This window comes from Vibrio sp. 970 (assembly GCF_033339075.1).
On the sequence record NZ_JAWOTW010000001.1, the window covers coordinates 403,700 to 519,042 of the forward strand.

Genomic DNA, 115,343 nt, shown 5'->3' on the forward strand with positions numbered 1-115,343 from the left:
GTTAATGATGACATGGTCGCTTCTTCTACAACGATTAAAACGCAACCAATTAAAGGTCAGGTGTCGATCAACAACGGCGTTGTTACCTATACGCCAAATAATAATGAGACAGGCACAGATAGCTTTACCTATACCGTGAAAGATGCCCTGCTGCAGGAGTCGCAAGAGGCGACAGTGACCGTCACTATCATGGCTATAAATGATGCGCCAGTCGCTAAAGCGCTGACCATCAACACCGACGAAGATACCGCAAGCGCAGCAGTCAGCGCGCGTAGTCAAGCGGAGGATGTTGAAGATGGCATCCCAACGGGTGATTTATCGTTAGTTAGTTTGCCTCAAAAAGGACAAGTAGCCATTGATCAAACTGTAGGCACTTTTGTATATACGCCGAATCCGAATGAAAATGGTAGCGATAGCTTTACTTACACGATCGCAGACAGTGAAGGCGGCGTTTCTCTTGCGGCCACGGTCAGCGTCAATATCGGTTCCGTCAATGACTCACCAGTAGCGGAGGAAGACAGTTTTACTTTTGATGAAGATGTCACATCGACACTCGATATTTTAAGTAACGACAGTGATATTGAAGATGGGTCATTTACCCCGAGTAGTATTACCCTACAAGATCTTGGTCAAGGAGAGGGGGTATACAGTTTTGCCATGGTCAGTGTCAATGTCGATGGGACCTTAAAGATTGTGCCTACAGCGAACGTTAATGGTCAACATAGCTTTACCTACATGCTAACCGATAGTGGCCAAGCAGTCTCAGTGCCTGCAACCGTCACGCTCAATATTACGCCAGTGAATGATGCCCCCGTTGCTGTTGATAACAGTGCACAACTACTAGAGGGAGGCTCCTTCGAGGTCAATGTATTAGGCAATGATAGTGATGCCGATGTTGGAGACAGTTTTGAACTCACTAGTGTCACAGTCGTCGATACGCCAGCACATGGCAGTGTGAACGTGACGGCGTCAGGAGCGATTGTTTACAACCCCAATGAGAACTACTTCGGTGAAGATAGCTTCACCTATACGGTGGCAGACTTAGCAGGTGCTGTATCTAACGCCGCAACAGTGACCATGACAGTAACACCAGTCAACGACGCACCAATGGCGCAAGCACAGTCACAAACGCTTGATGAAGACAATAGTTTGGTGATCACGCTGGTTGGTTCAGATATTGATAACGATGATGACACTCTGCAGTATCTTATCACTGAGCAAGTCAGTCATGGCGTGCTAGAGCAGTTGACCAATAATAGTTGGCGCTATACACCAGAAGCGGACTTCAATGGCTCCGACTTCTTCTTGTTCAAGGTCAACGACGGTGATCTCGACTCGACAGAGGTTCGTGTCGATTTGACGGTTAATGCAGTCAACGATACACCAACCGCGACCGATATCAGTGCTACGGGAGAGGAAGAAATACCGCTGACCATTACTTTAAATGGTAACGATGCAGAAGGCTCATCTTTGAGCTATCAAATTGTAAAATCGCCAGTCAACGGTAATGTTACCGTCACAGGCAATCACGCGGTTTATACGGGTAACAGTAACTTCTTTGGTCAGGACAGTTTCACTTACAGCGTAAGTGACGGAGAACTTACCTCTGGAGTGGCGTTAGTGACCATCACGGTGAATAACGTTAATGACGCGCCAGTGATTACGGGTACCCCATCGGCGCAAGTTGATGAAGATAGTGTGTATCAGTTTGTGCCCGCGGCATTGGACAATGACCCAGCGGATACTCTGACCTACTTGATAGCTAACAAGCCACCTTGGGCTACATTTGACAAGACAACAGGAGCGCTTTCTGGCACGCCAAGTAACCGTTATGTGGGGACTTATCCAGGTATCGTGATTAGCGTATCCGATGGCACTATTTCTTCCTCATTGTCAGCGTTTTCGATTACTGTGAATAACGTTAACGATGCACCCGTTATCTCTGGTTCACCAGCAACACAAGTGAATGAAGACAGCACCTATCTGTTCACGCCACAAGTGTCAGATGTTGACAGCCAAGCCTTCACCTTCAGTATCGTGAACAAGCCATCTTGGGCTAGCTTTGATGCATCAACAGGCACGCTTAGTGGTACACCAGATAATGGTGATGTTGGCAAATATCAGGGCATTGTTATCTCGGTTTCTGATGGTCTCACGACCACAATGCTCAATAGATTCAGTATTGTGGTTAACAATGTCAATGACGCGCCAGTGATCAGTGGCACTCCTGCTCTTACCGTCAACGAAGGCAATACGTACCGCTTTGCGCTGCAGGCATCGGATGTTGATAGTAGTAGCTTGAGCTTTTCAATCCGCAATAAACCATCATGGGCAACCTTTGATAGAGCAACTGGGTTGCTAAGTGGTACGCCGGAAAATGAGCATGTTGGCAGCACCAATAATATTGTTATTAGTGTCTCAGACGGTGAGCTAAGCACATCTTTAGCAGCGTTTAGCATCACGGTAATCAACGTTAATGATGAGCCAGTGGCGGTTAATGATACCTATGTCTTTACCGAGAGTAACGATGGTAGCTACTTATTGGATGTACTCAGCAACGACAGCGATGTTGATCTAGATACATTACAACTGGAATGGGTTAAACCTACATCTGGAACGGCAACGATTGTGGGCAGTCAAATCCAATTGGTAACGACCTCAATTGGTACAGTGGCAGTGCAATACAGTGTGAAAGATGGTAACGGTGGAAAGGCCACCGCGAAAGCAATCGTGACAATTAAAAGTGCGCAATTGGACGCACCAACAATAGTCGCACCTTCAGATATCGAAGTGAACGCAACTTCGCTCTTTACTAAAGTTGCATTAGGCTCTGCTGTGGCACGAGATAGTACAGGCAAGCTATTACCTGTTTCATTGGTCGACAGCACGACCTTTTTCCGACCTGGAACTAATACGGTCTATTGGCGCACTCAAGACTCTGATGGAAACGTCGCTGAGGCTAGTCAAACGGTAACAGTGTATCCACTGATAAGTATCTCCAAAGATGCGCAAACCACGGAAGGCACCAACCATAGCGTATCGATACACCTTAACGGTCCTTCGCCGAGCTACCCAGTAATCATACCTTATTCGGTTTCAGGAAGCGCGGACAGTGATGACCACACGCTCACCTCTGGTGAAGTGGTGATACCTAGTGGTACCGAAGGCAAACTTTCGTTCGAACTACTTAATGATGGACAAAATGAAGGCGTTGAAACCTTAGTGATTGATCTGGACAGCACCCTTAATCTAGGTAGTAAGCGTCGTTACACCTTGACAATCTTTGAAGAGAATGTGGCTCCGAAGGTCACGGTAAGTGTATCTCAGGCGGGGGAGCAGCGGAGCCAAATTGAAAATGGTGTTGAACCGGTCACAATCACGAGCAGTGTTAGTGATGCAAATATGTCCGATATACACAGTTTCAGATGGAGTAGTGATAGCGATGTACTTAACCAAGCGATTGCGGGGCAGATGTACAGCGAAACATTGACTTTCTCTCCGCAATTACTGAGTTCAGCGATTTACAATTTGCAATTGACAGTTACTGACAATGGCACTCCACCATTATCAGTGACACGGAATGTCTATTTAGAAGTGGTACAAACATTGGCGGAGCTCGGGAGTGAAGACAGTGATGGCGACTTAATCCCGGATGATCAAGAAGGTCATAATGATAGTGATGGTGATGGTATCCCTGATTATCTTGATGCAATTTCTGACTGTAACGTAATTCAACAGGTTGTGTCAGAAAAAGATCGCTTCCTCATTGAGGGGCAGCCTGGTGTCTGTTTACGCAAAGGAATAACCATTCTGACTAACACAACAGGAGGAGCTTTATTGCTGGATGAGGAGCTTCCTAAAGATATCAATATGAAGAGCATAGGGGGAATCTTTGATTTTGTAGTAACTAATTTGCCGCTTCCCGGTCAAAGCTATCAATTAGTTATGCCTCAGCGTTTACCTGTTCCAGCAAATGCAGTGTACCGAAAGTATAATGCTGAACAGGGGTGGGTAGACTTTATTGAGGATGCTCAAAACACAGTTTCTTCTAGTGCTGGCGAGGCTGGTTATTGTCCGTCACCAGGGCACAGTTCATGGTCACAGGGTCTGACTGAAGGTGACTGGTGTGTACAACTTACCATTGAAGACGGTGGCCCGAACGATGATGACGGATTGGCTAATGGCAGTGTCGTTGACCCTGGCGTCGTTGCCGCTCGTGTAAGCAATAATACACTCCCTCAAGCGATTGACGACAATGCGTTTGTTAGTCTCAATGGTACGGTGACGATCGATGTATTGAGCAATGATACCGATGCTGATGGTGATGGGCTGAAGGTAAGTCGCGCTTCTGTAGATATTGGTAGTGTTAGTGTGGTTGATAACAAACTAAGTTATGTCACTCAACCACAGTACTACGGGGAGGCTTTGATCACTTATAGCGTAACGGATGGTAATGGTGGAACGGGATCGGCGAAGGTGACGGTAAATGTGGTAAACAGTCAGAATCCGAATGCGGTGGACGATAATATTACCACCGATGATCGTACCCCTGTCACGGTTTATGTCCTTGCTAACGATACCGATCCGGATAACGACACATTGAAGTTGGTTTCAGTCCAAGCGCAGTATGGGCAGTCGGTCATGAATGCAGATCAGAGCGTGACCTATACCCCTACCTCAGGGTTTGAAGGCAATGATGTGTTGACATATATCATTCAGGATAGCCAAGGCCTGCAAGACGCGGGGAAAGTTATAGTGACCGTTAAGTTGGTAAGAGATGTAAAGGTTGAAAATACTTCAGCAGGATCATTGGGTGGCATAGTGTTGATGCTTTTGATTTTGTTAGGAGCCATGCAACGTTATGGAAGAAACAGTGCTTTAGCACTAATTGCTGTGTTTAGTTTTAGTAGTCAAGCGGGTTGGTATGTTGATGTTCAAATGGGGTCAAGCCATGCAGATGAGCGTGATGCTGTTAAAGGTGATAACGTAATCTCTACTGACAACACCGGGCTCTATCGCTCTGTCGGGTTTGGATATACTTTTTCTGAGCAATGGTCTGGAACTATTCGTTATATTGATATGGGTGAAGGTAGTGCTACATTGCGTAGTGCTACTACTTCACCAGAAGACTATCACGCCAATGTCGCATCGATAGCACCACTCCTTGTTAAGGGCATGGGCTTCGACATCGGTTATAAGTTCTGGCAATACAATTCATGGTCCGCAAAACTGAGTTTGGGGGGCTTGTTCTGGGAAACCGATATTGAAAGTACGTATCAAGGCAGCAAGATAACGACGGAAGTGGATGGTTTTGATGGATATATTGGTGCAGAAGTTGGCTACAACCTCTCAGATAATTGGGAGATCGGTGTCCAAGGCGCTCGTTATTTTTTACATGAAAATGATGTTGATATAATTGCGCTACAACTTCGTTATTTTTTTGAGCCGTTAGCAGCGTATTAACTTATGGTTTGGTATTTTTCGATAATTTATATCCCAATTGCTCATGAAGCGGTATGGTAAATCACTGGAGATTAATGTCGTGATTGTGCTCTTTATTATGTAGGTCAATAGTCTATAACAAATCCTTAATTACCTTGAAGTCTTTTCTTCTTTAACATCTAGCGAAAGATAGTGTTTTGATAGAGTGTTAAACAGAACTTACGGTTCGATATTAGAAAAATAAGGTTCATTGAATGCTCGATGTGAACTTAACTTAAAAGAAGATGATTTACGCAATAGGGTTGTTGGTAGTGCTGCAAATGTCAGCGTGATACGTCGCTTTACTTTGAACCTAGTACGTTTACAGTCGAAGAAATATAGTGTTGGGGCTGAAGCCAAACCAAGCGTGTCAGAGCGACACAGTTCGTATTGAACCCTTATTGGGTTGAAAAGCGTTCCACGCTGGCTGTCGCCCTGATGCTGATAACTGCGACGATAAATTGATACCGAGCAAAACGATAATTTTATATCTGTTTTAATCCAATATTGATTGAATAATATCAAATGCTTTTTCTATTTTTTGGGTAGGAATAATGCCAAATCCAAATAAGAGGGCATTAGAATGATTGTTGATAGAAAAATGCGATGATGGGTAAACCGCTACATTTGATGAAGCAAATTTATTCATCATTTGTGTCGCGCATCCCGATACTTCAGCTGCTATATGCAATCCACCTTGGCTTGGAATACGTTGTAAGCAATCTATGTTGTCAATTAATTGAGTTAGCTTATTATACCTTTCGCTGTAGATTTTATTCATATTGAGTAAATGGTGAGAGAAATGACCGTCACGCATGAATTCGTCAAGTAGGATTTGAGACACTACAGATGTACTTCTTCCCAAGTGCCATAACATATTTGAAATTGGCTCTATTAAAGACTTTGGCGGAATCATATAGCCAATGCGTATGCCGGGAAATAGTATTTTAGAGAAACTGCCTATCATAACGACGCAGTCATTTTTGTCTTGTGACTTGAGAGCTTTCTTACTGGTATTGAGATAGTGATATTCCGAATCATAATCATCTTCGATAATGATTGCGTTATTAACTTCTGCCCATCTCAGCAGTTCTAACTTCCTGTCAGCTGAGTAGCTAAAGCCTAAAGGGAACTGATGACTAGGCGTTGTATAAATAATTTTGGCATTAGAAGGGATTGATTCAACGACAACACCTTGGTCGTCCATCGGCACGGAGCCTATTTGCGCGCCAAGTAATCGAGCTTGATTTCGAAAAACAGGATATCCTGGATCTTCCGTCGACACGAGATCCCCGGGAGAGAGTAATGTAAGGAGAGTCGTCATTATTGCCTGCTGGCACCCTTGAGTAATGATGATGTCTTCAGGGTCACAGATTACGCCTCTCGAGTGTCTCACATACTCGCAGATAGACTCTCGTAAACAAGCTAACCCTTGCAAATCACCGCCATGTGCAAACTCTGGAGTTAATGCATTGAGCCTACTCAGTCTTGAGTGTCGCCAAATATGCTTTGCTATTCTCTGATGATCAGGAACGCCTAAAGTGAAGTCATAGTCTAGATTCTTTGGTGCGATGATCTCTGGCTTCTTCGCTGCGTTAGTGCCAAACACCCCTAGTTGGTAGTGTTTTATTGGTCTCTTATCTTGATTCACCGTTTGTTCTAGAGCATTACTTACGTACGTGCCAGACCCTGCCTTTTTTACTATCCACCCCTCGAACTGAAGTCGCTCATACACCGAAATGACAGTGTTTCTTGCTATGCCTAACTTTTTCGACAGCATGCGGGTTGACGGTAATCTCTCATTTGATCGTAATCTGCCTTCTAATATCCCTTGGTATATCTCGGAATAAAGCTGTTGGCTGGTGACTTTTCCAGTTTCGAAGTGTAGTGAAAATGGCATCGTTTTCTCTGTAGACGTTGAAAAGTGGTTCTAAAGCGTTGTGAGGATGTGGATCTGTATATACCAAGTATATCTACCTAGTATACCGTTATCGTGATATGGAGAAAGCGTAATGAGTACACTATTTCCCCATTTTGGAAACGGATGTTACTTACATTCGTATCTAACCGGCCTACCTATCAACGGTGATCAGGTTTAGACCTGTTTATATCGCACTAAAAATTTGAAGACACAGTGTTATTCATCGAGGGTTAACGATTGGAGTTCTTCAAGTCAGGATTACTTTTATATAAAAAGTTAAAAGCCTTGGAATAAACTAGAAATTAATTATAAGTTAAAATTAAAAAATTGAGGGTTCAATGAAGTTAAACAATGCCTTGCTGGCCATTTTATCGCTCACTTCTTTCGTCACGTTTGCGAAAACGGAGTTAACGGTTAGCAGTCAATTAAAGAGCGTAGTTGATGATTGCGCTAAAGGATTAATAAACGAATACGACATTCCGGGGTTGGCTGTTGCAGTAACGATTGATGGCAAGCGTTATTTTTACAATTACGGTTTTGCTGACGAAAGTAAGGGGAGTTTAGTCACCAACGACACAATTTTTGAACTCGGTTCTATCAGTAAAACTTTTGCCGCTACTTTGACTGGGTATGCCCAAGAAAAAGGTAAGCTAGACATAGATGACAAGGTCAAAGATTATATTCCAGAATTAGAGAATAGTGCTCTGGGTAATACCAAGCTAGTTCATGTCGCCACCTACACTGCGGGTGGTCTACCATTGCAATTTCCTAGCGAAGTAACGAACGACGCTGAAATGATGCAGTACTACAAAACGTGGAAACCGGAGTACGAAGCCGGTACTAAGAGGAAGTACTCAAACCCTAGTATTGGTCTATTTGGCTACATCGGTGCCTTGAGTATGAAGTCAGACTATACGGAAATGATGGAAACCGTCATCCTGCCTGAGCTCGGTATGACCAATACCTTTGTCGATGTACCAAAGGATAAGCTTAATAACTATGCTTTTGGTTATAGTTCTGAGGGAAACCCCGTTAGAGTTAATCCAGGTATTCTTGATGCGCAAGCCTATGGTATTAAATCAACGAGCTCAGATATGCTTCAATATATCGAAGCAAATATGGGGCAAGCGCAACTGAATAATGATATGGAGAATGCGCTAGAGCAAACTCACATTAAGTATTTTAATACCGATACATTTACGCAAGCAGTAGGGTGGGAAGGTTATGATTATCCCGTCTCACTTTCACAATTATTGAAAGGTAACTCCAGCGACGTAATTCTCAACGCTAAACCGGTTCAAGCAAGTGAATCCGGTACTCTCGGTCGAGACATTTGGTATAACAAAACGGGCTCAACAGGTGGCTTTGGGGCATATGTCGCGTATGTACCCTCTGAAAAAATAGGCATAGTGATTCTAGCGAATAAAAACTACCCTAATGCCGAAAGAGTAGAGGCTGCTTACCATATTATTAGCTCAGTGGTGAAGTGAATTTTAGTGGTAATAGGCACTACGTAATTATTAGAGCTTATTTAGATACATACTATCTGCAGTGTTTTATTCGATAGTATTTATAGGAGTATTCATGAAAACTAAGCATTGGTCTAAGGTGACTTTGCTACATGAAGTTGTTACGAACCCAAATATAACGATTAAAGGTAAACATAGTTATTACAGTGATTGTTGGGACGCCGGTTTTGAAGAGTCTGTTGTAAGATATCTACAAGGCGATGAGTTCAGCCGAGATTGGGAACCAAAATGGAAGATTGATAAGTTACATATAGGTGATTTTGTCTGTATTGCAGCGGAAGTTGTGATTGTTATGGGGGGAAACAGTACACATAGAGCTGATTGGTTCTCCTTGTACCCATTTATGGACTTTATTGAAGAAGCGTACGTCGGGAAAGGAGATACTCATATTGGCGATGGCGCCTGGCTCGGTATGCGATCCATGATAATGCCGGGTGTGACTATCGGAGAAGGAGCAATCGTTGCGGCAAACAGTGTGGTGACGAAAGATGTTGAGCCTTACAGCATGGTTGCGGGTTCACCAGCTAAGCATGTCAAATATCGCTTTTCTCGAGAGACGATAGACGAACTGCTTGCTCTTAGGATATATGATTGGCCTGATAAGAAAATCGACAGCCTGAAGAGATTTTTATGTTCAGACGATTTAGAAGGGCTGAGAAAGGCAAGCGCTGAATATGATAGAAACCATTCAGTATCATGACAACGTCACCATTTAAAAAATCAGAAAGAGGCCATTGTTGGGCCTCTTTGTATTAAATATCTAACCAATACAATGAGTAATCATTTTATTCTTTTATTGATTTTTTATGTGAATATGATAATGGCGCGTACCACTTGCGTTCAAGAACAAGAGGACAACGTGTTTGGTAAAGGGGAAACCGATGGAATATCGGGAAACTATAATTATAAAGAGCCGCATGTAGCGGCTCTTTTTGATCATGAAATTGGTTAGTGGCGACAGACTACGAAGCGCTCAGAGGGTTACGAGGACTCGCTTCAGATAAATGAAGAAAGAGCGAATCGAAGTGGCTGTTGTTACCTATTTGACTGCTCATACCGTTGCCATTCCGCTGTTAACTCTGCTTTTTCTTTTCTCGCTGCAATCAGCATTTCTATATTTACGTCAGTGTTTGGGTGCCTTTGAATGTATCGTTCGTAATCAACCGGAACACCATTGATGTGCAGTTCAAGATGTAAATGCGGCCCTGTTGTTCTTCCTGTGTTACCCGTTTTCCCTATCACTTGTCCTCGGCTGATCTTCTCACCAACATGGACGTTGCGCTGAGATAAGTGTAGGTAGCGTGATACAGAGCCATTTGTGTGGCGGATATTAATGTAGTTGCCTGCAAAACGGTTGTAGCGGGACTTTAAAACGATGCCATCAGCAATACTACGAATCGGTGTACCTACAGGTGTGGCATAATCAGTGCCTAAGTGCGGAGTCGTTATATTGGTCACTGGGTGTGTTCGCTTTAAGTCATAGTCAGAGCTCACTCTGTAGTTTTTATCAAAGGGTGAAGAAAACATGAACTGATTATTTATCGACACACCATGCTCATCAAATACGTTACCGTGACCATCATTGATAATAAATAAACCAGTTTTACTGCCTAAATAGTAAAAAGAACTAATGTAAGTTTCATTTTTACTATTTAATTTAGTTCTTAAGATAAAGTTATCACCTCTTTTAATAGAGTCAATAATATTAAACTTGCTTTTGATAAGTGCTAATAGCAAGTTGATCTCTTTTTGACTCACTCCTGATTTTAATAATGAAGCGACAAAAGAGTATTCAACAACACCGATAGTGATTTTTTGCCTACGAGTATTCTTTTTAATTGGTGGCTGCACATTCTCACTTTCGAATTCTAAAGGCTTGATGGTAGGTAGCCTATCCACAGGAGTGAGGAAGTAGTGAGAAAGCGATACGCTAATCAATATGATTAACGCAGTAGTGATAAGGGCTACGGTAGGAGCTTGCACACTCCTTTTTATTATTAAAATAGTCATTAGTTTTGTTGGTTTATCAATACTGACAGTTGTGCGTAGAGTATAATATTTTAAATAAAAACTAGCATTAAAGCATGAGTAATTCCTCTGTTTTAACTAAGTTAATAATTATAGGATGTAAAAATAATTTTAATAATTCAGTCAAAGTGACGGTTGGCTTGGTGTTTATGCCTATTTTGTTGGTGTTAATGTCACGTTGAGAAAATATTTTTCAATAATATAATCTCGGGAAAATATATTTTGCCAAATTACTATGTTCGCTAAAAATACGCTGAAATTAACATTAGGTCTTACGCTTACATCTCTTTTATTGAGTGCATGTGGTGGTGGTGATGGAGGAGACAACACACCTCCAGCTAGAAGCAAAGGAAGCATTTCCGGTATGGTGTTTGACGCCCCAGTCAATGGCGCCAAGATTGAGGTTTTCGAGTTCAAAAATGGAAACTTAGGTCGGAAGTTGGCTAACACTACGTCTGATGCCTTCGGAAACTATCTGCTAGAGTTTGAATCGTCGTCAATGCCTCTTTTTGTTGTTGCAAAAGAGGGGAGTTATACCGATCCGTTTACAAATGAAACGGTATCTGTGAGTAATGCGAAGACACTTAAATTTGAAGGTGTTGTGAACTTTAAAGAGGGGAGTGAGCAAAAGTTAATGCTTACTCCGCTGTCGAACTTGGCAGCAGGCTTGGCAAAGTACAAAATTTCTCAGGGGGCCACAGATAAGAGTGCCTTTTCAACCGCTTTGGATAGTATCAATAGCATGTATGGGTTTGACGTAAATGAGACCAAACCTATTGATATAACCAAAGGTGGGCAAAGCAGTTTTGCTAGTGCTGGGCATCAATACGGCGCTTTATTAACTGCATACTCGTCTTACTCTTACGATCTTATAAAAAAATACGGCAACAGCGATAACGTCTACACTTCAATGCATTTCGCCGACATCCAATATCGGGATGTTATTGCAGATGGTGTTCTTGATGGTCTTGAAGTGAGCAAGACTTCAGGAGCAGTGACTCCCCTCAGCTTTGGACAGAAAAAGATAAACAGCGACGTTTACACACGTGACTTATCTCAGCACGTTTTGATCGTGGTAAACGACCCAAGTATCAATATTTCAGGTACTGATGCTGCCGACTATGTCGACTTTAGTAAGAAGCTTAATGACTTAGGTACATATGGCAGTACAGATGGCGTCATTCCTCCGCGAGATGGGACGGAGATTGATACCACAGCGCCTATCGTGACACGCATTGACCGTGATGTACTTGCTGGCACCGATAAAGTTGATCTAAAAATTGTTGATGATATCGGTGTAGAAGACGTATCCGCCTTTATTCAGTATCAGATTAATGGCTCTTGGTCTGGTGAATTTCAATGTAACGACATACAAGATTTTGGAAGCACATTCTGTTCGGTTGAATTTGATGATTTTGAAGTTGGCCTTCGAGAGACCAACGTTAAAGTTAACATTAATACCAAAGAGATCGATAGTGTAGATATGAACCCTGCCACAGGGCTCTCAAACGTAACAGCAGCACGGTTAGTCTTATATACAGCGGATGTACTGGGTAATGAGTTAACTCCAGGCAGCCATTCGGGTCTTCATATCAACTTTGAATGGGATAACGATGCGCCTGTTATCGATATTACATCGGCGAGTGCAATTAATAACCAACTTAAAGAATACGTTCTGAAAGGGGTTGTAAAAGAAAGCTCGCAAGAGATTAGTTCTGTCAGTATTTCATTTAAAGATGGCTTACATGAGGGCGTCACATGTTCTCCTGTCACTGTAGAGTCTGGAAATGCTTGTGAGTTTAGTAAGGCTTACCCAACTGATGAATTCCTATCTACGACGGTCTTTGAGGTTCGAGCGAAGGATAGCAAAGGCAATACGGGCTCTGCGCAGCATGCAGTAAGTCGTGACGATCAAGCGCCAGCACAGACGATAACCTATCCTGAAGGTACGTCAATGACGTACGTAAATGTGGGTTTAGATGGTGAACGAACCACTTACGATGGTATCTACTCTCAAGATACGTACACCCCAGACAATGTTCAAGCAAGCCGCGATTTCCTGAAGATTGACTATGCGTACGCAAGTTTAGGGATTCAGAGCTCATTAAAAGGGATAGATTTTAGTAACTTCAACGCTAATTTATTGAAAGAGAATAAAATCCCTTATGTTCGTGTGAAAGTATCAGACGTAAATACCGATACGGTTTTAGGCTCCAACGCTAATAAGCTAAAGCTCGTCGTCAAGTACTACGTAAGCCAAAACAACGATAACAACTACTCACTTCAGCAAGTTATTGACACAACCGCATCAGATGACGATTACATCGCAAAAATTCCGCACGAAACGCTGTTAGATAGCAATGGGCGAGTAGAGGATGTCATCTATTACATTCCTTTTGTAAGAGATATTTTGGGTGACAGCTTTAAATCGGTATCAGAAAACAGTAGTCAAAAGTTAGTCATTCAAACCGTCGATGAGTCTGATAACGAAAGCACTCCAAGAGAAGTATATTTTAGAAGTAGCTTTGACCTACCAACCATAAAAGTGGTGACACCATTTATTGGTGCGCGAGCTCAACTTGAAGGGTTGAGCCCAAGTGGTGAATTCACTTCACTTGCAAGTTGTACCACTATCCAGCAACTGGAAAGTGACCAGTCTATGGCTCTTGACGTAGCGAGCTGTGAAACCACAACTGACGTAGTGAATTATGATTTCATGCGTGTTCGTTTAATTGGTATCGAAGGTAGTGAGCCATACTATTACCAATGGAAAAGAGATCCAGGGACCAAGAAAGTAACGGTTGACTTAAACAAGGCCAATATTGGTGTGTATTTTAAGCTCAAAGGTTCTCAAACTTACTATATTACTGAACTATCGACATATCAGACTGGTTTGTTTGATTTCCAGTGGGATCAAGTGACAGCGGGAGAGAAAACTTCAGAACGTGCGATTCAAATTCTTGATGAGGTGCGCTACGCGTTATCAGGTACGAATAACAACTCATTCTTTGGGTTTGACCCAACGGTTGTGTCTTATGCAACCAATGAAATGCTTACGACTAAAGCGATTCCAGACAAGCCATCAAATGACTATCTACACCGATTCCTTGTTGAAGCAATTGATAGTATTGCCGAGAGAATGCCAAGAAATAACTCATTAGATTTTGCATCTGCTATTTACGATGATTTTAGCTACGATGGAAAAGCAAATGGTATAGGGGCCGGAGGAAGTCAAGTTACGCTCGATTCTTACACGTTTGGCGCTGAAACTTACCGAAAAGATCTGGCGCAATCCTATTATGAAATCATGGCGAGCAAATACGGTATTGAGACCAATATCGCGCAGCTCTATGCTGATGATATTTCGATGGCTAATCCTGACTTAAATGGTAAGAACATTTTTGATACAGAGGGTAGCAGTATCGATACCTTGCCTCCGCAGCCAAAATTAACCATTGAAAGCGGTAGAGAGACGATGGTTGGTAATAGGCTTTATATCGCTGGCGAGGTTGTTTCTAAAATTGTCCTAGACGATCCTTCTGGTATTGTAGGAACCGACGCTTACGGTCCGAAGTTTAGCACGATGTGGTATCAAGCCAATGAGCCAAATATTGAAATACCACTGGACATCAACATCGTAGAAAACTCAGGCAACAGCAATGCTTATCGAAAAGAGTACTTCTTCACCCTTAACTCCCAGTCTAGTGAACTAAAAGACATTATAGAGTTTGCCGTGGAGACCAGTGCTATGGACCCACATGGCAATGCGTATGGTTATAATGGTAAATCTCCGTTTATAGAATCGGTGTTTATTGATAACGATTTCCCTAAGGCCAGTTACCTTCCACCCAATGATGTCGATGGTAAACCTGTAGAAAACGGTATTTATTTAAATGCGAACAATACTCATGAATTAACCTTCAAGGTTGAGGATATTGTTGGTGATAAGCTTGCCTCGAGGGGCCTTGTTTTCTACCAGCAAACCGGTGAAAAAGTAACATACACACCAGAAAACTTTGCAAGTAACTCGAAAGACGCGTTTAAAGTCAAACTATGTACGGGAGAGATTTGTTCAAATCAAGGCTCTACGATTTATCCTGGTGATGGAGATTGGTTAGTTGTTGCCGCAGCAGAGGACAACTTAGGTAACTCCGTTTCAGAGTTAACTAGCACCGCTCCGAGATTCAATATTCGTATCGACTCTGAAGCTCCTATTGTAAAAAGTGAGCAGGTTCAAAGCCGTTTAGGTGGTAATAACCAATGGACACCTGTCATTGATTGGGGGACGTTAAGCTCTGGCAATAACGTAAAAATAGATTTGCGCCGCGGATCTGGTCAGGCTCTGACATTAGAAAGCTGTGACCCTCTAACAGAGGAGTGTGACGTACCATACCTAGTTGGTGAACAGCCTGACGTCAAAGTCCAACTGGTTTCAAAAGCATTTGATTACGATGAATGGAATGAGTTTTACGTCACTGCGACGGACAACGCTTACCCTGCCAATGTTAGTACAACAGGGAAATTTACCTTCCAAGTCGATAACAAAGGCCCTGAAATCATCCTAAACACGCCTTGGGTTGAAGACACATTGTCCAAAGAGAACTATGTCATAGGGCGTGAGTTCAACGTGCGATTTAAATCCGTAATAGACGATTCAGACCTTGAGCAAGTCTCGCTGTATCAAAGTGGTAAAGATTCGCCAATTAAGACAATTGTGCCAACGGATTCATCTAAAGAGTTTGTCATGTCTCTTATCAAGAGTGACACAGATAAAATAGACATTTCTGAAGATGAAAAAACAACGTCATTGTATGTAAAAGCAACCGATATTTATGGTTTTGAGTCTAGTTCTAACACGCACAAGGTTATTCTTGATCGTGATGGGCCAACATTAGGCTTAAGTGGTTTCAATGCGAATGACTACTACTTAGGTAACTATGTCTTTGACCTAACGGCGCTAGACCTAAATGCAAACGGTGATGTTTCAATTAATGGCGTAAATCGAGAAAGCCTAGAGTATTGGACGTTTAGCGATCTGGAACCATTACCTGGCTCTCCCGGTACAAAAATCAATGAGGATCTCAAAGTGAGCCTTGGTGATTTAGGTACGGGTACACACAAGGTTCGTTTAAAAGGGTCTGATGTTCGTGGCAACACAACCTTAACCAGTGATGAGCAAGATTTTACCGTCAAAGTGTACAACTCAATCCCGCAGGTGACGCTGGCGATGAGTTACACGGATGGAACGCCAATTACAAACAACACCATCTATCAAGATGGAAATATCGTACTGACGCTTGATATTGTTGATGATAGTGGCGTTGATCGAATTGACTCAACTTATAGATTCTCTGGAGAGCAAAACGGGACTAACTTTACGTTCTCAGAAACCGCAGATGGCACTTGGACTGCAACGTTGCTTTCTACACAAATTGCCAAAGATGGTAATTATGAACTTGATATCAAAGTTTATAACAAAGTTCGTTACCTTGATGAAAAAGACCGAAAGGTTGGAAAAGTAAACCAAACCTTTAGCGTACAGCGTGAAGGCGTGGTTCTAACAGTTGAAAGCCCGCTGGACTTCCAAAATTATTTATCTGATGGTGTTCTTGATGTCACCTTTACTACATTGAGTGCGGTCAAAGCCAAAACGTTAGAGTGTTGGGTTCGTGAAGAATACAACTCTCTAGATGCGCCACCAACTAATGAGCAACCAACTTCTGGTGTTATCAACGTATCGCAAGAACCTTACAGTTGTAGTGTCAATGTTGGGCAAAACATGACCAAAGCACCTGTTACTTTGATCACTAAAACCTTGGGTACAAATGGGCGTGAAACGATCAACAAGTTCAATTTCTCGATGGTGGATATTGATGCACCGACAGTCGTAGATGGTAACTCATACAGTTTTAAAGGAAGTGATGTTTGGTTTGATGAAGCTTTGAAGAAGAAGATGCTCACATTTGAGCTCTCTTTCAATGATGCTTTATCAGGCGTGAATACCGAAAGTTCAGATGAATATCCAAAGTTGGTTCGTAATCTTGGCAACAAAGCTTATACACCAACGACTTGTGCCAAAGGTGTTGGAAATATCAAGTGTACGTATTCTGAATCCTATGCCGATATTATTGATGGCCTGAGTACAACTCAAGAATACAAAATCAAGAACTTATCTGATTTAGCAGGAAACTTGACGCCAGAGCACGATCTACTGCTTGAATTACCTAAAGGTTCGGTAGTCGTTGAAATTACTGATCCGGTTGGAAACACAACCATTAATGGTCAGCAGCTTGTCGCCAAATTCAGAATTAAGCTGTATGAAAACTCTAGACTAGACAATGTGATGGCCAGGTTTGGAACGGAATCCTACAACTATAAAGATAATCCGGAGAAGTTTGCACAATTAGAGGTGTGTGCAGATGACCCAACCTACAAGTGTTCAACATTTACAAGTGAACTTCCTAGCGATGCGGATGGAAAAACGATCAGGACAACGATTACCGCAACGGATGTGTGGTCGAGAGTCGGTGAAGCGACCGTTGATATTAAAGTTGACAACACACCTCCAAGTGTTGGCGATGAGATTATCGTAACCGAATCGCCAACAAATCCTGATAATGTTCGTTTTCGTTTTGACATAACGGACACTGGTAGCAGCCTGGCAACAGTAAACTACTCGGTTTTAAACCCGAGTTATCAAGAAGAAAGAGTAGAGGATGGGAATGGTTCATCTACGTACTTTGAACTACCGAAATCTCAGTTAGAGGGGCGTGGTTCAATCACAGTAGACATCAAAGCGACAGATAGCGTCGGACTGTATTCTGATATCAGAAAAGTCATTGATATTAGTGTTCCTAAAGTCACAGTTGATTTCGATGGAATTACGAGTTTGCAGGGTGGGAAACTGTTTTTAACCAAGGCAAGCCAGCCGTTTACGGTATCTACGGTGGAAGGAGAAAGAGTGAAAGCTTCACAATATTCTGTGGAGCTTATTCCAAGCCTCGGTGATTCCTTGCGTTACTCAGGTGATGTTATCTCATCTAGTGGTAATGGAATGATGAACTTTGCCGTCGATAACCAAGGGTCATATACCCTTAAGGTGACGGTGACGGACTCAGTTGGAAGAGAGAATACAAGCTTTGAATTACTAGGCAAAAGTTATGATGGAAAGGTTATCGAATCTATTGTTGATTATGACGCTCCAAGTATTTCGGGCTTAAGTGCTAATCAAACCTCTAAGGTGCCGACAAACGATAAGTATCAACTAGAAATTAGTGCATACATTACAGATAAAAATTTAAATCTCGTCACGTCAAAAGCGGTGAGTGGTGGTAGCACAGTGGTTCCTCAAGCGATTACTGAGCCGACAACCGAAGCGGGGCCTTATGTCATCAGCTATTTGTTACCGAAAGGCGATCATACGATCACGGTGGCAGCAACAGACAAGGTGGATAACAAGAGTGAAAGTTCTATTGATGCGCATGTGGAAGCGGCAACCGTTCCCGGGCTAAGTATCTCTACCGCCTCAAGCGCCCCTCTTTTTGGAGGCGAAGAGATTACGCTTGCGTTTAACTTTACAGAAGAAGTTACGAACTTTGATATCTCAGATGTCCATCTTGTCGCTAGTGATAGCGGTGCAACAGGAACGTTAAAACAAGATACTTGGTCGACTTCAGATAATATTACGTGGACGGTTAACTATGTCAGCCCAGAAAAACAAGATAAAAACATAACAATACAGGTAGAGGATGATAGCTACCAAAGTACCAACACCATTCCTGGAAAGGGAAGCAGTTTAAGTATCGCGGTTGAAGGAACCTTACCAAAACTAACCAATGTGACATTTAACCCCGAGCATCAGAGCGTGGGGCAAAGCGTGAGTGTCTCGCTTGAGTTTGATAAAGAGCTCCAAGAGGCGACCGCTACGCTTGGCGGCAATCGCATTAGTTCTCTATCAGCAACGGTAGATAAAAAGGTCTGGGTTGGTGATGTACAAGTTCCGAGCACCGCGCTGTTAAGTGTCGACTTGGTTGTTAGTCAGTTTAAAGATTTGACTGGCAACATAGGTGAGGATAACACCGCTCACGAATTGCCGATCACGCCAACCTTAGCTATTACGCCAGTGGGCAATGTGGATGAAACGCATGCCACCAAGCTACAATTCGAAGGTACGTCGACACGTTTTGATGGCCAGTCCCTGCGTCTTGAAGTGAAAGCCCAAGGCAGCGCGACGGTACTAAAAAGCAGCAGCGCGACAGTACAAGCCGGTGGCACTTGGACCAGTGACGCGATTGATATGAGTCATCAAACCAATGGCACTTATACCGTGATGGTGACGGGGACGAACTCAGCGGGTATTGAAGTGAGTGAAAGCCAGAGCTTTACACTGGCGCAATCTCTGCCAACACTGACTAACGTGACGTTTACGCCTGAGCACCAAGCCATCGGCCAAAGCGTGACGGTGACGCTGGAATTCGATAAAGATCTGCAATCCGCCGCAGCGGAGTTAGGTGGCACGACGATCACTTCATTAGTGGCAACCGCGGACCCAAGTGTTTGGACTGGTGATGTGGTGGTACCAAGCACGTCAGAGCTGAATGTGACGTTGCTTGTTCGTGACTACCAAGACTTCTCAGGGAATACCGGTAGCCAGAACACGGCTTACTCCATGCCGATCACGCCAACTTTAGCTATTACGCCAGTGGGTAATGTGGATGAAGCGCATGCCGCCACGCTACAATTTGAAGGTACGTCGACACGTTTTGATGGTCAGTCCCTGCGTCTTGAAGTGAAAGCCCAAGGCGGCGCGACGGTATTGAAAAGCAGCAGCGCAACGGTACAAGCCGGTGGCACTTGGACCAGTGACGCGCTTGATATGAGTCATCAAACCAATGGCACTTACATCGTGATGGTGACGGGGACGAACTCAGCGGGCATTGAAGTGAGTGAAAGTCAGAGCTTTACACTGGCGCAATCTCTGCCAACGCTGACTAACGTGACGTTTACGCCTGAGCACCAAGCCATCGGCCAAAGCGTGACGGTAACGCTGGAATTCGATAAAGATCTGCAGTCCGCCGCGGCGGAGTTAGGTGGCACGACGATCACCTCATTAGTGGCAACCGCGGACCCAAGCGTTTGGACTGGTGATGTGGTGGTACCAAGTACGTCGGAGCTCAATGTGGCGTTGCTTGTTCGTGACTACCAAGACTTATCAGGGAATACCGGTAGCCAGAGCACGGCTTACTCCATGCCGATCACGCCGACCTTAGCTATCACGCCGGTGGGCAGTGTGGATGAAACGCTTGCCGCCACGCTACAATTCGAAGGCACGTCGACACGTTTTGACGGCCAGTCCCTGCGTCTTGAAGTGAAAGCCCAAGGCAGCGCGACGGTACTAAAAAGCAGCAGTGCAACGGTACAAGCTGGTGGCACTTGGGTCAGTGACGCAATGGATATGAGTCACCAAACCAATGGCACTTATACTGTGATGGTGACGGGGACGAACTCAGCGGGCATTGAAGTGAGTGAAAGCCAGAGCTTTACACTGGCGCAGTCTCTGCCAACGCTGACTAACGTGACGTTTACGCCTGAGCACCAAGCCATCGGCCAAAGCGTGACGGTAACGCTAGAATTCGATAAAGATCTGCAATCCGCCGCAGCGGAGTTAGGTGGCACGACGATCACCTCGTTAGTGGCAACCGCGGACCCAAGTGTTTGGACTGGTGATGTAGTGGTACCAGACTCGTCAGAGCTGAATGTGGCGTTACTAGTTCGTGACTACCAAGACTTATCAGGAAACACCGGTAGCCAGAACACGGTTTACTCCATGCCGATCACGCCGACCTTAGCCATCACGCCAGTGGGCAATGTGGATGAAACGCATGCCGCCACGCTACAATTCGAAGGCACGTCGACACGTTTTGACGGTCAGTCCCTGCGTCTTGAAGTAAAGGCCCAAGGCAGCGCGACGGTATTGAAAAGCAGCAGTGCGACGGTACAAGCCGGTGGCAATTGGACCAGTGACGCGATTGATATGAGTCACCAAACCAACGGCACTTACACCGTGATGGTGACGGGGACGAACTCAGCGGGCATTGAAGTGAGTGAAAGCCAGAGCTTTACACTGGCGCAGTCTCTGCCAACGCTGACTAACGTGACGTTTACGCCTGAGCACCAAGCCATCGGCCAAAGCGTGACGGTGACGCTGGAATTCGATAAAGATCTGCAATCCGCCGCAGCGGAGTTAGGTGGCACGACGATCACTTCATTAGTGGCAACCGCGGACCCAAGTGTTTGGACTGGTGATGTGGTGGTACCAAGCACGTCAGAGCTCAATGTGACGTTGCTTGTTCGTGACTACCAAGACTTATCAGGGAATACCGGTAGTCAGAACACGGCTTACTCCATGCCAATTACACCGACAATACACCTAGACGTTATCAACGATGTTACTGGAGTGGAAAGCGTGACAGTAAGTGGTAGCAGTGAACGGTTTGAAGATGGTGAGTTCATAGATATCAAAGCAGTCGACGCTGATGGTACAGAAGCCACAGGCATGGCAACCGTGCTTTCAGACTCATGGACAACTGATTTAGATCTTTCAGGACTGAAGGAGGGGGGAGTGACGATTTATGTAAATGGTACCAACAAGCTTTCCGCCTCTGCCGAAGAGGCTCAAGCAACATTTAACTATGATCGTTTCGCAAGTACAGCCTCCTTAGGTGCTGTTTACAACCGATATTTTAGTGATAACAAAACTTTAAAAAATGCGGCATAAATAAAGCGAGCGTTTAGCTCGCTTTATTTCTTTGGGACTTTTTGTGATATTTATCAAAATAATTGCCTTTATTGATAAGTTACTCGAATTAATGAATCGTCTTAATACAAGGCTGAATAACTATAATAACTAGGCCAATGTTGCTTTTAGGTGTGTATGACGTGATTGTGATGGTCGCTCGGCAGGAGCTGTGGTGAATGTGTCGCGTTGAAAATCTTTTTAAATATTATATATTTACGCTCGTTACTATACTCTGAGTATAGTGTTCTGCATGAGGTCGATGGGTAATACCTCACCTCTTTAACTCGCGATGAAGCAAATTTAATCCTAGCAAACTTCAGAGCAGTTACTTTTGTGAGTGCGTAATGCGCTCACCTTTTTATTTAAACTTCCTCAGTAACAGTCAATTTGTTGTTTGTTGCTGAGGAGGGCACCTCATAAACTTCTGAATTTCCTCGTGCTTACCTGAAGCACACGTTACTACGATTTTTGTTAACTTCAGTCCATAAATTAAATTTTTTTAGATAGTAAGATTTTACCATTTTGACAGAGTGGGTGATGTTACTGGCTTTTATTGTGGTCAAATCGCATGTTTTAATAGTAAAAATCACCATTTTTTTGGTGTTTTTGATTTCGGGCGATTTTTCTATCTCGTTGAAAATAAATGGCTAAGTAAGTAGGATACGCAGACCAAATCGTACTTGTAAGCCTTATCAGCTTAAATGTCACCGCAACCATATTTACGATGTTGGTTGTGGAGAATTCAAATGCATTTAGTTTGCAAATTTATACCTAGCTCGAAGCTATCCTCCAGCGAGCTATCTTATGTTCTTACACCAGACGAGTGTATAGGGCAGCTTTCGCGTTTGCGAAATTCAGATGACATCCTTAGAAACCTCCCTAAAGAGTTTGCGCAAAAGATTTCTCTTTCTTCTAAAAAAACGACCAGCGGATTGCTAGCAGCGATCAGAGCCGAACTTGGCAAAGGCAGTTGGGTCTCATTATCTTCCTTTGTTCGTAGGTCACCGTTAACGGACTCTCAGTTACAAAGCTTCCCTAGACTTAAAACACTCGTTGACTCTTTATCTGCTTCGAATGAAAGCAAAGTTTTTAAAGCGGGCTACAAGCAGGTTACTGACGATGTTGCTTTGGTCCGTAGTTACACGCATGTACCTTCTGAGCCAAGCCCAGATCAAAAAATCGTTGTTGAGTTTGCAGGGCAGTGGTCTAGTAATGCAGCATGTTTGATGTTGGGAAAAACCGAAGCTCAAAAAGAAAAAGTGACTGTAGGCAAGGCCGATACAGAAAACAAACACCGCAGCCTCGCGACGTTTAAAGATCTCGAAGCTGAGGGCAAAACGCTCTATATCAAAATCCCTTGTTCCGACCAACCTCAGCCAATCTTGCTTAAACTCGCCGAAGACCTGCAACCCGTTGATAAAGAAACTCAGATGGATGAGTGGGACAACGTGTTGGTGCCGGTAGTTCCAGTTCATAAGAGTGATTCAGGGTATGTATCTATTGATCGCGGTTATATTTATGTCGTTTGGCAATCAGAAGTTTGGCGAGAAATCCAAGTTCAAAACGACGGACGCTTTTCTGATGTCGATCTATCGCTCTACCAAAGCACTAAGTCCTCGCCTCAAAGATCGGTCGATATCAGCTTATATGATGAAGACTCCGAAGCATTTCTGTCAGGGGAAGCGTTTCAACTGTACCAAGACGGTAAAAAAGTCTATGAGGGCGTGTTGGACGAATACGCTTGCGCCCGTGTTTTTGGTCTTACTGCAGAAGAAGTTGAGGTAGTGGTCGCTGGTTGGCCTAACGAAGGCGAAACATACACAGAATTACTTCAAACCGAATTGAGTCCATTTAAGGCTGGAAGTAAAACAAAGAGAGAGCCGCTTGGTGTTCCTTTGCCTCATATTTGGCTTCCATACAAAATAAACGGTAGCGTACAAAGTGATGTTGCTCTCTACTATTCTCGGACTCAACTCAATACTCAGCAACTCAATGAATTAAAGAGTGGGAATAATGAAAAAGCGGTTGAAGTAGACCTCTGTGATTATTCTTCTGCTCACAACTTTGATGCGAGCTCCGAACCTGTGATTTCGTTGCCGAATTTGGATACTCAAGCGCCAAGCAAATCAGATTACAATGCCGTCAGTCAAAAAGAGCAGGGTGTTGCTGCCGTTGTTGTTAACTCCCCAAGCGAAGGCGTCGTAATTACTTATAAAAGTAATCCCCAATGCGATCAACCAGATGATTATTTCCAACTGACGTGTGTTGATGAAACATGGAGCCAAAAGATTTTTTTGCGCGAGGCTGAGTTTGTGGATCAGTACTGCAAAGAAGTCGTGTTTAGTGGTTGGTTACCAGAAGTTAAAAGGGTCAATCTAACCCGTCATTGCCGATCTCATAACTCAGATAAAACGGTCTTAATGTCAGTAATTTATCAAGACATTGAACTCACGGAACTATTATAAAATGAAACGAACAACGTTAAGTATCACGCTTCTTTCGACAGTTATGTTATTAACAGGCTGTGGTGAAGAAAGTAATCAAACTTCGAATACTGCAACAACACAAACCGCAGAAAAAGAACCCGCTCAAAAGGCTTGTTACAACGTTGGTGAAACAACGTCATTCGAACGCAAAGATGTGACAGGACCACGCTGCCAATGGCAAAGTGAGCATAACTTTATTGTTTACTCTGAAGATCTGTCTAAGCCTGAATACCCAGGTACGCTTCCTGTCAAACCAGGTTATGCCGTACGCCGAGCAAAAGAGTGGCCTCGTGAAGATTTATCTGATGCGAGCTCTTATGACAAACCTCGAATTCAGTTTTGGTGGAATAATGTTAAGTTTAACGACCCACTCGTAAATGATTACGAAAACGGCTACAAAATTTGGAGCGTGAAAATTGATGGGACAGATTTACGCTTAGTCACAGATGATATACCAAGTACAGCTTCACCACAGAACTATGTGACGAGTCGTTCACCCAATAATCGTTATGTGGCTTATGCCTATAGCTTTGGTGGGCCTTTGATAAAGGCAATCTTTGACTTAGAAACGCAACAGACCATTCAGCTGGGTAGCGCGAGTACTAAGCCATATTTGGTCTGGGCGGACGATTCTAGCTACATCTATTTCTCAGACGGTTTTAAGCGCTTTAAATACACACTCGCGACGGGAACCAAAGAAGAGGTAGATGTACCGTTGTCTGAAGATACGGTCATTGTAGATGGCAAGTTAATCAATGCCGCGGGCTTGGGGGTGGGAGTTTATGACGCCAAGACACTCAAACGCTTATACACGATTTTACCTGAAAAAGAGTTTGAAGACTCCATCGATATTGAGAAGCGCATCTACCGCCAAATTGCTATCAGCCCCAATGGTAAATATGTATGGGGCATAAACTCGTATCGTAAGGTGCTGATCAATGTTGAGGAGCAAACTTGGCTTGCGTTTTCTAAGGAAGGCGATGAAAAGAACGTTTATGCGAAAGTTGTAAATATCAGTAACAACGGTAATGAAACACAGAGAGGAGCAGCAAAAATAACCATTAGACGTTATGGGTCAGATTACCGTTATGAAATGAATGGAAATGGCGCTCAGTCATGGAAGGTGATTCATTCTGGCAGAGTTGCTAAAACCCCAGTGCTTTATAATGCCGATGCTGACGGCGGGCGTTTTCTGGAGGTAGAAAACGATGAGTAATGACCTTAAGTATTTACCAACAGATGTCTATTTGTTTGGTGTCGATTTTCCTAATGTTGGGGATGCACAGAACCCTCGATATAAAGCACTCAATATCGAAAAAGACCTGACCTCATTAGAAGAGTTGAAAAATATCCGCCCTATGTCACGGCTTCCCATTGCAATAAATTTAGGTGAGGAAAGCGCAGCCCTTTGGGCGACAGACGATTTAGGTCGTTTACATGTACTGGGTGATTCTACTCAGAAAAACCAAAAAACCAATATCAATCAGGTTTTGGTACTGCGTTCGCCAGTACATGAGTTAGCACAGAAGACGTACAAGCTGTCTTTTCCTGAATGGTCAATGCTCACAGAGTTGGCGATTGGTGCCCAGAGTAATGCTCGGCCAATCAAAAAGGCGTGCTCAGAACTTGCCTCTATCTTAGGAAATCTAAAGGGAAATGGGAGCAAGAAAACACTGAACTCGCTAGAAAAAAAAGTGGAATACGCTGTCACAGAAGTAAAGCGCTCACAACTTGCGCCTAAATATGAAGCGGGCACTCAAGCACTAACTGATGAGCAAGTTGCGTATAACAAGTGGTATGACTCTGTTCCTGAAGATAAGCCCATTCGTGGCTTTATTGTACCCACGTTCTCATTTCTCGCAGTAGCATTTTCAACACAAGAGTATGCTGATGCAATTGTTAAAGTTACTCGTTTTGATGAGGAGAGCGGACAGCACCTCAACCTGCAAGACGAAGAAATCATAACGCAAGCACAACTTGACCGAAACAGTGATTCGCATCGTCCAATAGCTTTGTTTCCGTTGGCGTCGGAGGTTTTTACTGATGGCATGTACACCATTGAAGTGGTTTTTGATGTTGACCTCATCGATGAGATACCTGAGTTTGCACAGAATGCCACTAATGTAACCAAAGAGTATGATGAATTTGGTGATGCTACTAGAGTCAGCTACGAGCTACGAGAATACATCACGCTTAGCCAAACGACACCGTTTGGTAAGATCGCGGTTGTTGCGGGCGACATGATCTCACTTGAAGAGTCTTTGATATACCAGTTTCCTACGCAGTTTAAAGCTCTACAAGCCTTCCGAATGGGGGAGCTTGAAAACCTAGAGAATAGCGGAACGACTGCCAGTATGAGTGCTGCACTGTGGGAGATTGGCACAAAAGTGACACCAAGTTTGGTTAATGCTGGCATTAATATTCATCAAAACCCATCAAGTAAACATGATGTGATTGGGAGTTTAGCAAACACGTTTTGGGGGCAAGTAGATAAGGGCGCATTACCTCCAGCCATGATTTCGGCATTGGAGTTTTCATTTGGGGTATCGGCTACCGCAGCAGCTTACCAAACTCTTCAAGATTTACGCCAAGCGGCATCTGAATCCGAGCGTGCAGCTCAAGTGGGCTTAAAAGCGCTCCTCAAAGAGAAAGGATTTGATAAAAGTAAGTTCTTTACCAAGGTGATTGAACCTGCGAGAAATGGCAATGCCCACGTTGTGGCGGGGAGTGCTGCTAGAACGTGGTTGACAGGTAACGGCAGTGTCAAAAGCTTTTTGTCGCCCTTTGCTGGGGCCGGGCTCAATGCAATTAACACCTTCTATGAGATAAAAGCGATCACTGACAAAAGCGAGCAATTACGCTTAGCAGAAGAGAAAGCTAAACTCAGGAAAAGTTATTTTGAGCAGGTATCACGCGATTATCTGAACTGGGTACCTGTCTGGAAAGAAAGTCTGAAGAGCGGGGAATTACTGCTTAAGCAAATCATAGATAAGTTAGGCGACAATGTAACGTTTACTGACAGTATTCCGAATGACGTTGCTGAAGACAGTGCAATGTTTGTTAAAGACCATAAAGGTGCCGGTTTACGCTTGGTTTTTCCTTTTGATAACAACCAGGTTCAAGCCCCGCACTTGTCGTATTTGGCTGCGGTCGATAAAGAATTATCTAAGATTCCAAATGCCGTTGTTGAAATCGAAGGGCATGCCTGTCAAAACGGTGATTCAGAATATAACCAAAACCTTTCGCAACAGCGAGCGCAGCATGTTGCTGAGTTCTTTTCTTCAGTCAGTGGTATTCGTTTTTTTGGCGAACGTCGACCGATAGTCGAGGTACCAAACAACGAAATCAAACGCGAAAACGCGCAACTTAATATTAACCGACGTGTTGAAGTTCGCATCTATCTACAAGAGTTTGCGGCGAGAATTCCACCGAGTCGACTCGGCTTTAAGGCTATGGAGCAAGCGCGTTTAGCTCAGTTAGATGCGAACTTGGGAGAAGAAGCAATTGCAAAAGAGCTCAAGCTAGCTATCTTCGAGATGATCGTTGGTATGGCTTGCTATGTTCCGATAATAGGACAGGCAGCAAGAGGCTTTTTCGTTGTCAAAGAAGGCGGGAAAATGCTGATGAGTGGCGCCCAGTTGCTAGACTCTGTGCTCTTCGATTATTACTTGTCTTCCTACAACGAAGTTAGAAAAAGCATATCTGCAATTGAACAGCTTAGCCATGAAACCACAGAAATTATTGATTCACTGGCTGAGATTGATACCCAATTGACTGAGTTGTATTTTTCGTCTTCAGATGCGTTAGTTGAGCACTTAGGAAAAGCTACGGGTGCAAAGGAGTTGATTAAGCGCTATCAACGCCGTGCACTTGCTATTAATGGTTTGGTGCTTTTGATTCAAAGAGCTTGTTCTGAGGGCGAACAAGAGTTCACAGAACAGTGGCGAACACTAGCCATCGATGAATACATTCAGCGATTTATAGAAACCGATGGCTGGGTATTAAACACAGAGTTAAAAGAAAATTTGTGTAACTTGTGGCTCCAAGAACTCATGCGTCGTGAGGGACACAAGCAACTAATTGAAAGTTACGGTGAAGAAATCGCTGAACAAGTCATCACTCGTAATAAAGCAAACTATATTGCTCCAAAAAGGAAAGATGTTTCTGGGGCGTTTAATGTTGCGTTTCCAGTGCAAGACAAGCTCTATAATCGCGATCAACAAAGAGGCTTAGTAGAGTTTGCTACACAATTTAATGTTGAGTCTAAAAAATTATCAGAGGAGGACCTAGGGTTCGTTAGGTTATTAGTCTCTGAGCCTCATGACAACTCTAAATGGGTCACCTTTGATGAGTGGGAGAAGGTACGATTAAAAGCAAATAAAAAGGTGCGATTATCGCCTTTCCACCGTTTGAAGTGGCAAATGGTGTTAGGCAAACAAAGTCTGAAACAGATGACGTCAAATGTGTTTCAGTGTGAGATGTCTTATCAGCGCACTGACGGTTTACTTAATACCAGTGGACCTAAGTTTAATTTGATGTTCAAGCCGATGAAACACGAGGAATTTAGTGTAGATCCCAAAGGTGAGTTGGCCGAATTTTTTGAGGCGGAAAAAGCAGACGGCAAAGTCCTTATTGGTTGTGAGTTTGAACCGTATTTTTACTTTGGCGATGATGTCTTCTCTGGAGTGAAGCCTTTGATCGCTAAGCACGATTTAGTCGATTATAGCGGATACTTATCTAAAGTTGCTCTCGGTCCGATTTTTGGGCAGGTGATAAAAATTGACTCCCAACAAGATGTACTCAAAGAATATGTAAACAGCGGTGGCTTCAAAAATATGACCTATGAGTTCACTCTATCTGGAAGCAACTATAAGCTACCAGTACGAGTGGACAAGACAGTCGGACGATTTATTACGTCACCTAGACAGATTCCTGTAGGAGTCGATACAAACCATAACTATACACTCTCTGCTAAATCGGGCTTTATTGCGAACGGAAATAGTGTGTCAGAGAAAGACTTGTTAACGCTAGATTTTGTCTTACATAGTAAAGTTCATAAAGGCCCGACAAAGCCTATTATCGAAGACATTAAGCACAGTGCGATTGCGGTCAACTACGGAAATAAACGACAGTTTATGAACGAGGACAGTATGTTCACTACTGCAGATGAGCTCAAAGGCTTTGATTGGACTTCGAATAAGTCATTCGCTATGGAAGTTATGCTTATTGGTGGCAAGCACAGAAAAGAGTCGTATGAGGGACAAAACCTCGAATGGCAGAGTGTTCCAGTTTCACTAAAGCTATCTACTACTTTTGATAATGAAGCCGTATTCGGATCTGAAACTACCGCTGGTCCTGAGTATCTAAGTAACCTTACTTATATTGGGATACTAAAGAAGAACGGTTCTAAATGGACGCTAGATGACAGCGATGTGGTTAACAAAAATATAGATGCAGATTTTGTCTCTGAGGCTCTATCCAACATAGACATGGATGAAGATTTCGATGGTAAGGTGGTCTACGCGTCTCGTTTTGAGTTCGCATTTAAAGCGCTGAACGGGCAAGAAATCAAGGGGCTTCGACCATTTGGACCCGTTGTTTCGACATCTGGTCGATTCCAAGAAGCAGTTCTAAAGGTGTCCTCTCTAGTACAACGTAATACAGCGGAAAAAACACCGTTTAAACTTGGAAGCTTTGAGATGTCGTTGGGCAGGCAGTATAAAAATGTAGATGAGTTATCTTATTTTTCTGATTGTGAAGACCCAAGCTATAAAGTTGATAAAGATATGTACGTCAACTGGGCAAAACTGAAACCAGAAGAGCGTACAGAACGTTTAGTAACTTGGATTAGAGACCCATACTTGGCAACCATCATTGAAGCGTCGATTCTCAATAAATAAAAAAACCGCCTTCGGGCGGTTTTTCTTTTCTTATCAATGGAAACTGAAGTAAGATTTTCTCGCTTCTCGCTTCTCGCTTCTCGCTTCTCGCTTCTCGCTTCTCGCTTCTCGCTTCTCGCTTCTCGCTTCTCGCTTAACCAGCTGCAGAAATATCGTATTTCTTCATTTTATGGTTGAGTGTGCTCATTGGAAGTGCCAATTGCTCAGCTGCTTTCTTGGTGTGCCAATTGCAGGCATTTAAGCAATCGATGATCACTGTGCGCTCGTATTGGCTGACAACGTCCTTAAGGCCCATTGAAGCGTCTTCTAAATCCGCTTGTGCTGGCTCGTAGGCAGGTTGTTCTGGGGCAGGTGACGCCGCTGTTACTTCAACACTTGGCGTATCTTCTGGGATTTGTTCACCAAACTCAATGTGAGTGATGGTTTCAAAATCGGACAGTAGCACTGAGCGTTCGATGATGTTTTTAAGCTCACGCACGTTACCTGGGTATGGGTACGCAAGAAGCTGTTTACGGACGTTGGCACTTAACCCTGGTGCTTGCGGTAAACCTAGCGTGTTGGTGGTGTGTTGCACGAAGTGTTCTGCGAGAGGGAGAATGTCCGACTTGCGTGCTCTCAAGGGAGGCAGCGTAATCGGGAAGACATTCAAGCGATAGAACAAGTCGGCACGGAATCCGCCATCTTTGATTTGCTGCATAAGGTTACAGTGTGTTGCCGCGATAACGCGAACGTCCACCTCAATCTCTTTGCTGGTACCGATAGGGCGAACTTTACGCTCTTGCAGTACACGCAGTAACTTCGCTTGTAGTAGCATTGGCATATCGCCAATTTCATCTAGGAAAAGCGTGCCGCCGTTGGCTGCTTCAAACAAACCGACTTTGTCTTTGTCCGCGCCCGTGAATGAACCTTTCTTATGCCCAAACAGTTCAGACTCTAACAACTGTTCGGGAATTGCCGCACAGTTTTGTACGATCAAAGGCTGTTCTGAACGGTTAGAGTTTTCGTGAATGTATTTCGCGATCACCTCTTTACCTGCGCCCGTTTCACCACGCAACAGAACGTCGACAGGAAGAGATAGCACCTTATCAAGACGATTCAAGACATTGAGCATTTCTTCGCTCTCTGCAATAGGACCTTGATAGGCTTTCTGAGTACGTTTTTTGAGCTGAGTGTTCTCGCGCACTAGGGCTTGATTGTCGGCATTGAGATTTTTAATCACTTGCCCATATTGCTCTAACCAAACGGCTTGACGAATGTTACTCGCTGCCATTCGACAAAACTCAGTCAAGGCTGCCTCGTTATCGATGACGTTCAAATCGAGTAAGACTAACAGTCCAATGGTTTTGCTTTCGCTATCAATCAAAGGCCAAGCCAATAAGTTCTCGCTTTTTAATCCCAGTGTCTGCTCAGTTTGATAGATGCTTTCGCAGTCATAGCCGTTGTACTTATACAACTCGTTAATCAACACCACTTCACCATTACGAATGGCAAAGTTGAATGGATCGTTCTCACTGGCTGAGTCTAACTGTAATGCTTCCCAAGGGTGGGAAACGATAGTTTTATCGTTATGGTGAGCGGTACTTGGAATCAACGCCTGCCCAGTCTGGTCCAAAACGTAAATGATGCCGTGCTTTGCGAGGGTCATTTGTCTCGCAGCGGTCAACACGGCATCCAAGGTTTGGGTAAGCTGGCTGCGATCAGCCAAAGACTGACTGATCGCAAGTAGGGCGTTACTAAGTTCGCTATGGTTAGCTGAACGCATAGGTTAGTGTTCCTTGCTCATCGACAGACACTTCGATTTGCGTATGTGAATCATCCTTGTCATGCACTAATAGCTGAGTCGATAGTTGCGGCAGCAACTGACGGTTGATGACCGCGTCGATGTTACGCGCGCCCGTTTCAGCAAGGCGACAGTTACCTAGTACGAACTCAACCAAGCTTTCTTCGTAGCTCAGAGACAACTTGTGATGGCTCTGTAGACGCTGAGAAACTTTGTTCAGCTTGTGGTGAATAATTTCTGTCATTGCTTCATCAGACAGCGGAACAAATGGTAGTACTGACATACGTGCCAACAGCGCCGGCTTGAAGTGTTGGTTCAAAGTAGGGCGAATAGCTTCTGCGATGATGTTTGCATCGATGTCTTTGGATTGATGAACCAAAGATTCGATCTCATGCGTCGCAAGGTTACTGGTCATGATGATCAGCGTGTTCTTGAAGTCGATTGTGCGGCCTTCGCCGTCGTTCAGCGTGCCTTTGTCGAAAACTTGGTAGAACAAGTTCAACACTTCTGGGTCGGCTTTTTCTACTTCATCAAGAAGTACAACAGAATATGGACGCTGACGTACCGCTTCTGTCAGCATGCCGCCTTCACCGTAACCTACGTAACCTGGAGGTGAACCGATTAGGCGAGATACCGTGTGCTTCTCTTGGAACTCAGACATGTTAATGGTCGTCATAAAGCGCTCACCACCAAACATTTGATCAGCGATCGCACGAGCCGTTTCGGTTTTACCCACGCCACTTGGGCCAACCAGCAGGAATACGCCTGTTGGTGCGTCTGGGTTGCCTAAGCCTGCTTTCGCAGTTTGAATGCCTTCAGACAGTGCATCGATAGCGTATTCTTGGCCTTTGATGCTTTGTGTTAGGCTTTCTTTCAGTTTTAGCGTGGTTTCTGCTTCGTCTTGAAGCATCTTACCCATAGGAATGCCAGTCCAGTCCGAGATGACGTGGCTAACTTCATCTGGGCCCACTTCAAAGTGAACCAGTGGGTTGCCATTGCGGATTACATCTAGCTGCTCTTGGCAGGCCGAAATGGCAATGCGAACGGCTTCTTCATCCATTTCTGCATATGGAGAGACGTCTTGCTCTTGTTCTGAATCTTCGTCTGCAACAAGCTCTTCTTCATTTGTTTCGCCAAAGACCAGTTCATGTAAGCGAGAGCGTAGAGCAATCATCTCTTGGATCTGCTCTTTTTCTTTGTGCCATTGCGCTTCTTGTTCTGCTAGCTCTTCTTTCGTTGTTTCCATTGCCAGTTTTAGGTCTGGAATGTTAGCAAGGCTGTGCTTGTCGCCAGTTTGCTGCAGAGCATCACGCTCAAGTGCTTCAAGCTCGCGCTGTTGAGCTGCAAGTTCTTGTTGCAGAGTCTCAACAGAAGCAGGAATGGCATTAAGGCTGATGTTCACTCGTGCACACGCCGTATCTAGTACATCGATCGCTTTGTCTGGCAGTTGACGACCAGAGATGTAACGAGCAGAAAGTGCTGCCGCAGCAGTGATAGCATCGTCACGCACGTAAACGTTATGTGACTTCTCGTATGCTGGGCGCAGACCACGAATGATCAATGCTGCTTGCTCAGGAGACGGTTCGTCGAGTTTCACCAATTGGAAACGACGCGCAAGAGCAGGATCTTTCTCGAAGTACTTCTTGTATTCCGACCATGTTGTCGCAGCGATGGTTTTCACTTCACCACGCGCTAGGGCTGGTTTTAGCAAGTTTGCCGCGTCGCTGCCGCCCGCTTGGTTACCACCGCCAACAAGGGTGTGTGCTTCATCGATGAAAAGAATGATAGGGGTTGGCGAGTTTTTCACTTCATCCAATACTGCGTTTAGGCGTTTTTCGAATTCGCCTTTTACGCTTGCACCAGCTTGCAGAAGACCCATGTCCAGGCCGTAAAGCTCAACACCTTTGAGGTTGTCTGGTACGTCACCTTGTACAATCTTAAGTGCCAAGCCTTCTACTACTGCGGTTTTACCAACGCCCGGTTCACCAACAGCAATAGGGTTGTTTTTACGGCGACGAGCAAGAATGTCCACGATTTGGCGGATTTCTTGGTCGCGGCAGAAAACAGGGTCGATTTCGCCTTTGCGTGCTTTACCAGTGAAGTCGGTTGTGAACTTGCTCAGTGCTGAACCATCTTCACGAGCTTGTGTTTTTTCTGAAGTAGCAACTTGCGCCTCAATAGAGTGGCTTGTTAGCTCTGCAAAGTTACGCTTAAGGCTGTCAGGGTTTACCGCTTCAAGGATAGAGGCGTAACCATGTTGGCCGTAACGGAGAGGGTTGCTAACAAGAGTAAGGAGCAGGGCACCAGAGCGGATTTGTGTTTCGGATAGATCTAAAGAAGAAACCAGCCAACTTTCTTGCAACCATTCGATTAATAAAGCAGAAAAAACAGGTTTGCTGCCATTTCCTTTAGCGTTGGTGTCGAGTGTGGATCGAACCGATTGTCTTAATAAGTTCTCAGAACAATCAAAATGACTCAATAAGACGTCAAAATCACTATTTGGCCTTTCTAATAGACTCAGTAAATAATGCTCAATTTGAACTTCGTTTGCTTTTTCAGAGACTGCAAGTGCAGCGGCGTCTTCTAATGCTACTTTTGCAATCGGGTGTAGACGCTGAATTAATGAAGAAAGGTTTATATTTATCATAGCCATTTTATTCTTTAGAGGAAAAGAGGTAGCGGCTATTATACTAAAAGTAATTGCGTTCTTTTTTTATCAAGATATTTTGACTATCGTTTGTTGGTTATTTTTAATGATTATTGTGACATTAATGTTTGTGGTTATTTTAATGGCGTTGTTATTCTAAATTAATTGATAGTAAAAGTGTCGGATTTATTAGTTTTAATGACTTTATTTACACGGTTTTATATGGTTATTTTCACTTTTTAAAGTTAGAACAATTTATTATTATCTTAATCCAACTTTTTGGTTTTTTATCCAATAAATTGTACTCAATATATTAGTGAACAATGCCTGTAATTACTTAAGTTGTTGTTTTTGTTTGATTTTTAAAGTTGGCACGGACTTTGATTATACCAACTAGTCGCGGTGATAAGCGATTTGGTGATTTAAACAAAACAGATTTTAGAAAAGGAAATAGCGATGCCAACTCCAGCATATATGTCTATCCAAGGTGAGACTCAAGGCCATATTACTAAAGATACTTACTCTGCAGATTCAGTAGGTAACACATGGCAAGAAGCTCACGTTGATGAGTTCCTAGTACAAGAACTTGATCACGTGCTAACAGTTCCACGTGATCCACAAAGTGGTCAGCCAACTGGTCAACGTGTACACCGTCCACTTGTTGTAACTAAAGTTCAAGATCGCTCATCTCCACTACTATTCAACGCACTAGTATCTGGCGAAAAACTTCCTGAGTGTGTGATCCGCTTCTACCGCACTTCAGTTCAAGGTAAACAAGAGCACTACTACTCAATCAAATTGATTGATGCGCTACTTGTCGATATCCAAACTCGTATGAACCACTGTCAAGACGCAGCAACAGCTGACCGCGTGACAGAAGAAGTGCTTAAGTTCACTTACCGTGCGATCGAAGTAACTCACGAAAACTGTGGTACTGCGGGTAACGACGACTGGCGTGCTCCACGCGAAGCTTAATTGCTCGTCGCGTAAAGATTCAGGGCCAACGATTGTTGGCCCTAATTCGATTATTTGTATCAGGTAAAAGATATGGTGAATGACGTAGAATTTAAATTTGAAGTGCCTGGATGTGGGCATGAATTTCGGGTTGAGAGCTTTCATGTTCATGAAGAGTTATCTAAGCCTTTCCACATCAATCTCTCATTACTTTCACTTGATCCAGATATCTCGTTCGATGAGTTAATACGTAAAGCAGGAACATTGACACTTTACGGACAAGGTGTTGGGGCTGCGCGTGTGTTCAACGGAGTGGTGAATGAAGTTCGTTACTTAGGGACTGGGCGTCGTTTTTCTCGTTATCAATTAGTCTTGGTTCCTCAAGCTTGGTTCTTATCTCAGCGCCAAGATTGTCGTATTTTCCAGCAAAAGTCAGCGCAAGACATCATCACAGAAGTACTCGATGATGGGGCAGTCACCGATTACCGATTTGAAGTGTCGGGTACTTATCCTCCAAAAGAATACGTTCTGCAATACCGTGAGTCTGACTTGCACTTCGTGCAGCGTATGATGGCTGAACACGGTATGTGGTATTACTTTGACCATAGCGATTCAAATCATACGATGGTCATTGTCGACAGTAATGACGCGATTGCACCTTTGATAAGCTCGCCACTAAATGCTTCTTACATTGGGCCGATTGTTTATCATGCCGATGGTGGCGGTGTTGCCGATCGCGAACATATCTCTGATCTCGAGTTAGTTAACCGCGTTAGAACAGGACAGGTTACGTACACAGATTACAACTACGAACACCCTAAAATTCCACAAGAGATGACACAGGCTGGCGAGCTAGACCAAGATCTCAAGCAGTTTGATTATCCTGGACGATACGTTGACCCGCTGATGGGTCAGGTGAGAACCACGGAGTGGATGTCGGAACACATAGTCGATAATCAACAAGTGGAAGCAACGAGTGACGTAATGCGCTTAGCATCTGGTTACAGCTTTAACGTCAGTGACCACCCGCGTTCTGAGATTAACCGCGATTACCTTATGTTGTCTGTAATGCACACAGGTCAAGATCCGCAAGTGCATGAAGATGAAGCGAGTGGTATGCCAACCACTTACTACAACCAGTTCTCGTGTATTCCACGTGATGTGGTGTTTAAAGCGCCTAAACTAGCAGCACCAGTGGTTGATGGCCCTCAAACGGCGGTTGTTGTAGGACCAGAAGGTGAAGAGATTTACACCGACAAGCTTGGTCGAGTGAAAGTACAGTTCCATTGGGATCGCTACGGTGATAACAACGAACATTCAAGCTGTTGGATTCGTGTAAGCCAATCCATGGCGGCGCCAACATGGGGCGCAGTTTATTTGCCGCGTATTGGCCATGAAGTCGTAGTGACTTTCCTTGAGGGGGATCCAGATCGTCCGTTAGTTACGGGCGCAGTTTACAACGGTTTGCATTTCCCACCGTACTCTTTGCCAGAAAACAAAACTCGTACCACGTTCCGCACGCAAACGCACAAAGGAACAGGTTACAACGAGTTGAGTTTTGAAGACGAAGCGAACCAAGAAGAAGTCTATATTCACGCTCAAAAAGACATGTCGACCAAGGTGCTCAACAACCGTTACCGTGATATCGGTCAAGATGAATTCTTGAAGGTTGCACGTCACCAAACGAATGAAGTTCATGGTGACCATAAAGAAACCATTCATGGACATAAAACGACACAAGTAAACAGTACGTTTACCGAGACAGTCGAGCAAGACGTTACCGTCACATACAACGCGAACGAAGCCCAGTATGTGAAAAACAATTCTGACTTAGAAATTGGTGATAACCGTACGACTAAGATCGGTAAAAATGATGACTTAGATATTGGCGAAAACAGTAACCTTACTATCGGTGCGTCTAAGAGTTCAGATATTGGTGCGGATGATAACCAGACGATTGGTGGCAACTTAACGGTATCAGTGAAAGGGAACACCGCTTATAAAGCCGATGGTGCAACGCAAATTATCAGTGGCGACAAGATTGTATTGAAAACGGGTGGTTCCTCTTTAGTGATGAACAGTGATGGTTCAATAAAGTTATCAGGCTCGGCTATTACGATCGAAGGCAGTGACAAAGTCGTCGTGAAAGGTGGCAACGTAGTGGTTAACTAACAATGGAAAAACAACCTCTTACAACAGAAGTAATATCAGAGCAGCAAGCCGAATCAACGGCTTGCTTTTCGCGTTTTGGAAGAATAGTGGCTATCAATGAGTCTACGGGCAGTGTGCGAGTTGATTTTGATGGTAACCCATTTAAGCAGCCACTCACTGCGAGACTAGGACGTGGCTTTCGTCGTTCTGAGCTGCAAATGGCTATCGATAATCGATTAAGTTGTCGAGTTGAATTTTTGAACGACGACTTAAGCTTGCCTCTTGTGACGGACATTTTCTTCTCCATTCTGGATGACTCTGACGAGTTTGTATTGCGAGCGAAGAAGATGGTTATCGAGACAGAACAAGAGTTGGTAGTCAAAAGTGGTGAGACAGAAACTCGCTATAGCGGGCGCGATGGACGAATTACCACTAAAGCGAAGTACGTCACCTCTCAAGCAGAAAAAGCACAAAAAATTCAAGGCGGAACGATCGCAATTAACTAATTACCTAGCATTAGCTAATTTACGTCGAGTTAGCTAATTACTTTGTATTAACTAATTGCAATCGCGTTATGGCACGCTAATAACGGATAACTAGATGCGACAAAGAATCGGTGTCGAGCACCTAAAGGCACCCATAACCAATCAAGAAGTCGAAGGCGCGTTAGCAAAAGCTGAGCGCGCTGTGAACGACCTTTCCCAATTGCCAGTAACATGGCTGGATTTCTGTAATGAAAAGCTGTCCATTGCTTCTGAAAGTATCGGTTTTTTAATCAGGCAGCGAGTTCAAATTCACAAAAGGGGTTATCCAAGTCGTGAGTTGGCGTATCTCAAGCTGATTGAAGGCCAAATTGAAGAACTGAAGCAGGTGTACTTGTCGTTTTATCGGTTAGCACCGGGGTTGATTCATCAGTTAAGAGGCCAGGAGCCAGAAATCTACAGCTGGCTGATGCTACAAGGCGAGTTGGGCTCAGCGTTGGATAACCTTTTGTGCGGCTTGAGTTTACTCGAAGATATTGACGCTAAAACCGCAATGGTCATTGCCGTACAATCTCCGGTTGAATCTATGGATAGCACGCTTTCGGAGCTTATTGAGGGTAATGCGACATCCAGTGCGTTTTACTTTGAATGCTTACGTGTACGTCAAACATTAAGTGTTTCTCTCATCAAGCGCTGGCACAAAGCCAGCATCATTAGCTCTCATGTTGCTTTGCCACTGCTCGCTTTACAAGACGTGAAAGAGGGGATTGATTGGCTCAATGACAATGCAGGCAGCGAACAATATCTATTTGAACGTTTGATTACCAAACGTGACAGAGGCACTTGGCTCCGTCAGTGCTTTGGCATCGAACCAAATGGATTACCATCAGCGCAAGTGCTCACTTACGCCAAGTTGCTTGAGTTAAAAGAGTTTGAGGCGTTTGATATCTCTTCTTCATTAGCACCTGTTGATTTTGCGCTGAGTGGTGATTGGAAACTGGTGCCCCAAATCATCGAGCACTTGGAAAGCCTGGAGGAAGCTGAAGCTGAGGGTGAAATTTGGCTTCAAGCCTTGTATGTCGTCTACGGAAAGCTTCTTCCTCTGACTCCGCAAGATGTTGGTGTCGAGTATGAATGGGAAGAGATCGTCGATCTGCTCAATGAGTGGGTGGAAGATGAAAAATATATCCAAAATCTACCAAGCCGCTTGGGTTACGCATTGAGCTTCGAGTCTACTTTAGCTGCGATGCAAGATTCTAACGTTGATGTGCTGTTCCGCGACTGGCTATGGCGCCAAATCTGTATTCAATCCAGAGCCTACGTGCCTTGGGATATGGCAATGCCGATTCATCAACAAGACTGGAACTTTAACAATTTAAAGGCCGCACCTTCTGCGAGCGAACGATTCAACTTAAGGAATAGCAATGCAGTTATGGGATATTGAGGCGCACCCTGAGCTATCACTTAAAGGTCGTTTTCAACGTGACGAAAACGGCGATGAAGTGTGGGTTGTGGTCGCCAAACGCACATGGCAATTCGATGGTGCGGTTTGGCACGAATTAGGTGAAAGTGAAATCTTCGATGATCCCCAATATTTGGGCGAAGAAGGCTTCTCTGCGATGAAAGTTGACCACGAGTTCGCGTATACCAAAGACAACACAGATGTACTTGTTTACGGCAAAGCGCGCAGCTACGCGAAAAAGCCAGTGACATACCAAGAGTGTCGTGTGCTGATTGATGGTCATATTGATAAGACTCTCGCTATTCACGGGGAACGTGTATGGGTTGAGCATGCTGGCAGTATCACGCTGAGCAATCCAGTCCCATTTATTGAAAGAGACATTGATTACACTTGCGCGGTAGGCGGTGATTTACGTAACCGAATAGGTGGTGGGGTTGCCGACTCCAACAAAGAATTGCTTGAACAGAAAGTACCCTCGATTTTTTATCCCCGAGAGGACTGGATTGCCGCCGCGAAAAAACTACGCGTTGCGGGGTTCGGGCCAGTGCCTCCGTTCTTTGAGTCGCGCCAGAAGCTGGCCGGCACGTTCGATGACGATTGGATTGAGAATCGCAAGCCAATGTTGCCACTCGATTTTGATAAGCGGTTCTTCCAAAGCGCGCCTATTGATCAACAGTGCAAAGGCTTTCTTCGTGGGGGGGAGCGTTTGATGATGAGTGGTTTTTGTCATGATGACACGCTTTCATTTCGAGTTCCTAAAGAAAAATACTGTGCGATCGCGACGTTTAAAGGTCAAAGTTATCAAGCTGATATGGCGATGTACACCTTATTCGTTGATGCGGAAAAGAAAACTATATCAATCAGTTACACCGCTGCGTTTCCTTGTCAGGGCAAGGAACATTTGTTGGTGTCGACATCCATCACTAAGTTGGAAGAGGTAAGCGAGCATGCATAATTCAACAGGCCGTTACGTGCTAGGGATGGAAGTGATGACGCCAACCGGTATGAATTTAGATATTGCTAGTGCAGTTTCGTATGCTGACTTAGGAAGATTCGACCAATGTGTAGGGGATGATGGTATCGAGCGTTTTACTTACGCCAAAATCGAATACACCAAAGAAAGTGAGCAGTTTGAGAAAACGTGTGAGTTAATCACCCACTTGCTTGATTCATTGTTAGCACAGTTACCACGTTCATTGAGACCAATACCTTTGCTTATAGCGGTGCCTGCGTCTGTTTCACGAGTAAAGGTGCAAGAATGGCTTGGTGAAAGTAACTATGCTGAATTTCTCTCTGTGGTGAATGCTGTTCATGCCAGTGGGCCTAGTTTCGTTCTCCAGGCCATGAAATCATTGGATAAATATGATGCTATGATGTGTATCAGTGTCGATTCCTTGGTGAGTTCGATGCAAACACTCATCGACGATGCGATGGTAATGAGTACCAATAATCCATGGGGCGTTATTCCGAGTGAGGGTGGGGCGGGTTTAATTCTTTGTCGAAGAAATACCGTAGAAACATTGAAACTTAAGCCTCAAGCGCAGCTTGGCTACATTGATACGGAATTAAACACTTCAGACCGAAGAGGCATGTTTCGACTTGTTCAACGTGCGAGTAAAAAGCTCGATTTATTTGGTGAAGTGTATTCCGATATGACGAACCTGCGCATGCATTCGGAAGATTACGGCTTTGCTCTGGGGGCTAAAGCAGAACGATTCACGAACCCAGAACAACCGCAGCTTATCAATGAGTTGTGGGGCACAATGGGCAGTTGTTCTTCTCTCGCTTTAATTGCCTTTGCGGTCAGAGAGCACCACTTTAAGCAACCAACTACGTTGTTAATGTTCGACTTTCATGGTGACAAAGGAGTTCTCCAATTACTGCAATGTTAGTGGGCACTCATCGATCAAATGGCAATGAAAATATACTCATATTATTAGGTTGAAGTTTGTAACACGAAAAAGCGTATAACTCATGCAGTGAAAGCGTAAGTAAAAAGGTCTAATAAGTTAGTAATAATAACTAAAATAATAGGCTTACTGTTTGTTTTAAATACCAACCTTGATACAAGTACGTTCAAGAAAATATTATTCAACTCTAATAATATTTATTCTATGAAAGAGTACTAAGTGTCTAATAATCAGAGTACAGCCAAAGGATATATCGATCAGTTGGTTGTTAAAGCTATTGAGAAAAAGAAACTGAATGAGCAAAGGCTAGCAGAAAAAAATAAGCCGAAGCTTGAGTACGTGCTTTTTTCACAGTTTGATGTATTAGACAAGCTTCCTTCTAAAAATGGTAAGACAACGGTTTACCATCTTGCAAAAAAAGGGCAGCCAGAGAAGCAAATCTGTTGCAAAGTTATCAATGATGACTCGCCAGAATTTGCGAGCAAAATGTTGATTAACGAAGCGAGCAGGCTGGAGCTTTCTCAACACCCTAGCGTGGCTAACTTTGTAAAAATCGGCAACGAATTCGAACGCCCATATTTGATGTACGAGTGGATCCAAGGTGAATCACTGGCAGAAAAAATGGAGCGTCATTCTTCTAAAGGCTTCCGCCACGACCACATCGCTTGGTTGGTGTATCAACTCGCTGGCGCTCTAGAGTTTATGCATACAAGAGGTATCTGCCATCTTGATATTAAACCATCTAACGTATTAGTGAGTGAAGGCGATTACGTTAAGCTCATTGATTTCGGCGCTGCTCGTTACATTGGAGAGACAGAACCTTACGCAGAAGCAAGCTTGAGCTACGCTTCCCCTCTTTATATAGAAACTGGCATCGCGGAACCGCAAGATGATGTTTACTCTCTCGCTTTGCTCGCTGGACACCTATTTTTAGGATCAATATTTGGTGATGCTTGGAATAAGCAGTTAAAAGATCGAAAGCGTCCGGCTTTGATCCCGGCTCATATTTGGAAATTGCTGAAAGAAGTCATCAACAAACCAAGAGGGCATGGCTATACCGCTATTTCTTTTGCTCAACAGTTAGCGCGAATCGATACGCAATCAATTAGCTCAAATTCTAACGCACCAATTTTCAGTAGCTTGCGTAACGCGGACTTGCTGCTTACACACTGTAAGCCAAATGATAAAACGGCGTATGGTCGCTTTAAAATATTAGAGGCGAGCTTAGTGTTGAGTGTGCTGGCAACAGCAGGAAGTTATTTGTATCAACAGAATAAAGATCAATTGGATGCCATTTTTTCCCGAGGTGTCACTACTGTAACTCACGTTATTACGCCCTCTGAAACGGCTTCTTTTTTGGCTCAGCCTCCATGGAAAATCAAAGAAGAATTGTCTCAAGCTACTCAGAGTATTGATATGACAGTAGCTTATCGAACAGCATATCAAGCTCAGCAGTTAAGCCTCTCGAATTTATATGAAGAAAAACAGGCTCAGTTAACGTCGTATCAATCGTTAGCGGATGGCTTACCAATGGCATTAGTCGAATTACGTAAAGAGCTTGTCACCTTGCGAGAAACCCTTGTTCGTGACGGTGCCCTGTTTCCATATGCGGATGAGGCGTTGACTAAAGTGATGTCTGGATTAAATGTCGCGTCTATCGATTCCATGAAAGTATCTGCCATAGCTGGCAGTCGAGATAAGCAGATTGCTCGCTTAATTTTAGATGGTGAAGCTAAGCTCGCAGAAAATGAAATGAAAGAGGCATGGTTATTAAACCAGTCACAAGCCTATTTCTACAACCAAATCTTACCAAAGGCTGTGATGGAAAATATTAATGACTCCATCGATAAACATGCAGAGGCGCACTTTTACACCAAAGCAATTGAAGAAGCTGAATTAGCCAAAGCCTACTTCGGTAATACGCCAGAACTAGACAAAAAAATAAAGGATTTAATCGTCGCAAGAAGCGAATTTATTTTGTTTAGCACCGTGATGGAGCAATCCGTTTACGACAAACAAAAGCTACATGAATCCCTTGCCGATTTAGAACGGAATGCACCAAGTAAATTTACAGAAATCACGAAAATTCTAGATAGCATGGCGTCGGATGCGATAGAGCAGAGCCATCGATTATCTAAGCCAGCAAATGGCGCAATTGCGGTAGCGCGTGCGTTGAGAGATTACTTGACTGAAGGAGACGTGAATTTTGTCCAACATTGATATCGATCGTCTGCTTAATCCTATTTCTGATGAATCTCCAGTGGGAAACGATGCCCGTTACGAGTTTTGCTATGAAATGATGGAGTCCGAAGTGAAGAAATTCGGTTCCTTGTTTGGCGAAACAGTAGATTGGAGCGTGGTAAAAACGCACGCGACCGAAGTTCTAGAGCACCACAGCAAAGACTTAAAAGCCATTTGTTACCTCGTTCGCGCGCTAACAGAAGAGTTTGGTCTGCAAGGCTTTGAACAAGGTCTAAAGCTGCTTAGTGAGGCGTTAAGTCGCTTTGGCGTTGAATTGTATCCTTCCCGAAAGCGGGGTCGAGATGGCGCGGTCGAATGGTTGAACCATCAGTTTAAACTGGTCAGCAGCAAGTTAGCGGAAAGCGCTCAGTCATGGGATTTGGTATCAAACTGCATTTCGACTATTGAAGAAGTGCAGCGTCAATACGACGAGGTTTATCAAGACTCAGAAGCGGATTTCTTTGAGATTCGCACTCAACTCAATGTTTTATCTCAACAAGCGGCGGCTGATGAGCAGAGCGATGATGCAGTCGTTAACGTCGAACAAGCGGCGCCTGCACCAGCTACGCAGCCTGCTGCCGCAGAAACGCCAGCGCAGAGTGAAGTGCAAACCGCACCGGTGAAGGCGGTTCCGCCGGCCCCTAAACCTGCGCCAGTTAAGAAAGCGGTAGCAAAAGAAGTCGATGTCGATACGGACTTCTCTTCGCCGACGGCTTCTAAGCGCACCTTGAAGAAGGTTGCGGAAGTCATGCTTCATGCGAACCCAAGTGATCCGCTGGCTTACCGGATTTATCGTCATCTGACTTGGGATGACATTGATGGTCTACCCGACCACCAAAATAATCAAACGCCTTTGAGCTTGGCAGTGTCGTCCGATCAACAAGCAGAATACCGAGATAAAGCTGACCAAGAAAGCGACATCGACACCATTAAGCGTTTGGAGCGCACATTAACGGATGCGCCGTTTTGGCTGACGGGCCATTACTTCGTGTATTCGATGCTTAATAACTTGGGTTTTGATGATGCAGCGCTTGCTGTGAAACAAGAAGTGACGCGTTTTGTTGACTCACTAGAGGGCATAGAGCACCTCTCATTTAAGAATTCTATACCATTTGCAGATGAAGCGACCTTGAGCTGGTTATCGACTCAAGATACTACTTCTTCGACTTCTCAACCCGTTGTTCAAACGGTTGTGATTTCGCAGGAAGACTCGCTGCCAATGGAGGATATCACTCTAGAAAATCTAGGGGAATGTGCCGCAGAGCTTGCCCGCAAACTTGAGCTGGATAGCTCGGGACGTGGGCAGTTCATGCTGTATTTGCAATTGATAGCAGCTTACCAGTCTGTTGGATTATACCCGTTGTGTTTGCCGTATCTTGAGAAGGGGTGGGAAGTACAAAAAGCGTTTAATCTCGCGAGCTGGGAACCCCACTTATCGTCACAGTTAGAAGACCTAATTCGAAAAACACTCCATCGGTTATTTGGAAGCAAGGATCTTCTACCTGAGAAGTATGAAGAGTGGAAAGCAATTTACGACTAATTAAAGAGTTAGATAAGGAACGAATTATGTCACGTGACGGCTCGGTGGCTCCTAAAGAGCGAATTAATATCCGTTATGTTCCAGCAACTGGCGATACGCAAGAAGACGTAGAGCTGCCGCTAAGCATGATGGTAGTTGGCGACTTTACTGCGCGTGCAGATGAGACACCAATTGAAGAACGTACTCCAATTAACATCGACAAAGACAACTTTAACGAAGTGCTAGAGGGCATGTCTCCAAACGTTAAAGTCAACGTTGAAAACCGTCTTTCTGATGAAGAAGGCGGCCAGATTGGTGTTGATCTGACCTTCCAAAACATGAAGGACTTCTCTCCTGAAGCGATCGCGAAAAGTGTACCTGAACTAAACAGCCTACTTGAGCTTCGCGAAGCCTTGGTTGCACTTAAAGGTCCTCTAGGAAATGTTCCTGCGTTCCGTAAGAAGATCGCATCGGTTCTTCAAGATGAAGAAGCGAGAAAGAAACTGTTGGATGAACTAAGCATTGGCAACGACCAAGACGCGAAAGAAGAGTAAGGGATATCATGTCTGCAGAAGCACAAGCGCCAGAACAAGAAGCAGCCTTAGTTGAATCAGGCTCACTTCTGGATAGCATTCTTAACGAAACACGTTTAAAGCCAAGTGATGAAGGTTTTGACGTTGCAAAACGCGGCGTAGAAGCATTCATCAGTGAGCTACTAAGCAGTTCGAACACAGAGAAAGTCGACCAATCTCTGGTTGATCTGATGATCTCTGAAATCGACCAAAAATTGTCTAAGCAAGTTGATGCAATTCTTCACAACGAAGAAGTTCAAGCGATTGAATCAACGTGGCGTGGCCTTAAGTACCTGGTTGATCACACTGACTTCCGCGAGAACATTCAAATTGAACTGATCTCTGCGAAGAAAGACGAAGTTCTTGATGACTTCGAAGACGCTCCAGAGGTGGTGAAGTCTGGCCTGTACAAGCAAATCTACACACGTGAATACGGCCAGTTCGGTGGTAAACCTGTTGGCGCAGTCATTTGTGATTACGCTATGTCAGCTTCGTCGCCTGACATCAAACTGATGGAATATATGGCGAACGTAGGTGCAATGTCTCACGCACCATTCATCACGTCGGCATCGGCTAAATTCTTTGGTCTAGACAGCTACGAAGAGCTGCCAAACCTAAAAGATCTGAAGTCTGTATTTGAAGGTCCACAGTACGCGAAATGGCGTGGTCTGCGTGAGCACGAAGACGCACGTTACCTAGGTCTATGTACATCTCGCTTTATGCTACGTACGCCTTACTCTGTTGAAGATAACCCAATTAAGGCGTTTGACTACGATGAGCAAGTGACAGACAGCCATGATAACTACCTATGGGGTAACTCAGCGTACGCGATGGCGTCTAAGATCAGTGAATCATTTGCTAAGTACCGTTGGTGTCCGAACATTATTGGTCCTCAAAGCGGTGGTACTGTACAAGATCTACCGGTTTACAACTTTGAAGCTATGGGTCAAATCGAGACTAAGATCCCAACCGAGATCCTGGTTTCTGACCGTCGTGAGTATGAGCTAGCAGAAGAAGGTTTCATTGCGCTAACCATGCGTAAAGGTTCTGACAATGCGGCGTTCTTCTCTGCAAACTCTGTTCAAAAACCAAAAGTGTTTGCGAACACGCCGGAAGGCAAACAAGCCGAGATGAACTACAAGCTAGGTACTCAGCTTCCTTACATGTTCATTATCAACCGTTTAGCGCACTACATAAAAGTGCTACAGCGTGAGCAAATTGGTTCTTGGAAAGAGCGTTCTGACCTAGAAATCGAACTGAACAAGTGGATTCGTCAATACGTTTCTGACCAAGAGAACCCGCCAGCGGAAGTTCGTGGTCGCCGCCCACTTCGCGCTGCGAAGGTTGAAGTATCAGACGTAGAAGGCGATCCAGGCTGGTACAAAGTATCGATGTCTGTACGTCCTCACTTCAAGTACATGGGCGCAAGCTTCGACTTGTCTCTAGTTGGTAAGCTAGACCAATAACCCATTACTGAAACCATCAAGCAGCCAGTGAAGACTGGCTGCTTTTTTCGTAGGATCGCATATGGAAAAAGGTTACCGTCTTTTAGAGCGGATCGAGCTAGGAGAACCAAAAAACTGCTACGAGAAAGTGGTGTCTCATAAGCATTTGATTGAATCCATTCACTCGCATCTCGCTGACTTGTTGAATACGCATTCCGGCAACGCAATGATCGACAATGAGTATGGTCTGCCAGATTTTAACGACGTACTTTCTAACAACACGAACCTCGTTCGCCATATTCAAAAAAACATCACGTCAACCATAGAACGCTTTGAGCCCCGACTGCTGAATGTCGAGGTTCACTACCGTGAAGACCACCATAACCCATTACAACTCGGCTTTGGTATTCGCGGCGAAGTTTCCCATAACGGCGGTAAAGTCCCAATGTCGATCGATGTCTACATGGGAACCGACGGCCAATTTAACGTTTAGTAGGTGCCACTTGAGTAACAGTAAATACTTTCAAGATGAACTCACGTATTTACGCGAGTCAGGTAGTGAGTTTGCCAAATATCATCCGAAGTTAACTCATTTTCTCTCTGAAGGAACTTTTGATCCAGATGTCGAACGATTGCTGGAGGGTTTTGCTTTTTTGACCGGACGCATCCGCGAAAAGATTGACGATGAACTTCCTGAGCTAACGCAATCTCTGATGACTTTGCTGTGGCCACATTACATGCGTTCGATTCCGTCTTTGTGCATTAGCGAACTAAAACCGCATACCGGAAGTGTTACTGAGAAAACCGTGGTGAAACGTGGTGCGGAAATGGCCAGCGAACAGGTAGAAGGCACGCAGTGTTTGTTCCGTACTTGTTATGACGTCAATCTATACCCAGTTACGATTACTAACATCGAACAAACTAACAGCCGCACCAGTTCGATGATTGATGTGACGTTATCGACGGAGCATGGCCTGGAACTGTCTCGTATCGGTTTAGATACGTTGCGTTTGCACCTGCATGGTGAGATTCATATTACTCGCACTGTCTTCTTATGGCTGTTCCGTTATCTAGATTACGTCGAGTTGGATGTTGGTGGCGGCTACAAACATCGTTTAGGGCCAGAATACGTTAAGCCAGTCGGGCATGAAGAGGACGAGGCGCTGTTGCCTTACAGCAAAAATTCCTTTGCAGGCTACCGTTTGCTGCAAGAATTCTTCTCTTTGCCAGATAAGTTCATGTTCTTCGACATTAAAGGCTTAGAGTGGCTAAAAGGCATTCCACAGCGCAGTACGGTCAAAATCAAATTCCACTTTAAGCGTGCTTTGCCTTCAGAGGTGGTGCTTAAAGATAAACACTTAAGGTTGCACTGCACACCTGCCGTTAACTTGTTTGAAAAAGACGGCGATCCAATCCGTTTAGAGCATCGACGAAACGAGTACAAGGTGCGTCCACAAAGTAACACTCAAGAGCATTACGAGGTTTATTCCATTGAGCAAGTGGAGAGCTGGAGTAAAGACGAGCGTCGCCGAAAACCACTGATTGAATTTGAATCGTTTGAGCACCAAATCAACCAGCGTGATAAGCGAGAGTTCTACAAATCCAAAGTGGGCGAGCGAGTAAGCGGAAGAGGGTTAGAGCGCTATATCTCATTCCATACTCACAATGGCGACATTGCGGATTTAGGGACTGAAACAGTATTGATGAAACTGCAATGCAGTAACGCGGACTTAGCGGAGCGCCTGTCAGTAGGAGACATCACTTACGCGACGCACAAATCGCCAACGTATGCGACGTTTAAAAACATTACTAAGCCAACACAGTCAGTAAGTCCTCAGGTTAATGGTGAACTTCAATGGCAGTTGATTGCCAACATGTCGCTCAACTACTTGTCTTTGGCCAATATCGATGTGTTGAAAGTGTTGCTCTCGACTTACGACTTCCACTCTCGAGTCGATAGACAAGCCCACCGCGCGTCGATTCATCGACTTGATGGCATTATTTCTTCAGAGATGAAACCAATCGATCGCGTATTTCGTGGTGTATCTGTGCGTGGTAACCAATTCAAGCTCGTGACGGACTCTAAGTTCTTCGTAAATGAAGGCGATATGTTCCTTATGGCCACGGTATTGAATGAATTTATCCGTTTGTATTCGAGTGTGAACTCCTTTACCGAACTAGAGGTGTTCGATGAAGCGACGGGCGAGGTTTATAACTGGGCAAGCCTAATCGGGCAGCAGACGATACTATGATTAACACACTTTCTGATAAGTCGAATGAGTTTAGTTTCTACCAAGCGGTGTTGCTGTTAGAGAAACACTACCAGCTGGAGCCAAACTCAAATTTTGTTGCCGTGGGCGAGAACAAATACTTCCATCAAGAGCGAATTGAGTTCAGCGTGTCGCCAAACCTGTGCTTTCCAAAGAGTGATATGGATTTTATTACTCATATGGAAAGAAACGGAAAGCAATATTCACGTATTGAGACGAACTTTCTTGGCTTGCATGGTTCAAGCTCGCCCCTGCCAGCGTCTTACACTGAGAAACTCGTCGGTCGTGATCCCGATGATAACCCAGTGAAGGATTTCTTCGACTTTTTCCACAACCGCTATACAAGCTTACTGTATCGTGTTTGGAAGAAATACCGATATCACGTGCAGTACAAAAGCGGGGCAAGCGATGCGTTTTCTGGGCGCATACTGCATTTGGCTGGTCTCTCTAGCGTTATGCAAGATTGTGAAGTCGCGGAGTTAGATCGAGCGAAAGTTCTGTCTTACGTGAACCAGTTATCTACGCGTACACGTTCACCTAAGCTTATTTCCGGTATTGTTTCGCACTACTTTTCACTGCCGAATGTGCGAATCGAAGAATGGGTTTATAGACGCGTAGAAATCGCTGAAAGCCAGCGTAACAAACTCAATCGTTCCAATTGTGTATTGGGGCAAAGCTTACACTTGGGACAAAGCATTGCGGATTTGAACGGCAAGTTTAACTTGTGTATCGACAACATTGATTTTGAAACGTTTAAGCAGTTTTCCTACGATGGTGAGTTACATAAGACGCTGGTGGGCTTGATGCGCTTTATTCTGCGTGACCCAATGTCGTGGGACCTAAAGTTGACAGTTAACCTAGACAGTATTCCAGAAAACAAACTGGGTAATGGAGAAGGGAACCAACTAGGTCAAACGTTCTGGCTTGGTAACCCAGGTGATAAAGACGCCAAAATTCGACTTATCGGAAGCATATAAGAAAGCCGCTCAACGAGCGGCCCTTTATGTTTTCCTCGAAGAGGTCAGAAAAGCTTAACGACTGATCGGCTGGTGCAGTACAACGGTAGTATCAAGCCTTTGAATGCCGTTAAATGATTCAATTTCATTACAAAGATGATGAATAGACTGCAGGTCGGGCGCTTCAATTAGGGCAATAATATCAAAGTTGCCACCAACAACGCTCGTTAAGCGAACCTCAGGGATTTCTTTAAGTGCATTCGTTACATCATTCTTCTTACCCTTTTCACAAGAGATCAGTAGATAACTAGCGGCTTTTCGCCCTTCATTTTCTACACGAATCTGTGCGGTATAGCCTTTGATAATACCGGTCTTTTCTAAACGATTAATTCTTTCTGCTACTGCTGTTCGAGACAAACCAATGTTTCGGGATAGATTCGCAATCGACTCTCGCCCATTCGACAATAGACTTGAAAGTATTTTTCGATCTAATTTATCTAAACCTTGTAAAGTCATGTTTGAAATCATGTGTTCTGCCTATTTTGTTTTTATATTGTTATTAAATCGACTCTGGGAGCGTAAAGTTATACAGCTCAGCAAGAGTGAATGGGTTTTTCTGTGTCAACGGAGTGATGCGTAAGCTCAAGTCCCTCCCTGACACTTTTATGTCACTGACAAAGCTGCCGTTATGAGTGTTTGTCAAGGTCGAGTCACCTAGCAATCTGTATATCGCCCATTGACCACTCTTATTTAAAACGTGCTGTCTGCCTTCATCGGTTACATCCTGGAGTGTGATACTAATATTGAAGTCACCATTTTGCGGTGGCCATGCCATTTCACGAATGCGGCTTGGACCGTGGTAGTAACTTATATTGGTATCTGCAATTTTTAAGCTCGCTCTAATCGCACTAGAATCAAGATCGAGTACTCTTGCACTAAACGGAATATGAACGCGGTTAGTGCTTTTATTAATTAATGTGTCTCGAATAACGTTATAGTTACGCAGTTGCACTAACAGAGCCGGAGAGATTGGCATCGTCTCGCCATCCACCTGTTTTGGCGTCCACAAATTGGTATCGTAGAACGGTGCAAAATTTTTCTGAATAAATGTGTCTAACAAGCCACCTGAAGCAAACAGTAATTCAAAATCTTCAATTGAGATTTCCTCGGTCGCTGTTAGATCAAATGGGTATCGTCCTAGCCCTATCTCTTTAAACTTGGTGTAAATCTCGCTGTACCATTGGGTTTGAATGCCTTTAGCGGACTCTTTAATCATGACTGACCAGCTTTGTTGAACCACATCTAACAACCAGCTACGAACGGGTTCCGGTGATTTTTGGGCAATCTGTTTAAGTTTGATTAATGGGTCAGCTTCACTGCTGTTCATTCGATGCTGAGCTGCCGCTAGCGCCGCCATTTGCGGGTCAGGTGCATCAGCGATGTCTTTCATATACGTGCGAACACGGCTTAGCGCAGTTACGGTCTCATCCCAAGGAGTAGGGGAGTTTGGTGTTTCACTGACCTGAAGTTGGTTTAATAAGTGAAAAGCTTGTTCAACACGTTTCATTAACAAGTAATCAGGCTTAACTACTTCCTCTACTGCGTCTGATGCGGAGTCTGCCGCTGCCACGAGTTTCGGGTCTAGCTTTGAAATCAGAGCATTTTTTTCACCAACGGGTGAAAATTGTGTGTTGGCATAGACCTGCTTCAGTACGGTTGTCATTGGTGAAGAAGGACCCGAGATTAAGTCTATCGCGTTCGTTAGATCGCCGACATTGTCATAGTTTTGGACTTTTAGTTCACTCAGCGCATTGCGCCAATTACTGATGTAGTCGTCAGTATATTTTTTACGTACTTCCTCTTTGAAGGCCTCTTGTTCTTCACTAGTAGGAATAACGTGTTGTGACAGACCTAAAACCCAGTTGTCACTGATGACTTGTTGTGACATTAGGTCCACGCGTGGTCGATAAAAAGTGCTAAAACCAGTGGAGGTATAGATCTTATCTACGATCAAGCGTTCACTATCGATAGGTGTGTTGAATACATTGCTAAACTCAAAACCCACAGCTCGTTGCAGATCTAGGGTTCCTAAATCAATCGAATTTGCTTCGTTTAAAATGCCTGCATAAACGAGATCAACATTCGAATTTGCTAGCAATGAGCGACGTGTTGCGCGAACAAGATCCATATTGATATCAATTGGATCAAACTGTGTGCGAAAGTAAGCGTCCAAATAGCGCATCGCCTGATTGACGACGTCACTTTGGTTGCTTAAATCGTTCATCATTTGGAGAGTTTGATGACGCAAAAAACGGATATCACGCTTTGTTGGATCGTTTAGCATTAGATACCCCTTCAATAGAGGTAAAGCGCGTGTAAAAGTGTTCTGATTTTGTGTCAGTTGTAGACGGTAACCTTTCTCAATGAGAGGTATCAACTGTTGAGCAACGTCCTTAAGTAATGCTTCGTAAGCGATGCGAGTGCTTTGATCCAAACGGCTAATGTTGAGTGGTAATATCTCTTCATCCAAAGCCTTAGAACCTTTAAGCCACGCCCCATAAGAAGGCTCTATTGCTTTCGTCGCCTTCGCTAAAAGCTCATTGAATTTTGCATCTTGCTCTACTTGTGATTTGTCATCGATACTCAAGAGTTGATTCATCACATGTAAGTTACTGTCTAATGTCGTGAAAAAGAAGTAACTGCCCCCAGTAAGCAGGATAATGGAGCCGAGTATTGCCAAACGGCTTTGTCTCTGAATTAGACGAAGATACGTCTTGTTTTCGCCCGCAAAGTCGCTTTCCGGCAATATTTGTGAATCAATCAGAAAGCGAGAGAAATAAGGCGTTTCTGTTAACTGAGTATGCTCTGACGCGATAATAGGTAAGTTGAAGTAATTACTACAACTTTTTGCAAGTAAATTGTACTTGCGACCGCCTTGCAGACTCGAACTAAAGAAAATCTCACGGATGTCTAGTGAATAGACACCGTTGTTAACATCACATAGACGCTCAAGCACATAGCTGACTTCAGACTGACATAGCTCAAACTGCTTAGGGAAAGCGAGTATTGCTTGTTTCTCATCAATGTCCGTTGAATTAGCGGATGCATCTAGCGCATTACTTTCAAGCACTCTCACTAGATTTCGATAGCTATCGCGGTAGTACTCTGCAAATACACCTTTGGCTTCTTTTAGTGGGATAGAGAGGAACTCAACACGTGTCTTGAGAGAGCTAAAGTGCATGTATTCTTTAAAGCCATCTAACTTGTCTAGCTTTGACATAATCAAATAGATTGGCAATGCTGAAGACGTTTTAGAGTTGATGGTACTCAAGCGCGCCAATAACGACGAAATGGTGTACTCTTTTTGCTCTGGCTCAGAGACGATCATGAACTCGAAATCGGTGAAGAATAGACACCCAGAAAATGGCTTTCGAGGTCGATGATGAATAACTTCTTCAATGAACGTATTCCATAAAGAAGCATCACTGCTTGATACTTCCTGGAACACTAAGCGTTGGTCTGGTTTGATGTATACAGCGCTGTCAGATTCGTACCATTCAAAAAAGTCATTCTTAGCGGTTCTAGTGCGATCCATCGGTTTGATTGCACTAGAATTAAATAAAAATTGACGTCGCCCTGACCCTTTATTACCAAGCATCAGGTAAATTGGTTTCTTGCCTGAGTTAGCAAGAAGAGGCTGGATAACCATAGAAAGTGCTTCTTCCTCGGTTTCCAAATGTTGAGCTTTAGCGTTGTTCTTTTTCTTCAACCATAATGTGAATTGAAAAGTGACGTAAACAATGGCGATAGCACCAAGGGTCAGCCAAAGATAAAGTTGATCGATTTCGTCAAGAAAAAGCAGATAAATAGTGGTGATAATTGCAGCCACTAAAAACATCAATATAGTAGAAATCACCACTGGATTTCTAAACAGTTTTTGTTTGAACATAAGCCTAAAACTTCTTTAATTGTATTGTTATTTATTGTCAGTTTTTTCAGCTTGTAGCTGACTCAATTTATATAGGTAGATGTTCAGTAAAAGGGTTGCGCGGTCAATTTCCTTTTGCTGTGAATACTTTTCAGCGTATTCAATACGACCTAAAAGCGGGAATAACGAGTTACTGTATTCGTACGCCTTTTCAGAGTTCTTATCTACATTCTGTCTAGCTACGTTGGCAAACACCGTTCTTGCGTCTGAGAATCGCTTATAAACATCCATAAACTGGTCTTCTAAATGGGCGCTCTGTGTCAAAAAGTTCTGACGTAGTTGCTGTGCAGAAGACGAATCCGGATAGATCGCGATTAATTCATTGGTCAAGCTATCGAGCTCGCTGACGTTACTTACTTTTGCCGAGTCTAAAAACCAGTTATTCATCATAATATCGACACGATTAATGGCCTGCGTTTTCAATGACTGAGCATATTTTTTATTTTCGTAATCTAACGAGGCGACCAAATTTACAAGTTCATTAAGTGAAGCTTGATTAATTTTTTGTTCCAATGTTCGATAACGTTGTTGCTCGTACATGAAATGTGAACATATCGCAGTAACAATCAAACCAATAACGAAGTAGATCATAAATCGACCAGACTTTGCCGGTGATGCTTTCTCTTGGCTATTTAGGTTGGGTGATGACACCGGTGCTGGAGAGGGAGACACATTCACTTTAATTTCAGGTGCCTTCTGCGTTGCTGCAGGAGCGCTAGTGTTGGCTTGTTTTTTCTCGCGTAACTCAGCCGCAATCTGTTGTTCTTTTATCTGCTCAATCCATTGATTCAAAATACGGCGAATGCGACCTAATGACGGCGCTTCAATACCGTAATGAAGACGAAGCTCTTCCTCAATCCTCAAGCATAATTGATGTGCTGCCTCTATCAATGGAAGCTCTTCTGGTAACGCCCGATGCTTATTAATTCGTTTTTCAGTATGCTCTACCATCCATTCAATAGCGCTCATTCGTGCCTTTGACTTTGAATGCTCTGGATACGCGTTGAACCAATATACGACACACACATCAAGTATTGAGTTTAACCCTTCAACAAGGCCTCTTAAGCCTTCGTTATAGGTTGACGCAACGGTAAAGTAACAGCAACAACGTAGGTCTTTCGCTTGGGTACTCAAGATCTTTTTTGAGAGTGTTTGAACCGTTTTCCACGAGACTCTCCCTGTGACTTTATTCAGGTTGTTTATTTGACGTTTAATTTCGTCAAAATCCTCAGAACCATTAGGATTAGAGCCGCTTGGGTTATTTTCATCGATTGGTCTTCGAGCGAAGTCGGTAAAAAACATAAGGAAAGTTCCAACTGATCATATAGAAGTATTAAGTTATATAGGATTTCACTACTGTTATATTAAATTATAAGCAGTGCACATCTGTCGCAATTCTATAGACAAAATAAGCGGATTAGATAATAAAAATTCATTAAAAGAAATTAAATTACTTTTAGTGTGATCTTTGTTCATAATATTAATATCAATAGTTAAGTCTATTTATAAGAAGAAACTTATATATGAAGATGAGAACGTTGATTAAAAAGTAACTAAATTGTTATCGGAGATTACGTTTTGTCCAATTAGCAATCAAATTCTGTTACTTCTATTTAAATAGAAAGATTTACTGTCTCGTCACTTAATCTGTAGTCGGTTCTTTAGTTTTTGTTTGTAGGTAAAACAACCAACCTGATAGTTGAAATGTATTAAATTATAGGTGTTTTTTTAGGCTTATTGAAAAAGAGAATATAATTGATATCTTTCGCCTCTAAGTAGAATATCGGTTTTCCTAGAGGGACGAAATGCTAAAACCAAGTCAAATTGGGCTGATTTCAGCCATGTGTCTATTTTCTTCTGTTGTAATGGCAAAAGGGGAGCGATATGGACTCTCTACCAGTATGTTGACTATCGATAGCATTAAATACGATGAAGGTAAAAGTGGTGAGCAGGATACGCTTAGGTTCGGCTTGGTTCATACTCGTCCTATTGATGAAAACAATAACCGTTGGCGTTGGTGGTTAGGGCTAAACTATCTAGCAGAAGATATTGAAGCGCCAGCAAACGGCTTATATCAAGAAGCGACGAACTATGAACTTCGTGTTGTTCCTCAATATGCGTTGACTTCTTGGAGTGTTTTCACGCCATACGTTGGTGCGGGCTTGTCTGTCGGTTACTCGCAATATTCTAATCGCTGGCAAGTAGACCAAGAGGGCTATCGTTATGAGAGTGTTGAAGACATCGACCAGTTTGAGTTAGGTGCGGTTGTGACCCTTGGTACTGCTATAAAGTTAGGCAGTAATCCTGACGCCCATATACAAATTATCCCGCAGGCCTCTTATATCCTTCCGGTTGTAAATGATGGAATTGGTGGGCTTGAACTATCAGTTTCTTTGCTCTTTTGAGGTTCGTAAATGTACTCAAATCAGCTAGTTTTATTTATCTCAAAGTGTCCAGAGGAATACACCGGTGCAAAGCATATTGAAATGCCTGAAAGTGGTGGTTCGATAGGTCGTTCCCCAAGCTGTAGCGTGTCTTTAGCCGATCACAACCGCTTTATATCGGGCACTCATTGTTTGCTCAGCGTGTATGGAGATACCTACTATATAAGTGACGTATCAACTAACGGCACAATGGTAAATGGGAATAAAATACTAAAAAATCAACCCGTTGCGATAGTTGATGGCGACATCATTTCTTTAGGGCAATATGAGATTGGTGTTTCTCTTGAGCACGTTACCTCAACACTAGACATCGCCGCTGATATTGCTCCTGAGCGAGTATCTAGCGATCCTCTGGTTAGTCTAGGAGATGCGGTTGTCGAAGAGGAAGAAAAAGTCGGTGCCTTAGAAGATTTGTTTATGGAGACTAAACAGGATGACATTGATTGTCATGATCCTGTTGCTCACCTTAACTTTTCGATGCAGCGAGATGACGATTATTTAATTCGTGATAATGAGCGTACAGAATCTGAACAACCTAGAACCGTGGAAAGCACGCGTCAGGTGGTCGATGACAGTTTCAGCATATATTCCGAATTCGATCAGCCAAGCCTAATCCCTGAAGACTGGATGGCTGCGGAAACCAAGAGTAACGCATCAGTCAATGATGCATTAGCGCCAGAAAGCGGTAAGGCACATAGAGCCGATATTGCCTCAGCTGAGGTGATGCAACCTGGCACGGTAGCCCCAGATAGCACGATTCAAAGACAACATCGTACGCATAATGTTACTGAGATGGTCGTAGAACAGGCTAACACAGGGTCAAAATGGGAAGAGATGACCCAATCTTTTACGCCTTCTCCTAACACTAATCAGCAACTTCAAATACCTACGGCAGAGCACGCGATAAACAGTACGACGAAAGCACAAGTCGATACTGATGCGGCCGTTTGCTCTCAAGATATAGCGCAAGCGTTTTTTGATGGTTTGGGTATTCGAAACCCAGAGTTGATGACAAACGAGGCGCAGTTATTCAAGCAAATGGGTACTTGCTTGCGTTTATGTATTGATAACCTACAGAAAGAGTTGCACGAAGTGGAATCGTTAAAAGATGAGCAGAGTGCGAGTGAGGCTAACTCGAACATTGCAGAGCTAATGCTTACTTTGAATAGTCAGCAATTACTGGCTCCAAATGAACTGGTTGAACAAATGCTCGATGAGCTGAACGACCACCAAGTTATGTTTAACAAAGCACTGAATGAGCTCATTTTAGAACAGTCAGAAACGAACGATCCCGTAGCATTTGCTAACAGGGTCGCTAGCCAGTCTTTGTTCTCAACTAAGTCAAAGCTGTGGGCCGAATACCTAGATTTCTACACTAATAATCGTCGCCTGCTTAATGAAACATCCTTAAAAGGGCTGATTAAGAAAAACTATAACAAAGTGATTAAGGGAAACCATGCGTAGTATCGCCGTATTACTCGGATTTGCCATGTTGTCCGGTTGTTCCATGTGGGATCAATTTAAAGAGTCCACTGGTATCACACCAGAAACTTCGTCGATTGAATTGGTTATTGAGGCATCACCTGTACTCAATGTGAGAAATGGGGGCCAGTCATCTCCAGTTATTCTCCGTCTTCACGAATTAAGTTCGCCAGTATTGTTCCGAAGCTTAGATTTCTTTGCCTTGTTTGAGAGCGATAAAGCGTCGTTGGGTGATGAGTACATCAAACGTTACGAATATCAAATACAGCCAGGTGGAAAAGTTCATGAAATGCTAACGCTAGACCCTGACACTCGTGCCGTCGGTTTTTCAGTGGCTTTTCGTGATATTGATGGTTCGTCATGGCGAAAAGTGGAAGTTATTGAAGAGAAGAGCGAGTACTACATCAAGCTCAAGTTAGAGGGCAGTGAGTTAATTTCTGATAACACTCGCGGCATTGAACAGGTTTACTTTTAAGGGATAGAAACATGTCTTTATACAATCCAGTTGTTTGGCAAGATGGAATGTTCATGAAGCCGCAGCATTTTCAACAACTCGATCGTTCGCAAAGTAAACTATCGAGCCTACTGAGTGCCAATGCATCGCCTTTGCATTGGGGAATTAAACGTTTAGAAATCAACTCTCAGTTACTAGCACTGGGTAAAATCGGTATTACTCGTGCTGAAGGTATTTTACAAGACCGGACACCATTTGAGCTTCCGTTGCTTGCTGAGCTGCCTGAAGTGAAAGATGTAGATCCTTCGATTGCCGATAAAGTCGTTTATTTGTGCTGTCCGTTACCATCGGAACGTTCTGAGTTATTTGGTACCAAAAAAGACGGTGCGCGCTATACGATGGAATCTCAAGAAGCGGTTGACGCTTGTTATGATTCGGAAGACATGGCAAATATCGTCGTCGGTAAGCTTAACTTTTGCTTAATGTACGATCATGAAGATAAGAGTGCTTACACGTCTATTCCGATCTTAAAGATCTCAGAAGTGAAGCCTGATGGCAGCGTGATCTTAGATGATAGTTTCATTCCTACCTGTATCGATATTCATGCGTCGACAGTACTGAGTAAATTTGCGACCGAGTTTGCTTCTATGTTGAAGCATCGCGCGGAATCGATAGTCCAGCGATTAGGGGTGGTGGATCAACAAGGTGTATCATCGGTTTCTGACTTTATGCTATTGCAAGCGCTCAACCGATACGAACCCTTGTTTTGGCATTTCGCCAGCACAGAAGCTGTGCATCCTGAGTCTTTGTATCGAATTCTTCTTCAGGCAGAGGGTGAGCTTTCGACGCTGTGCTCAACGACACGCCGACCTATTGAGTTTACGAAGTACAATCATGGTGATCTTACTAGCTGTCTTTCTCGCGTCCTAGACAGTGCGAAAATGACATTGAGCGTGATGTCTGAGCAAAGAGCAATTCCACTGACCTTAAAAGATCAGAACTATGGCATCAGAACGGCAGCAATCCCTGACAATAAGATCATTGATACGACAACCTTTATCCTCGCAGTTAAAGCCGACGTGACCTTGGATGTTCTGCATACCCAGTTTGTCAGCCAAACGAAGATCGGTTCTATCGATAACATACGTGACTTGATTAACCTTCAACTGCCTGGGATTGAGATCAAACCAATGCCAGTTGTGCCACGCGCGCTGCCGTATCACGCTGGCTACACCTATTTCGAGCTCGATAAAACGGGCGAAGAGTGGATGGCATTGAAGAACACTGCTGCGATTGCGATTCACGTTGCGGGCGATTTCGCTAACTTATCATTGCAACTTTGGGCCGTTCGTCTATGAGTTACGCAGAAACCGACGTCACCGTAGTCTTATTCCAACCAGAGCCTGGCAAACCAATGGAGGTAATGCCAGCGCCTGACTTGTCGAGAAACATAGCAGTACAAGATCTATCTATCGATAACATGGGTATTAACCCGCTAGTGGACCAGTTCTCATGGTTGATCGCCAGTCTGTCTTGTATGTCTTCGATCCCTTGGCTTGATGACCCGATGCCATTTCGTGAACAAGTGGCACGTGAGATTCGAAAAGGTGAACGAAAACTTAATGAAATGGAGCTCGATCGTGCTTCGGTTCTTGTTATTCGTTACTGCTTGTGTGCGGCGATTGATGAATCTGTTTGTCGGCAAGAATGGGGAGCAAATAGTCACTGGAGCCAGAACAGCTTACTGTCTGAATTCCATAATGAAACGTCTGGTGGTGATAAGTTCTTCGTTATTCTCGACCGCTTAAAAGCCGACCCTCGCAAATACCGTCACGTTATAGAGTTTCTCTATTTATTGCTTCAACTTGGTTTCCAAGGCAAGTACGGCCGTGAAGAGCGTGGTAACGAAAAGTTAGCGGAAATTGGCAGCACCATTTATCGATTAGTGCGAGATGACCGCCTAGCAGAACAAGAAAAAGTTTCTTTAATCAACCTTAAAGCTAAATACCTAAAGAAGCCGTTAAAAAGGGTAATTTCACCCAAGCTGATCTTGAGTCTTAGTGCGATGACGTTTGCGCTTATGTATGCGGCAACCTACATCGTCATAGACTTAAAATTTCAGCAACTGCTTGAAGTGTATAGATAACCAGAAATCTAAAAATGAGATCTTCTGCCAGTTTTAGGGCTTATTGTGAATATCACTGGTCTTTTAGTGAAATTCACTAGTCATTTAGAGAGATTGCAGCTTGCGATCTCTTTTATCATTCAATCAATAAAATTCAAATGGATTGGTTATGGGCGTAACAGTTGGTGCGAATGGACTTTCGATAGTTCATAAAGGCTCAGGTGGTGAAGCGAATGCAACGCTCCCAGATGTTTGTTTAACTAAGGTCGGCAAGCCAGTCGTTCCTATCCCTTATGGCAACAATGCTAAATCAGCAGACCTTGCCGGTGGGACTACGACAGTCTCTATGGATGGCGGTAACAGTGTTGCTATCAAGGGCAGTACGTTCTCAAAAAGTACCGGCGATGCGGGCGGTGATAGAAAAGGCGTTTCCTCAGGCACGATAGAAGCCGAAGCAAAATTCATTTCAGCCTCACCAACGGTTAAATTTGAAGGTAAGGGCGTATGTCGTCTGTCCGATCAAATGACCATGAACAAAGCTAACACTATGTGTTTGGGTGGCGCACAAAACCCATCGGTTTCTGTGAGTGAAGAGCAGGAAGGGACGTATACGCTGGATATAGAATGCAAATATCCAAATGGGCTCCCTTACTCTAATGCACAATTTTCTTTAGTCGAACCTTCAGGTGCTGTCATTGGGAGTGGAGTGCTGGATTCTAGCGGAAAAGCAACTGTTAATGGTCTCGCTCTAAAAGAATGCAAGTTAGTGCTCAGCGAAACTCAAGACTCTTATACGCCGAACCAATCTTTAGCTGAAAATATTGTGACGGAAACTTACCCAGATCCGAATGATTTTTGTACGTTTGTCGCAGGTCGCCGCTCGCCATTTTGGGAAGATCGTGTTGGGGTTGCTAATGACTGGGGCATATTGATGTCCCCATCCTTCAGTGATGATGACTTTAAAGATATTGTGTTAGAGCAAAGCCGTATATCGTCTCCTTATGCGATTAGTCAAAATCATTCTAAAGACTTTTCTGATGCTTATGTTTCGGCACTTTATCACATCCAAACTGATACTACTGCGCTAGAGAAATATGAACCTTTAGTTGAACTGCTCTTGGAGCAAGTGCACGAAAATGGCGATATATTGAGAGTCTTATATCAAGCTGATGTGTTTGAGCCTCCCTATGAATTATTAGCGAAGCTTCGCTTTTTAGGGACTGGGAATACTGTGAAGTATTTGCAGTTTGTTTTATGGACGTTGATAAACAATCAAATCTGTTCATACATCGATGAGCTAAACAGTGAAATCATCGGTCGTTTAGATTTCATACAAAGCCAAGCTTCTGCAAGATCGTTGAGTTCTGTTGAAGAGGGTATAAACGGTTATAAAAAAGCACTTAACCACTTCAAACAAGCACTTCCTGACGTCATTAGCCAAATTTTTGAAACCAAAAATGACACCCTAATTTCTATATCGGCAATGGCCCTTGGAAGTACCGTTAACATAGCGAGCCAATCTAGCTTTGCTACTAATTTAGGTAGGGTTAATGCGGTGGTGTACACGAAGTCAAACAACTTGAACCGCCCATCATTTGTCACTTTTGACGATAACTTTTCTGACTAGGACATTTAAATCATGGATGCAGTTTTTCCGATAGCGCAACGAGAAGGTGACGCTTACTACACGCTCAGTGATTTTACAAAATTGTTTGATCAAGCTAAGAGCGGTCGTTATTTAATAGGACAAGGGTACGGTTGGCATAGTGGCGTTCATTTAACATCAAAAATGTTACCGTGGGGGAAAGGGCTCAGACCTATTCAAGCGATGCTTGATGGAAAAATAGTGGCATTTCGCATAAATCCTGATTACCTAACCTCAACGTACCAAGAGCAAGAGTTTAAGTATAGTAATAACTTTGTGCTTATCGAGCATGAGGCTGTAAACCCCGAAGATAGTGAAGATGTATTTAAGTTCTATACACTTTATATGCACCTTGCGCCACCTTCAGATATTGGCGCCAATTCATCTATAACCACGCGTTACCGTTTACAAGAAGCGAGAAATGTACGCACTTTCAAACATAGTGATGTGCCTACTAATTCTGGTGAAAAAAAACAGTCGATGTCTAAAGGAACATTACTTGAATACCTGTATGCAGAAGAGAAGGAGACCCATCCATACCAGATCGACAAAAATACCTACAAAATGATAAAGTGCCGTGTGGTAGAGAATGGTAAATCGGCAAGTGGTAGCGAAAAAGCACTGTTAAACAAGATTGTTTGGTTTGCTTCGGGTCTCAATAGTGACTTTGACATTTTAGAAGATTCCTCTGCTGTCCTATCAGAACCAGTTTCAGAACCCAAATGGATGTCGGACAAGGCGGCAATGATTAGGGACGGTAGTGTGGTTTCTTTACTCCCACTCCTATTTAGAGAGGGGATAAAGGTTTCAGCTGGGGAAGATATCGGTTACATGGGACTGCATGAGTACAGTAACGATGCAATTGGAACTAAGAAAGAAGATAATCGTGTGCATATCGAGATGTTCTCTTTTGAGGAGCCGCCCGAATTTTTCAAAAAACAGATTTCTCCCAAAAATGCGGAAGAAAATCCACTTGTTGTTCTCGATGGGGCCGATAGTAGCGGTGCCGTTGATATGAGTAATTCGTTTATTCAGCAATTACTTGAATCTGTGACAGAAGATCAAGTAACGGACTTCTCCTCGTTCACTGCTCGCGATGCCAAAGTATACTTAGACGGTAAGCGTAAACACTTTGAGCGATTTATTGTGAAACATCCTACAGATTGGCATACAGAGTCGTCACAAAGTCTTTATGAATCAATCCATCAGACCGCAAAGGAAGCTCTAGATATTAAGTGCTCCGCTGGTTTTGTTACTATAGAGGACTACCGTAACTCCCCATGGCGCGATCAAGTGATGGATAGCTTTGATCTTTTCTCGCAATTCGAACTGGAAAGAGCAGATAAGTTCTCATGGATGCAAGATTTACAAGGTGATTTGCAACTAAGCGATGATAAGAGCCTTTGGCATTATTGGCCTTTTGTAGGAAATCACACCCAAAGTAAATGTTTCTGTAATCGTGATATTTCCAAGAGTTTTTTACTTGAAGTCTTAGGTGGAAAAGAAACTATTTTTGAGAACTCTCATTATGACAGTATGAGAAATGTTTCTTTAGATGAGTTATTAAATAGCTTGAATGACATGTTTAGGACGTATGAAATCGATGATTGTTTGAATAAAATCCACTTTCTGTCTCAAGCATTTCAAGAAAGTGATTTTTTCAAAACGACGGAAGAGTACTATTATAACGGAAAATATCCAGAGAAATGGAATAAGTACAGAGGTGGTGCATTCTATCATGGACGTGGTTTATTACAGATAACACATATAGAAAACTATGCTAAATACTTTGGTGTGAATACTAAAGATCTTACAAAAGAAATGATAGAAAGCGTTGCTAAAGATTTACACACGGCAGTAGATTCTTCAGGGTGGTTTTGGGTAAAAGGTAGTGCTTGGGGAGATATTCGTCCATTCGCTACCAAGAATGATCTATTTCGTGTAACGATCTCAGTAAATGGTGGTTACAATCATTTGTTAGAGAGAAAAAATAACTTATTAAAACTTTCAAAGTTGATTAATTGTAATTCAATATCCGATAACTATGACTTTAGTAAGTTTTATCTTAAGGATAGTTCAATGATCAATAAAAATTACTATAAAAGAAGTAAGAGTGTACATCACAAGCTGGAGTTAATGATAAATGAATAAAATGATTACATTTAGTTTAATCTTTTTATCAACATATTCTTTTGCGGAAAGCAGTATTACGCAAGAGCAAAAATTCACAGAGACTGAGGGGCCTTTTTGTCAATATTCTCTAAAAGCAAATGGAACTTCATATGATTTTAGCTTTTTTGACTCATGTGGCACAAGCGATTTAATTAAATTGAATGAAGAGCTTTATTTGGTTGACTTGACTAATGGTAATATAAATAGCGAAGCATACTTTATTTTTGACACAGAAAAAAAAGAAGTTCCAAAAGAGATTGGTAGTTTGAACCTTAGTTATGACATTTACGATTATGGTTTTGATATTATCGATCATACATTATTGGACAGAGATAATGGTAAAATAATAAAAAACGCTAATAATAATTATACTGGCGTGTTGTCTTACATTTTCCAGAGAGATAATTTTAATATGAACATACCTAAAGATAGGATTTTGTATTGGAATAGAAATGGAGAAGAGAATTATTGTTCTTCTACAATAGTTTTTTCTGCTAATTATGACGAACATAGGCGAGATGTTTGCTGGAATAGTTTTTCATCAAGATATGAATATGTTGAGATTATTGAAGGTAGAGTAAGTTTAAGGATAAAGGGAGAGTTTGATGGAAGGCAGTTTAAGTTTGATAATAATGGTGAAGAACTGACGATTAATCCATATAATGGAAAGTATAGTACTAACAAAACCAACGAAAAATTCCCTGATGAAGACTATTTTAATATAAAGTGAACATATTGTTTTTATTTTTAATGTAGTTGAAATGCTTAAATTCAATGAAATTTATAAATCAATTGTGATGGTCGGGTTTTTATTTATTGTGTCGTTTTCAAATTTTGTAAGTGCAAGCTGCAACCAAAATTCTGTCATATTTACGTGTGATTTAGAAAATAAAGGTGGCAGTTTGAAAGCTTGCTTTAATCAAGCTGAGAATTCGATGTACTTCGTTGTTGACGAAAATGGGTTGAAAACAGTTTATGCCCCACGAAAGGGGAAGAGTTTAGATAACTATAAATGGATAGATATTTCTCTTGAAGAACCTGAATTCATTCCTTTGAAATTTGAAGTAAATGAAAACAAGAATGCGTACTTTTCATTGACTAGAGGTGGTGGACGGTTGAGTGTCGTTGCTAGCTTCGTTGACATGATTGAAGATGAAAATGCTGTTGAGTACTACTGTGAATTGGGAACTGAAACAGCTCTGGATCCCAACGTTAGATTAAAAATAAAACACGTAAAGCCTAATGAGTTTGAAGCTTGGGGTTAAATAGCAATAGATTCCGGTGAGAGCCTAAATAAAATTCATTGTAATAAAAAGTTAGCTTTTCTAGAAAATCTACTCGAGACGTTTGGATAAGAAATGTTCAGATAAAAAGCGCCGAAAGGCGCTTTTTATTTTCTTTAAAATAAAGTATGGTCTCCCTCCTTTTAAAATGGTAAGTGTTGAATAATTCAACAGTGGTTAGGTAAATGAATAAAATAACTAAACTCGCTTTGGCTTTGTCCGTATTGACATCTGTTGTTGGGTGTCAACTGGTCTCAAATACGCCGATGCAATCGACAGCAACGAAGGAAATAATTGAAAAAGCAAAGACAGAGTTTGATGGACAACGTTTTTATAAGTTGAATGAATATGATGAAGAAATCAACGTTTCAGATGACGGGGTCATTACCTTCAAGTCTTACTTACCACGCAGCGGCGGCTATGAATGGGTACCAATTGTTATACGCGATACTAGTTTTCGTGTTTCTTGCGATTATTTCAGTGAATATGTTGAAGCTGGAATGGTTGTTCAGGTTCAGTTTGTAGGTAAACGCGGGCGCATTGAAAATTACGACAAGCAACGTTGTGAAGAGTTTGGCGAGCCAACATGGCAATAAGATCTATGGATAATTAAAGCGCCGACAGGCGCTTTTTATTTACGTTTTAGTTAACCGTTAGAAAAGATGTAGACCAATCTTCGGAAGATTAGGCAAGCAATGCGTAGTATCTGGTCACAAGTTGGTATGAACTTGCCTTTTAGAAAACGCTAATAAAATCGCTAAACAGCTACATGCTAATAGAACGACACCTAAGTTTTGTGCTGTTCCAGCCATCGCTAATCCCGTCCCGATCATGATGTAGTACATGAGCCCAAATAAAGCGCCTGCGCTACCTACCTGTTGTTTATAATCAACGAGTGCGTCACTGAGTATATTGGGTATCGCAATCCCATAAGACATGACGACTAACACCATTGGAGCAACAAACCAGATTGATTGGCTCAGAATCAACACACCGACTGATCCCAAACTAAGCAATACTGCTGAGAGCCAAAGTAGTTGGCTTTTTCGAACATTTTTAGACACTAGGGATTTGTTTAAACAACTCCCAAGCAGAGTGCCTAACCCCAGTACCATGCCACTGTATCCAAATTGTTCGGAGTTATACCCAAGTGCTGAGAAAGTAAATGCGCCAAGCTGGTAATAAGAAAATAGAGCAATGTTATACAAAGCAACCAATAATCCTGAGCGCCAAATTCGCGCGTCTCTTACCATTTCCCAGCTAAGTTGATGCAACCGTACTGGTGTCTGTTCCTTCTGTGTTTCAGGAAGCTTAATAACGTTATAAGCGAGCAATACTAACGCGATTAAAAACAAGGCAAAAAACACATAACGGTATCCACCAAGCGCTGTAAGCTGCCCGCCTAATAGCATGCCAACTACCGGGCTGATTGATATACCCATCCCCATTAAGCTAAAGACTTTACTCAGTTCTTGACCGTCAAACGCGTCACGAAGCATGGTCTGTGTGACAACGGATCCTACCGCGATACCAAATGCGCTTAGGGCTCGCGCGGTCATGACAACAGCAAAGCTTTCGGTTTGAGTTGCGAGTAAAGATGCGCAACCATAGATAAAGAGCCCAATAAGCATGGTGGGCCTTCTTCCCAGTTTATCTGCGAGAACTCCCCAAACTACAACGCCAATGGCAAAAGCTAGGAAGTAAATCGACAATGTTTGGGCTGCTTGTGCGTGGTTTACATCAAATGATAGAGCGATTGAGCTCAACGCTGGGCTATAGATAGTTTCTACAATTTGCGGAAACATCAACATGACCAGCATGAGCCATAAAGAGGGCTTAGTATTCATATTGTTACCCATTGTTAATGAAGTTGGCGGGCAGTATAAATGAGGCTATGATTGATCTAATAACAACATAAAAACCAAATACATCAACATTCGGACAAAATGGCGCTTATTAACGAAAAAACACAATTTGATGCAGACAAAATTTTTAATTGTGTAGTGGGAATTGCTGCGGATATTGGCAAGCACGACTCAGGTATGCATATGCACAAGAAAGGGCAGTTATTGTACGCACCTCAAGGTTGTATGAGTTTTGCTCTGGAAGACTCGATTTGTATTTTGCCACCGACAAAGGCGGTTTGGATCCCACCTAATACGCCGCATCGCGCACTAATGACGAATGTGGTGGCGTATCGATCTTTGTATTTTGATTGTGAGGAGTTTGCCTGTCCGAGTAAGATCACGATGATAGAAGTGAATAATTTGCTCCAAGCTCTTATTGATAAAATGTCATTTTGGGAGTGGGATAAGCCTAGCAGCGAGATGGTAAATACGACGGCGCTTTTTTGGGAGGAGTTTTATGCTGCGAAACGTTATTCGTTTCAGTTGCCTTTGCCATCGCATCGGCGCTTAACAACGTTTCGTCGAGAGTTGGTTGAACCTTCATTTCTGGCTCCTTCGCTTACTACTCTTGCAAGCAAAGTTGGGGCAAGCACCAAGACGGTAACACGATTATTTAAGTCGGAAACGGGAATGAATTATCAAGATTGGCGGCAACAGTGGAGGCTTTTAAAGGCAGTTGAATTGTTATCAACGGGCATGCCAGTCAGCGCAGCTGCCGATTGGCTGGAGTTTTCGTCAGACAGTGCTTTTATTGCATTTTTCAAAAAGCAAACTGGACAAACACCTCTGACGTTTATGAAAACCAAACCTTAAGCGTCAAAATGCTCAGACTCTTTCTAGAACAATCCCCAGGTTCACAGGCTCAGCCTATAAAGCATACATAGACAGGTACCAACGTGCAGGTTACTTGTCTTTACTCTGCAGTTTGCGAAAGTATTGCGTAGTAAAATCAACAAAGGCTCGGATGCGTTTTGGTTGATGTCGGTCGTGATGATAAAGGAGTGAAAATTCCACACTCGGAATGCTCCAGTCGGTAAACACTTCTTTTAGCTTGCCTGTCTGGAGTTCTTGTTGGCAATAAAGTGTTGGCACACGGATGATGCCATTTCCCGCCAAGGCTGCTTTTATCATTACTCTGCCACTCTTACATCGTAACTGTCCACGTATCTGGTGTTCCGTTGACTGCTTTGTATTCGTGTTCTCAAATGCCCACCGTGTCACACTACCTGTCAAACAAACGTGTTTTTCTAAGTCCTTTGGATGCGAAGGATAGCCATATGTTTCTAAATAGTTTGGGCTTGCGTATGTCCCCATTTCCACATCGATCAGTTTGCGAGCGATGAAGTTGGAGTCGTCTAACTTTCCCATTCGAAAAGCGATATCGAATTCATCCGCGATTAAATCGACACGATGGCTACTAAAATCTAAGTTAATGCTCACTTGTGGGTGTTGGATTAGAAATTGAGCAACGATATCTGCGACAACGTCTTCTCCTAAATAGCCCCCCACACAGTTGATACGAATGTCACCTCTTAAGTCTTCTACATCATCAACCACTGCCATAACAGCTTGATCAATATTGTGAAGGGCAGTTTCACACTGTTTACACAGAACCTTGCCTGCTTCGGTGAGGTTCAGTGTTCGAGTGGTCCTTTGTAGCAAAGTGACACCAATCTGTTGCTCCAGATTTGTTATTTGACGTGAAACGTGTGAGCGAGAAACGCCAAGTTGCTCTGCTGCTTTCGTGAAGTTTCCTAGTTGAGCGATTAGGACGAAAGAGCGAATATCCGCAAGGTTGATGTGTGTTTGCATGATGACTTCTTCATAATTCAAAAAAGTATTGTTGCAGTATAACAACAGTGTTTCAACTAGGTCGGTATATATCAACAAACAAAGTTTTCTTAAACTTACCGCCACTGATGTAAACCGTTCGATTAAGGATTCAAAATGAAAAAGTTAATTGTTATTACAGGCGCTAGTTCAGGCATTGGTGAAGCGATTGCACGTCACTTCAGTGAACAGGGCCATGCTCTTCTTTTGTTAGCAAGACGTGTAGAACGTTTGGAAGCATTAAACTTACCAAATACGCTTTGTGAAAAGGTAGATGTGACCGACAAAGCTTCTTTTGAGGCTGCAATTGAGAAAGCTGAAGCGTTGTATGGTCCGGTAGATGCACTTGTAAATAACGCAGGCGTTATGCTTCTAGGTCAGATAGATACTCAGGAAGCATCGGAGTGGAAGCGCATGTTTGATGTGAACGTAATTGGCTTGCTCAATGGCATGCAGTCCGTCCTAGCACCTATGAAAGCACGTAACAGTGGTACGATCATTAACATCAGCTCTATCGCGGGCAAGAAAACATTCCCTGATCATGCTGCTTATTGCGGTACCAAATTTGCGGTTCATGCTATTTCTGAAAACGTACGTGAAGAAGTTGCGTCATCGAATGTTCGCGTTACGACGATTGCACCTGGTGCAGTGGAAACGGAATTACTTTCACATACAACGTCTCAAGATATTAAAGATGGTTATGACGCCTGGAAGGTGGATATGGGCGGTGTGTTGGCCGCAGATGACATCGCACGCGCAGTGCTGTTTGCTTATCAGCAACCGCAAGGTGTATGTGTTCGTGAAATTGCTTTGGCACCGACAAAACAACAACCTTAACATTGAGTTACGGGGATTTTAGGTCACTAAAGCCGTAAAACTTTGCATATCGATTCGTGATTGAGATGGCATCTTTAAACTAAGTTGCGTGAAAATTTAGGCCATCCATTTAAATCCGGACACTAAGTGTGTTATTGCTTATACCCAAGTTACTCAAGGTGAGAAAAAACTTTGAGTAATTTGGGTTTTTATTTGGTCTCAACTTTAGGTAGCGGAATTTATTTAGGTCGAAGGCGATAGTTGTGAAGAAAGGAGAGTGTGACGTAAAACAAAATGAAGCAATATCCGTCTCTTAATGAGAATTGATTTCATCAACGTCACAAGCCGTTACAATTATCCGTTAGGTATTATACTTTGTGGGTGGTTAATATTTAACCAAACAAGGAGGTGTGTATGAAACGATTCGCAAACATACTTTTTGCAACACAAGGATTGCCAGGCCATAGTGACGCCCTCGAACAAGCGATGAGGATTGCATCTAGCAACAAAGTGCCTGTCTCAGGGCTAATAGCGTGTCCTGATTTCCCAACAGACATGATCCAGTATCAGCAAAGTTATGAGCAATCGCTGCAAGACTCCCTCAAACAAAGTATTCACGAATACAGACAGAAGCTGGGACTCTCTGAAGAGGATCTCGCATTTCCTCTTACTGTGAAAAGCAGTGAAAAGCCCGCTGTCTGTATTATTCAAGAAGCATTAGCTGATAACAAAGATCTCATCATCAAAGAAGCTGAACCGCTCGGTGAAGGTGCTGAGGGTTTCAAAGCTATTGATATGACTCTGTTACGAAAATGCCCTTGTCCGCTTTGGTTGCACCGACCAATTGATAAGCCAAGAGATAAGCGCCGTGTTGCTGTGGCTATCGACCCATTAACGGCAAGCGATGAACAGCACTCATTAGCCGTGCGTTTACTCGAATTATCGCGTTCGATTGCCGACACCTGCGATAGTCGTTTACACGTAATTTCTTGCTGGGAGTATTACTTAGAAAACTACCTAAATGGTAACGCTTGGATTCAAGTCGATGATGCTGAGTTGAAACATGAACTCGACAAGGCAAAAGCCGATCATAAACAAGCTCTGCAACAGCTGTTGGAGGAGTCTGGGATTACAGGTGAAATTGTGATTCACCACCTGCATGGAAAACCCGACGAAAAGATTCCAGATTACGTAGAAAGTATTGAGGTAGACGTGTTGGTCATGGGTACCTTAGCGAGGACTGGTATATCTGGCTATGTCATTGGTAATACGGCTGAAAATATTTTGCAATCGATTAACTGTAGTTTGGTCGCTCTTAAGCCCGGTGGTTTTGTCTCACCGATTCAGTAATTGGGGTGTAACAAAGTTGGGTTTAAGTGATTGTTTTAGGTAAAGGAGGGAGATGGATCTCTAGAACATGGAATTATCAATGTATCAATAAGTTATCAGAGGAGAGTGACATGAAAAACCTATGCCCGAAATGCCACACAGAAATGATAGAACGTTCGAATGTTTATGTTTGTCCGAGAAATGATATCGGTGACTGCACCTACGATGCATTCGAGTTAGCTGATGACGATAATCCATATACATTCAGCCAAGAACACGTAAGTAGTGACCTACGTTCTTATGCCGTAGCAGACAGCAAATAGCGGTTTGTATCGGCGTTCCTCTAAGTAGCACTCAGTGATTACTGTTTGCTACTTTTCCCTTGGTTTCATGATCGTTTTTGAAGCGCTTGGGCTAAAACAATACAGTGGAGTTTGTCATTTGCGCCGATTAGCGCATACCTTCTTATAATAACGAATGGGCTGCGATGTTGAATAACATAACGGGTAAAGAAAACCTGCCGAAAAACCTAGATAATCAGTTGGTCTTACTGATTTTCCCTGCGCTGCCAGTTTTAATCTTCTCTTTTCTCTTCTATATCTATACTCCTGCAGGCGTGAGCTGGAATGCGGAATGGATACCAAGCCTCGATATCAACCTTAGCTTTAGATTAGATGGTCTTTCATTTCTTTTTGCGGGACTGATCAGTGGGATTGGCGCACTGATTCAAATCTACGCTTTGGCTTATTTACGAGAAAGTGATAGCCGGTTTTCCTTTCATTTGTATCTAACCCTATTCATGCTTGCCATGCTAGGGATTGTGATGAGCGATAACATTCTGTTGTTATTTGTTTTCTGGGAACTCACCACCATCACTTCTTACTTACTGATCGGGTTTAATCACGAAAATAAAACGTCTCGGAAAAACGCCTTGCAGTCGCTGATTGTTACCGGTGCTGGTGGACTAGCGTTGCTAGCGGGTCTTATCTTTCTGGGAGCAATGGCAGGGAGTTATGAGCTAAATACCATTATCGAGCAGGCAGGAACTATTGCGCAGCATGAATGGTTTATCCCATCTCTAGTGCTCATACTACTCGGTGCATTTACTAAATCTGCGCAATTCCCGTTTCATTTTTGGCTACCTAACGCGATGGCAGCTCCCACTCCGGTCAGTGCGTATTTACACTCGGCAACAATGGTAAAGGCAGGCATTTACCTATTAGCACGTTTATCGCCAGTTTATGCCCACAGCGAGATCTGGTTTTATGCTTTAGTCATCACTGGGAGTATCACGGCCATTTGGTGCACATTTGTCGCATTAAAACAAGCTGACTTGAAGCTGATGCTAGCCTACAGCACGAATGTTGCTTTGGGTAAATTAACATTATTACTAGGTATGGGCACAGATTTGGCCGTTAGTGCGGTATTGATGTTTATTCTCGCTCACTCTTTCTATAAAGCTGCGCTGTTTATGGTGGTGGGTAATATCGACAAAGCGACAGGAACACGAGATATTGATCAATTGTACGGTCTGAAGTCAGCTCTCGTCATCAGCATGGTTGCGGGGAGTTTGGCTGCATTGTCTAAAGCGGGGTTCCCGCCGTTGTTAGGCTTTTTGAGCAAAGAATACATGTATAAGTCCGCAGTAGAGCTCAATAATTGGATCGCCTTTGTACTATTAATCGTGAATATACTGATGGTCGCGCTAACCATTATGCTTATTGCGAGACCATTCTTTGCTCGCCGTGATCTCGTGCCGATTGAAACTAAGCCAGTTGAGACAAAAAAAGCCATGTGGATCTCGCCTTTGCTCCTGGCACTTGGCAGTCTCCTGGTCCCGTTATTCGGTTTAAATTGGTTAGATCGCAATATTATTTTTCCGGGCTCTGCTGACATTCTGCCCACAGCAGCTCTTAAAGAGACATCACTATGGCATGGCGTGAATGTACCGTTAGTGTTAAGCGTTATTACGTTAGCGTTGGGGTATGTGGTGTACCGTGTTTATCCAGCTGTGTCTGCATTTTTTCAGCGGTTCCATCTATTCGTCCCCAAAGCGGAGAATATTTTTGAACGACTATTAGATGGCATGATGACAGTGGCGAAGTGGCAAACGGCGCGGTTACAGCAAAAGAAATTGAGTCGCTATGTCCTATTATTTTTCACGGTACTTGCCGTTGCGTTACTGAGTCAGGTAGCGCTTATTCCTCTGCCTTTGGTTGGCGAACTTTCAAGTGTCACTTTCTATGAGATTGGTATTGCCTTATTGTTGATTGGTGCTGCGCTCGTATGTACGTTGTCCCACGCAAGACTTCTTGCGATTTCTGCGCTTGGTATGATTGGCTTCATGACCACGCTTGTTTTTATGATTTATAGCGCCCCGGACGTTGCGAAGACTTTACTGTTAGTGGAAACATTAATGGTGGTCTTTCTTGCATTGTTAATGCGTCATATGCCACGTCTAACCACCGTGCCCAAGCATTCAATAAAACGTAAAGTAGCGAATATTTGCATAGCAGGTGTGATAGGTGTTTCGGTTACTTTACTTTTGTTAGGAATCACGTCTCAGCCGATGGACTCTTCGGTGTCAGATTTCTTTGCAGAAAACAGTGTCCCGGGTGGACATGGGCGAAACATTGTTAACGTTATTCTGGTCGACTTTCGCGCATTTGATACATTGGGAGAAGTTGTTGTCGTTGTTATTGCAGGGATTGCTGCAGTGAGTTTGCTTAAGACAAGAGCGAAAAAGCAAAATCGTATCCAATCATTAATTTTTGCAACCACGGCACACATTGTTTCGGCACTCATGCTCGTATTTTCAGTGTATCTGTTGTTACGTGGTCATAACGAACCGGGTGGTGGCTTTATTGGTGCGTTGATTGCCGTTATTGGTTTATCACTTCTCATGTTCGCGGAATCACCGAAATACGTTCGTTCTAGGTTGTATTTCAAACCGTTTCTCATTGCGTTATCTGGCATCGCATTGAGCTTAGTTTCTGGTGCTTTGAGCTTTGCGTTTGATAAACCGTTTTTGACCGGACTGTGGTGGAAAGACGTGATACCACTAGGGACGCCATTGGTTTTTGATGTTGGTGTTTACCTTGCCGTTATAGGTGGCGTGATGGGTATGCTGCTTCGTATTAATGAGGAGCTAGAGTGATGGAAATAGTCTGGAGTGTTGTCATTGGAGTATTTGTCGCAGCAGGTGTTTATTTAATGCTTGAAAAGCATATCTTGCGCCTTTTGTTCGGCATCATGTTACTCAGTAGTGCGGTTAACCTTGCTATTTTTACCGCTGGAAGGCTGACGCCTGGAGAGCCGCCATTGATTGGCGATAATGCTCTTTTACCACCAGATAGCGCGGCAAATCCTTTACCTCAAGCGCTTATCTTAACTGCGATAGTCATCGGTTTTGGACTACTTATTTTTTCTTTAATGCTGTTCTATCGAGCTTATAAAGACACTGGAACTGCAAACGTCGATGAAATGCAACGTTCTGAGGAGGGTCAATGAGTTCGATTTTGCTTACGTTACCGGTAGTTCTCTCGCTGAGTACGGCGTTGATTATCTTCTTCGTCCGTCGCTCAACAAAAAGTGTTGAGTGGTTGAGCGGTGTAAGTGCGATTTCGAACCTTTTCGTTGCGGGCTTTCTCACAGAAAACATCATAAATAATGGTATTCAAGCCGTTGCTTTTGGTCAGTGGAGTGCGCCATTTGGTATCGTGTTTGTCGCAGATTACCTCAGCGTTGCTATGGTGATGATCACGGCGGTGATTGGTGCGATATGTGTTTTCTACGCGATGGCGGACCTTCACCGAAAGCCCTCCTATAGCAATTACCATGCGTTAATGCACATGTTGCTTGCTGGCGTTTATGGCGCTTTCCTGACTGGAGATATTTTTAATCTGTATGTTTGGTTTGAGGTCATGCTCATTTCATCATTTGGTTTAATGGTGTTAGATGCAACGAAAACTCAAGTTGATGGTGCAGTAAAGTACGTGATGTTGAACCTGATTTCGACGCTGGTATTTTTGCTTGCTATCGGCTTGTTGTATGGCGCAACGGGCACCTTGAACTTGGCCGATCTCTACACCAAAGTAGGGGAAAATGAATTGAGCATCAACATGATGCTGTCCGCGCTATTTTTGTTTGCCTTTTCTATTAAAGCGGCACTCTTTCCTTTATTTGCTTGGTTGCCAGCTTCTTATCACACGTTACCAAGCGGTGTGGTGGCACTGTTTGCCGCGTTGCTTACTAAAGTCGGTGTATACGCGTTGATAAGAGTCTTTACCTTGGTATTTCCGCTCGCCGAGAGTGGTTGGCAACCGACGTTAATTTGGGTCGCAGGGCTAACCATGTTAACGGGCGTTTTAGGAGCGGCTAGCCAATTCGACATTAAGAAAATTCTTTCTTTTCATATTATTAGCCAAATAGGCTATATGATCATGGGGTTGGCTATTTACACTCCCTTAGCTTTAGCCGGTGCCATTTTCTACATTGTTCATCACATCATTGTAAAAGCGAATTTGTTCTTAATAGGTGGATTCATCGAGCGCAAATATGGCTCTAGTCAACTTGAACATTTGGGTGGGGTATACAAAGCTATGCCTTGGTTAGCGTTCTTGTTTCTTGTCCCTGCGTTTTCTCTGGCCGGTTTTCCACCGCTATCGGGTTTCTGGGGAAAGCTATTGGTCATCAAGTCGAGCATACAGGCTGAATATTACTGGTTAGCAGGTACCGCGTTATTGGTGGGGTTGCTTACTGTCTACTCGATGACGAAAATTTGGAGTGAGGCATTTTGGAAAAAGCCATTTAGAGATAAGCCAGAACAGACTCTGCAGGCCAAAGTACATTGGTTGTACTGCGTTCCAATTATTGTATTGACAACGTTGACGCTAATCATTGGCTTAGTGGCGGAGCCTTTTTATCAATTTTCCGTTCAAGCTGCAGAACAACTGTTAAATCCGACTGAATACATCAGAGTGGTGTTAGGAGGAAATGCATGATCTATCTATTCCTCAATTTTTTCTTAGCGTTAGCGTGGATGATGCTTAACGGCAGCTATTCGAGTCTGAATTTTGTTGTCGGATTTACGGTCGGTTTTTTTGCTTTAAGGTTGAGTCAACCATTTGGATTGAAAACGAGCTATTTTCAACGTTTTGCATCTGCATTGAAGTTATTGATGTACTTCGCTTATGAAATGGTTATATCGGTTGCGAAAGTGGTGTGGGACGTCGTGACACCTACTCATTTGAGTCAGCCTGATATCGTTTATGTCCCTCTGGAGGTCGATTCTGATCTAGAAATCACATTACTGGCGAACATGGTTTCTTTAACACCGGGCACGCTTAGTTTGGATGTTACGGCTGATAAAAAGTATCTTATCGTTCATGCCATGTTTGTACCTGAACATGAAGAGGTTATTCGCGGAATTAAAGATGGGTTAGAGCATCGAATTTTGGAGGTGACGCGTGGATAGTTGGCTGCAAATAACGGTCACTTTTGCCTATTCTGGGCTACTACTCAGCTTTGTTATGGCTTTTGCTCGTTTAATTCTAGGACCAACGCTAGCTGATCGAGTTGTGGCGTTAGATCTGATTTCATTTATCACTATCGGATTTATTACGGTTTACACCTTAGACAGCGGTGAGGACGCTCTGTTAGATATCGCCATTACATTAGGTTTGGTCGCATTTCTCGGCACGATCGCATTTGCACGTTTGATCGTTAAAAGAAAGGAGAAAGAATAATGGACGTGTTGATTGGACTATTTTTATGCTTAGGAACATTGTTGACCTTGGTTGCAAGTCTAGGTGTCCTGAGGCTTCCTGATTTGTATACCCGAATGCATGCAGCGACCAAAGCTGGAACTGTCGGAGTGAGCTGCTTGTTATTAGCGGTCGCTTTCTCACTCCCTGAAGTTACCGTGATCTCTCGGGTTATCGGTACGATGTTGTTTATCGTTCTCACTGCGCCAGTCGCCTCCCACCTGCTCGGCAGAGCAATGCGAGAGGTCGGATATAAGATTTGGCGCAATGATTAACCATTAGCGTCGAATAGTACTACGCCCTAGTTGAAATAAACTCGAAGCTGTATTGATGAAGTCGGAAGTAATTGACGGTATATTCAAATGCACGACCATCTTCTAGGTAACCAGTGGACTCAACTTTTAGAATAGGGGAAGCTTCTGATTCATTCAGGTATGAGGCCGTCTCTGCATCTAACAAGTACGGTTTGACAGACTGACTGCTTTTCGCAATTTTCAATCCTTTGCTATTTTCAATGTACTCATATTTAGAACCATTCATTATGGCTATGCTCAAGTCTGGAAATAACATTGCTGGCATATGAGTGACTTCGTAAATTTCAGGCTCATCATTAATACATCTGAGTCTATGTATTTCATATGTATCATCATTGGGCGAGAGATTTAACTGCTTAGCAACCTGCTCATTCGGCTTTTTAAGTTCGAACTTTATGACTTGAGAGCTAGGCGTTTTCCCCTGTTTACTGACTTCCTCGATAAAACCCAGCAAATGTAAGGCATCATGTTGGGCTTTTAGATCGTTTACATAAGTTCCACTACCTCTTGTCCGACTAATTAAATTATTGTCGACCAGAATTTGTAAGCTTTTTCTGATGGTTACGCGGCTTACGGAAAACTCTTCTTGTAAATCACTCTCTTTTGGAAGCATCGATTTCGGTTGTAGTTCCCCATCTTTGATCTTTTTTTCTAATCGTTCCGCAATGTCTATGTATTTGGGTTTCATAATACCTCGCTAAGTCTTGGATCATGATAGCAAGAATGTGATCTGAGATGTAGTTAATACTTTTCCTTAGGATCTTTGTGTGATTTTTATCTCGTATCTTTGTGCTTATACTTTAAATGTATCATAAAAGTATTAATACTTATTTTATACATTTTCAGGATAAACATTTGAGGTAGCGAAATGAAACGTCAAAAATTAACGATTGTTGGTGCTGGCAGTACATACACACTTGGTATGATGAACAGCCTTATTGCCGAAAAAGATAACTTTCCACTCGCAAAAGTCGTGTTTTACGACATAGATGAGAAACGCCAAGAATCGAATGCATTAGCTACTGAAATTCTATTGCGAGAACACTATCCAGAAGTTGAAGAGTTTGTTTATACAACGGATAAATCTGTCGCATTCGCAGATTCGGACTTTTTCTTTATCCAGATCCGCACTGGTGGGTTGGCCATGCGCGAGCGCGATGAACAAATCCCGCTATCCAACTCTTGTGTTGGGCAAGAGACATGTGGCGCGGGAGGAATGGCATATGGACTTCGCTCTATCGGCGACATGATCCAGCTAGTGAACGAGATCCGACAAACGTGTCCAGATGCGTGGATTCTTAATTACACCAACCCGGCGGCAATTGTCGCTGAAGCTTTAAATCGTGAATTTCCGCATGATAAGCGAATTCTAAATATCTGTGATATGCCAGCAGCGATTATGGTCAGCTATGCGCAATTGTTAGGATGTGAAATCTGGGACTTCGTTCCTGAATATTTTGGGCTTAATCACTATGGTTGGTTTACCAAAATTCGTAACAAACAGGGTGAAGACTTAACGGACAAAATTAAAAATATCATCCTAAAAGAAGGGATCAGTGCGGTTGATGCGGAAATAGCGGATGACCCATCGTGGCAAGCCACATTCAAAAACATGAGAACAATGCTTGCTGATAATCCAGAGTTTTTGCCGAATACGTATCTTCAATACTATTTGTACCCTGAAAAAATGGTGGCGAAAGAGGATATCAATAATACTCGCGCAAGGCAGGTAATTAACGGCCGTGAGAAACGAGTGTTCGAATTGAACGCAAGAATAATTGAAGCGGGCACCACGAAGCACGAAACACTGCATGCCGATATCCATGGTCGATACATGGTGAGAGTTGCGGCTTCGCTTGCCTACAACTTGAGCGATGTGTATCTCGTCATCGTACCGAATAATGGTGCTATTACAAATTTACAAAATGACGCCATGGTAGAAGTTCCAGCTGCGCTAACTAGTGATGGACCGAAAGCTTTTACTGTAGGAAAAATCCCAACCTTCCAAAAAGCCATGATTGAGAGCCAACTTGGTTACGAGAAATTAGTCGTGGATGCTTGGTACGAAGGAAGTCAGCAAAAGCTGATTAATGCACTCACACTTAACCGTACCGTGGTTAATGTGCCAAAAGCTAAAGAAATAACAAAACAATTACTAGAAGAAAATAAAGCCTACCTTCCTCAATTTTTTCAATAACAACTGGACGTTCGGGGCCTACTTGTAGGCTCCGTGAATGAAACAAGAGGTTTATATGAAAGACATTATTCAAAGGTTCGGAGCCGCGATGTTTGTTCCCGTTCTATTATTTCCAGCAGCGGGCATGTTATTGGGTTTCTCTGTTGTGCTGTTAAATCAAGAAGTGTTTCCTTGGGCACTAGAGGGGAGTGCTTGGGTTAAAGTCTCGACGATCATTTTACAGGCATCTCTCGCTGTATTTAAAAATATGGCACTTATTTTTGCCGTTGGGTTACCTATCGCTTTAGCTAAAAAAGCATCTGGTCGCGCTGTACTTGCAACACTCGTTTCCTACATTACGTTTAACTACGTTATTGGTGGAATCCTTCAATTTTGGGGACCAGAACTGGGCGTGAACTATACGGAAGGTGAGCGAGGTTTGACTGAAGTTGGTGGCATTCTAACGCTTGATACCAACTTACTAGGTGCCATTTTAATTGCAAGTCTCTCTGTTTGGGTTCACAACCGATTCTTTGATAAAAAGCTACCGGATTGGGCGGCTGTATTTGGCGGAACGCCATTGGTTGTGATCATTAGTTTCCCCATTATGGTCGTGATGGCAATTCTAACTTGTTTGACTTGGCCAAGTATTCAGCATGGTATTAACAATCTGCAATCATTTTTGGTTTCTGCTGGATCGTTAGGGGTATGGCTATTTACGTTTTTAGAGCGAATCATGATACCAACGGGGTTGCATCATTTCGTATATGGTCCCGTTTTTTATGGGCCAGTTGCAGTCGATGGCGGAACGGTTGCCTATTGGATTCAAAATATACAGACATTCGCCCAGAGCTCGGAAAGTTTAACGACACAATTTCCTCAGGGTGGTTTGATGTTGACGGGAATGGGTAAAGTGTTTGGTTGTACGGGTATCGCACTAGCACTCTATTCAGTTGCGAAAAAAGAAAATAAAAAGATGGTGATGGGGTTAGTGCTCGGAGCCGCAATCACAGCAATTCTTACAGGGATAACCGAACCAATAGAGTTTACATTCTTATTTATCGCACCTGCGCTGTTTGCTTTGCATGCGTTGTTATCTGCGACAATGGCAACGATCGCCTTTATGTTTGGTGTTTCCGGTAACTTTCAGACTGGCTTGATAGACTTCATTTTCCAAAACTGGTTGCCTTTGGCTGGTAACCATGCAGGAACATACGTGATTCAGATTATTATTGGTCTCATGTTTACTGGTGTTTACTTTGTTACGTTTCGCGCGCTTATTTTAAAATACAACATACTTACTCCGGGACGTGAAGGTGCAGATAGTAAGTTGTATTCCAAAGCTGACTACAAAGAAGCGAAAGCGGTCCATAACAGTAGCGCAAGTCCGTCACAAGCTAGTGCCTTTATTGAAGGTTTGGGTGGAAAAGAAAACATTGACTTGTTAACTAATTGCGCGACGCGTCTGCGTGTTAAAGTTAAAGATGTCTCTCTTGTAAAGGAGAACGCATTTTTCACACAGCACGGAGCGGTGAATATTGTTAGAAATCAAGAGAGCCTTCAAATCATCGTTGGTTTAACGGTGCCACAAGTTCGCGAAGATATGAGCCAACTGATAAAAGCTTAACCCCCAAACTAATGCTCCAGCTCATATGGCTCAAAGGTGAGATAGAATTATCTCACCTTTTTTGTGTACATGAAGCATATTTCGCGCAGTTTCCACGAAAGTGGGGAGGAGTTATCGAGCGAGCTAAAAATACAGTTAGGTTATACCCGTCTGTATTGTTGGAAGACTTGTTGAGTCTCTAAGTGACAGTGGCGCCACTTTCTATGTTGAAAAGCGTTTTAATTTCTTCCAGCACTTCTGGGTTAGCAATAGCACCAATGTTTTTTACAGCTTGTCCGTTTACCAATTGTTTCACTGCTAGCTCAACCAATTTGCCTGAGCGCGTTTTAGGAATATCACTGATAGCAAAAATTTGTCGTGGGACATGGCGCGGTGAACATTTTGTTTTCAATGTTTGGCGAATTGAATCGGTGAGTTGTTGGGTTAACTCGACGTTGTGAGCGAGTTTTACTAGTAACCAGATTTCTTCAGACTGCTGGTTTAACTTGCCGACAGCGATGGAGTCTTCAACCTCGGGTAACGCGTTCACTTGCTGGTAGATTTCAGCGGTACCGATTCGTACGCCGCCTGGATTTAAGGTTGCGTCACTACGGCCATAAAAAATAAAGCCGCCATGTTCGGTTTGCATCACATCGTCGCCATGGTGCCAGATATCGGTAAACTTGCTCCAATAAGCGTTGTGATAACGTTCGCCGTTGTCGTGCCAGAAGCCAATAGGGAAGTTAGGTAGTGAGTTATTGCAAGTTAGTTCGCCGCGTTGCTGTGTAATGGTTTTTCCCTCGTCGTCCAAAACACGCACATCGATTCCCAGCCCTGCGCCTTGGCATTCACCTTTGTAAACTGGTGAAATAGGGTTTCCAAGTACAAAGCATCCGCAAATATCCGTGCCGCCAGCGATAGAAGCGAGATGCAAGTCCTGCTTGATGTGCTGATAGACATAATTAAATTGTTCTGGGTAAAGCACCGAACCAGTTGAGCACAGAGTTTTGAGTGACTTCAAGTTATGTTCTAGTTTTGGAGAGCAGTTCGCATGCTCCAGTGCCTCTAAGTATTTCGCTGAAGTACCAAACAGCGACACGTTATGTTCTTCTGCTAATCGCCATAAGACGGAGTGATCAGGATAAACCGGACTACCGTCGTAAATCACTAAGGTTGCTCCACTCGCAAGAGCGGAAACATGCCAGTTCCACATCATCCAACCACATGTTGTGTAGTAGAAAACCTTGTCTTGCGATTTGATGTCGCAATGCAGTTGATGTTCTTTGAGGTGATTGAGCAAGGTACCGCCTGCGGAATGGACAATACATTTAGGTTGACCTGTTGTACCAGAAGAATACAAAATGAATAACGGGTCATTAAACAGCGTTGGTTGATATTGAATTGATTGTGGAGAAAAGTGGTGAGTAATATCGGACCAAGAAACAAACTCAGAAGTGCTAGCACTCTCAGCGTTTTGTAAATATTCGATTTGGCATACGCTAATAGTAGTCTCTTCGGAGGCACTGCTTAACTTACTACTAAGAGTGGTGTTCTTGTTCGTCATATCGAAAGCTTTGCCTCCGAACTGGTAGCCATCACAGCAAAAAAGAACTTTCGGTTTGACCTGACCAAAACGCTCTACGACGCTATCGATACCAAAATCAGGAGAGGTTGAAGTCCAAATGGCACCAAGACTGGTGGTGGCCAGCATGGCAATAACGGTTTCAGGAAGGTAGGGCAAATAACCCGCAACGACATCGCTTTTACCGACACCACAATTGAGTAGCCATTGTTGAATGGCAGAAACTTGTTCAAGCAACTGTTTACCGGTGAGTTGTCGGTGTTCACCGCTTTCATTGCTAAAAACAATAAACTCACGCTCTGGTGATTGTTCAGCCTGAGATAGGAGGTTCTCTGCGTAGTTCAGCGTGGCGTCAGCAAACCATACTGTGTCTCTATTTACATGATGATGATTAGAACCTGTTGGTGTCCATTTGGGACTGCCAAGGCTCTTGACTTGCGAACCCATATCTCCGATTACGTTGCAAAACTGCCAAGTATGTCGCCAAAATTCATCATTGTGCTCAATGGACCACTGGTGTAGAGACGTGTAATTGTTGATTACGGTACCTTCGGCTTTGTCTTTATTCACCTTTTCGATGAACCGTAATAAGTTGCTATTGCTGACGCGCTCAGCAGATGGTGACCAAATAGGTGCAGAATTTGGCATAGGTCCCTCTAATTTCAATTCTTTTGAATATGACCAAAAACAAAATAAAGAGGCGAACATAGCAGTGTTCGCCCCTTATCTGATCGTTTAAAGTTGTTCGGCAAGCTGAGGTAGTACCTCAAATAAATCACCAACCAATCCATAGTCGGCAACTTCAAAGATAGGAGATTCTGGATCTTTGTTGATCGCGACAATCACTTTGGATTCCTTCATTCCTGCAAGATGCTGGATGGCACCGGAAATCCCAACCGCTATATAAAGCTTAGGTGCAACGATTTTACCGGTTTGACCCACTTGTAAGTCGTTGGCAACAAACCCGGCATCAACCGCCGCGCGAGAAGCGCCAATGGCAGCACCTAGTTTATCGGCAACTTGTTCGATCAACGCGAAGTTCTCTTTGCTACCGACCCCGCGTCCACCTGACACAACCACCTCTGCCGCGCTTAATTCAGGACGTTCTGACACGGTTTTATCGACAGAAACCAATTCAACCATTGGAGCTGAGATAGTGACCTGCTGATGCTTAATATCAGCTTGGTTGTGACAAGTAACCGGCTCAAACGCAGACGCGCGCACGGTGATGACGCGAACCTTGTCGCTGGTGGTCACTTTGGCAAATGCGTTTCCTGCGTAAATAGGGCGGATAAAAGTGTTTTCATCGATAACTTGGACAATATCGGAAATTTGCCCAACGCCGAACTTCGCAGCTACTCGAGGTGCAAGGTCTTTCCCTTTTGATGATGAGCTAGCCCAGATTGCGTCAAAACCTTCAGCAATACTCACTACAATAGGTGCGATACTCTCGGCAAATTGATGCTTAAGTTGCTCATCATCGACACAAATTACGTTTGATATACCATCAACGCGACAAGCTTGCTGAGCGACTTCTTCACACTGGTGGCCCACTACGATCAAAACATTGTCTTGGCTGACTTGTTTTGCTGCATTAACCACTTTGAGTGTGTCCGCATGCAATTGGTTATTGTCATGCTCTGCTATGATTAAGTTCTTCATGAAATCACCTTCGCTTCGTTACGCAGCTTATCGAGAAGCTCTGAGACAGATTCAACCTTGATGCCACCTTTTCTTTGCGCTGGCGGTGTGACTTCTTGAATGGTTTGGCTAAATACCACTTCAACACCCAGACTGTCAGGTGTGATGGTATCTAACGGCTTGCGCTTAGCTTTCATGATATTAGGCAAAGAGGCAAAACGCGGTTCATTCAGGCGTAAGTCAGTACTGATCACCGCAGGTAAGTTCATCGCGACTGTCATCAAGCCGCCGTCCACTTCTCTCACGACCTGAACTTTTTGATCTTCAATCTTCACGTCGGAAGCGAAAGTTGCTTGAGGCCAGTCAAGTAGGGCGGCCAGCATCTGAGCCACTTGGTTGTTGTCCGTATCAATGGATTGTTTACCCGTAATCACAAGCTGTGCTTGTTCTTGCTCAACTAGAGCTTTGAGCAGCTTAGCAACAACTAATGGCTCTATTTTGTCTTCAGTATCGACATGAATAGCGCGATCGGCGCCTAATGCAAGCGCGGTACGTAGTTGCTCCTGACACTGGCTACCGCCGGCACTGACAACGATGACTTCATCTGCAATACCTTGCTCCTTTAGTCGTACGGCTTCTTCAACGGCTATTTCGCAAAATGGATTAATCGTCATCTTGACGTTATTGGTTTCAACATCGCTATGGTCCGCTTTCACGCGAACTTTAACGTAGGGATCAATGACCCTTTTGATTGGCACTAGTATTTTCACGTTAGATTCCTTTTACAGTGAAGACTATGTGTTAACAGTGAAGACGATGTGATGACGTCTTTAAAATGATGTTAATTTACCTTTACGTTTGCGTCAACTTTAAATATATTGTTGATTAACAAGTTGGCAACATGCAAAGAAAAAGGAATGCAATCATGGAAAGAGACTGCATGGAATTTGATGTTCTGATTGTAGGCGCAGGTCCCGCAGGCTTGTCTGCGGCATGCCGAATCAAACAATTAGCAGCAGAAAAAAAACAAGAGCTCTCTGTTTGCGTGGTAGAAAAAGGTTCTGAAGTTGGAGCGCATATTTTATCGGGTGCGGTGTTTGAAACGCGGAGTTTGGATGAGCTTTTTCCCGACTGGGAAGAGAAAGGCGCTCCGCTCAATACCAAAGTAAACCAAGATAAAACCTACTATCTAGGCAATGACATCAATGGTCATGAACTGCCTTCTTGGGCGGTGCCTAATACGTTACATAACAAAGGTAATTACATCATAAGTTTGGGCAGTCTATGCCGATGGATGGCGTTGCAGGCTGAGAACTTGGGGGTGGAGGTCTACCCAGGTTTTACCGCCAGTCAAGCGATCATCGATGAAGATAGTCGTGTTTGTGGCGTGATCACGGGCGATATGGGATTAGATAAAAATGGTGAACAAAAAGGAAATTTCGAACCTGGTATTGAACTACGAGCGAAGTTTACTTTATTTGCTGAAGGCGCACGGGGGCATATTGGTAAGCAGTTGATTAACCGATTTAATCTTGCTGAAGAGAAAGCGCCTCAACACTACGCTATCGGTTTTAAAGAGCTGTGGGAAATCCCATCAGAGCAGCATCAGCAAGGTTTAGTAGTGCACGGATTAGGTTGGCCGTTATCAAATGAAGCTACAGGTGGCAGTTATCTCTACCATTTAGAGGGAAACCAAGTTGCCGTCGGGTTGATTGTTGACTTGAATTATAAGAATCCGCACTTGAGTCCATTTGATGAGTTTCAACGTTTTAAACACCACCCGTTGATTGAGCAATACCTCAAAAATGGGAAGCGTATTAGCTATGGCGCGAGAGCGATCACCAAGGGCGGCTTTCATTCGCTTCCCACGCAGCAGTTTGCTGGTGGCTTGTTAATTGGCTGTGATGCAGGAACACTTAACGGCGCTAAAATCAAAGGCACACACACCGCAATGAAATCTGGCATGCTTGCCGCTGAAGCAGTATGTGAAGCCCTTGAGAGTCAGTCAGTTACTGCTGATTATCAAAAGCATTTCAAACAGTCTTGGCTGTATGAAGAGCTTTATCAAGCACGTAACTTCTCAAGTGGTATTCACCGCTTTGGATCGTGGCTGGGCGGTGGTTTAGCGCTGCTGGAACATAACGTATTAAAAGGCAAAGCTAAGTGGCATATCCGCTGTGATAAGCCTGATCATCAGTCTCTGTTATTGGCGGAAAACAGCAATGAAATTGTCTATCCGAAGCCTGATGGCGTGTTAAGTTTCGATCGCCTCTCTTCTGTTTATCTATCCAATATCTTCCATGAGGAAGATCAACCATGCCACTTACGACTGGAGAACCAGCGGATTCCTATTGAGCAGAACCTTGAATTATATGCAGAGCCAGCACAGCGCTATTGTCCGGCTGGCGTGTATGAAATCGTACAGGGGGAGCAGCAGCCAGAGCTTCAAATAAATGCGGCCAACTGTATCCACTGTAAGACCTGCGACATCAAAGATCCAAGTCAAAATATTACTTGGACTCCGCCAGAAGGTGGTGGTGGTCCTAACTATCCAAATATGTAAGCGTTTGAGAATAATTTTTATTAACAATTTATTTACTTAAAGTTTGCGTTAGTTCAAATCTTTCTCGATGAACTCGATTGCAACTTAATCTTTCAGGCACTATTCTGATTTTAAATTGACGTTTACGTAAACTGAATACAAAGTTGATGCATAGGTGTAAAAGCGGTTACCAGTATCAAAGTTAGGTTTGATCAAATAGTGCTCAATGGAACGCACTTAAAATAACGAAAGGGAGATCAACTATGGTATCGGAATCGCCTCTGTTGCAGGTAAACGATATTTCATTGGCTTTTGGTGGGGTGAAAGCTTTAACTGATGTGAGCTTCCATGTGAATGAAAAGGAAATCTTTTCAATCATTGGTCCAAACGGTGCAGGTAAAACCTCAATGCTCAATTGCATCTCTGGTCGATACACACCAAACAAAGGCTCTGTAATCTTCGCTGGAGATGACGTAACTAAACGTACACCAAGCCAACGAGCTGAGTTAGGGCTGGGAAGAACCTTCCAAAACTTAGCGCTCTTTTCTCATATGTCGGTACTGGACAACATCATGGTTGGCCGACACCACCTACTGAAAAATAACTTCGTCACGGGGCCACTCTATTGGTTCTCTAATGCGCAGAAAGAAGAGATGGCGCACCGCAAATATGTGGAAGACGTGATCGATTTTCTAGAAATCCAGCACATCCGAAAAGCGACTGCAGGCACCCTATCTTACGGCTTACGTAAGCGTGTAGAGCTTGCTCGTGCCATTGCCTTAAAACCTAAGTTATTGCTGCTTGATGAACCAATGGCAGGAATGAACTTGGAAGAAAAGGAAGACATGGCACGTTACATCATGGATCTGAATGAAGAATTAGATATCACGATCATCATGATTGAGCACGATATGGGCGTGGTCATGGACATCTCTAATCGCGTTTTGGTTTTGGATTTCGGTAAACACATTGCTACGGGTGAGCCTGAAGAAGTGATGGCCAACCCACATGTGAAACAAGCGTACTTAGGCGAAGAGTTACCGACATTAGAGGAGAGTGCATAATGGCACAGCAACATAATGATTGGGCAGATATAACCCGCTTAGATACCTTTCCAAAAGTGTTGCAACACAATGCCAAGAACTGGCCCGAACAAGTCGCAATGCGTGAAAAGGAGTTTGGTATATGGCGAGAGTTCACTTGGAAGGATTATGAAAACCGCGTCAAGTGGATGGCACTGGCACTACAAGATTTAGGTATTGGTGAGCAAGATGTCGTTGGTTTGCTAGGTGATAACCGCCCGGAATGGGTATGGGGCGAGTTAGCGGCACATGCGATCAAAGGTTTCTCGCTGGGCATCTATCAAGATTCTATGCACGAAGAGGTGGCGTACCTTATCAACTATGCCAAAGCAAAAGTCGTGATTGCCGAAGATGAAGAGCAATGCGACAAGCTGCTTGAGCTTGGTGATGAAATTCCTAGCGTTGAATACATTATTTACTGCGATCCTCGTGGAATGCGTAAATACGATGATCCAAGATTGATTGATGTTGAACAGGTCTACAAAAAAGGTCAGCTGATTGATAAAGCGGACCCAGACAAATATCTCAATATGGTTGTTGAAACCAAAGGCAGCGATCTTTCAATTCTTTGTACAACGTCGGGTACGACTTCTAAACCAAAATTGGCTCAGCTACACAGTGGCACGTTCTTGGATCACTGTGCGGCTTACTTGCGTGCAGACCCTCGTTCCCCAGGCGACAACTACGTTTCTGTTCTGCCTTTGCCTTGGATTATGGAGCAGGTTTACGTGGTTGGTCAGGCGTTGATTTCTCGTCAAATCGTTAACTTTGTGGAAGAACAAGAAACCATGATGTCCGACTTGCGTGAAATCGGTCCAAACTTTGTGCTGTTAGCGCCGCGAGTGTGGGAAAACATTGTGGCAGACGTGTCTGCACGAATGATGGATTCGACACCGTTTAAGCAAAAGATGTACAAACTGGGCATGAGCTTAGCCAACAAAGCGTTAGAGCAGGGCAAACGTTCTAAACTCGCCGAATGGATTCTTTTGCGTGCTTTGCGAGACCGTTTAGGCTTTTCGAACCTAACATCTGCTGCAACGGGCGGCGCGGCGATGGGGCCTGACACTTTCCGTTACCTACAAGCTATTGGTGTGCCACTTAAGCAGCTTTATGGTCAGACCGAAATGTGTGGCGCATACACTGTGCACCAAGCGGACGATGTGGATTACGATTCCGTTGGTGTTGCGTTTGATAATGCAGAAGTAAAAGTCATCAACCCGGACAGCAATGGCGTTGGTGAAATTATCGCGAAAAGTACAGGTATGTTTACTGGCTACTTAAACAACCAAGCAGCATATGATGAAGATGTTCAAGATGGTTGGATGCACACAGGCGATGCGGGCTATTTTAAAGATTCCGGTCACTTGGTGGTGATTGATCGTCTGAAAGATATGTCGGAAACCAGCCACGGCAACCGCTACTCTCCGCAGTTCATTGAAAACAAACTCAAGTTCTCGCCGTTTATTGCAGAAGCCGTGGTGGTAGGTAAAGGTCGACCTTGGCTGTCTGCCATCATCTGTATTCGCTATGCGATCGTCGCGAAGTGGGCAGAGCAACGCGGCTTGGCATTTACCAACTACACCAACTTATCTGCTCAACCAGAAGTGTACCAAGCGATTCGTGAAGAAGTTCAAAAAGTGAACGAATCCCTACCGGATGCACAGAAGATCAGCAAATTCATTCTACTTTACAAAGAGCTGGATGCCGACGATGGCGAGTTAACTCGTACGCGTAAAGTGCGTCGTGGTGTGGTTGCAGAGAAATACGGAGACATCATCGAAACCATCTACAGCGACGATCCAAAAGTCGATGTCGATACAGTGATCACTTATCAAGATGGCACTAAAACACGCATTCAAACGTCGCTAGTTATTGAAACGCTTATTGAGCATGAGCCAACACTAGTGGATAGCGAACAACGGAGGATCGCATAGTGAATACGGATTTATTACTGCAACTCGTCATTAATGGCGTGATCGTTGGCATGTTGTATGGCGTTGTCGCCATGTGCTTTGTATTGATTTACAAATCGACCCAGGTGGTCAATTTTGCTCAGGGTGAGTTCTTGTTGATTGGCGCGTGGGTATGTTGGGCGGCATTGGTGCACCTACAGTTACCGTTCTTTATTGGCTTTTTACTCACGCTCGCGTTCATGATGATTTTTGGTATCGCCGTGCAAACCATTGTGCTCAGACCGTTGATTGGTGAACCGATTATTTCTGTGATCATGGTGACCATCGGTCTATCGATGTTTTTCCAAGCGCTGATGAAGTGGATATTTGGCGTCTCTGCTGTGTCGTACCCGCAAGTGTTTGAAACCAACGTGGTGAATATCGGAGGTTTGAATGTTGAGTTTGCTTACATTCTGAGTTTGATCTTCTCAATGCTCATCATGGGCGCGTTTTACTGGTTCTTCAAATTCAGCAAAATGGGTCTGGCAATGCGCGCAACGGCATTTAACCAGCAAGTAGCCCAGAGTCTTGGCATTTCCATCAAGAAAGTGTTCGCCATCAGTTGGGCCATTTCGGCAATGGTATCTGCAACAGCAGGGATTGTTATCGGTATCGTTAACGGCGTATCTGACGCGCTATCCATTATTGGTATCAAAGTTTTCCCAGCCGTTATTTTAGGTGGCTTAGATTCGGTAGTCGGCGCAATTGTCGGTGGTATCACCATCGGGGTGCTAGAAAACTTGGCTGAGTTTTTTGATAGCCAATACCTGCAAGTGGGTAACCTGTACAACATCGCACCATTCTATGTGCTGTTAATCATTCTTGCCTTCAAGCCATATGGCCTGTTTGGTACCAAAGATATTGAGCGTATTTAAGGAGAAATAACATGGCTCAACTTAGCATGCGCCCATGTGGGGATTTTCGAACCACATACAAAAGCGATACGCCAATTTTTGAAACCAAAACCATCAGAAGCCTTGCGATTGCTGGTGTCATCGCCATGCTGGCAGCACCGCTGGTCTTGGATATTTACTTCCTAAACCTGTTTATTCAGATTGCATACCTCGGTATCGCGGCATTGGGCTTAAACATTCTGGTTGGTTTTACCGGACAAATCTCGCTAGGTCACGGTGCGTTCTTTGGCTTTGGCGCCTTTGCATCGGCTTGGTTAAATAACCAGTTTAACATTCCAGTCGTGTTTGCGATTCCGCTCGCGGGTTACTTAACCATGATTGTGGGGATGCTGTTTGGTCTGCCAGCGGCTCGAATTAAAGGTTTATACCTAGCTATCGCAACGTTGGCGGCGCAGTTTATTCTAGAGGACTTCTTTGCTCGCGCAGATTGGTTCAGTGGCGGCTCATACGGTGCTAGCGCGAACCCAATTAATTTGTTTGGCTTTGAGTTTACGACTGACGAAAGCTTTTTCTATATCGCTCTGTTTGCGCTGATCTTCATGTATATGTGGGCATCAAACTTAATCCGTTCTCGTGACGGTCGCGCGTTTGTCTCAGTACGAGATCACTATCTGTCAGCAGAGATCATGGGCATCAACCTAACTAAGTATCGTCTGCTCTCATTTGGAGTGTGTGCATTCTATGCAGGCATCGGGGGCGCACTCTACGGACATTATCTAGGGTTTGTATCAGCAGAAGGCTTCACCATCATGATGTCGATCCAGTTTTTGGCAATGATCATCATTGGTGGCTTAGGCTCAGTCAAAGGTACGCTGATGGGGACGATATTTATCGTACTGCTGCCTGAAGTTTTAGAGTTTGGCGTAACGGGGCTTTCAGCGTTTGGTGATACCACCGCTTTCACTGATGGTCTGGCTTACTTCAAAGAAATGGCGATTGGTTTAGTCATCATGCTGTTCCTCATTTTCGAACCTCAAGGATTATCGCATCGCTGGCAACAGATTCGAGCATATTGGAAACACTATCCGTTCTCATATTAACGTGGAATTAAGTGGAATATACCTCAATAACAAGGACAACGAGTTATGAACAAAGGACATTTAGCGACAACGTTGGTGCTGTCATCTGCACTGTTTACTACCGCAACTTGGGCAAAAGATTCTGTGTTTGTCGGGCAATTAGTCGATTTTTCTGGACCAACGGCCTATGTGAGCAAGCCCTATGGTTCTGGCGTGCGAGATGCATTGCGTTGGATTAACCAAAACGGTGGCATTAACGGTACCGAGCTCGAATTTGAAACAGTAGACATGGCGTACAAAGTACCAGTGGCGATTTCCAACTATAAACGTTGGGTGGCGCGTAAAGACATGGTTGCGCTGCAAGGTTGGGGTACGGCGGATACCGAAGCACTTATTTCGTTTGTTACCAAAGACAAAGTGCCGGTGTTCTCTGCTTCTTATTCTGGTCACTTAACTGACCCAACTGGCAAAAACCCAAAAACCGCGAAACCAGCGCCTTATAATTTCTTTTATGGTGCGTCGTACTCAGATGCGTGCCGTGCGCTAGTTAAGTGGGCGAAAGAAGATTGGGAATCTAAGGGCAATCAAGGTGCGCCGAAATTTACGCACATTGGCGATAACCATCCATTCCCGAATGCGCCAAAAGAAGCGTGTGCAGAGTACGCTAAAGAGCTTGGTTTTGATGTGCAAAACCCAGTCGTTGTGTCACTAAAACCAGGGGACTTCAAAGCGCAATGTTTGTCGCTGAAAGAGTCAGGCACCAACTACGGTTACATTGCTAATATCGGTAGCTCGGTTATCTCACTAGTGAAGTCTTGTAACACGGTTGGGACAGAGTTCCAGTACATGGCAAACATTTGGGGCGGCGACAAGCCAGTGCTTGAAGCAGCAGGCGATGGCCTTAAAGATTACGTTTTCCCGGGTATGACGGCGTTTTGGGGAGATGATAATGAGGGCATGAAGCTGGTTCGTGAGATTTCTAAGCAGTCTGAATCAGAGCCGGGCGAATTCAGAACTCACCATTACATTCGCGGTATTTGTTCTGCGTTCTATATGAAAGAAGCAATGGAGTGGGCGAAAGACAACGGTGGCATCACAGGTGAAAACATCAAGAAGGGCATGTATGTCCATGACAACTGGGTACCACAAGGCTTAGAAGGTGTTTGTGTCCCTGCGAACTGGAAACCGGAAGATCACCGAGGCACAACAACTGTGAACGTCTTTATGGGCAACAACGATGGCGGCGCAGTTGATATTAAGAAAGTATCTCAGGTGACATTGTCACGTCGTGACGATTGGCTAGGTTACTAATTTACGACTTATTAATAACAAAGCCTACTGAAAATAAGGATGGGTGAGAGAACACTCTCACCCTAGCAAGGAGTAGTTTGATGGCTGAATTAGCAACGAATATCGAACCGGCAGAAATACTGCTTTCAGTGAACAACATTGAAGTCGTCTACGACGAAGTAATACTAGTACTTCGCGGTGTGAGTTTAGAAGTTCCAAAAGGGCAGATTGTGACCTTACTGGGCGCCAACGGTGCGGGTAAATCCACAACGTTGAAAGCCATTTCTGGTTTATTGAAAACCGAAGATGGTGAAGTGACGCGCGGCGAAATCAACTTCATGGGCGAGCGTATAGACAACAAAAGCCCGGAAGAGATCGTCCGTTCGGGCATCTTCCAAGTTATGGAAGGGCGCCGAATTGTTGAAGATATGACGGTAATAGAAAATCTTCGCTTAGGCGCTTATACACGCACTGACAACGAAGTTGAACAAGACATCGAAATGGTGTTTGACTATTTCCCGCGACTCAAAGAGCGCACTGGCCTGGCGGGCTATTTGTCTGGCGGTGAGCAACAAATGTTAGCGATTGGCCGAGCATTAATGGCTCGACCGAAGATGATTTTGTTGGACGAACCGTCTATGGGGCTTTCTCCACTGCTAGTTAAAGAAGTATTCAGCATTATTAACAAGATCAACAAAGAGCAAGGTATTACCATGCTTTTGGTTGAGCAGAATGCCAACTTCGCTCTTCAAGCGGCCGATTACGGTTACATCATGGAATCAGGCAAAATCGTACTAGATGGCAGCAAGCACGAATTGCTAAACAATGAAGACGTAAAAGAATTCTACCTTGGCGGCGGCGATGAAGATCGCAAGAGCTTTAAGAATCTGAAATCTTACAAACGTCGTAAGCGTTGGTTGTAAGGAGCAAGGATGAACGAACTATTTGATGCGAAAGAATCGTTGTCTCTACAGGCGCGAGAAGAGTCGCTGTTTCAACGTTTGCCAGCACTGATTGAGAATTCGAAAGCCAATAGCGAACATTACGCAGCGCATTTTTCTGAGTTAGATCCTACATTGGCAAACAATCGTGAAGGGCTTGCTCAGCTCCCGATTACACGTAAGTTCAATGTACCTAATCAGCAGCAACTTAAACCGCCGTTTGGTGGCTTAAATAGCGTTGCCATTGGTCAAATGGCGCGCGTATTCCAATCTCCTGGGCCGTTATATGAGGCTCAAACGGATGAGGCCGATTTCTGGCGTATGGGGCGCGCGTTTCACGCTGCTGGGTTCTGTGCGGGTGATTTAGTGCATAACACGCTCTCTTACCATTTCTCTCCTGGCGGATTTATTATGGATGGTGGCGCAAGGGCTTGTGGCTGTGCGGTATTTCCGGCTGGAGTAGGCAATACCGAAGCGCAAATAGAGGCAATTAAACAGCTTCAACCTAATGGTTACACTGGCACACCTTCTTATTTGCTGACGTTGCTACAAAAGTACCAAGAGAAATACAATGAGCTGCCTAGCTTTGAGAAAGCTCTGGTCTCTGGTGAAGCGGTTACAGCAGACATGCAACAGATGTTTGAGGAAAAAGGCATTGCAGTCTTTCAAGCCTACGCAAGTGCAGAGCTTGGTTTGATTGCTTATCAAGTGTCTGGTGAACAAGGATTAGTGATTGCCGAAGATATTATTGTTGAAATCGTTGATCCTGATGGTGTTCCTGTACAACCGGGAGAAGTCGGTGAAGTCGTTGTAACGTCGCTCGATGAGAAGTTCCCGCTGATTCGCTACGCAACGGGAGATTTATCGGCATACCTAGAGACAAGTTCTGATTCTTCACGCACGAATGCACGAATTAAGGGCTGGATGGGACGAGCAGACTCCGCGGTGAAAGTAAAAGGGCTGTTTGTTTATCCGCATCAGATCCAAGAAGTCTGTCGTCGCCACGATATTAAAGGCTCCTTGAAAATTGAGCGCGATGGCTTCAACGATGCCATTACTTTCTGTTGTCATGATGTGCATGTATCAGCAGAGGACATTCAAGCAACACTCCAGTCTGTCACTAAACTGAAAGGCAATGTCCAGTTTGTACCGAACCAAGCGGAGCAGCCGTTAATCAATGATCTTCGCAGTTAACTCATTGGTGGCATAAGTGCAGTAGAAAGTGGTTGTCATAAAAAACTAACAACGTCAGACAAAAGGCTAGAAAAGGGATACCACATTGCGCTGCGTATCCCTTTATTTTTTACTACCGCAATCAGGGAGCGGGTAAATGAAACAGGCACCAATGATTAACACACAATTCTGGGATGATTTGTTTATCCGAGGCACTATGCCTTGGGATGCCCAATCGACACCTCAAGAACTTAAGGACTATCTCGACAATTCACTTCATGTAGGCCAGTCAGTGTTTATTCCTGGGTGTGGTGCCGCTTATGAACTGAGCACTTTTATTCAATATGGGCATGACGTGATCGCGATGGATTACAGCCAAGAAGCGGTAAAAATGGCGCAATCAACGTTAGGTAACTACAAAGATAAAGTCGTATTGGGTGATGTATTTAATGCCGATTTTTCTCACTCGTTTGATGTCATTTACGAGCGGGCCTTTCTCGCAGCACTACCGAGAGATATGTGGTCAGAATACTTTTCGATGGTGGATAAATTATTGCCAAGCGGAGGTTTTCTAATTGGTTTTTTCGTCATTGATGATAATTACCTATCACGCTTTCCTCCATTTTGTTTGCGAAGTGGGGAGTTGGCATCTTTTCTAGAGCCCACGTTTGAACTTGTGAAGTCCTCAGTGGTGGCAAACAGTGTTGAGGTTTTTAAAGGCAGAGAGCAATGGATGGTGTGGCAGAAACGTTAGTCGTCACTGAGACTTCTTTAGAAAGTATTCGCGGAAACTGTCTGGTTCTTTGTGAATCGCTGATACATAAGTCTTCACTCTATGCCTGATGGAATGCTCACATAGTTTGTCGGTTTGTGTGAAACATTAATTTCTCGTTGCTGGTTTAAGTTGTTGAGATATCTCTAACAGCGGTCGAGTGGTTGAGTTTATTGCCGGCACGGGTTGTGTGCTCAGAGCGTAAAGCGACAGATCAGCATCGATCCGAAAGGTAGTAGAACGTCTCTCACTGATCTGTCTATTTCATGCTTATACTATTTTAGGTTGACCATCTGATGCGGTGGCACCGCCGTCTACAGGTAGGTTTACGCCATTAATGAAAGATGCGTCATCACTTGCCAAGAAAGTCACGACAGACGCAATTTCTTCAGGTTCGGCTGCTCGGCCAAGCGCAATGCGCTCATTGAATTTATCGCGGATGTCCTGCGGCCAGCCGTTTGTCATGTTGGTTTTTACTAAACTTGGGCATACGGCGTTAATTCTTACCCCATCCGCACCATGGTCCAATGCCATCGCTCGGGTAAGGTTCACCACTGCGCCTTTACTCGCGCAATAGAATGCGGCACCCCAGTCACCACCCAAACCGGAAACGGACGCGGTATTTACCATACAACCTTTCGTTTTTAAGAGTTCAGGCAAAGCAAACTTCGCGCAATAAACAACACCATCAATGTTTACACCAGAGATCTTCTTCCAGTCTTCCACACTACCTTCAATCACGGAACCAGGGACATGTACGCCAGCATTGTTTACTAAAATATCCAGTTTACCGAAACGGGTAACAACATCAGAAATCAGTGCTGCGACTTTTTCTGGGTCAGAAACATCAATAGAATGCGCAGACACACGCTGTTTATCAAAGCCCTCAACGGCGTTTGCCAATTGCTCTTCATTCCAATCGGCAAGAGCGACGTTTGCGCCTTCTTCATACAAACGTTTTGCGATGGCCAAACCAATACCATTGGCAGAACCAGTGACGAGTGCGACTTTATTTTTTAATCCTCTCATGCGATTTCTCCTTCGAAACTTACAAAAACGGGATCTTGATTTTTCTCTGTGCGCGGCAACATCAGTTTGTCGTTGTCGCTGTAATCTACGGGGATAGCCACCACTGCTGGTCCTTCAACGTCCATGGCTTTATTCAATGTCGGTAGCAATTCGTGTTGACTAGTCACTGCGAAGCCTTTCGCGCCAAATGATTCGGCGTACGCCTTGAAATCAATTGGTCCAAATTTCACACCAGAGCAGCGCTGATATTTGTTGATCTCTTGCATTTCTACCATGTTGTAGGCGTTATCAACCCACACAATATGGACGATATTACAGTTCAGTCTAACCGCGGTTTCTAACTCCATGCTCGATTGCATAAAACCGCCGTCTCCTGATATCGATACCACTTTGCTACCAGGTTTTAGTAGGCTGGCACCAATGGCCCATGGTAGTGCAACGCCCATTGTTTGTTGGCCGTTAGACACCAGCATTTGGCGAGCTCGAAAACAACTTAAGTAACGAGCGATCCAGATGTGGAAGCTCCCCATATCAAGACATAGCGTGGTATCTGGTGTGATGATAGATTGCATGGCTTTAATCAGTGCCAGTGGATGAAATCCTTGCTTGTGATAGACATTGGGATAGGTTTTGATCACTTGCCGTTGCAGTGCTACCTCTTCCAGTACTGAAAGTGCCGTTGGGGAAAGGCGGGCATATTCAGAGATATAGCTGCCCATCTTGTCTAATGACTGCGCAATGTTTCCGACGATTTCAACACAAGGCTGATAATTAAGTTGGTATTCTGCCGGTTCAATATCGAGGTGAATCACTGGGTTGCGGTGGCTGTTCCAAAGCTCAGGGTCATACTCTATTGGGCTAAAGCCGATGGTGAGAATTAAATCGGCGTCCCGCAGTAAAACATCGCCAGGTTGGTTATTAAACAAACCGACACGCCCAGCAAAGTGATGATAGTAATTGATGTCTACCGTGCCGGCGGCTTGGTAAGTGCCGACAACGGGTAGCTGCGTATTTTGAAGAAATCGGGCGATAGCAGCAGCGTTTTTACTGCGGCTCGCGTGAAGGCCAAGTAAAACCACACAGCGCTTTGCTTTACTGATTCGACTGACCGCTTCTTCGATTGCTGCGATGTCTGCGCAACCAGGCTGTGTGTAAGGCGAGGGGACAATAATGTCCGTTTGGGTTTGCTCGGATAAAACATCTTGGGGGAGACTCAAAAAGCAAGCCCCAGGACGACCTGACTCTGCGATACGAAATGCGTTCGCCATGATCTCGCTTGCGGCGTCCACATGCTGCACTTCAGCACTGAACTTAGTTATAGAGCGAAAAATACTGACGGTATCCATGCTCTGGTGTGTTTGTTTTTGCTGGTCAGTTCGTTTCACCGCACCACCGATAGCAATCAGCGGATCGCCTTCGGAGTTTGCTGTTGCCACTCCCGTAACTAGATTTCCACAGCCAGGGCCTGACGTAACCATGGTGACGCCTGCTTTGCCGGTTAGTCTTCCCATAACGCCCGCCATAAATGCGCCGTTAGCTTCGTGGCGTACCGGAATCATTTGGATGTTAGTGTCTTCAATCGCATCGAACAGTCGATCGATTTTTGCACCGGGAATACCGAAAATGTACTTAATGCCGAGAGACTCTAGCTGTTGAGCGATCAACTGAGATCCATTTTTATTTGAAGGTTTGGATTGCATTTGTTGTCCTTATTATTTGCCTGACTTTGTTACTTTTCCGCCTTTTCTATGGCGGTATTTATATCTTCCGGAGCCAAATTGGCGTTGAGGAAGTCTGTCGATACCGGGGTATCAATCACTAGCCGCGAGACTTTGCCAATCTGGAGGAACCCTGACGAAATGCTGTAATCCTGAATATGACCACCTCCTTGGCGGTCATCGGTAATAAAGTGTTCGTGATAGCCGGGCACATTGATGCCAGTCGTATATTTAGGACTGCGAAAGCCGGCGACCACGCCTTGCTTATGCGTGAAGCGGAACGTTGGTTGTTCTTTGACCACTTCAAGCATTGGCCGATAAGGGCGTGTTTGTTTAGGTACGGTGCGAGTACGAACTGAATCGAAAACGCCATCAATGCGCACTGCGCAAAATAGGTTATCGCTTGGAACCATCTCGTCTATGATGCTATGGACTTCATGACGTGACATGCGCGATGTCAGTGGCAGCTCGATATCAGGCTTAAAAAAAGTCATGACAGCAAAGGGCGTTTTTTGCGCCAGGTCTGCCGGGTTTGCGGAGCCATCCGACTTGAGTTGAAAAACTTCCTTATCAAACGCAATCAACTCACCATCCAATTCATTGAACGTACCTAAACCAAAATCCCCATGTTTCAGCAGCTCTTCTATGGTTGTTGAGCCTTCGTAAACACCAGCGATCAAAGCACTCATTAACGAAGTCTGATAAATCTCACCATCTCCGGTAACGTGATGGTATTCAGAAAATTCTTTCGCTACTTCAAGCGAACAAGCACATAGAGGGTTATAAAATCCACGCATGAGTAAGACCAGTTATGCAATGAAGAGTATATTTAGATTGACTTCTACACGGTGCTAAATCCAATATAAAAAAGATTTATTTTGATATGGAAAATATATGGAATTTCGCTACCTGAAGTATTTTGTCGCGGTCGCCGAGACTCGTCACTTTACCCGAGCAGCTGAACGGTTAGGGATTGCGCAACCTCCTTTGAGTCAACAAATCAAAAAGCTAGAGCACGAGCTTGGCGTGGACTTATTTAAGCGCTTGTCTAGAGGAGTAGAACTGACCCATGCAGGGCAAGTCTTTTATACGGATGCGGTAAATATTCTTGCTGATGTGGAACGCGCTAAAGCAAAAGCCCGACAGATTGCCCGTGGTGAAAATACGCAGGTTAAAATTGGGTTCGCGACGTCAACATCAACCTGCATTAAGGTATTGGAGAGGATTGGGCGTATTCAAGAGAATGGGGTTCATTTACAGACGGCGGAACTGTCAATGCCAGAGCTTGCCACTCAGTTAAAAAGCAAACAACTTGATCTCGCAATCATGCGGCTACCCTGTTACGCCAGTGAGCCTTTTGAGCACAAGGTGTTGTTTAACGACCCGTTTGTCGCGGTGATTCCGGCGGGCCACGAACTGGCAAAGTATCCCTGTATCCAGATGAAACAGTTGAGAGGCCATAAAATTTTACTGTTTCCACGAGAGACTGGACCCGCATTGTTTGATGGCATGAGCACACTTTTTGCCGACGCAGGAGTAAGGCTCGAACCACAGTTCGCAGCACCGCAACTTCGTACGACGATTGCCATGGCGCAGGCCGGGTTAGGTATTGCTCTCGTTCCGCGCTCACTGGCTGAACATCTCGATGATTCCGCGACAGTCGCTGAGATTGATGATATCCCTCTCATTAGTCGTGTTGTTGTTGCTTGGGAGGCATCTAATCTCAATAAACAAGCGCTAAAAGTAGCCATGCACATCGGTCATGTTGAGGCTTAAAGATGAGTCATCGAATTGGCTCTGATAGCCACAGGCAAATGTGATACTCTCACTCGTTATATGCAAAGCTATGCTTTGGTTGAATAGACAAATCTTACTCAACGAATAGAACTTACTGAGGATGTACCAATGATATACGCTGCGGTCTTTGATATGGACGGGTTGCTGATTGATTCAGAACCTTTGTGGAAGGAAGCGGAAAAGCAGGTGTTTTCATCAGTTGGTGTCCAAGTGACCGAAGTGCTGTCAAAGCAGACTGCAACTATGACGACAGGTGAAGTAACAAGGTTTTGGTATGAACGTAATCCTTGGCAAGAAAAGAGCCTAGAGGAAGTAGAGAATGCTGTTGTGGATAAAGTGGAGGCATTAATAATTGAAAAAGGATGCGAATTAGAGGGTGTTACAGAAACACTCAAATTGCTTAAGGAAAAAGGGTTTAAGATAGGGTTGTCTACTAATTCACCTTATCAACTCATTCCCATCATTTTGAACAAACTCGGTATTGCCAGTTACTTTGACGCGATATCATCGTCAGACGATGTAGAGCAGGGTAAGCCAGAGCCAGATGTCTACCTTTCAACAATCAATAAACTAGGTGTAGATTCAAGTAACTGTATTGCCTTTGAAGACTCTTATTCGGGTATGCTTGCGGCAACACGAGCAAACATAAAAACAGTCGTGATACCTCAACCTGATAAGTTCTACCAAGAGTTTAATGAAGCCAGTCTAAAGCTGCAAAAGCTATCAGAGTTTAATGAAAGCCATTTGGCGAGTTTAATGGACTTGAATTTGAAAGCAACACTTGCACCAACACCGCATGAAAGTTTTTTAGAAGAAGGACTTGATTGTGAATAGCCGGTCGCTGAAAAAATACCTACTGCCAATGTTCTTATTGGTTTTACCTATAGAATCATTCGCAAAAGATACGACTATGTTGGACGAGCTCAATAATCGATTTGTTACATTTGAAAGGCGATTTGATGATTGTATCAACTCTGCTTCTCAAAGTGATATGAGTGAAAACATTGTCAGTCAGATTCAAGCGCTTAATATTGATTTTGAAATTTCGGTTGGCTATTTATACAAACAATCACTTTATTTATGCTCTGATGATGAATTCAGTGATTTAGCAAGAATTATCATGATAATTGAAACCTCCGATAATGATGGATTGCAATTATCAAAGGCAAAAGCTAGTCAAATTAGAAAGCTACTTTTTAGCAAAGTGGATTTACGTTTAGAGTCGAAGTTTCAAAGTTTACCGCAAGATAAAAAGGAAGCATTACTGAGCATTGCGAAAAAGCTTGAACCTTTTGATCTCGTAAGCATGCATGAACGACTTCAGGCAATGTAGACTTATGAAAGAATGTTTTGAGTAGATTCTTAACGCTTGGCTTTTTCATTAAGATTGAGTATTAGGTTCAACGCCTCTAGCTCTTACACAAGATCTAGAGGCATCCATTTTTTATTGACTTAAAAATGCCGCGCTAAGATTTTAACCCTGCAGCGGTCATCATGACGCGAAATAACATAGACACTAACCCTAATGCAGCGACGCTAACGACCCAAATTCCAACCATCCACGCCCATTGGCGGCACCAATTTTTGACTTTCATACTCACTCCTTATCAACTCGTTAATGGTACGCTTCGTCTTCTTTCACTTTTCCAGAGAAGACGTAATAACTCCAAAAGGTGTAAGCCAGAATGATCGGGATGATGATCACCGCTCCAACGAGCATAAAGCGCTGACTGCTTGCAGGAGCCGCTGCTTCCCATATTGATATGCTAGGAGGAATGATATTTGGCCAGATACTGATACCAAGCCCTGCGAACCCGAGAATCACGATCACTAGCGCCATCACGAAAGGGCTGCGCTCTTTACGCTTTTTAACGGAGTCAGCAATCTTCAAACATACCAGTCCAGTAATGACTGGTACGGGCAGTAAGTAGAACAAATTCGGCAGAGAAAACCATCTTTCCGCAATGGTAGGGTAAGCAAGTGGAGTCCAAGCGCTCACAATGACTAATGCGGAGATCATCGCCAGTAGTGTTTTATTAGTGAAGCGGTACATCGTGTTTTGCAGTGCACCTTCCGTCTTCATGATGAGCCATGTGCTACCGAGCAGCGCGTACGTTGCGACTAAACCCAAACCGCAAAAGATGGGAAAAGGGGTAAGCCAGTCTAGTTGGCTACCTACGAAGACGCGGTTTTCCACCGCAAAGCCTTGAATTACCGCGCCAACAGCGATGCCTTGGAAAAACGTGGTTAAAATCGATCCGACCATAAAAGAGCGATCCCAGAACTTTAAGTGGCTTTCCAATGCTTTAAAGCGAAACTCAAATGCGACTCCACGAAAGATCAAAGCAATCAACATCAACGTTAAAGGGATGGTTAGCGCTTCAATAATCACCGCGTAAGCCATCGGAAAAGCGCCAAATAGAGATGCGCCTCCAAGCACAATCCAAGTTTCGTTACCGTCCCAAACTGGCGCGACACTGTTGACCATGACGTCTTTTTGTTTTTCATCCTTGATGAAGGGCATCAGTATTCCAATACCCAAATCGAAGCCGTCCATGATGATGTACATCAAAGTGGCAAAAACGATGATCGCGAACCAAATCACGGATAAATCAAAATGCATATTCTCTACCTTAACTTTGTGACAAATTCTAGATGCGGCCTGAAACGGTCGTCATGTCGTGCTCATCGTGCTCGATTGCATCGGGGCCTTTCTTGATTTGGTGGATCATGTAGTAATACCCAAAACCAAACACCAAGCTGTACACAACAAGGAAACACAGCAGGCTGATGCTCATTTGTAGGTCTCCGTGTGCAGAAACCGCATCACGCGTTTTTTGTACGCCATACACGACCCAAGGTTGTCGACCAACCTCTGTCGTAAACCAGCCAGCGAGTATTGCGATAAGGCCAGATGGCCCCATAAATAATGAAAATTTGAGGAACCAACGCGAGGTATAAAGCGTGTTCTTTTTTCGTAACCACATGCTGTAGAAGCTTTGAAAAATCATCAGAAGTCCTAGCCCGACCATGATTCGAAATGACCAAAAGACGATAGGTGAGTTCGGTCGTTCCTCTTTCGGGAAGTCTTTCAGCGCCGGGATTGGCTCAGTTAAACTGTGGCGTAGGATCAAACTTCCTAGAACAGGAATTTCTAAGGCATAGTCTGTGCGTTCTTGTTCCATGTTTGGCATGCCGAACAAAATCAATGGGGTTGGTTTGCCATCACTGTTATCCCAATGTCCTTCGATGGCAGCGATTTTGGCGGGCTGGTGTTCCAGAGTGTTTAGCCCATGCACATCGCCAATCACGGCTTGGAGTGGCGCAAGGAACACTAAGATCCCGAGCGACATCGAAAACATGGTTTTTACCGCAGTCGATTGATTGCCTCTCAATAAATGCCAAGCGGCTGACGCGCCTACAAAGAGTGCTGAACTGACAAAAGCTGCGACGCTCATGTGAGCCAAACGATAAGGAAATGAAGGATTGAAAACGATAGCAAACCAGTCGGTTGGCACCACACGTCCGTCGACAATTTCATAGCCTTGTGGCGTTTGCATCCAACTGTTGGAGGCGAGAATCCAGAAGGTCGAAATGATCGTGCCTAACGCCACCATCGAGGTTGCAAAAAAGTGCAGCTTTTCGCCGACGCGACGCCAACCAAACAGCATCACGCCAAGAAATCCGGCTTCGAGAAAGAAAGCCGTTAACACTTCATAAGTCAGTAATGGGCCAGTGATAGAACCAGCGAAGTCGGAGAAACCACTCCAGTTGGTGCCGAATTGATAGGCCATGACAAGGCCAGATACAACGCCCATCCCAAAGTTAACCGCAAAAATTTTCGACCAGAAGTGATAGAGCTTTTGGTAATCGGGATTACGTGTTTTTAGCCATAAGCCTTCCAGCACGGCGAGATAGGTGGCCAAACCTATGGTGATAGCGGGGAAAATAATATGAAAGGATACCGTGAAGGCGAACTGTATCCGTGCAAGCATAAATGCGTCGAGGCCAAACATTAAACTTCCTTTGATCTTTTAAGTTTTATGAGAGAGCTATTTTAAAAGGAGCGGAATGAGGGAAGTAGGTACAGACAGTGACTATAAACCTATAACAGATTAAATATTGAAGTGTTATTATTTTGAATTCAGCTTTATGGAGGGGGATTTGCGTTTGGCGAAGTATCAAGAGTTAGTGGAACAGCTTAAAAGGCAGATAAAATCGGGGATATGGCATCCGGGTGACAAGCTGCCTTCTCTGCGTCGCCAATCTGAACACTCGGGTTTAAGCTTGATGACGGTGTTGCATGCCTATCAAATTCTGGAATCTCAAGGCTGGGTCACCTCACAGCCGCGCTCTGGTTATCGAGTCGCTCCCAATATTAAGAGTTCAAATGAACCCCAAGCGCCAGCCGCGGTTTCGTGGACAGAACAGGTAGACATCAATGAATTTATCTTTGATGTGCTGCAAGCGAGTAAAAATCCATCCATGATCAATTTTGGCTTTGCCTATCCAGATCCAAGTTTGTACCCACGCTATCACGTGAATCGGGCGATGAGCGCAGCCGCTCGCAATATGCCGATTTCTACCGCCTTTGATAACTTACCGCCGGGAAACGAACAATTACGCACCATCATCGCGAAGCGTTATGCTGCGAAAGGCATTGAAATTTCACCCGATGAAATTGTTATTACGGCAGGCGCGCTGGAGGCGTTAACGCTCAGTTTGCAAGCCTGCACAAGACCGGGAGATTGGGTGGTTGTGGAGTCGCCTGCATTCTACGGTGCATTGCAATCCTTAGAGCGGTTAGGTTTGAAAGCGCTCTCAGTAAGAACAGACCCAGTCACGGGCATTGACCTAGACTCATTGGAACGAGCGCTGCAAACACACGATGTGAAAGCATGTTGGCTGATGTCGAACTTCCAAAATCCTCTGGGTTTTACGCTCACCAACGAGAAAAACAAAAGCTGATTGAGCTGACACAGCGATATAACGTACCAGTGATTGAAGATGATGTGTACAGCGAACTGCATGCAGGGAATGACTCGGTCTACCCACTAAGAATGTTTGATGACACGGGCAATGCCATGTTGTGCTCCTCGTTTTCAAAATCATTAATCGCAGGGCTACGTATTGGTTGGGTTGCGGCGGGAAAGCGGGCGCTAGAGGTACAAAAGTTACAGCTAATGAGTACATTAGCGACGAGTGCACCAGTGCAAATGACATTGGTGCATTATTTAACAAGCCGCAATTATGAATCGCATTTGAAGCAGTTACGGAAAAAGCTGTTTGAACGTAAAAGTAAGATGACGGATCTGCTTAGTGAGCTGTTACCTGAAGAAGTCAAAGTGTTAAGCCAAAGCGGCGGGTACTTTATTTGGTTAGAGCTTCCCAAGCATATCGACGCCTTGCAGATATATCGAGAAGCGCTAAAAGATAATATCAGCATCGCACCGGGAAAGATGTTCAGCCTGACAGAACAATACGATCACTGTATTCGTCTTAACGCTTCTTTTGAGCTCAATGACAAATACGTCCATGCTCTCAATCTGCTTGCCAACATTATTCGCTGTCATTTGGCGAAATAGCGACTTTCTTCAGTTTTTTGGTTTAATAGAGCGCGCGGGATTTCCAGCAACTCGATCGCCCGGCGCAACGTCTTTGGTTATGACAGAGCCAGCGCCGACGACGGCCTCATCGCCAATGGTCACGCCTGGCAGTATGATAGCGCCCCCACCAATCCAAACGTTATTGCCGATTTTTACCGGTTTGGCGATCTCATCTCCGGCTAAGCGTCTTTGTGTATCGAGTGAATGAGCGGCTGTGTAAATTTGCACTCTAGGCCCAATCATGACGTCCGCGCCAATCTTAACCTGCCCATTGTCCAGAATAATGGCATCCCAGTTGATGTAGGAGTTTTCCCCGATGGACAAGTGACAACCGTAGGTAAGTTGAAGCGGTGGCTCTATACAGGCGCTGTTTTCTAATTGGACGCCCATTTCCGCCAATAGTTGTCTACGGATACTTGGGTTTGGCTCGTGGTTAAATTGGAAGACAAGCTGCGCGGTTTTGGCGCGCATCAGCTTTAGTTCTTCATCCAGACAATTATAGGCTTCTCCAGAGCGCATCCGAGTCAGTTCTGACATAACAATCATTCCATCAATGTTATTTGCAATAAAGTGCATAATAATAAATGAGAGTGATTCGAAGTGAAAATTTGATGCTTAAAAATCAGAAAGTTATCACTGATTTGCCTTGCGTATTCAGTCGGTTGATTGGCTCGTTGAGTACACAAAGACGTACTCTTTAAATGGCTTAATCGTGTTGAAGCCAAAGCGGGAAACCACTCGAAGCGTTTTACGTAGATTACAATATAGTTAATAAGAAGAACTTAATTGAGCCGCTTGCGCTATCGATTGACCTAAAAATTTAAGACTTATGCGCTCTGGCTTGCTGGCAACGATGAATCAAGAGTGAGCACTTTATGTTCGAACGGGTCATTTCATTTTTAGAAACAACGCTGTTTACCTTTAACGAACAACCTATCACGTTGTGGGCGATATTGATGGTGCCGACATGGGTGATTGTCGCTTTATGGTTGTCCAAAATTTTAATCAAAACCGTTACGTCAAGAATGTCCTCATCGGGGAAAGATCCAAACGTCATTCATTTGGTTAAACGGATATTATTTGTCATCGCTCTCGCCATTATTTTTATGACCACACTTTCGATGATCAATGTGCCAATCACCGCGTTCGCCTTTCTGTCTGGTGCCATCGCTATCGGCTTCGGTTTTGGTGCACAAAACATCATTAACAACTTCATAAGTGGCTGGATTTTGATTGGTGAAAAGCCAATCCGAATTGGGGACTTTTTAGAGGTCGAGGGAGCCAAAGGCATTGTCGAGCAAATAAATACGCGTTCAACGCGAATCAGGCGAACCGATGGCGTTCACATGCTCATTCCCAACAGTCAATTGATTGAGAACGTGGTGATCAACTGGACGTTATGCGACAGATTAGTCCGTGGCTCGGTCGTCGTCGGCGTCGCGTATGGGAGCGATGTCAAACAGGTTGCTGCCTTAATGGCGGAGGTGACTTCGCAGCAAGCGCAAGTTCTGAGTTCGCCAGCTCCAGACGTGTTTTTTCAAGACTTTGGCGATAATGCTTTGATCTTCGAATCTTATTTTTGGATTAACTCAACGGTTGAAGGCGGGATTCGATCGGTCGCAAGTGCCATACGTTTTGAAATCTATGAAGCTTTCGAAAAGCACGGTATTGAAATCGCGTTTCCACAACGAGATGTGCACATTGATGGGGAAATCAAGTTGTCTAGGGAGAGAAACGGATAGGGCGATAAGCGGTGTAGGTGCCCTTATCTTGGCTTCGAGTAGTGATAGCGAGGCGGTCACAATATGGATTCACCTCGCTAGAAACCAGTTTGAAGGCGTTATTGGTTGTCCCACATGACTTCGCATTCTTCTTTGATTGCTGATTTTAGCAACTCAATCAGTGGAAACGCTCTGCGTCCTAGGCTTACCGCGGGCTCTGCTTGTTCTTCCTCTTCGTCTACATCAGTAGGGAGGTTTTCTTCAGCTGCATTTTTCGCAGATAGAGCAGAAGTTAATCTTGATAGCGCGTCAGGAACATCTTGAGCGGAAATTGATCCCGGCACCGTGCCGCTGTGACCCATCATTTTGAGCATATCTAATGCAATATCACCAAACATTGTGACGTTTGAGTGGCTTCGACAACGAAATGTTATGAGCATTTACCTGATCCTGTTTTATATGTTCGGTTTGAAACTAAATTGTAGCTGAAATCAGACACTAATTAATGTGATGAAGACCGTTGAGCGTTAAGGTTTTTATGAGTAACAACAAAAAACGGGCACGTACGTCTGCATGCCCGTTGAAATACATTACCTGATTGGTTGTTGATGATTTACAAGCTATACGGATCGCCTAGAGCCAATGCGACCCTAGAAGCAGGAGACTTTCCTAACGCACGGCAAATTTGCCAACCCGCTTCATTGATGACGCCAAGGTCAACGCCTGTTTCAATCCCAAGTTGCTCACACAGATAAAGTACATCTTCCGTTGCAACATTGCCACTGGCTCCTTTCGCGTAAGGGCAGCCGCCGAGCCCCGCTACTGCGCTATCAATGGTGTTGATGCCCATTAACAAGGCTTGGTAGATATTGGCTAATGCTTGTCCATAAGTGTCATGAAAATGTACTGCGAGCGCGTCTTTTGGCAGTAGCGTTAACAACGAATCCAGCATGGCGATAACGCGATTAGGCGTTGCTTTACCGACAGTATCACCGAGCGAAATCTCATAACATCCCATATCAAACAACGTATTGGCGACCTTGGTAGTTTGCTCTGGCTTGATTACTCCCTCATATGGACACACCATGGTACAAGACAAGTACCCGCGTACAGGAATGTTGTGCTGGTTCGCCAATTCGATAACGGGTTCAAATCGAGCGAGACTTTCGGTAATGCTGCAGTTGATGTTCTTCTGGCTGAACGTTTCTGAAGCGGAGCCAAACACCGCAATTCGCTTTACACCGCTTTCCAGCGCACGTTCTAACCCTGCGAGATTTGGTGTGAGCGCGCTATAAACCACGTCAGGCTTTTTTGAGATACCAGCAAACACCTGATCGGAATCGGCCATTTGAGGCACCCACCTTGGAGAGACGAAAGATCCCGCCTCAATATGCTTTAAGCCACTGCTGCTTAGTTGGTTAATCAAACGGATTTTATCAACCAGCGTCACTGCCGTTTCATTTTGCAGACCATCACGAGCGCCGACTTCGACGATATTAACCTTCGCTGGTAGCATATTCGCGCTCCTTATCTTCACTGACGTTATCCGATATCAAAGACAAATTCAGCAGTATGGAACCGTGCTGTACTTGGTCCCCGTGCTGATAAAACAATTCGTCGACTGTTGCTGCGACCGGAGCCGTGATGGTGTATTCCATTTTCATTGCTTCGAGTACCAAAAGCGGATCGCCCGCCGCCACTTCGTCACCTTTAGCCACCATAACTGCTGAAATTATGCCGTTGAGTGGTGCGGTTGGACTTAGTTCATCATCTACATCTTTTGCAGAGTCAAAGTTAGGTTGATGAGCGAACGTGCGCTGCTGACCAAGATAAAATAGTGTTGTTCTTTGTTCATCGCTAAGTGCATTAAAGGTGTAACGCACATTATCAATATCGACGATAATCTGGTTGTCACTTTCAAGCAGGATGACCTGATGCAGCTCCTCACCACATCGGACAGTGAAGTGAGATCCTGTATCTTGCGATGATTGTTGCAAACGTACCTGATGGTTGGCATTGGCATCCGTGAAGTTAAATCGGTAAACGTTGTCAACTGACAGTCTAAAACCTCGTCTGGTTGGCGCGGGTAACGTTGAGCTGTCTGATTTTGAAATGAGATCATTCCGGTGAGCAACCGCCGCCAATGTAAGCCAGATTGAATCCGACACGTCTTGCTGCTCATTTATGCCTTGTTGATGTGTTACGAGGAAACCTGTATCGAGCTCAATCTCGGCAAAGGCTGGCTGCGAAATAATACTGTGCAGATAACCAATGTTTGTCGTTACTCCACGTACGTGATATTGAGTTAACGCCTGCTTAATCTGCTTTAGAGCGATATCACGAGTTTGCCCCCAGACGATCAGTTTGCTGATCATTGGATCGTAATATTCGCTGATGCTATCGCCTTGGGTAACACCACTATCAACGCGTACGCACGCTAGGCGCACACTACTGTCTGATACGGGTTCTTTTAAGTAATCAATGCGGCCAGTCGACGGCATAAAGTCATTGTCTGTATCTTCTGCGTAAATTCGCAGCTCAATTGAATGACCGTTGTGGGTGATTTCAGATTGCGAAATAGGTAAATGCTCGCCAGCTGCGACTTTTAATTGCCACTCCACCAAATCAACGCCGGTGATCAATTCAGTAACAGGGTGTTCAACTTGCAGACGAGTATTCATTTCCATGAAGTAAAACTCACCGCGGCTATCGAGCAAGAACTCCACCGTGCCCGCGCCAACATAGTCGATCGCTTGAGCGGCCTGAACCGCAGCTTCACCCATTTGTTTACGCAGTTCATCACTAAGACCGGGAGCTGGTGCTTCTTCGACTACTTTTTGGTGACGGCGTTGAATGGAGCAATCGCGATCAGAAAGATAGACACAGTTGCCATGTTGGTCAGCAAATACCTGAACTTCAACGTGGCGAGGCTGCAATATACATTTTTCGATTAGAAGCTGCTTATCGCCAAAGCTTGAAAGTGCTTCACGCTGCGCACCGTCGATGGCCAGAGGCATTTCGGCTGCGCTATTGACCACTCGCATGCCTTTACCGCCGCCCCCTTGGGTTGCTTTAAGCATCACTGGGTAACCGATTTTTTCAGCTTCCGCTAATAAGTGCTCTACGCTGTTGTCTGTGCCGTGATAGCCGGGAACCAAGGGCACGTTCGCCTCTGACATGATTGCCTTGGCTTGAGATTTAGAACCCATTGCCTCAATTGCGCTGGTGGAAGGGCCAATAAAGGCGATGCCATTTTCGCTGCACGTTTTCGCCAGTTTCGGGTTCTCGGAAAGAAAACCATACCCAGGGTGGATAGCATCGGCTTGCCATTTTTTCGCAGCACCGATAATCGCATCGATATCGAGATACGATTCACTCGCCGGAGCGGGGCCAATGAATTCAGCGAAATCCGCTTGTTTAACATGTAAGCTGCTGCGATCCGCTTCGGAATAGACGGCAACCGTCTCTATAGCCATGCTTTTTGCGGTTTTAATGATTCGGCAGGCAATTTCACCGCGGTTTGCGATCAGTATTCTTTTAAACATGATTCCTCCAATTGGCGGCGCGCTTTTCAAAAAATGCAGCTAGTCCTTCTTGTCCTTCACTGGACACGCGAGCGGTTGCAATAGCTTGGCTGGTGTATTCAATTAATGAATGATCGATAGGTTGGTTATCACAGCGTAAACAAAGTGCTTTTGCAGCCTGCATGGCTTGTGGACCGTTGTTGAGCAGGTGATCAATGGTGCGATTGACGGCTTCACGTGGTTGAGAGTCTATCTGATGAAGAATACTCATCGATAGTGCGGTTTCGGCATCAATCAGTTCCGCGGTTAAAAAGTAGCGTCGGCTTTGTCGTTGTCCAATCGCTCGAATGACGTAGGGTCCGATTGTCGCGGGTAACAAACCGAGTTTCACTTCACTCAAACAGAAGCGGCTTTCAGGTGTACCGATAGCGATATCGCAGCAGCAGATAAGCCCAAGTGCGCCGCCAAATGCAGCGCCATGCACCATAGCAATGGTTGGTTTGCTAAAGGCATCCAGTTTGTGCAAGAGCAACGCTAACTGCTGTGCATCTTGCAGATTTTCCCCCTCGGTTTTGGTGGCCATTGACTGCATCCAGCCAAGATCCGCACCCGCAGAAAAGTGTTTACCTTGCGCCGTTAGTACCAATGCACGTAGAGAGTTGTCTCTCTCAAGTTTTTCCAAGGTGTCGATAAGTGAAGCAATTAATTCATCATTAAACGCGTTGTGTTTCTCTGGTCGATTGAGGCTCAACCAAGCAACGCCATTGCTGTCTTTTTCAAGCAGTAGTCCGGTCATGTGACTTCCTTTGTCTGACATTTCAGTCTGTATTTCAATGCTCGCTAACCATTACTTTTTAAACATCGGTATTCGCGAGGAGTTAAGGTTTGCCTTGCATCCGGCTACATGCGGAAGATGCCAAATTTACTGTCTGGTATTGGCGCATTAAGCGCAGCAGACAGAGCAATGCCGACAACATCACGGGTTTTCGCAGGGTCAATAATGCCGTCGTCCCACAGGCGTGCACTGGCGTAGTATGCATGGCTTTGAGTCTGATATTGCTCCGCAATTGGACGTTTGAACGCTTCTTCTTCCTCCGCGCTCCAGCTTTCACCTTTGCGAGTTTTGATATCGCGGGTCACTTGCGCCATCACGCCAGCCGCTTGCTCTCCACCCATGACGGAGATGCGCGCGTTTGGCCACATCCACATCATGGTTGGATCATAAGCGCGGCCACACATGCCGTAGTTCCCAGCGCCATACGAGCCACCAATCACTACGGTAAACTTCGGCACGTCTGCACATGCCACAGCGGTTACCATTTTCGCGCCATGTTTTGCGATGCCTTCGGCTTCATATTTTTGGCCGACCATAAAGCCCGTTATGTTCTGCAAGAAAAGCAGAGGAATTTTGCGTTGTGCGCACAGCTCAATAAAATGCGCGCCTTTTTGTGCTGATTCCGAAAATAGAATGCCGTTGTTAGCGACAATGCCAATCGGCATACCGTGAATATGGGCAAAGCCACAGACCAAGGTTTCGCCGAACAAGGCTTTAAATTCATCGAACTGGGAATCATCAACAATTCGGGCAATGACCTCTTTAACATCAAACGGCTTTTTGAGATCGGTTCCGACGATGCCGTACAGCTCTTGGGCAGGAAAACGTGGTTCCTGTGGTGCTTTTTGCTTGAGTTGAACGGGTTTCAAGTGGTTAATTTGAGAAACGGCTTGTCTTGCCAACTCTAACGCGTGGTGATCATTTTCTGCGTAATAGTCCGCCACACCAGAGGTGCGACAATGAACGTCTGCGCCACCAAGATCTTCCGCGCTGACTTCTTCACCTGTCGCTGCTTTTACAAGAGGTGGACCTGCCAAAAAAATCGTGCCTTGTTCTTTGACTATGATGGATACGTCGCACATGGCAGGAACATAAGCGCCGCCAGCGGTACATAGCCCCATGACCACCGCAATTTGTGGAATGCCTTTGGCCGACATACGGGCTTGGTTGTAGAAAATACGGCCAAAATGGTCTTTATCTGGGAATACCTCATCTTGGCGGGGTAGGTTAGCGCCGCCAGAATCGACTAAGTAAACACACGGCAGTTGGCATTTTTCTGCAATTTCTTGTGCTCTTAAGTGCTTTTTCACGGTGAGTGGGTAGTAACTGCCGCCTTTTACCGTCACGTCGTTCGCGACGATCATGCACTCAGTGCCGTCAATCACACCCACACCTGCAACCACTCCAGCACATGGAACGTAATCTGGATACACATCCCAGCCAGCAAATTGACCAATTTCTAGAAAGGACGAACCAGGGTCGAGTAGGGCAAGAATGCGCTCACGTACCGGAAGTTTGCCTTTCTTCTGCTGATGCTCGCGGGCTTTCTCACCGCCACCATCTTCGATTTGCGCAGTCACGGTATAAAGTTGATCTACAAGTGATGCCATAGAGCGGTAGTTTTCCTGATACTGCTCTGAATGGGTGTTAATATTGGTCGTCAAACAAGCCATAAATAGCCGATCTCCATTCGGTAGACGGGTGTCACCACCCGTCTTTATTTAGGTTGAATAAGATTTAGATTGAATAAGGAAGTTGTTTCGAGTTCGAACCGCCTAGGTATGATGATTAGGCGCTTTCGTTAAACAATTCGCGACCAATAAGCATGCGGCGAATTTCTGAAGTGCCCGCACCGATTTCATACAGCTTGGCATCTCGCAACAAACGGCCCGTATCAAACTCGTTGATGTAGCCGTTACCGCCAAGTAGTTGAATCGCATCCAGTGCCATCTTGGTTGCCAGCTCTGCGCTGTAGAGGATCGCGCCAGCAGAATCTTTACGTGTGGTTTCACCGCGATCACAAGCGGCAGCGACGGCGTAAACATACGCTTTAGCGGCATTCATTTGTGTGTACATATCCGCGATTTTTGCTTGAACTAGCTGGAATTCACCGATGGATTTACCGAACTGTTTACGGTCGTGAATGTAAGGCACAACGATATCCATACACGCCTGCATGATGCCAAGTGGGCCGCCTGCAAGCACCACACGTTCGTAGTCGAGGCCGCTCATCAATACTTTCACGCCTTGGTTTTCTTCGCCGAGAATATTCTCCGCAGGGACCTCGCAGTTTTGGAAGACCAGCTCACACGTATTCGAGCCGCGCATGCCCAACTT

General features: G+C 44.1%; 80 protein-coding genes and 3 pseudogenes (2 of these 83 running past the window's edge). 57 read left to right on the forward strand and 26 right to left on the reverse strand.

The annotated features are described in order from the left end of the window. Positions 1 to 5,463 carry the 3' portion of an Ig-like domain-containing protein gene (locus R7Q11_RS01855; RefSeq protein ID WP_405531477.1) on the forward strand. Its footprint begins 3,975 nt before the window's first position, so 5,463 of the gene's 9,438 nt are visible here — the last part of the coding sequence; its start codon lies off the left edge, out of view; it ends in the stop codon at positions 5,461 to 5,463. Positions 5,464 to 5,977: 514 nt separating this feature from the next. On the opposite strand, the gene R7Q11_RS01860 is transcribed toward R7Q11_RS01855, so the two are convergent. Continuing rightward, the gene (locus R7Q11_RS01860) at positions 5,978 to 7,381 is read right to left on the reverse strand and encodes a PLP-dependent aminotransferase family protein (RefSeq protein ID WP_054574689.1); all 1,404 of its coding nucleotides are present in this window, start codon (positions 7,379 to 7,381) and stop codon (positions 5,978 to 5,980) included. A 359-nt stretch (positions 7,382 to 7,740) separates the two neighbouring features. On the opposite strand from R7Q11_RS01860, the gene ampC reads away from it, so the two are divergent. Both ampC and R7Q11_RS01870 read left to right on the forward strand, forming a co-directional pair. Then, entirely contained in the window at positions 7,741 to 8,892 is a 1,152-nt protein-coding gene (gene ampC, locus R7Q11_RS01865) for a class C beta-lactamase (protein WP_225466136.1), read from the forward strand. 94 nt (positions 8,893 to 8,986) lie between these two features. After that, positions 8,987 to 9,631, forward strand: a complete 645-nt coding sequence (locus R7Q11_RS01870; protein ID WP_017635780.1) for a CatB-related O-acetyltransferase — start codon at positions 8,987 to 8,989, stop codon at positions 9,629 to 9,631. 335 nt (positions 9,632 to 9,966) lie between these two features. Here the strand turns inward: R7Q11_RS01870 and R7Q11_RS01875 are convergent, their stop codons facing one another. Further along, on the reverse strand, positions 9,967 to 10,941 hold the full coding sequence (locus tag R7Q11_RS01875; RefSeq protein ID WP_167416132.1) for a peptidoglycan DD-metalloendopeptidase family protein: 975 nt from the start codon (positions 10,939 to 10,941) through the stop codon (positions 9,967 to 9,969). Positions 10,942 to 11,194: 253 nt separating this feature from the next. On the opposite strand from R7Q11_RS01875, the gene R7Q11_RS01880 reads away from it, so the two are divergent. The 4 genes from R7Q11_RS01880 (at position 11,195) to R7Q11_RS01895 (ending at position 30,143) form a co-directional block, all read left to right on the forward strand. Further along, positions 11,195 to 21,736: a tandem large repeat gene (locus tag R7Q11_RS01880; RefSeq protein WP_225466137.1), complete on the forward strand. Its 10,542-nt coding sequence runs from the start codon at positions 11,195 to 11,197 to the stop codon at positions 21,734 to 21,736. 767 nt (positions 21,737 to 22,503) lie between these two features. Further along, positions 22,504 to 24,222: a hypothetical protein gene (locus tag R7Q11_RS01885; protein WP_225466138.1), complete on the forward strand. Its 1,719-nt coding sequence runs from the start codon at positions 22,504 to 22,506 to the stop codon at positions 24,220 to 24,222. A gap of 1 nt (position 24,223) precedes the next feature. Next, the gene (locus R7Q11_RS01890) at positions 24,224 to 25,459 is read left to right on the forward strand and encodes a TolB family protein (protein WP_064354667.1); all 1,236 of its coding nucleotides are present in this window, start codon (positions 24,224 to 24,226) and stop codon (positions 25,457 to 25,459) included. Further along, entirely contained in the window at positions 25,452 to 30,143 is a 4,692-nt protein-coding gene (locus tag R7Q11_RS01895) for an OmpA family protein (protein ID WP_064354668.1), read from the forward strand. The genes R7Q11_RS01890 and R7Q11_RS01895 overlap by 8 nt, the downstream gene beginning before the upstream one ends. Positions 30,144 to 30,276: 133 nt before the next feature. On the opposite strand, the gene R7Q11_RS01900 is transcribed toward R7Q11_RS01895, so the two are convergent. Next, positions 30,277 to 31,905 carry a sigma-54-dependent Fis family transcriptional regulator gene (locus tag R7Q11_RS01900; RefSeq protein WP_225466139.1) on the reverse strand — a complete coding sequence of 543 codons (1,629 nt, stop codon included), beginning with the start codon at positions 31,903 to 31,905 and terminating at the stop codon, positions 30,277 to 30,279. After that, the gene (gene tssH / locus R7Q11_RS01905) at positions 31,892 to 34,570 is read right to left on the reverse strand and encodes a type VI secretion system ATPase TssH (protein WP_158159506.1); all 2,679 of its coding nucleotides are present in this window, start codon (positions 34,568 to 34,570) and stop codon (positions 31,892 to 31,894) included. Before tssH ends, R7Q11_RS01900 begins: the two co-directional genes overlap by 14 nt. 456 nt (positions 34,571 to 35,026) lie before the next feature. Here tssH and R7Q11_RS01910 point away from each other — a divergent pair, with 456 nt between their 5' ends. The 13 genes from R7Q11_RS01910 (at position 35,027) to tssG (ending at position 50,553) form a co-directional block, all read left to right on the forward strand. Beyond that, positions 35,027 to 35,545, forward strand: a complete 519-nt coding sequence (locus tag R7Q11_RS01910) for an Hcp family type VI secretion system effector (RefSeq protein ID WP_005373415.1) — start codon at positions 35,027 to 35,029, stop codon at positions 35,543 to 35,545. 72 nt (positions 35,546 to 35,617) lie between these two features. Then, on the forward strand, positions 35,618 to 37,696 hold the full coding sequence (gene tssI / locus R7Q11_RS01915; RefSeq protein WP_042523523.1) for a type VI secretion system tip protein VgrG: 2,079 nt from the start codon (positions 35,618 to 35,620) through the stop codon (positions 37,694 to 37,696). 2 nt (positions 37,697 to 37,698) lie between these two features. Next, positions 37,699 to 38,181: a hypothetical protein gene (locus tag R7Q11_RS01920; protein ID WP_025767908.1), complete on the forward strand. Its 483-nt coding sequence runs from the start codon at positions 37,699 to 37,701 to the stop codon at positions 38,179 to 38,181. A gap of 94 nt (positions 38,182 to 38,275) precedes the next feature. Continuing rightward, entirely contained in the window at positions 38,276 to 39,601 is a 1,326-nt protein-coding gene (locus tag R7Q11_RS01925; protein WP_225466140.1) for a hypothetical protein, read from the forward strand. Further along, the gene (locus tag R7Q11_RS01930; RefSeq protein WP_213876944.1) at positions 39,582 to 40,574 is read left to right on the forward strand and encodes a DUF2169 domain-containing protein; all 993 of its coding nucleotides are present in this window, start codon (positions 39,582 to 39,584) and stop codon (positions 40,572 to 40,574) included. Before R7Q11_RS01925 ends, R7Q11_RS01930 begins: the two co-directional genes overlap by 20 nt. Further along, positions 40,567 to 41,511, forward strand: coding sequence for a hypothetical protein (locus tag R7Q11_RS01935; protein WP_213876945.1), 945 nt, complete (start codon positions 40,567 to 40,569; stop codon positions 41,509 to 41,511). Before R7Q11_RS01930 ends, R7Q11_RS01935 begins: the two co-directional genes overlap by 8 nt. Positions 41,512 to 41,748: 237 nt before the next feature. Continuing rightward, entirely contained in the window at positions 41,749 to 43,749 is a 2,001-nt protein-coding gene (locus tag R7Q11_RS01940; protein WP_017633758.1) for a serine/threonine protein kinase, read from the forward strand. Then, entirely contained in the window at positions 43,736 to 45,310 is a 1,575-nt protein-coding gene (tssA, locus tag R7Q11_RS01945) for a type VI secretion system protein TssA (RefSeq protein WP_137282738.1), read from the forward strand. Before R7Q11_RS01940 ends, tssA begins: the two co-directional genes overlap by 14 nt. A 26-nt stretch (positions 45,311 to 45,336) precedes the next feature. Continuing rightward, the gene (tssB, locus tag R7Q11_RS01950) at positions 45,337 to 45,843 is read left to right on the forward strand and encodes a type VI secretion system contractile sheath small subunit (protein ID WP_005373381.1); all 507 of its coding nucleotides are present in this window, start codon (positions 45,337 to 45,339) and stop codon (positions 45,841 to 45,843) included. A gap of 8 nt (positions 45,844 to 45,851) precedes the next feature. After that, positions 45,852 to 47,327: a type VI secretion system contractile sheath large subunit gene (gene tssC / locus R7Q11_RS01955; RefSeq protein WP_005373378.1), complete on the forward strand. Its 1,476-nt coding sequence runs from the start codon at positions 45,852 to 45,854 to the stop codon at positions 47,325 to 47,327. Between the two features lie 61 nt (positions 47,328 to 47,388). Next, entirely contained in the window at positions 47,389 to 47,799 is a 411-nt protein-coding gene (gene tssE, locus R7Q11_RS01960) for a type VI secretion system baseplate subunit TssE (RefSeq protein WP_005373376.1), read from the forward strand. A 10-nt stretch (positions 47,800 to 47,809) separates the two neighbouring features. Beyond that, complete coding sequence (tssF, locus tag R7Q11_RS01965; RefSeq protein ID WP_042523535.1) at positions 47,810 to 49,558, forward strand: type VI secretion system baseplate subunit TssF; 1,749 nt, start codon at positions 47,810 to 47,812, stop codon at positions 49,556 to 49,558. After that, positions 49,555 to 50,553: a type VI secretion system baseplate subunit TssG gene (tssG, locus tag R7Q11_RS01970; RefSeq protein ID WP_042523537.1), complete on the forward strand. Its 999-nt coding sequence runs from the start codon at positions 49,555 to 49,557 to the stop codon at positions 50,551 to 50,553. Before tssF ends, tssG begins: the two co-directional genes overlap by 4 nt. Before the next feature lie 54 nt (positions 50,554 to 50,607). On the opposite strand, the gene R7Q11_RS01975 is transcribed toward tssG, so the two are convergent. Genes R7Q11_RS01975 through R7Q11_RS01985 form a run of 3 tightly spaced genes read right to left on the reverse strand, consistent with a single transcriptional unit; the run spans position 50,608 to position 55,822 of the window. Then, positions 50,608 to 51,060, reverse strand: coding sequence for an Lrp/AsnC family transcriptional regulator (locus R7Q11_RS01975; RefSeq protein ID WP_005373369.1), 453 nt, complete (start codon positions 51,058 to 51,060; stop codon positions 50,608 to 50,610). A 31-nt stretch (positions 51,061 to 51,091) separates the two neighbouring features. After that, a complete protein-coding gene (gene tssM, locus R7Q11_RS01980; protein WP_136976741.1) occupies positions 51,092 to 54,481 on the reverse strand; it encodes a type VI secretion system membrane subunit TssM in 3,390 nt (1,129 codons plus the stop codon). A gap of 27 nt (positions 54,482 to 54,508) precedes the next feature. Then, positions 54,509 to 55,822 carry a type VI secretion system ImpA family N-terminal domain-containing protein gene (locus R7Q11_RS01985; protein WP_136976742.1) on the reverse strand — a complete coding sequence of 438 codons (1,314 nt, stop codon included), beginning with the start codon at positions 55,820 to 55,822 and terminating at the stop codon, positions 54,509 to 54,511. 503 nt (positions 55,823 to 56,325) lie between these two features. Here R7Q11_RS01985 and R7Q11_RS01990 point away from each other — a divergent pair. From R7Q11_RS01990 to R7Q11_RS02035, 10 genes and pseudogenes are all read left to right on the forward strand, one after another. Continuing rightward, positions 56,326 to 56,925, forward strand: coding sequence for a hypothetical protein (locus R7Q11_RS01990; RefSeq protein ID WP_132937161.1), 600 nt, complete (start codon positions 56,326 to 56,328; stop codon positions 56,923 to 56,925). 9 nt (positions 56,926 to 56,934) lie between these two features. Continuing rightward, entirely contained in the window at positions 56,935 to 58,428 is a 1,494-nt protein-coding gene (locus R7Q11_RS01995; RefSeq protein WP_137282735.1) for a type VI secretion system-associated FHA domain protein, read from the forward strand. Beyond that, complete coding sequence (tssJ, locus tag R7Q11_RS02000; protein WP_005386118.1) at positions 58,421 to 58,921, forward strand: type VI secretion system lipoprotein TssJ; 501 nt, start codon at positions 58,421 to 58,423, stop codon at positions 58,919 to 58,921. The genes R7Q11_RS01995 and tssJ overlap by 8 nt, the downstream gene beginning before the upstream one ends. A gap of 11 nt (positions 58,922 to 58,932) precedes the next feature. Next, positions 58,933 to 60,258: a type VI secretion system baseplate subunit TssK gene (gene tssK / locus R7Q11_RS02005; RefSeq protein WP_005373357.1), complete on the forward strand. Its 1,326-nt coding sequence runs from the start codon at positions 58,933 to 58,935 to the stop codon at positions 60,256 to 60,258. Beyond that, on the forward strand, positions 60,255 to 61,046 hold the full coding sequence (gene icmH, locus R7Q11_RS02010) for a type IVB secretion system protein IcmH/DotU (protein ID WP_025767903.1): 792 nt from the start codon (positions 60,255 to 60,257) through the stop codon (positions 61,044 to 61,046). The genes tssK and icmH overlap by 4 nt, the downstream gene beginning before the upstream one ends. Positions 61,047 to 61,194: 148 nt before the next feature. Continuing rightward, positions 61,195 to 61,642, forward strand: a pseudogene (locus R7Q11_RS29830) (DUF4150 domain-containing protein); the annotation flags it as partial. A gap of 1,022 nt (positions 61,643 to 62,664) precedes the next feature. After that, a complete protein-coding gene (locus R7Q11_RS02020; RefSeq protein ID WP_225466142.1) occupies positions 62,665 to 64,821 on the forward strand; it encodes a hypothetical protein in 2,157 nt (718 codons plus the stop codon). Beyond that, positions 64,814 to 65,572 (forward strand): hypothetical protein, encoded by a 759-nt coding sequence (locus R7Q11_RS02025; RefSeq protein ID WP_149192099.1) that lies wholly within the window; start codon positions 64,814 to 64,816, stop codon positions 65,570 to 65,572. The genes R7Q11_RS02020 and R7Q11_RS02025 overlap by 8 nt, the downstream gene beginning before the upstream one ends. Positions 65,573 to 65,603: 31 nt before the next feature. After that, positions 65,604 to 66,107, forward strand: a complete 504-nt coding sequence (locus R7Q11_RS02030) for a hypothetical protein (protein WP_225466143.1) — start codon at positions 65,604 to 65,606, stop codon at positions 66,105 to 66,107. A gap of 203 nt (positions 66,108 to 66,310) precedes the next feature. Further along, positions 66,311 to 66,721 carry a hypothetical protein gene (locus R7Q11_RS02035; RefSeq protein ID WP_005373341.1) on the forward strand — a complete coding sequence of 137 codons (411 nt, stop codon included), beginning with the start codon at positions 66,311 to 66,313 and terminating at the stop codon, positions 66,719 to 66,721. A 114-nt stretch (positions 66,722 to 66,835) separates the two neighbouring features. Here R7Q11_RS02035 and R7Q11_RS02040 read toward each other — a convergent pair whose 3' ends face one another. Next, positions 66,836 to 67,972: a multidrug effflux MFS transporter gene (locus R7Q11_RS02040; RefSeq protein ID WP_149192098.1), complete on the reverse strand. Its 1,137-nt coding sequence runs from the start codon at positions 67,970 to 67,972 to the stop codon at positions 66,836 to 66,838. Positions 67,973 to 68,071: 99 nt separating this feature from the next. Here R7Q11_RS02040 and R7Q11_RS02045 point away from each other — a divergent pair, with 99 nt between their 5' ends. Then, complete coding sequence (locus R7Q11_RS02045; RefSeq protein WP_213960664.1) at positions 68,072 to 68,845, forward strand: AraC family transcriptional regulator; 774 nt, start codon at positions 68,072 to 68,074, stop codon at positions 68,843 to 68,845. 90 nt (positions 68,846 to 68,935) lie between these two features. Here R7Q11_RS02045 and R7Q11_RS02050 read toward each other — a convergent pair whose 3' ends face one another. Further along, positions 68,936 to 69,844 (reverse strand): LysR family transcriptional regulator, encoded by a 909-nt coding sequence (locus R7Q11_RS02050; protein ID WP_213869882.1) that lies wholly within the window; start codon positions 69,842 to 69,844, stop codon positions 68,936 to 68,938. Positions 69,845 to 69,979: 135 nt separating this feature from the next. Between R7Q11_RS02050 and R7Q11_RS02055 the strand changes: the two genes are divergently transcribed. The 9 genes from R7Q11_RS02055 (at position 69,980) to mnhG (ending at position 78,047) form a co-directional block, all read left to right on the forward strand. After that, entirely contained in the window at positions 69,980 to 70,699 is a 720-nt protein-coding gene (locus R7Q11_RS02055) for an SDR family oxidoreductase (RefSeq protein ID WP_005373333.1), read from the forward strand. 393 nt (positions 70,700 to 71,092) lie between these two features. Further along, positions 71,093 to 72,028 carry a universal stress protein gene (locus tag R7Q11_RS02060; protein WP_213885478.1) on the forward strand — a complete coding sequence of 312 codons (936 nt, stop codon included), beginning with the start codon at positions 71,093 to 71,095 and terminating at the stop codon, positions 72,026 to 72,028. A gap of 110 nt (positions 72,029 to 72,138) precedes the next feature. Then, positions 72,139 to 72,330: a hypothetical protein gene (locus R7Q11_RS02065; RefSeq protein WP_005373328.1), complete on the forward strand. Its 192-nt coding sequence runs from the start codon at positions 72,139 to 72,141 to the stop codon at positions 72,328 to 72,330. Between the two features lie 164 nt (positions 72,331 to 72,494). After that, positions 72,495 to 75,164 (forward strand): hydrogen gas-evolving membrane-bound hydrogenase subunit E, encoded by a 2,670-nt coding sequence (gene mbhE, locus R7Q11_RS02070; RefSeq protein WP_225466144.1) that lies wholly within the window; start codon positions 72,495 to 72,497, stop codon positions 75,162 to 75,164. Then, entirely contained in the window at positions 75,164 to 75,517 is a 354-nt protein-coding gene (locus R7Q11_RS02075) for a Na+/H+ antiporter subunit C (RefSeq protein ID WP_104980551.1), read from the forward strand. Before mbhE ends, R7Q11_RS02075 begins: the two co-directional genes overlap by 1 nt. Continuing rightward, entirely contained in the window at positions 75,514 to 77,010 is a 1,497-nt protein-coding gene (locus R7Q11_RS02080; protein WP_213885480.1) for a Na+/H+ antiporter subunit D, read from the forward strand. Before R7Q11_RS02075 ends, R7Q11_RS02080 begins: the two co-directional genes overlap by 4 nt. After that, positions 77,007 to 77,483, forward strand: a complete 477-nt coding sequence (locus tag R7Q11_RS02085; RefSeq protein WP_138940130.1) for a Na+/H+ antiporter subunit E — start codon at positions 77,007 to 77,009, stop codon at positions 77,481 to 77,483. Before R7Q11_RS02080 ends, R7Q11_RS02085 begins: the two co-directional genes overlap by 4 nt. Then, positions 77,476 to 77,754, forward strand: coding sequence for a cation:proton antiporter (locus tag R7Q11_RS02090; RefSeq protein WP_005373317.1), 279 nt, complete (start codon positions 77,476 to 77,478; stop codon positions 77,752 to 77,754). The genes R7Q11_RS02085 and R7Q11_RS02090 overlap by 8 nt, the downstream gene beginning before the upstream one ends. Next, positions 77,754 to 78,047 carry a monovalent cation/H(+) antiporter subunit G gene (gene mnhG / locus R7Q11_RS02095; RefSeq protein ID WP_005373314.1) on the forward strand — a complete coding sequence of 98 codons (294 nt, stop codon included), beginning with the start codon at positions 77,754 to 77,756 and terminating at the stop codon, positions 78,045 to 78,047. Before R7Q11_RS02090 ends, mnhG begins: the two co-directional genes overlap by 1 nt. A 19-nt stretch (positions 78,048 to 78,066) precedes the next feature. Here the strand turns inward: mnhG and R7Q11_RS02100 are convergent, their stop codons facing one another. After that, the gene (locus R7Q11_RS02100; RefSeq protein ID WP_054730587.1) at positions 78,067 to 78,774 is read right to left on the reverse strand and encodes a GntR family transcriptional regulator; all 708 of its coding nucleotides are present in this window, start codon (positions 78,772 to 78,774) and stop codon (positions 78,067 to 78,069) included. 180 nt (positions 78,775 to 78,954) lie between these two features. Between R7Q11_RS02100 and R7Q11_RS02105 the strand changes: the two genes are divergently transcribed. Together R7Q11_RS02105 and R7Q11_RS02110 are read left to right on the forward strand one after the other, a co-directional pair. Further along, positions 78,955 to 80,283 carry a 6-phospho-alpha-glucosidase gene (locus R7Q11_RS02105; protein ID WP_005373308.1) on the forward strand — a complete coding sequence of 443 codons (1,329 nt, stop codon included), beginning with the start codon at positions 78,955 to 78,957 and terminating at the stop codon, positions 80,281 to 80,283. Between the two features lie 55 nt (positions 80,284 to 80,338). Next, positions 80,339 to 81,889 carry an alpha-glucoside-specific PTS transporter subunit IIBC gene (locus R7Q11_RS02110; RefSeq protein WP_053308067.1) on the forward strand — a complete coding sequence of 517 codons (1,551 nt, stop codon included), beginning with the start codon at positions 80,339 to 80,341 and terminating at the stop codon, positions 81,887 to 81,889. A 178-nt stretch (positions 81,890 to 82,067) separates the two neighbouring features. Here the strand turns inward: R7Q11_RS02110 and R7Q11_RS02115 are convergent, their stop codons facing one another. The 3 genes from R7Q11_RS02115 to R7Q11_RS02125 form a co-directional block, all read right to left on the reverse strand. Continuing rightward, positions 82,068 to 84,098 (reverse strand): acetoacetate--CoA ligase, encoded by a 2,031-nt coding sequence (locus tag R7Q11_RS02115; protein ID WP_213909509.1) that lies wholly within the window; start codon positions 84,096 to 84,098, stop codon positions 82,068 to 82,070. 87 nt (positions 84,099 to 84,185) lie between these two features. Beyond that, positions 84,186 to 85,112, reverse strand: a complete 927-nt coding sequence (locus R7Q11_RS02120; protein WP_017820355.1) for an electron transfer flavoprotein subunit alpha/FixB family protein — start codon at positions 85,110 to 85,112, stop codon at positions 84,186 to 84,188. Beyond that, positions 85,109 to 85,861, reverse strand: a complete 753-nt coding sequence (locus tag R7Q11_RS02125; RefSeq protein WP_005386149.1) for an electron transfer flavoprotein subunit beta/FixA family protein — start codon at positions 85,859 to 85,861, stop codon at positions 85,109 to 85,111. Before R7Q11_RS02125 ends, R7Q11_RS02120 begins: the two co-directional genes overlap by 4 nt. Before the next feature lie 155 nt (positions 85,862 to 86,016). Here R7Q11_RS02125 and R7Q11_RS02130 point away from each other — a divergent pair, with 155 nt between their 5' ends. From R7Q11_RS02130 to R7Q11_RS02170, 9 genes are all read left to right on the forward strand, one after another. After that, positions 86,017 to 87,654: an electron transfer flavoprotein-ubiquinone oxidoreductase gene (locus R7Q11_RS02130; protein ID WP_225466145.1), complete on the forward strand. Its 1,638-nt coding sequence runs from the start codon at positions 86,017 to 86,019 to the stop codon at positions 87,652 to 87,654. Positions 87,655 to 87,896: 242 nt separating this feature from the next. Then, positions 87,897 to 88,697 carry an ABC transporter ATP-binding protein gene (locus R7Q11_RS02135; RefSeq protein WP_005373297.1) on the forward strand — a complete coding sequence of 267 codons (801 nt, stop codon included), beginning with the start codon at positions 87,897 to 87,899 and terminating at the stop codon, positions 88,695 to 88,697. Beyond that, a complete protein-coding gene (locus tag R7Q11_RS02140) occupies positions 88,697 to 90,649 on the forward strand; it encodes a long-chain fatty acid--CoA ligase (RefSeq protein WP_213885482.1) in 1,953 nt (650 codons plus the stop codon). Before R7Q11_RS02135 ends, R7Q11_RS02140 begins: the two co-directional genes overlap by 1 nt. Continuing rightward, positions 90,649 to 91,542, forward strand: a complete 894-nt coding sequence (locus R7Q11_RS02145; protein ID WP_005373295.1) for a branched-chain amino acid ABC transporter permease — start codon at positions 90,649 to 90,651, stop codon at positions 91,540 to 91,542. The genes R7Q11_RS02140 and R7Q11_RS02145 overlap by 1 nt, the downstream gene beginning before the upstream one ends. 11 nt (positions 91,543 to 91,553) lie before the next feature. Continuing rightward, positions 91,554 to 92,621, forward strand: a complete 1,068-nt coding sequence (locus tag R7Q11_RS02150) for a branched-chain amino acid ABC transporter permease (RefSeq protein ID WP_005382737.1) — start codon at positions 91,554 to 91,556, stop codon at positions 92,619 to 92,621. Positions 92,622 to 92,666: 45 nt separating this feature from the next. Next, positions 92,667 to 93,911 carry an ABC transporter substrate-binding protein gene (locus R7Q11_RS02155; RefSeq protein ID WP_005373285.1) on the forward strand — a complete coding sequence of 415 codons (1,245 nt, stop codon included), beginning with the start codon at positions 92,667 to 92,669 and terminating at the stop codon, positions 93,909 to 93,911. 80 nt (positions 93,912 to 93,991) lie between these two features. Continuing rightward, positions 93,992 to 94,813 carry an ABC transporter ATP-binding protein gene (locus tag R7Q11_RS02160; protein ID WP_005373283.1) on the forward strand — a complete coding sequence of 274 codons (822 nt, stop codon included), beginning with the start codon at positions 93,992 to 93,994 and terminating at the stop codon, positions 94,811 to 94,813. Positions 94,814 to 94,822: 9 nt separating this feature from the next. Beyond that, complete coding sequence (locus tag R7Q11_RS02165) at positions 94,823 to 96,025, forward strand: phenylacetate--CoA ligase family protein (RefSeq protein ID WP_170890151.1); 1,203 nt, start codon at positions 94,823 to 94,825, stop codon at positions 96,023 to 96,025. Positions 96,026 to 96,161: 136 nt separating this feature from the next. Next, complete coding sequence (locus tag R7Q11_RS02170) at positions 96,162 to 96,758, forward strand: methyltransferase domain-containing protein (RefSeq protein ID WP_005382731.1); 597 nt, start codon at positions 96,162 to 96,164, stop codon at positions 96,756 to 96,758. Positions 96,759 to 97,046: 288 nt separating this feature from the next. Here the strand turns inward: R7Q11_RS02170 and R7Q11_RS02175 are convergent, their stop codons facing one another. The 3 genes from R7Q11_RS02175 to budA are packed head-to-tail and all read right to left on the reverse strand — an operon-like array spanning position 97,047 to position 100,320. Further along, positions 97,047 to 97,805, reverse strand: coding sequence for an SDR family NAD(P)-dependent oxidoreductase (locus R7Q11_RS02175; RefSeq protein ID WP_017820351.1), 759 nt, complete (start codon positions 97,803 to 97,805; stop codon positions 97,047 to 97,049). Next, on the reverse strand, positions 97,802 to 99,505 hold the full coding sequence (gene alsS, locus R7Q11_RS02180; protein WP_213869872.1) for an acetolactate synthase AlsS: 1,704 nt from the start codon (positions 99,503 to 99,505) through the stop codon (positions 97,802 to 97,804). Before alsS ends, R7Q11_RS02175 begins: the two co-directional genes overlap by 4 nt. Before the next feature lie 29 nt (positions 99,506 to 99,534). Next, positions 99,535 to 100,320, reverse strand: a complete 786-nt coding sequence (gene budA / locus R7Q11_RS02185; RefSeq protein WP_017633685.1) for an acetolactate decarboxylase — start codon at positions 100,318 to 100,320, stop codon at positions 99,535 to 99,537. Positions 100,321 to 100,417: 97 nt separating this feature from the next. On the opposite strand from budA, the gene R7Q11_RS02190 reads away from it, so the two are divergent. From R7Q11_RS02190 to R7Q11_RS02200, 3 genes are all read left to right on the forward strand, one after another. Next, the gene (locus R7Q11_RS02190) at positions 100,418 to 101,299 is read left to right on the forward strand and encodes a LysR family transcriptional regulator (protein WP_213885483.1); all 882 of its coding nucleotides are present in this window, start codon (positions 100,418 to 100,420) and stop codon (positions 101,297 to 101,299) included. A 129-nt stretch (positions 101,300 to 101,428) separates the two neighbouring features. Further along, positions 101,429 to 102,154 carry a hexitol phosphatase HxpB gene (hxpB, locus tag R7Q11_RS02195; protein WP_054574664.1) on the forward strand — a complete coding sequence of 242 codons (726 nt, stop codon included), beginning with the start codon at positions 101,429 to 101,431 and terminating at the stop codon, positions 102,152 to 102,154. Then, entirely contained in the window at positions 102,147 to 102,653 is a 507-nt protein-coding gene (locus R7Q11_RS02200) for a hypothetical protein (protein WP_054574663.1), read from the forward strand. Before hxpB ends, R7Q11_RS02200 begins: the two co-directional genes overlap by 8 nt. 133 nt (positions 102,654 to 102,786) lie before the next feature. On the opposite strand, the gene R7Q11_RS02205 is transcribed toward R7Q11_RS02200, so the two are convergent. From R7Q11_RS02205 to R7Q11_RS02215, 3 genes are read right to left on the reverse strand one after another with little or no spacing between them, the layout of a single operon-like run. Further along, complete coding sequence (locus R7Q11_RS02205) at positions 102,787 to 102,915, reverse strand: DUF2474 domain-containing protein (protein ID WP_017447407.1); 129 nt, start codon at positions 102,913 to 102,915, stop codon at positions 102,787 to 102,789. A gap of 20 nt (positions 102,916 to 102,935) precedes the next feature. Further along, a complete protein-coding gene (gene cydB / locus R7Q11_RS02210) occupies positions 102,936 to 103,943 on the reverse strand; it encodes a cytochrome d ubiquinol oxidase subunit II (protein WP_213885484.1) in 1,008 nt (335 codons plus the stop codon). A gap of 28 nt (positions 103,944 to 103,971) precedes the next feature. After that, the gene (locus R7Q11_RS02215; RefSeq protein ID WP_005477080.1) at positions 103,972 to 105,336 is read right to left on the reverse strand and encodes a cytochrome ubiquinol oxidase subunit I; all 1,365 of its coding nucleotides are present in this window, start codon (positions 105,334 to 105,336) and stop codon (positions 103,972 to 103,974) included. 136 nt (positions 105,337 to 105,472) lie between these two features. On the opposite strand from R7Q11_RS02215, the pseudogene R7Q11_RS29835 reads away from it, so the two are divergent. After that, positions 105,473 to 105,628 (forward strand): annotated as a pseudogene (locus tag R7Q11_RS29835) (GntR family transcriptional regulator); the annotation flags it as partial. 264 nt (positions 105,629 to 105,892) lie between these two features. Further along, positions 105,893 to 106,905, forward strand: a pseudogene (locus R7Q11_RS02220) (PLP-dependent aminotransferase family protein). 9 nt (positions 106,906 to 106,914) lie between these two features. Here R7Q11_RS02220 and R7Q11_RS02225 read toward each other — a convergent pair. Beyond that, positions 106,915 to 107,463 carry a sugar O-acetyltransferase gene (locus tag R7Q11_RS02225; RefSeq protein ID WP_085569100.1) on the reverse strand — a complete coding sequence of 183 codons (549 nt, stop codon included), beginning with the start codon at positions 107,461 to 107,463 and terminating at the stop codon, positions 106,915 to 106,917. Between the two features lie 338 nt (positions 107,464 to 107,801). On the opposite strand from R7Q11_RS02225, the gene R7Q11_RS02230 reads away from it, so the two are divergent. Next, on the forward strand, positions 107,802 to 108,668 hold the full coding sequence (locus tag R7Q11_RS02230) for a mechanosensitive ion channel family protein (RefSeq protein ID WP_005463614.1): 867 nt from the start codon (positions 107,802 to 107,804) through the stop codon (positions 108,666 to 108,668). Between the two features lie 98 nt (positions 108,669 to 108,766). Here the strand turns inward: R7Q11_RS02230 and R7Q11_RS02235 are convergent, their stop codons facing one another. The 6 genes from R7Q11_RS02235 to R7Q11_RS02260 all read right to left on the reverse strand — a co-directional run. Further along, positions 108,767 to 109,087, reverse strand: coding sequence for a DUF1840 domain-containing protein (locus R7Q11_RS02235; RefSeq protein ID WP_005373256.1), 321 nt, complete (start codon positions 109,085 to 109,087; stop codon positions 108,767 to 108,769). 173 nt (positions 109,088 to 109,260) lie between these two features. After that, on the reverse strand, positions 109,261 to 110,163 hold the full coding sequence (locus R7Q11_RS02240) for a hydroxymethylglutaryl-CoA lyase (protein WP_104980568.1): 903 nt from the start codon (positions 110,161 to 110,163) through the stop codon (positions 109,261 to 109,263). Next, positions 110,144 to 112,192 carry an acetyl/propionyl/methylcrotonyl-CoA carboxylase subunit alpha gene (locus R7Q11_RS02245; RefSeq protein WP_213885485.1) on the reverse strand — a complete coding sequence of 683 codons (2,049 nt, stop codon included), beginning with the start codon at positions 112,190 to 112,192 and terminating at the stop codon, positions 110,144 to 110,146. Before R7Q11_RS02245 ends, R7Q11_RS02240 begins: the two co-directional genes overlap by 20 nt. Continuing rightward, complete coding sequence (locus R7Q11_RS02250; protein ID WP_213885486.1) at positions 112,185 to 112,967, reverse strand: enoyl-CoA hydratase-related protein; 783 nt, start codon at positions 112,965 to 112,967, stop codon at positions 112,185 to 112,187. The genes R7Q11_RS02245 and R7Q11_RS02250 overlap by 8 nt, the downstream gene beginning before the upstream one ends. Positions 112,968 to 113,071: 104 nt before the next feature. Then, on the reverse strand, positions 113,072 to 114,679 hold the full coding sequence (locus R7Q11_RS02255) for a carboxyl transferase domain-containing protein (protein WP_053349203.1): 1,608 nt from the start codon (positions 114,677 to 114,679) through the stop codon (positions 113,072 to 113,074). Between the two features lie 115 nt (positions 114,680 to 114,794). After that, positions 114,795 to 115,343, reverse strand: partial view of an isovaleryl-CoA dehydrogenase gene (locus tag R7Q11_RS02260; RefSeq protein WP_005373245.1) — the 3' portion only. The gene runs 621 nt beyond the window's last position; only the last 549 of its 1,170 coding nucleotides appear in the window; its start codon lies off the right edge, out of view — the gene reads right to left on this strand; its stop codon occupies positions 114,795 to 114,797.

Excerpts from the sequence above, each read along its gene's own strand:
- cydB (WP_213885484.1), bottom strand. The coding sequence starts at position 103,943 with ATGCATTTTGATTTATCCGTGATTTGGTTCGCGATCATCGTTTTTGCC.
- tssJ (WP_005386118.1), top strand. The coding sequence starts at position 58,421 with ATGCGTAGTATCGCCGTATTACTCGGATTTGCCATGTTGTCCGGTTGT.
- R7Q11_RS02135 (WP_005373297.1), top strand. The coding sequence starts at position 87,897 with ATGGTATCGGAATCGCCTCTGTTGCAGGTAAACGATATTTCATTGGCT.
- R7Q11_RS02205 (WP_017447407.1), bottom strand. The coding sequence starts at position 102,915 with ATGAAAGTCAAAAATTGGTGCCGCCAATGGGCGTGGATGGTTGGAATT.
- tssI (WP_042523523.1), top strand. The coding sequence starts at position 35,618 with ATGGTGAATGACGTAGAATTTAAATTTGAAGTGCCTGGATGTGGGCAT.
- icmH (WP_025767903.1), top strand. The coding sequence starts at position 60,255 with ATGAGTTACGCAGAAACCGACGTCACCGTAGTCTTATTCCAACCAGAG.
- R7Q11_RS02045 (WP_213960664.1), top strand. The coding sequence starts at position 68,072 with ATGGCGCTTATTAACGAAAAAACACAATTTGATGCAGACAAAATTTTT.
- tssM (WP_136976741.1), bottom strand. The coding sequence starts at position 54,481 with ATGTTCAAACAAAAACTGTTTAGAAATCCAGTGGTGATTTCTACTATA.
- tssB (WP_005373381.1), top strand. The coding sequence starts at position 45,337 with ATGTCACGTGACGGCTCGGTGGCTCCTAAAGAGCGAATTAATATCCGT.
- alsS (WP_213869872.1), bottom strand. The coding sequence starts at position 99,505 with ATGCAATCCAAACCTTCAAATAAAAATGGATCTCAGTTGATCGCTCAA.
- R7Q11_RS02155 (WP_005373285.1), top strand. The coding sequence starts at position 92,667 with ATGAACAAAGGACATTTAGCGACAACGTTGGTGCTGTCATCTGCACTG.
- R7Q11_RS02060 (WP_213885478.1), top strand. The coding sequence starts at position 71,093 with ATGAAACGATTCGCAAACATACTTTTTGCAACACAAGGATTGCCAGGC.
- R7Q11_RS01885 (WP_225466138.1), top strand. The coding sequence starts at position 22,504 with ATGCATTTAGTTTGCAAATTTATACCTAGCTCGAAGCTATCCTCCAGC.
- R7Q11_RS01985 (WP_136976742.1), bottom strand. The coding sequence starts at position 55,822 with ATGTTTTTTACCGACTTCGCTCGAAGACCAATCGATGAAAATAACCCA.
- R7Q11_RS02040 (WP_149192098.1), bottom strand. The coding sequence starts at position 67,972 with ATGAATACTAAGCCCTCTTTATGGCTCATGCTGGTCATGTTGATGTTT.
- tssH (WP_158159506.1), bottom strand. The coding sequence starts at position 34,570 with ATGATAAATATAAACCTTTCTTCATTAATTCAGCGTCTACACCCGATT.
- R7Q11_RS02020 (WP_225466142.1), top strand. The coding sequence starts at position 62,665 with ATGGATGCAGTTTTTCCGATAGCGCAACGAGAAGGTGACGCTTACTAC.
- R7Q11_RS01910 (WP_005373415.1), top strand. The coding sequence starts at position 35,027 with ATGCCAACTCCAGCATATATGTCTATCCAAGGTGAGACTCAAGGCCAT.
- R7Q11_RS01860 (WP_054574689.1), bottom strand. The coding sequence starts at position 7,381 with ATGCCATTTTCACTACACTTCGAAACTGGAAAAGTCACCAGCCAACAG.
- R7Q11_RS02050 (WP_213869882.1), bottom strand. The coding sequence starts at position 69,844 with ATGCAAACACACATCAACCTTGCGGATATTCGCTCTTTCGTCCTAATC.
- R7Q11_RS02110 (WP_053308067.1), top strand. The coding sequence starts at position 80,339 with ATGAAAGACATTATTCAAAGGTTCGGAGCCGCGATGTTTGTTCCCGTT.
- R7Q11_RS02215 (WP_005477080.1), bottom strand. The coding sequence starts at position 105,336 with ATGTTTGGCCTCGACGCATTTATGCTTGCACGGATACAGTTCGCCTTC.
- R7Q11_RS01990 (WP_132937161.1), top strand. The coding sequence starts at position 56,326 with ATGCTAAAACCAAGTCAAATTGGGCTGATTTCAGCCATGTGTCTATTT.
- R7Q11_RS02250 (WP_213885486.1), bottom strand. The coding sequence starts at position 112,967 with ATGACCGGACTACTGCTTGAAAAAGACAGCAATGGCGTTGCTTGGTTG.
- R7Q11_RS02130 (WP_225466145.1), top strand. The coding sequence starts at position 86,017 with ATGGAAAGAGACTGCATGGAATTTGATGTTCTGATTGTAGGCGCAGGT.
- R7Q11_RS01925 (WP_225466140.1), top strand. The coding sequence starts at position 38,276 with ATGCGACAAAGAATCGGTGTCGAGCACCTAAAGGCACCCATAACCAAT.
- R7Q11_RS01930 (WP_213876944.1), top strand. The coding sequence starts at position 39,582 with ATGCAGTTATGGGATATTGAGGCGCACCCTGAGCTATCACTTAAAGGT.
- R7Q11_RS01975 (WP_005373369.1), bottom strand. The coding sequence starts at position 51,060 with ATGATTTCAAACATGACTTTACAAGGTTTAGATAAATTAGATCGAAAA.
- R7Q11_RS02150 (WP_005382737.1), top strand. The coding sequence starts at position 91,554 with ATGGCTCAACTTAGCATGCGCCCATGTGGGGATTTTCGAACCACATAC.
- R7Q11_RS02255 (WP_053349203.1), bottom strand. The coding sequence starts at position 114,679 with ATGGCTTGTTTGACGACCAATATTAACACCCATTCAGAGCAGTATCAG.
- R7Q11_RS01900 (WP_225466139.1), bottom strand. The coding sequence starts at position 31,905 with ATGCGTTCAGCTAACCATAGCGAACTTAGTAACGCCCTACTTGCGATC.
- R7Q11_RS02065 (WP_005373328.1), top strand. The coding sequence starts at position 72,139 with ATGAAAAACCTATGCCCGAAATGCCACACAGAAATGATAGAACGTTCG.
- R7Q11_RS01920 (WP_025767908.1), top strand. The coding sequence starts at position 37,699 with ATGGAAAAACAACCTCTTACAACAGAAGTAATATCAGAGCAGCAAGCC.
- R7Q11_RS01895 (WP_064354668.1), top strand. The coding sequence starts at position 25,452 with ATGAGTAATGACCTTAAGTATTTACCAACAGATGTCTATTTGTTTGGT.
- R7Q11_RS01995 (WP_137282735.1), top strand. The coding sequence starts at position 56,935 with ATGTACTCAAATCAGCTAGTTTTATTTATCTCAAAGTGTCCAGAGGAA.
- R7Q11_RS02075 (WP_104980551.1), top strand. The coding sequence starts at position 75,164 with ATGGAAATAGTCTGGAGTGTTGTCATTGGAGTATTTGTCGCAGCAGGT.
- R7Q11_RS01875 (WP_167416132.1), bottom strand. The coding sequence starts at position 10,941 with ATGACTATTTTAATAATAAAAAGGAGTGTGCAAGCTCCTACCGTAGCC.
- R7Q11_RS02055 (WP_005373333.1), top strand. The coding sequence starts at position 69,980 with ATGAAAAAGTTAATTGTTATTACAGGCGCTAGTTCAGGCATTGGTGAA.
- mbhE (WP_225466144.1), top strand. The coding sequence starts at position 72,495 with ATGTTGAATAACATAACGGGTAAAGAAAACCTGCCGAAAAACCTAGAT.
- R7Q11_RS02175 (WP_017820351.1), bottom strand. The coding sequence starts at position 97,805 with ATGAGAGGATTAAAAAATAAAGTCGCACTCGTCACTGGTTCTGCCAAT.
- mnhG (WP_005373314.1), top strand. The coding sequence starts at position 77,754 with ATGGACGTGTTGATTGGACTATTTTTATGCTTAGGAACATTGTTGACC.
- R7Q11_RS02080 (WP_213885480.1), top strand. The coding sequence starts at position 75,514 with ATGAGTTCGATTTTGCTTACGTTACCGGTAGTTCTCTCGCTGAGTACG.
- R7Q11_RS01890 (WP_064354667.1), top strand. The coding sequence starts at position 24,224 with ATGAAACGAACAACGTTAAGTATCACGCTTCTTTCGACAGTTATGTTA.
- R7Q11_RS02025 (WP_149192099.1), top strand. The coding sequence starts at position 64,814 with ATGAATAAAATGATTACATTTAGTTTAATCTTTTTATCAACATATTCT.
- R7Q11_RS02100 (WP_054730587.1), bottom strand. The coding sequence starts at position 78,774 with ATGAAACCCAAATACATAGACATTGCGGAACGATTAGAAAAAAAGATC.
- R7Q11_RS02190 (WP_213885483.1), top strand. The coding sequence starts at position 100,418 with ATGGAATTTCGCTACCTGAAGTATTTTGTCGCGGTCGCCGAGACTCGT.
- R7Q11_RS01880 (WP_225466137.1), top strand. The coding sequence starts at position 11,195 with ATGTTCGCTAAAAATACGCTGAAATTAACATTAGGTCTTACGCTTACA.
- ampC (WP_225466136.1), top strand. The coding sequence starts at position 7,741 with ATGAAGTTAAACAATGCCTTGCTGGCCATTTTATCGCTCACTTCTTTC.
- R7Q11_RS02160 (WP_005373283.1), top strand. The coding sequence starts at position 93,992 with ATGGCTGAATTAGCAACGAATATCGAACCGGCAGAAATACTGCTTTCA.
- R7Q11_RS02235 (WP_005373256.1), bottom strand. The coding sequence starts at position 109,087 with ATGCTCATAACATTTCGTTGTCGAAGCCACTCAAACGTCACAATGTTT.
- R7Q11_RS02170 (WP_005382731.1), top strand. The coding sequence starts at position 96,162 with ATGAAACAGGCACCAATGATTAACACACAATTCTGGGATGATTTGTTT.
- tssG (WP_042523537.1), top strand. The coding sequence starts at position 49,555 with ATGATTAACACACTTTCTGATAAGTCGAATGAGTTTAGTTTCTACCAA.
- R7Q11_RS02245 (WP_213885485.1), bottom strand. The coding sequence starts at position 112,192 with ATGTTTAAAAGAATACTGATCGCAAACCGCGGTGAAATTGCCTGCCGA.
- tssK (WP_005373357.1), top strand. The coding sequence starts at position 58,933 with ATGTCTTTATACAATCCAGTTGTTTGGCAAGATGGAATGTTCATGAAG.
- R7Q11_RS02225 (WP_085569100.1), bottom strand. The coding sequence starts at position 107,463 with ATGTCAGAACTGACTCGGATGCGCTCTGGAGAAGCCTATAATTGTCTG.
- R7Q11_RS02120 (WP_017820355.1), bottom strand. The coding sequence starts at position 85,112 with ATGAAGAACTTAATCATAGCAGAGCATGACAATAACCAATTGCATGCG.
- R7Q11_RS01870 (WP_017635780.1), top strand. The coding sequence starts at position 8,987 with ATGAAAACTAAGCATTGGTCTAAGGTGACTTTGCTACATGAAGTTGTT.
- R7Q11_RS01935 (WP_213876945.1), top strand. The coding sequence starts at position 40,567 with ATGCATAATTCAACAGGCCGTTACGTGCTAGGGATGGAAGTGATGACG.
- R7Q11_RS02105 (WP_005373308.1), top strand. The coding sequence starts at position 78,955 with ATGAAACGTCAAAAATTAACGATTGTTGGTGCTGGCAGTACATACACA.
- tssE (WP_005373376.1), top strand. The coding sequence starts at position 47,389 with ATGGAAAAAGGTTACCGTCTTTTAGAGCGGATCGAGCTAGGAGAACCA.
- R7Q11_RS02085 (WP_138940130.1), top strand. The coding sequence starts at position 77,007 with ATGATCTATCTATTCCTCAATTTTTTCTTAGCGTTAGCGTGGATGATG.
- R7Q11_RS02035 (WP_005373341.1), top strand. The coding sequence starts at position 66,311 with ATGAATAAAATAACTAAACTCGCTTTGGCTTTGTCCGTATTGACATCT.
- R7Q11_RS02240 (WP_104980568.1), bottom strand. The coding sequence starts at position 110,163 with ATGCTACCAGCGAAGGTTAATATCGTCGAAGTCGGCGCTCGTGATGGT.
- budA (WP_017633685.1), bottom strand. The coding sequence starts at position 100,320 with ATGCGTGGATTTTATAACCCTCTATGTGCTTGTTCGCTTGAAGTAGCG.
- hxpB (WP_054574664.1), top strand. The coding sequence starts at position 101,429 with ATGATATACGCTGCGGTCTTTGATATGGACGGGTTGCTGATTGATTCA.
- tssC (WP_005373378.1), top strand. The coding sequence starts at position 45,852 with ATGTCTGCAGAAGCACAAGCGCCAGAACAAGAAGCAGCCTTAGTTGAA.
- R7Q11_RS02030 (WP_225466143.1), top strand. The coding sequence starts at position 65,604 with ATGCTTAAATTCAATGAAATTTATAAATCAATTGTGATGGTCGGGTTT.
- R7Q11_RS02165 (WP_170890151.1), top strand. The coding sequence starts at position 94,823 with ATGAACGAACTATTTGATGCGAAAGAATCGTTGTCTCTACAGGCGCGA.
- R7Q11_RS02140 (WP_213885482.1), top strand. The coding sequence starts at position 88,697 with ATGGCACAGCAACATAATGATTGGGCAGATATAACCCGCTTAGATACC.
- R7Q11_RS02115 (WP_213909509.1), bottom strand. The coding sequence starts at position 84,098 with ATGCCAAATTCTGCACCTATTTGGTCACCATCTGCTGAGCGCGTCAGC.
- R7Q11_RS02230 (WP_005463614.1), top strand. The coding sequence starts at position 107,802 with ATGTTCGAACGGGTCATTTCATTTTTAGAAACAACGCTGTTTACCTTT.